This window comes from Streptomyces musisoli, assembly GCF_016741855.1.
GTDB lineage: Bacteria > Actinomycetota > Actinomycetes > Streptomycetales > Streptomycetaceae > Streptomyces > Streptomyces musisoli.
Genome location: NZ_JAERRH010000003.1, coordinates 682,241 through 797,073, shown reverse-complemented (window position 1 = coordinate 797,073; position 114,833 = coordinate 682,241). Strand labels below are relative to the sequence as shown.

Here is a 114,833-nt window from a genome sequence, read left to right as displayed (position 1 = left end):
GCCTACGTCCGCGCCACCATGGGCGAGTCCAAGATCTCCGTCTTCCGGCACCTGTTCGGCGACGAGGACCGCGCCCGGCGCGCCAACAACGCCTTCGAGGAGGCGTACGGCGAACTGGTCGACGCCGGCCTGATCGCGCCGGTCCCCGGGGCCCGCGAGGCCATCGAGGAGCTGGCCGCCGGCGGCCGCACCGTCGTCCTGACCACCGGCTTCGCCCGCGTCACCCAGGACGCCGTCCTGCACGCCCTCGGCTGGCGTGACCTCGTGCCGCTCACCCTGTGCCCGGCCGACGCCGGCGGGCGCGGGCGGCCGTACCCGGACATGGTGCTGGAGGCGTTCGTCCGGACGAAGGCGGCGGACGACGTACGGCAGATCGCCGTGGCCGGAGACACCTCCTACGACGTGCTCAGCGGCGTACGGGCGGGAGCCGGACTCGTCGCCGGGGTGCGCACCGGCGCCCACGACGACGACGCGTTCCGCGCCGCCGGCGCCACGCACGTCCTGGACTCCGTCGCCGGCCTGCCGACCCTGCTCGCGCGGTGACGGAGTCGAAGCGGATGCCCATGTGAGTCCGGCCCGCCGTCGCGGCCGGTCGCGCCGTACACCGCGGGCGTGCCGTACACCGCGGGCGTGCCGTACACCGCGGGCGTGCCCTACACCGCAGGCGTGCCGTACACCGCGGGCGTGCCCGAGAGCGTCACCCTCCAGGTGCCCGCGGGGGCGACCAGCGCCGGGGTGCGGTTCCGGTACACCGGCGGCGACAACCGGTTCCGGGCGATCGACGGGGTCAGGATCGGCCCGTCCTGACTAGGCTGGGGGCGTCGGTACGCCGTGGTTCCGGCGCCCCCCGCTTCTCGCCCGCACATAAGCCAGGAGACGCACAGCATGGCAGACCGCAAGCCCGTCGAGTCGTGGCTCACCGACATGGACGGCGTACTGATCCACGAGGGCGTTCCGATCCCCGGCGCCGAAGCCTTCCTGAAGAAGCTGCGGGAGTCCGGCCGGCCCTTCCTGGTGCTCACCAACAACTCCATCTACACCGCCCGGGACCTGCACGCCCGGCTGCGGCGCATGGGCCTGGACGTGCCGGTGGACAACATCTGGACCTCGGCCCTGGCCACCGCCCAGTTCCTGAACGACCAGCGGCCCGGCGGCAGCGCCTACGTCATCGGCGAGGCCGGCCTGACCACCGCGCTGCACGACATCGGCTACATCCTCACCGACCACGACCCCGACTTCGTGATCCTCGGCGAGACCCGCACCTACTCCTTCGAGGCCCTGACCAAGGCCGTCCGGCTGATCAACGACGGCGCCCGGTTCATCGCCACCAACCCCGACAACGTCGGCCCCTCCACCGAGGGCGACCTGCCCGCCACCGGCTCGGTGGCCGCCCTGATCACCGCCGCCACCCGCAAGAAGCCGTACTTCGTCGGCAAGCCCAACCCGCTCATGATGCGGGCCGGGCTGAACGCGATCGGTGCCCACTCCGAGACCTCCGCGATGATCGGGGACCGCATGGACACCGACGTGCTCGCGGGCCTGGAGGCCGGCATGCGCACGTTCCTGGTGCTCAGCGGGGTCACCCAGCCGAAGGACGTCGACCGCTACCCGTTCCGGCCCTCGCAGGTCGTCGACTCCATCGCGGACCTGGTCGACCTGGTGCTCTGAGCACGGGCACCGGCCGGGCCGAAACCCGGCATCACCCGTTCGGAGCAGCGGGGCGCCTCCCGAGGATGCGGGGGCGCCCTGCGCGGGGGAGCCTCCTGATATCTGGAGGTTAACGATGGGCTCACTACGCCTCACTCTCTGTACGGGAATCCTCGCCGCCACGGCGGTCGCGACGGTCGCTGCCGCGGCCCACGCGGCGGACGGCTCGGTCACCGTGACCCCCGCCTCCCCGGCGCCGGGCACCGACGTCGCCCTGCGGGTCGGCGGCTGCACCGGCCAGCAGGGCATCGCCACTTCGGCCGCCTTCGTCTCCGACGCCCGGCTGACCGGCGCCGACGGCATCCTGAACCGCGCCCAGGGCGTCCTGACCGGCGAGACCCGGATCCGTACCGACCTGGAGCCTGGCGCCTACGCCGTGAAGGTCACCTGCGCCGACCGGTCGGTCACCGGCAACCTCACGGTCGGCGCGCCGGACGGCGCCCAGGCGGCGGAGCCCATCGGCCCGTCCGCCTCCTCCGCCTCCCCGGTCTCCCCGGTCCCCGCGGGCGGCGGCGGCACCGCGCACTTCGCCACGGTGGCCACCAGCGGCTCCGGTCCCGACACCGGCCAGGCGGTGACCGGCCTGGCGCTCGCCGGGATCGCCGCGGCCGCCGCCGGGCTGCGCGCCCGCCGGAGCCGCGGTACCGGCTGAGCGCCCATGTCCGACGACGACCAGGGGCGCACCGCCGGCACCGGGCGCCTCGTCACCGGCCTGGCCTGGGCGCTGCTGCTGTTCGGGCTGTGGCTGTGGGGGCGAGGGGTCACCGGCGTCGAGCGGGACCCCGCCACGGGCGACGTCTTCGCCGCCGGGCTCCCCGCCGGCCTGCCGCGTGCGGCGCGGCCCCTGGCCGACGCGGTGCCCCAGCGCGTCGACATCCCCGTCCTGGGTGTCCAGGCCCCGGTGGTGGCCCGGGGCCTGGACGCCCAGGGTGCGGTCGACCCGCCGCCGTACGACCAGCCCGGCGTGGTCGGCTGGTACGGCGGCGGTCCCAAGCCCGGCGCCGCCGGTGCGGCCGTGCTGGTGGGGCACGTGGACACCGAGACCAAGCCCGCCGTGTTCTACCAGCTCAGCACCCTCAAGCCGGGCCAGACGGTCCGGGTCTTCCGCGCGGACGGAAAGGTCGCCGAGTTCACCGTCGACGACGTCCGCGTCCTGCCCCGTGAGGGCTTCGACGCCCGGCAGGCGTACGGTCCCCGTGAGCCAGGCCGGGCCGAACTGCGCCTGATCACCTGTGGCGGCACCTTCGACCGCGTCACCCGCAGCTACACGGCGAACGTGGTCGTCTCGTCGTACCTCACGAAGGCGGCCGGCTGATCCGCGCGGCGGGTCAGCGGTGGGACACGGCCATCCGGGACAGGCGGGTGCGCACGTTGGCGAAGTGGTCCCGTATGGCCCGCTCCGCGCGCAGGGAGTCGCCGGACCGGACCGCGTCCAGGATCTCCCGGTGCTGGCGGCAGGTGACCCGCGGATCCTGCGGCACGTCCACCAGGTCCTGCTGCACCCGGTGGAAGGCGTCCCAGAACGCCTCCAGCACCTCGCCGAGCAGCACGTTGTCCAGTCCCCGGTAGAGGGTGGCGTGAAAGGCGCGGTCGGTCTCGGCGAGCCCGGCCCCCTCGGCGGCCTCCCGCTCCATGCGCTGGACGAGTGCCTCCAGCTCCACGAGGTCCGTCTCCGGCAGCCGTCCGGCGAGCCGTGACACCAGCCCGGTCTCGACGGCCTCGCGCAGCTCCAGCAGCTGGAGCAGCGAGTCCTCGCCGCGGTAGTGGCCGGCGACGGTCCGGAAGGCCAGGCCCTCGATCATCGGCGCGAACGACATCGAGCCGACGTACGTCCCGAAGCCGTGCCGGATCTCGACGATGCCCATCGCCTGGAGTGCCTTGAGGGCCTCGCGCACCGAGTTCCGGCTCGCTCCGAGCAGCCGCATCAGCTCGGGCTCGGTGGGCAGCGGGGCGCCCGAGGGCAGCCGCTGGTCCACGATCAGCTTCTTGATCCGTTCCTGAAGGTCCCGGGCTGCCATGGCCAGAGGGTATCCGGCCATTCGGGGGGAGGACCCGGTTCCGGCCGCCACGACCGGGGACACGGCGGGTGCGGATGGCGGCCCCACCACGCCCGGCGAAGCCCCGGCCCCCTACCGGCCGACGCCCACCGTGCGACCGCAGCGAAGCCGCCGGCCCTTTCCCGGCCGACGCCCACCGTGGCGACCCGATGGGGGGAGTGGGTGGCGAAGCCCCCAAAACGCGCAGGGAAGCCCCGGCCCCTTCCCGACCGACGCCCACCGTGCCGACCGCGGCGAAACCCCGGCCCCTTCCCGGCCAACGCCCAGCGTGCCGACCCGATGGGGGTGTGGGTGGCGAAGCCCCCACCACGCGCGGCGAAGCCGCGCAAAAACAGAGATGGCGACCCAGTTCCGCGCTTTCCGCGGACATGGATCGCCATCGTCATCGTGCGCCGCCAGGGACTCGAACCCCGGACCCGCTGATTAAGAGTCAGCTGCTCTAACCAACTGAGCTAGCGGCGCCTGCTGACAGGGAAAACTCTACCTGACCTCCAGGGGTGCTTCCGACCACGCCGGGGTGGCCTGTCCGTCGCCCGGGGGGCGGCGTACATCGTTCGGACCGTCAAAATGCGCGTTTCGAACGCAGTTGGGAAACTGATCAACGTGCACACTCGCGGACAAATCACCCCCGAATGTGAGGCAGATCGCATGACCACTCCGGTGTTCGAGGAAGTCGACCCCGCGAGCGATTGCGACTGTCCCGGTTGTGTCCACGGTCGGCGGCCGGCTTCTCGCCCGCTGCCCGGCCGTGGCCATCGCGCGGCCCGCGGAGTGGTGGTCGTGGCCGCCGCCTCCGCCGCCCTCGGCACGGTCTCCCCGGCCGCCGCCCTCACCCCCGGCCACTCCCCGCACCGCCAGGCCCAGCCCGGCGACGGCGAACCCGACACCCCGCAGGGCAAGAAGGCCCCGCTCCACGGTCCGGCGGGCAAGCCGACCGAGACCCCCGCCGTCCCGATCCCCCCCACCACCCGGACCGAGATCATCAACCGGGCCAAGATCTGGGTGGCCGCCAAGGTGCCGTACAGCATGAGCGCCTTCTGGTCCGACGGCTACCGCCAGGACTGCTCGGGCTATGTCTCCATGGCCTGGGGTCTGCCGAGCAACGAGTGGACGGGCAGCCTCGACCAGTTCGGAGTGAAGATCACCAAGGAGGAGCTGCAACCCGGCGACATCCTGCTCTACCACAATCCCGACAACCCGGAGAAGGGCTCCCACGTCGTGATCTTCGGTGGCTGGACGGACCACACTCATACCTACTACAAGGTCTACGAGCAGACGCCCCCGAAGACCCGCAGTCAGACCACCCCGTACCCCTACTGGAGCCACACCGACAAGTACGTCCCCTACCGCTACAAGGGCCTGCCGCAGAGCGCGGCCGGCGCCCAGTCGGCGGCCGGTGCGAAGGCGGCGGTGCCCTTCCCGGGCGCGGCCTACTTCGGGCCCGGCGCCGACAACAAGTACGTGACCCGGCTCGGCGAGATGCTGATCGCGAGGGGCGGCGGCGCGTTCTACACCAAGGGTCCGGGTCCGGTCTGGGGCGAGGCGGACCGGCGCGCCACCCAGGCGTTCCAGCGGGCCCAGGGCTGGACGGGCGCCGGCGCCGACGGGCTGCCGGGCCGGCGCACCTGGGAGCTGCTGGCCACGGGGAAGGGCAAGGACATCGGCCCCCGCCCCGCGCCGCACGAGGTGCCCGGTTACCCCGGCCGGCAGTACTTCCGGCCGGGCGCGCGCAACGACTTCGTCACCCAGCTCGGCATCCAGCTGGTGAAGAAGGGGTTCGGCCGGTTCTACTCCCTCGGTCCGGGCCCGCACTGGGGCGAGGCGGACCGGCGGGCCGTCGAGGCGTTCCAGCGCACCCAGGGCTGGCGGGGCGGCGCGGCGGACGGCTATCCGGGCCCGGAGACCTGGCGCCGCCTGTTCGCGTGAGTCCGGGCCGGGGCCGGCCGCCCGGCCCGGTCCCGGCCCGTCCCCGCACATCCCACCCCTGTTCATGACGCGTCTGGCGCGGAGGCTGGAGCACGCATGAGTACGACCACATCCCACACGCCGCCCGAATCCGAGGGGCAGTCGGACGGCGCCGGTGCCGGCCCCGCCACCCGGCCGGCCCGTCTGATCCAGAACGAGGCGACCACCGAGATCCCCGTCCATCTGCTGTTCCGGGACGACCCCGACCCGGTGAAGGTGCCGCTCCGGCCGGCCGTGGTGGCCCGCCGGCAGGGCACCGGCGAGCAGCCCCGGCTGCGCCGTCCGGCGCCGGTGCGCAGACGGCCGCTGCCGGAGGTCGATCCGGAGCTGGTGGAGCGCCCGGCGCGGGTGCTGCCCGGGGTGGCCGGACTGCTCGCCGGTGCCTGCGGGCTCACCGGCTGCCTGGCCACCACCTGGTGGGCGGGGCTGCTCCCGCCGCTCGCCGCACAGGCGCTGCGCCTGCCGGTGTCCGCGGGTTCCGGCCTCGGTCCCGGGCAGTGGGCCGCGTACGCCGGGGCCGGGGCGCTCGGTGCGTTCGGCTTCGGCGGGCTGGCCCGGGGGCGGACCGGGCGGGCCTGGGTGCTGGGCCTGTTCGGGCGGTACCGCGGGACGGTCCGGCGCACCGGGCTGCTGTGGGTGAACCCGCTGGTGCGCCGCCGCCGGGTGGATGTGCGCCTGCGGCACTGGCGCAGCGAGGCGATGCCGGCGACGGATCCCGACGGGATGGCGCTGCGGGTGGCCGTGCTGGTGGTGTGGCGGGTACGGGACAGCGCGCGGGCGCTGCTCGGTGTCGAGGACCACGAGACGTACCTGAGCGAGTGTGTGGAGGCGGCGCTGGCCCGGGTGCCGGTGGAGCCGGCGGGCGGGACGCGGGGCGGGACGACCGCGGCCGGGGACGCGCTGACCCGGCTGGTGGCCACGGAGACGGCGCCGGTCGGCCTGGAGGTGTTCTCGGTGCAGCCGGTCCGGGTGGACTACGCCCCCGAGGTGGCCGCCGCGATGCACCGGCGCCGGATCGCCGCGCTGGACGCCCGGCAGCGGGCCACCATGCTCAGCTCGGTGGTGGACTCGGTGGAGGACACGGTGACCCGGCTGACCGTGCGCGGTCTGGTCGAACTGGACGACTACGAACGCAAGGCGCTGGTCCGGGACCTGACGGTGGCGTTCTGCTCGGGGCGCTCGGAGCCGGTGTGAGGGGCGGTCGCAGCGCACCCCCGATTGGTATGGACATGTTCAACTAACGGCAATAATCTGAGACTTGGTCTAGACCTACCTGCACGGCTCATCGAACTCCCCACGTTCCCCAGGAGCGGCAGTATGCGCACCAAGACCAAGTTGTCCGCGGTCGTGCTGGGCGCGGTCACCGCCGGAGCCTTCGCGCTCTCCACCGGCGGTGCCAGCGGCCACGGCTACACCGACCTCCCCATCAGCAGGCAGAAGCTCTGCCAGAACGGCACCGTGACGAACTGCGGCTCGATCCAGTGGGAGCCGCAGAGCGTCGAGGGCCCGAAGGGCTTCCCGGCCGCCGGCCCCGCCGACGGCCAGCTCTGCAATGCCGGGCTGAGCCAGTTCGCCCAGCTCAGCGCGCCGAAGACACCGTCCGGGGCGGCCTGGCCCACCACCAGGGTGACGGGCGGCCAGTCGTACACCTTCCGCTGGCAGTTCACCGCCATGCACGCCACGACGGACTTCAAGTACTACGTCACCAAGCCGGGCTGGGACCAGAACCACAACCTCTCCCGGTCGGACCTCAACCTCACCCCGTTCCTGACGGTGCCGTACAACGGCCAGCGCCCGCCGGCCACGCTCAGCCACAGCGGCACGCTGCCGTCCGGCCTGAGCGGGCACCACGTCATCCTCGCGGTGTGGACGATCGCCGACACGGGCAACGCGTTCTACGCCTGTTCCGACGTCACCTTCTGACCGACGGTCCGTCACAGCACGGAAACTGAGGTTCCCTTGAGCGCCACGGTGCGCCCCGCCGGATAGGTTCCCGCCACGCCGGTCTTCCGGAGCGGCGCACCGACCTCGGGGGGACCTCATGTTCGAACTGCTCTTCTACCTGGTGCCCACCCTCATGATCGCGGGCATGGGTTACGCCGCGTACCGGCTGGTCCTCCGCGCCCGGCGGATCAGCCGTGTGTGGGAGCACGGACTGACGGCCGAGGCGCGCTGCCTGCGGACGTACACCACGACCAGCGGGGGCGGCGGCAACACGTCCGTCCACACGACCCTGCACCACGTCTACGAGTACGCCACCCGTGAGGGCCGCACGATCCGGTTCGAGGAGGAGGGCGGTTCCGGTACCGTCCTGGAGGGCGACTTCGTCACCGTGCGGTACCTCCCGGACCACCCCCACCTGGCCACCGCGCTCCCGCCGTCCCGCGGCAAGCTCGTCTTCGAGTCCGGCTGCCTGCTGGCCTTCCTCGGCGTGATCATCGTCTTCTGCCTGGTCTTCATGGCCGTGGCGCACATGATGTTCGCGGAGGCGTGACGCCGCGACCCTCCCTTTCTGACGTCATGTCAGTTAGCCTGCCCCGCCATGGATGCCACGACGGGCACGGTCGCCGGGCTGGTGGCGGCGCGGTGGGGGGACCACCGGCCGGGACTGTGGTGCGAGGACCGGGTGCTGACCCACCACGAGGTGGCCGCGGGCGCCGCCGCCCGCGCCGCGCTGCTGGCCGACCTGCTCCCACCCGGTGCCGTACCGCACGTCGGGGTGCTGCTCGACAACACCGAGGAGTTCCCGCTCTGGCTGGGTGCCGCGGCCCTCGCCGGGGCGGCCGTCGCCGGCGTCAACCCCACCCGGCGCGGCTCCGAGCTGGCCCGGGACATCCGCCACACCGAGTGCCCGCTGCTGGTCACCGAGCGGGCCCACCTGCCGCTGCTGGCCGGGCTCGGCCTGGCGCAGGGGGCGCCCCGCGCGGGCGGAGCCGGACGCGGGGGAGTGCGGCTGCTCGTCACGGACACCCCGGAGTACGCCGCCCTCCTCGCCCCCTACCGCGGTGCCGTGCCCGATCAGTCCCGGGCGGCCCCGGCCGACCGGCTGCTGCTCTACTTCACCTCCGGCTCCACCGGCGCCCCGAAGGCCGCGCTCTGCTCCCAGGGCCGGCTGACGGCGGCCGGCCGGGCCCTGGTCCGGCGGTTCGGGGTGGGCGCGGACGACGTGCACTACATCTGCATGCCGCTGTTCCACGGCAACGCCGTGATCGCGGACTGGGCTCCCGCGCTGGCCGCCGGAGCCGGGGTGGCGCTGCGCCGGCGCTTCTCCGCCTCCGGCTTCCTGCCCGACGTGCGCCGCTACGGCGCGACCTACTTCACCTATGTCGGCCGGGCCGTCCAGTACGTCCTGGCCACCGAGCCGAAACCCGACGACCGGGACAATCCGCTGCGGCTCGGCTTCGGGACGGAGGCGGGCGCGGTCGACGCGGCCGCCTTCGAGCGGCGCTTCGGAGTGCGGCTGGTGGAGGGGTACGGCTCCTCCGAGGGCGGGGCGGCGATCCAGTGGACACCGGGGACCCCGGCGGGCGCGGTGGGTCCGGCCGGGCCCGGCCTGGTGGTGCTGGACCCGGCCACCGGACGGGAGTGCCCGCCGGCCCGCTTCGACGGCTCCGGGCGGCTGCTGAACGGGGACGAGGCGATAGGCGAGCTGGTCAACCGTGCCCCGAACCCCTTCGAGGGCTACTGGCGCAACCCGGCCGCCGAGGCGGAACGGCGCCGGGCGGGGGCGTACTGGACGGGCGATCTCTTCTACCGCGACGCCCAGGGCTACCTCTACTTCGCGGGCCGTACGGACGACCGCATCCGTGTCGACGGGGAGAACCTGGCCGCCGCGGTGATCGAGAACATCGTCGCCCGGTACGAGGGCGCGGACGCCGTCGCCGTGTACGGGGTGCCGGATCCGGTCACCGGCGACCAGGTCATGGCGACCGTCGCCGGGAGCTTCGACCCGGCCGGGTTCGCGGCGTTCCTGCGGAACCAGCCGGACCTCGGGACCAAGATGGCACCCCGGTTCGTGCGGGTGGTGGAGCGGATGCCGGTGACGGCGACCAACAAGATCGAGCGGGCGCGGCTGCGGCGGGAAGGGTTCGGGTGCACGGACCCGGTGTGGTGGCGGCCGCCGGGTGAGGAGTCGTACCGGAGGCTGACCGCGGAAGACGTCGAAGGGCCCCTCGCTTCCGCGAAGGGCCCCTCATCCGTGTGCGCCGCCAGGGACTCGAACCCCGGACCCGCTGATTAAGAGTCAGCTGCTCTAACCAACTGAGCTAGCGGCGCGTGACTCCCGCCCTCCGCGGTTTTCGTTCCCGCGGCCGGCGACGAAGAAAATACTACCTGGTCCCGCGGGGTGCTCGTGACCACCCCGCGGGCCCGGCGGGATCCGGACGAGAGGTCCTAGATCGTCAGGGACAGCAGGACCGGTGCCGCGTTGCGGTTCAGGGCGTCCGCGGCCTGCTTCAGCCGGTGCGCGTGCTCCACCGGGAGGGACAGGGCGAGGCAGCCGACCGAGGAGCCCGCGGTGATCGGCACGGCCGCGCAGACCGTGCCGATCGCGTACTCCTGGAGGTCGAGCACCGGCACCGTCGGCGGCTGCGACTCCAGGCGCGACAGCAGCAGCTTGTCGCTGGTGATGGTGCGCGAGGTGAGGCGGGCCATCTTGTGCCGGGCGAGGTGGTCGCGGCGGGCGTTGTGGTCCAGCTGGGTCAGCAGGCTCTTGCCGACGGCCGTGGCGTGGGCGGAGCAGCGGAAGTCCACCCACTCGTTGACCGCCGGGGTGCCCGGCCCGGCGGCGTACTGGGTGACCCGGACCTCACCGTCGACGTACCGGCTCATGTAGACGGCCGCGCCGACCGAGTCGCGCAGCCGGTCCAGGGTGTGCTGGAGCTTGTCGCGCAGGGCCCGCTCCCGGTCGTGCGCCGAGGTGAGCCGGCGCAGGGTGTCGCCGGTGACGTACGCCCCGTCGGTGATCTGCTCGACGTAGCCCTCGCGGCGCAGCATCCGCAGCAGGGCGGTGAGCCGCTCGGGGCCGAGGCCGGTGCGGCGGGCCAGCTCGGTGTCGGTGACGCCGGCGGAGTGCCGGGCCACGGTCTCCAGCACGCGCAGCGCGTCCTGGGCGGAGTGGTACGGGGCGGTCGGCTCGATCCTCATGTCGGTCCCCCTCGGCCGCGATCCGGGTCGGCGGATCGTACCCACGATAGCCGTCAAACGGCCGCGCAGGAGAGGGGGTTGGCGAGATCGGATCCCGTGCGCCCGTGCCCCCAACTGCGACGGAGATCCTCTGGCATATGCCACGGTCATGACCCAGTGACCGGACCTCGGCACTTCCGCCCGGCACCCCCCGCTCACAGGACGGCGCTGATGAACTCCCGGGTACGTTCCTGCTCCGGATCGCCGAAGATCTTCTCCGGCGACCCGGACTCGATGACCCGGCCCGCGTCGAACATCAGTACCTGGTCGGAGATGTCCCGGGCGAAACCCATCTCGTGGGTCACGCACAGCATCGTGATGTCGGTGCTGCGCGCGATGTCCCTGAGCAGGTCGAGCACGCCCGCGACCAGCTCCGGGTCGAGCGCGGAGGTCACCTCGTCCAGCAGCAGCACCTGCGGCCGCATGGCCAGCGCCCGGGCGATCGCCACCCGCTGCTGCTGCCCGCCGGAGAGCCGGGTCGGCTTCGCGTCGCACTTGTCGGCGAGGCCCACCAGGTCCAGCAGCTCCCGGGCCCGCGCCTCGGCCTCGTCCTTCGGCAGGCCGAGCACCCGGACCGGGGCCTCGGTGATGTTGCGCAGCACCGACATGTTCGGGAACAGGTTGAACTGCTGGAACACCATCCCGATCTTCTTGCGGACCTCCCGGACCTGCTTCTCCGGCGCCGGGAAGAGCCGCTGCCCGTCGACGGTGATCGTGCCCTCGTCCGGCTTGGCGAGGGTCATCAGCAGCCGGAGGATCGTGGTCTTGCCGGAGCCGGAGGGGCCGATCAGGGTGACGTGCTTGCCGGGCTCGACGGAGAAGTTCAGGTCGTCGAGCACGGTGTTGGTCCCGAAGCGCTTGGTGACCCCCTCCAGGCGGATCAGCTCACCGCCGGCCAGGGCCGTGCCGGTGCTCGCGTCGGGTTCTTTCATCAAGGGGGTGTCAGCGGACAAGGCGTCGCTCCAGGGCTCGCAGCAGAAGGGAGGCCAGGTAGGAGATGAGGACGAAGGCCACCCCGATCACGGTCAGGGGTTCGGTGAACTGGAAGTGCTCCTGTGAGAAGAGCCGGGCGTGCCCGAGCATCTCCAGCACGGTGATCACCATCAGCATCGGTGTGTCCTTCAGCATGGAGATCACGTAGTTGCCCAGCGCGGGCACCACCCGGCGGATCGCCTGCGGCAGGATCACCGCGGTCCAGGTCCGCCCCCGGGGCAGGTTCAGCGCCGTCGCCGCCTCCCACTGCCCGGCCGGCACCGCCTCGATGCCGGCCCGGTAGACCTGCATCGTGTACGTCGAGTAGTGCAGGCCGATCGCGAACACGCCGGTGGCCAGCGCCGAGAAGGTCAGACCCCACTCCGGCAGCACGTAGAACAGGAAGAACAGCTGGACCAGCAGCGGGGTGTTGCGCACGAACTCGGTGACCACCCCGACCGGCCAGCGCACCCACCGGGTCGGCGCCCGCATCAGCAGCGTCCACACCAGGCCCAGGGAGAAGGACAGCAGCGACCCCAGGGCCACGGCCTGAAGGGTGACCAGCAACCCCTTCCAGAAGTCCGGCATGAAGTCGCTCACGGCGTTCCAGTCCCACTTCATGCGACCCGTCCCCCCACTCCGGTCGTCTGCGCCCGCTTCAGCTCACGCGAGGCCGAGAACGTCCCGGCGTCCTTGCCGACCCCGGCCTTCAGCCGCTTCTCCAGGGAGCGCATCAGCCGGGTCAGCACGAAGGCGATCGCGAAGTAGATCAGCAGCACGTACGTGTAGATCTCCGCGCTCTGCTGCAGCGCGAGCCGCACCAGATTGGCGCTGAAGGTCAGATCGCCCATGCCCATGACCGACACCAGCGCGGTGCCCTTGAGCAGTTCGATCAGCAGGTTGCAGAAGGAGGGGATCATCTCCGGCACCGCCTGCGGCAGCACCACCAGCCGCATTCGCTGCCAGGGCGTGAAGCTGAGCGCGATCCCGCCCTCCTTCTGCGCCGGCTCGACCGCGTTCAGCCCGCCGCGCACGATCTCCGCGCCGTACGCGCCGTACGTCAGGCCGAGCGCCAGCGTGCCCGCCCACATCGGCACCAGCTGCCAGCCGAACGCGACGGGCAGCACGAAGAACACCCAGAAGATCATCACCAGCGCGGAGGTACCGCGGAACACCTCGGTGTAGAAACCGGCGACGAAACGCACGATCCACAGCCGGTGGGTGCGCGCGATACCGGCGGCGAACGACACCGCCGTGGCCAGCAGCGCGCTGAACACGAGCAACTGGACGGTGGTCCATATGCCCTTGAGTACGAGTTCCCAGAGCCCCGAGGTCATCCGCCGCACAGCTCCTTCGCGGTCAGGTCCGTCATCTCGGCCTTGGTGAAACCGAAGGGCCGGACGATCCGGTACAGCTCCCCGCTCCGGCGCAGCTTGTGCAGCTCGGCGTTGAAGGCGTCCCTGAGCCGGGTCTCCGTCGGCCGGAACGCGAACGCGCCGCCGTCGACCTTCGGTTTGCCGTCCACGAGCGCCACGAACGGCTCGGTCGACTCGGCCTTGGCGGAGTCCCGCGCGACGAGCCGGGCGGTGACGGCCGTGGCGGCGAACAGGTCGACCCGCCCCGACTCCACCGCGTTCAGCCCGGCGACCTGATCGGGGACGATGACGAGGTCGCCCTGCTGATACCCCGCCTCCACGGCGTGCTGGATCTGCGCGTACCCGGTCCCGGTGGCCACCTTGGCGTGCTTGCGCAGCGCGTCCGCGTAGGTGCGCAGCCCCAGCGGGTTGCCCTTGCGGACGATGAAGGCGTCGGGCATCCGGTAGTCGGGATCCGCGAAGATCACCTGCTCGCAGCGGTCCGGGGTGACGTACATCCCCGCGGCCACCACGTCGAACTGCTGCGCGTTCAGGCCCGGGATCAGCGAGCCGAACTCGGTCGGCACCGGCTGCACCCGGTCCACCCCGAGCCGCTTGAAGACCGCCTTCGCCAGCTCGGGCGCCTCCCCGGTCAGATTCCCGTCCCTGTCGATGTACCCGAAGGGAATCTCACCGGCGATCCCGAGCCGTACGACGCCCTGCGCGCGCAGCCTCTCCAGCAGATCGCCGCCGTCCTTGCCGGACGCCGACGCCACCCGCGTACAGCCCGCCGCGCCCAGCGCACCGAGCGAGGCGAGGCCCGCGAGCACCGAGCGCCGGGTGTGTCTGTGTTCCGGCCGTGTTGTGTGTGCGTCGTTCCCAAGTGGTGGAGCCATGGCGGCGCGGCTACCCAAGCGCATCCCGGCTATGCACCCTGGTTTCCATGGCCGATCGATTCGTCACCGTCTCGCTCGAACTGCGGGACGTGCACTGCACGGCACGACTGCTGGACGACCGCGCGCCCCTGACCTGCGCCGCAGTGTGGGAGGCACTGCCGCTCACGGGGGACGTCTACCACGCGAAGTACGCGCGCAACGAGATCTACGCCCTCTTCCCGCCGTTCGCCTCCACGGAACCCCCACTGGAGAACCCGACGGTCACTCCGATTCCCGGCGACCTCTGTTACTTCTCCTTCACCGGAACCGAACTGGGCACGCGGGCCTACGGCTACGACCGCGAGGTCCGCCCCGGCGCCACGGTGGTCGACCTCGCCCTGTTCTACGAGCGCAACAACCTGCTCCTCAACGGCGACGTCGGCTGGGTGCCGGGGATCGTGTGGAGCGAGGTCGTCGAGGGCCTCGACCGGATGGCCGAGGCCTGCAACGACCTGTGGCGCGGTGGCGCGGCGGGGGAGACGCTGGCCTTCCGGCGCGCGTAGGCCGCTTCGACGGGAGCGGCCGGGGCAAGCGCGAGAGCCGCCCCGGCGGAAGGGGGCTGACGGGCCGCCGGTTTCCCCGGAAGCGGCCGGGGCGGGCGCGAGAGCCGCCCCGGCGGGCGGGGGCTGACGGGACGTCGGCTCTTCTTCCCGCCGCGACGGCGCTAAGCCGCGACGGGCGGGGCCGGCGGTGCCGAAGCCGCCTCGGCCTCGTACAGGGCGTGCGCGGCCCGCAGCACCAGATCGTCCCGGTGCCGGGCCGCGACGATCTGCATGCCCACCGGCAGCCCGTCCCCGTCGGTTCCCACCGGCACCGTGGCCGCGGGCTGCTGCGTCAGATTGAACGGATACGTGAACGGCGTCCACCCCGTCCAGCGCCGGAACACCGACCCCGCCGGCACCTCCACCCCCGCCTCGAACGCCGTCACCGGCAGCGTCGGCGTCACCAGCAGGTCGTACCGCTCGTGAAAACGCCCCATCCGCCGCCCGAGGTTCATCCGGACGTCCACCGCCGCCAGATACTCCAGCGCGCTCGTCCGGGCGCCCTGCGCGCAGATCTCCCGCAGCCCCGGGTCCAGCAACTGCCGGCGGTGCGGCGAGAAGCTCTCGGTCAGCCGGGCCGCCCCGCTGAACCACAGGGTGTGGAAGGCGTCCACGGGATCGGTGAAATCGGGGTCGGCCTCCACCACGTACGCCCCGAGATCGGCGAGGGCGGCCACCGCCCGCCGTACCGCCGCGGCGACCGCCGGCCGGACCGCCACCTGCCCGCCCAGCGACGGCGAGTAGGCCACCCGCAGCCCGTGCACGCCCGACCGCAGCGCCTCCGTGAAGGAGCCGGGCGCGGCCGGCAGCGCCGACCAGTCCCGCGGGTCGGGCGCGCCGATCACGTCGAGGAGCAGGGCCGCGTCGGCCGCGTCCCGGGTCATCGGCCCCGTGTGCGACAGCGTGCCGAACGCGCTCGCCGGATACAGCGGCACCCTGCCGTACGTCGGCTTCAGCCCGAAGATCCCGCAGAACGCGGCCGGGATGCGGATGCTGCCGCCGCCGTCCGTGCCCAGCGACAGCGGGCCCGCGCCCAGCGCGACCGCCGCCCCGCTGCCGCCGCTGGAGCCGCCCGCGGTCCGCGTGCGGTCGTGCGGGTTGCGGGTGATCCCGGTCAGCGGGGAGTCGGTGACGCCCTTCCAGCCGTACTCGGGCGTCGTCGTCTTGCCGAGGAACACCGCCCCGTGCTCGCGCAGCCGGGCCACCGGGGGCGCGTCCTCCTCCCAGCCGCCCCGCTCGGAGACGGTCCTCGACCCGCGCAGGGTGGGGTGGCCGCGCAGCAGCAGGATGTCCTTGACCGTCACCGGCACCCCGTCGACCAGTCCGGCGGGCTCACCGCGCCGCCAGCGCGCCTCCGACTCCCGGGCCCGGGCGAGCGCGTCCTCCTCGGTGAGCCGCACGAACGCGTTCACCTCCGGCTGGATCCGCCGCGCCCGCTCCAGCGCCTGCCCGGTCACCTCCACCGGGCTGAACTCGCCCTTGCGGTAACCGTCGAGGAGCCGTCCGGCGGTCAGGTCGGTGAGCTGCATGCACCCTCCCAGGGCTTCAGTGACCCGGCACGTAACCACGCGTCTTGTCGACCACGTTCCGCAGTGACCTGCCCGCCGCCCACCGCTCGTACAACTCCACGAATTGTGCGCCCAGTTCGTCCCGCCAGCCGACCGTGTCACCGCTCATGTGCGGGGACGCGACCAGCCCGGGCAGCTCCCACAACGGGCTGTCCGCGGGCAGGGGTTCGGCGGCGAACACGTCCAGGGCGGCACCCGCGATCCAGCGCCGGGTCAGCGCCCGGGCGAGGGCCTCCTCGTCGACCAGATCACCCCGGCCGACGTTCACGAAGAACGCCGAGGGCTGCATCACGCCGAACCGGTGGGCGTCGAACATGCGGTACGTCTGCCCGGTCAGCGGAGCCGCCGCGATCACCCAGTCCGCCCGGGAGATCAGCCGGTCCAGGTCGGCCGGCCCGTGCACGCCGGTCCGCGGCACCCGCCCGACCAGCGCCGTCGTCACGCCCAGCGCCTTCAGAGTGCGGGCGATCGCCCGGCCGATCGGGCCCGAGCCGACGACGCACGCGCGCGTGCCCGCCACCCGCCGGGTCTCCCGGTGCCGCCAGGTCCGCTCCCGCTGGTACTCCAGGGTGCGCGGCAGGTCCTTGGCGGCCGCCAGCACGAGGGCCGCGACGTACTCGGCGATCGGCTGGTCGAAGATCCCGCGCGCGTTGGTGACCACCGTGTCCGACGCGGCCAGCTCCGGGCACATCAGATGGTCCACGCCCGCGCTCGCCGTGTGCACCCAGCGCGGCCGGGGCCCGTCGCCGGGCCACGCCTCCCGCACCGCGTGCGACGTGAAATCCCACACCAGCAGCACGTCCGCGCCGGGCAGCCGCTCGGCCAGCCGCGCCGCGTCCGTGTGGACGATCCGGGCGCGGCCGGTGAGGCGGCCGAGCCGGGGCGGCGGATCGGCGTCGAGGACCAGAAGGGTGGGGGATGACGGCGTCATGCGGGGCGGCTCCCGGCGTCTGACATGCGCGGATTGACCACGCTCGCACCCGAACCTACCTTCGTCAACACGGGCGTACCCACGATCCGTTGCCCACTCGTCTCCCAGCGTGAGGCCGGTGTCAGCCATGGACGTCTCCTTTCTCGGCGGCCCCCGCCCGCAGCGTGGTGTCGGCGTGGTGGCTCCCTTCGACTTCGCCCTGGACCGGGAGCTGTGGCGCTGGGTGCCCGACGACGTCTCGCTGCATCTGACCCGCACCCCGTTCGTGCCGGTCGAGGTGAGCCTGGACCTGGCCCGGCTGGTCAGCGAGCACGAGACCCTCGGCGAGGCGGTCCGGGCGCTGACCGCGGTCTCCCCCGAGGTCGTCGCCTACGCCTGCACCTCCGGCAGCTTCGTCGACGGGATCGCCGGGGAGCGGGCGATGTGCGCGGCGATGACCATGGCCGGCGAACTGCCCGCGCTGACCACCTCGGGGGCGCTGCTGGAGGCGCTGGCCGAGCTGGGAGCCCGGCGGGTCGCGCTGGTCACGCCGTACACCGTGTCCGTCACCCGGGCGCTGGAGGAGTACGTGGCGCAGGCCGGCGCACGGGTCACCGGCTGCGCCTACATGGGGCTGACCCGGCACATCTGGCGGGTGCCGTACCGGGACGTTGTCGGCATGGCGCGCAGGGCGGCCCGCCCCGGCACCGCCGACGCCCTCTTCCTGTCCTGCACCAACCTCCCCACCTACGACGTGATCCCCCAACTGGAGGCCGAGCTGCGCATGCCGGTGATCTCGGCCAACCAGGTCACGATGTGGGCGGCGCTGCGCCGACTGGGTACCCGGGCCGTGGGGCCCTATCAGGCGCTGCTCGACGATGCCGCCCGCGTACGGCCCGCACTGCCCGAAGAACAGCAGGAAGGATGGACATGACCGCACTCGGATTCCTCTACCCGGGCCACTCCGCCGAGGACGACTATCCACGCATCGAGCAGCTCCTGGGCAGCGACATCCGGGTGGACCTGTTCCACACCGACATCGGTGAGGACGCGCACCGGGTGGACGCGCTGGTGGAGATGGGTTCCGCCGAGCGGCTCGCCGCGAGCGTGGAGGGGCTGCGGCTGGCCGGGGCCGAGACGGTGGTCTGGGCCTGTACCAGCGGCAGCTTCGTGCACGGCTGGGAGGGCGCCCAGGACCAGGTGCGGACCCTGGCCCGGCTGGCGGGCATGCCGGCCTCGTCGACGTCCTTCGCCTTCGTGCACGCGGCCCGGGAGATAGGCGTCCGGCGGGTCGCCGTCGGCGCCACCTACCCGGAGGACGTCGCCGGCCTGTTCGCGGACTTCCTGCGGGCCGGGGGCCTGGAGGTGACCGGGACGCGGTCCTCCGGCGTCGTCACGGCGGCGGAGGTCGGCACCTGGGGAGAGGAGGACGTGCTGACGCTGGCGCGGGCCGCGGACGCCCCCGACGCGGAGGCCGTCCTGCTGCCGGACACGGCCCTGCACACGGCCGCGCACCTCGGGCTGCTGGAGAAGGCGCTGTCCAAGCCGGTGCTCACGGCCAACCAGGTCACGGTGTGGGAGGGGCTGAGGCTCGCCGACCGGCGGGTGAACGCGCCCTCGCTGGGGACCTTGTTCACCCGGGAGCCGTTGGTTCAGGCATAGCCCCGGCCCCGCTCTCCTCGGCCGTAGGTCCCCTTGCGCGGGCGCGGGACAATGGACGGTGGCCCACCCGAAGGGGGTGCCGGCGAACCGTACGAGGAGGAGTGAAGACATGGCGGAGCCCACGCCGCGTCGTAACGAACCGCGGCTACGCCCCGCGCCCCTGCTCTTCGAGCCCGCGGAGGCGGCCTCGGATCCCGAACACTTCTTCGATCTGGAGTCCATCGAGGATCCGCGGGAGCTGCTGGCCCGCGCGACGGAGCTGACCCAGGCGTTCCGCGCGGCCGCCGACCGCGCCGTGGAGTTCCAGGCCGTCGCGGCGGCCCAGCTCGCCGACCCCCGCCGCTTCGACCGGCTGACCCCGGCGGACATCGCCGACCGGGCGGAGTGGACCGAGGACTACGCGAAGAAGATGGTCGAGTTCGGGCGGGACCTGATGCGCGGAGAGGGCGACGGGGGCACGCCCGCCGATCCGCTGTAGCAACCCGGGGGCATATGCCAGGCGGGCAAGATACTCCTCCCCGGCCGACCCTGTCCCGGTTTTCCGCAACTCAGGAGAACGACCCGCTCACCGGCTGTACATGTAGATGTCATGAGCAGCGCCCCGAACGTCACGTGTGTCAGCCCCGACGGCGTCGCCTGGCTCGCCTCGGCAGGAACGTATACCCGGAGCACGCTCGCCCTGTGGCGGGAGCGTCCGGACGCCCCGGTCGTCCTGCCCTGCGGCACCGCCTTCGACGTGGTGAGCGTCCCGGCGGTCTTCGGGCGCCGGATGCTGGACCGGCTGTGGGACGAAGGGGCGGGATCGGGCCCCGTCGCGGTGTTCCGGGGCCGGATGCTGCTCTTCGCCGCCCCGGGCACCGCCCAGCGGCTGCCCTCGCTGCTCGCCTGGGAGGAGTGGGGGTCCCAGCGGGCGCAGGAGGTGCCGCCGCTGCTGTGCCACGGCACGGGCGACGCGGTGACCGTCCCGCCCCTGACCGGCGGCGACACCTCCGGAACCGCCCGCTGGCTGGTCGCGCCCGACACCCGGCACCCCTGGCTGCCCGGACCCGAGGTCATGCTCTGGGCGGCCGTACGGGCCGCCCGGGCCGCCGTACGGATTTCGATTTTTCCTCCCGCCGACCAGGATGCTAAGGTCTACGACGTCAGCAGGCGCCGCTAGCTCAGTTGGTTAGAGCAGCTGACTCTTAATCAGCGGGTCCGGGGTTCGAGTCCCTGGCGGCGCACGATGACGATGGCGATCCATGTCCGCGGAAAGCGCGGAACTGGGTCGCCATCTCTGTTTTTGCGCGGCTTCGCCGCGCGTGGTGGGGGCTTCGCCACCCACACCCCCATCGGGTCGGCACGCTGGGCGTTGGCTGGGAAGGGGACGGGGCTTCGCCAGCCGCACCCCCCATCGGGTCGGCATGGTGGGTGTCGGCCGGGGAGGGGGCGGGGCTTCGCCAGCCGCACCCCCCATCGGGTCGGCATGGTGGGTGTCGGCCGGGGAGGGGCCGGTGGGGGTGATCGCCGGGCAGGCTGGGGTCGGTGGTGTTCGTCGGTCTGGTGGGGCCGGTGGTGCCGACGGTCGGCAGGGTGGGGTCGTGGGCGTCGGGTCGGCCGGTGTACGCGTCGGTGCCGTCTTGGGTCAGCCTTCGGTGCCTGTGGTGATCTTGACCGTCCAGGCCCCGGACGCCGTGCGTCCCTCCGCCTCCACCTTCACGTCGTCCCCGGGCACGGTGAAACTCTCCCCCAGGGAGACCGGCGCGTCGGCGAGCGGCGGGTAGACCGAGTTCTCCCAGCAGGCCTCGGTACGCGGATGGGAGTCCACCACCTGGACCGGGCCGTCGCCGGACGCGGCGCCCCCGCGTACCCGGTACACCAGGATCCCCTGCCGGCAGGACGCCCGGTCGTTGCCGGCCGCGCCGCGCGCCTCGAAGGCGAGGATGCTGTCCGGACCCGTGCGTACGACGGCCAGCTTGGCACCGTGGCCGAGGCCGAAGGCGGGAGCGCCGCCCGTCCCCTGCACCGGGACATTGGGCCCGGCCGCGAGGGGTTCCAGGGTGAGGCGGGTCGGCGTGGCCCCCCGCACACACACCACCTGGCGCGGATCCAGCCATCCCAGCTTCCACTTGTGCCAGGCGAGCAGGTCCGGCGCCAGCCCGAACTGGCTGCCCATCAGGTCCCAGTCGCCCACATGGGTGTCCCAGTCGCCCTTTCCGTCGACCGGGCGGTGGTACAGGTCGGGCAGGTCGAAGACGTGCCCGGTCTCGTGGGCGAGGACGAGACGGTCCGGCGGATGGTGTTCGAACACGGTGACGACCCGGCGGATGTCCGTACCGTCCGCGTGCAGCGGCGTTTCGAGATTCACCACTTTGGTGGCGTCCGAGTCGACACCGGGAGCGTCCGGATCGGCGACGAGATATACGACCTGGTAGCGCGAGAAGTCGACCTCCTTGTCCGCCACGGCGAACGCGTCGCGCAGATAGGCCGCCCGGTCCTCGGCGTTCCAGTCCCGCCTTATGGCGTAGGAGGCCGACGCGCGCGGCATGCGCAGCCAGCGCTCCAGCGGGTGCGGGCGCAGCGTGAACCTGCCGTACGACGACTGCGCGTAGAAGGTGCTGGTGGCGGGGAAGTGGTCGGCCGTCAGCTCCGCCGGCGTGGTGCGCGGGGCCGAGTCCGGGAAGGAGAGAAAGACCAGCACGGCGTCGAGCGTGCCCGTCGGACGGGTGTAGGAAGGGCTCCAGGTGTCCACACCCTCCGAATGGTGGGCGTCGGTGCGGTGCAGGGCACAGGGCGTCGTCGAGAAGGGTTCGGCAGCCGAATGGCCGGTGAGGATCGAGGTCGCGGCGAGCGCCGACATCGTGGTGAACACGGCGGCGGTGCTGCGCAGCTTGGGCACGGACATGACCTCCGGATGCGGTTCTCGGGACCCGCAACCAGATTGCTGGTATTCATTGCCTTATGCCCTGTTTGCCTGCACCGGAAGGGTGAGCGCGCCCCCGTCGTGCGCCGTCGTGCTCCGGCGCTCGACACCCCGGAACACTCACGGAACGTCACAACTGGTCGGGGGGCTGAAGAACCCGTCCAGGTGCGGGCAGAAACGATCTGTCAGAACCTGTGGTCTGTCCGGGAGACTGGAGAGTGGCTGGAAGGGCCCGGGGCCAGCCTCTATGATCGGCACACTTTCCGGCACGGACAGAGATCGAGTGCACTGCGGGAGCGAGCGGTGAGCGGAACGTCCGAAGGGCCGACGCCCGCGGCAGACCTCGACCGGTCAGCCGTCACAGACAGTCACCAGACCACCTACCACCGTGTCTTCGCGGCCGCCCCGCTCGCCATGGCGGTCGTGTCCTCCGAGGGCTTCGTCGTCAGTGCGAACGCCGCCCTCGGTGAACTGCTCGGCGCCGATCCGGCCATACTCACCGGGCGGGTCGCCGCCGACCTGGTGGACCTGGCCTCGGACGCCCGCAGCTGGCACGCCTACCGCGAGGTGCTGCGCGGCCGGCAGGCCCGCCTGCGCTGCACCCGCCGGCTCAAACGCCCCGAGGGGCAGGCGGTGTGGGTGCAGGTCACCGCCGCCCCGCTGGCCGATGGTGAGCCCGGCGTCCTGATGTCGGTCGCCGACGTGAGTGCCCGACGTGAACTCCAGGCGCAGCTGCGGCACTTGCAGATGCACGACCCGGTGACCCGGCTGCCCAACCGCACGCTGTTCTTCGAGCGGCTCACGGCCGCGCTGGAGGCGGAGTCGTACGAGCAGGGCGGCACCGGCCGGATCGGCCTGTGCTATCTGGACGTCGACGGCTTCAAGGCCGTCAATGACACCCTCGGCCACCGCTTCGGCGACCGGCTCCTCACGGCCGTGGCCGAACGCCTGACCCGGGTCGCCGACCAGGCCGGGTACGCGCGCGCCGCCACCCCCCTGGTGGCCCGGCTCGGCGGCGACGAGTTCGCGCTGCTGGTCGAGGACTCCACCGGCACCGAACAGCTCGCCGATCTCGCCGAGTCCGCGCTGAAGGCGCTGGAGGAACCCTTCGACCTGTCCGGGCAGCGGCTGTCCCTGACCGCGTCCATCGGCGTCGTCGAGCGGCACGCGGCGGGTACGACCGCGACCGGCCTGATGCAGGCGGCGGACACCACCCTCTACTGGGCGAAGGCCGACGGAAAGGGCCGCTGGACGCTGTTCGACCCCGAGCGCAACGCCCACCGCATGACCCGCCAGGCGCTGTCCTCCACCCTCCGGCCCGCCATCGAACGCGGTGAGTTCGCCCTCGAGTACCAGCCGCTGGTGGCCATGGAGGACGGCCGGCTCAACGGCGTCGAGGCCCTCATCCGCTGGCATCACCCGCAGTTCGGCACGCTGACGCCGAATCGGTTCATCGGACTGGCCGAGGAGGACGGCTCGATCGTGCAGCTCGGCCGCTGGGCACTCGCCACCGCCTGCCGGCAGGCCCGCCGCTGGCAGCTGGACCGGCCCGATGAACCGCCCATCTTCGTCAGCGTCAACGTGGCCGTACGGCAGGTGTGGGACTCGGACCTGGTGGCCGACGTGGCGGAGACCCTCGCCGAGACCGGGCTCGCCCCGCACCTGCTCCAGCTGGAGCTGACCGAGTCCGCGGTGATGGGCTCGGCGGGCCGCCCGCTCCAGGCCCTCCAGGCCCTCAGCGACATGGGTGTGCGCATCGCCATCGACGACTTCGGCACCGGCTACTCGAACCTCGCCTACCTCAGCCGCCTGCCGGTCTCCGCGCTGAAGCTGGACGGCTCCTTCGTCCGCGGCTTCCAGTACGAGGAGGCCGCCAAGGGGGTCATGCCGAACCCCGCCGACGAGGTCATCGTGGAGGCGATGATCCAACTCGCCCACCGCCTCGGCCTGACGGTCACCGCGGAGTGCGTGGAGACCTCGGCCCAGGCCACCCGGCTGCGCCGGATCGGCTGCGACACCGGGCAGGGCTGGCTGTACTCCCGCCCGGTGTCGCCGGATCGCATCTCCGAGCTGCTGGGGGCGCAGACCTACGCGGTCGGCAACCCGTAGGCGTCCGCGATCAACTCGTAGGAGCGCAGCCGCAGTTCGCCGCGGTGTGCGTGCGAGGTGAGCATCAGCTCGTCGGCGCCGGTGCGCTTGTGCAGGTCGTCCAGGCCGGAGCGGACCTCGTCGGCCGTGCCGTGCACGATGTTCGTCGTGTAGGAGGCGGCGAACTCCTCCTCCATCGGGCTGAACTCGTGCCGCTCGGCCTCCTCCGGGTCGGGGAACAGGCCCGGACGGCCGGTGCGCAGCCGGATCATGTTCAGCGCCGTCGCCCTGATCTGCCGGCGGGCCTCCCGGGCCTCGTCCGTGGCGAGGGCGGAGACACCGATGAGGGCGTACGGCTCGTCGAGGACCGCGGAGGGGCGGAAGGACTCCCGGTACAGGTCGAGGGCCGGGACGGTGTTCTGCGCGGAGAAGTGGTGCGCGAAGGCGAACGGCAGGCCGAGCAGGCCGGCCAGCCGGGCGCTGAACCCGGAGGAGCCGAGCAGCCAGACCGGCGGGCGGTGCGGGGACTGGACGCCGCCGGGGGCGCTGCCCTGCACCGGCCCCGGGATCGCGTGGATCCGCCGGTACGGATGGCCGTCCGGGAAGTCGTCGTCCAGGAACCGGGTCAGCTCGGCGAGCTGCTGCGGGAAGTCGTCGGCGCCCTCGTTGAGGGTCTCGGTGCGGCGCAGCGCGGCGGCCGTGGCCCCGTCCGTGCCCGGCGCCCGCCCCAGGCCCAGGTCGATCCGCCGCGGGGCCAGCGCCTCCAGCGTGCCGAACTGCTCGGCGATCACCAGGGGGGCGTGGTTGGGCAGCATGACGCCGCCCGAGCCGAGCCGGATGCGGTCGGTGTGGGCGGCGAGGTGCGCCAGGATCACGGCGGGGGAGGAGGAGGCCACGCCGGGCATGGAGTGGTGCTCGGCGACCCAGTACCGGTGGAAGCCGCGGGACTCAGTGAACCGGGCGAGCGCGACGCTGGTGCGCAGCGCGTCGGTGGCGGTACTGCCCGCGCCGACGGTCACCAGGTCCAGTACGGAGAGGGGGACGGGTGCGGTCCCCTGCGTCGTGCCCCGGATCTCGTCTGCCTCGTCTGCCGACACGGTGTCGCCTCCTGTTGCGAACGTGAGCTGTCCTCGGCCCACTAACAGGAGGCTGTCCCCGTTTATTCCGCACCCCCACCTGCCTACCGGTCCGTCGGGTGGGTGCCGGTGGTTCCGGTGGCGCCGGTGGTCAGGTGGTGCCGGGGGTTGGTCGGGCGGGTGGGGTGATGTGGGTCAGGGTGCCGGTGGTTGGTCGGGCGGGGCGGTGGTGGGGGTCAGGGGTGCCAGGGGGTGCGGTGTTCTGTCAGGTGGGCCAGGACCGCGTGGTTCGCCTCCCAGCCGTCCGGGCTGTGTTCGTCGGCCGCCTCCGGCGGCGTGCCGGACTCCGTCCGGCGGGTGGGTGCTGGTGGTGCCGGGGGTTTGACGGGCGGGGCGGTGGTGGGGGTCAGGGAGACCAGGGGATTCGGTGTTCTGTCAGGTGGGCCAGGACCGCGTGGTTCGCCTCCCAGCCGTCCGGGCTGTGTTCGTCGGCCGCCTCCGGCGGCGTGCCGGACTCCGTCCGGCGGGTGGGTGCTGGTGGTGCCGGGGGTTTGTCGGGTGGGGCGGTGGTGGGGGTCAGGGAGACCAGGGGATTCGGTGTTCTGCCAGGTGGGCCAGGACCGCGTGGTTCGCCTCCCAGCCGTCCGGGAACTTCACCAGCGTGCCCAGCTGGACCGGTTCCGTGGAGGGGTAGTCGTCCAGGAGGTCGGTCACGCCGGCGCGGCAGACCACGATGCACGCGTGACGGTGGCGGGAGGCCAGGACGCACAGGCGGCCGGTCTCCAGGTGGAAGGCGGTGGCGTCGGGGCGGCCGGAGAGCGGGTGCAGGACGACCGTGACGTCGTACTCACGGCCCTGGAGGCGGTTCGCGGTGTCGACGGTGACGTCCCGCACGCCCAGCTCGGCCAGGGCCGCGCGGACCGCCGCCGCCTGGTCCCGGTGGGCCGTGCCGACGGCGACACGGTCGGCGGTCAGCGGCGTGGGGGCGGAGGAGCGCTCGGACGTCGCCGCGCCGCCCCGGTCCAGGAGGCGGCGGACCACCGTGGCCACCGCCCGGACCGCCTCGGGGTCCGTGCGCGGGGTGTGCCGGGCGGGCAGCTCCAGCAGACCCCACCCCGACTCCGCGGCCTCGTCGATCACCCGGTCCGGGCCGGAGCCGTCGGAGGGGACGGCGAAACCCAGGCGGCGGTCCCCGTGGGACGTGCCGCTGCGGAACGGGGTGTACGGGTAGAACGCGTTCGAGACCAGCGGGGCCGCGGAGGCCGGCAGCCGCCAGGACACCGGCAGCCGGTGCTGCGGGAGGTCCGGGTTGTGGGCCAGGAGGGTGGTGACCGCGGAGGCCGAGGGGTCGTACGAAAGGCCCGCCCACTGCTCGCTGCCCACGATCGCGAACGGGTCCAGCTGCCCGGGGTCGCCAACGAACAGCGCCCGCTCGAACAGGCCCGCGACGGCCAGCAGGGAGTCCGACCGCATCTGGTACGCCTCGTCCACGATCGCGTGCCGCCAGGGCTCGTCCACCTTCACGTGCGCCCACTTCGCGGCGGTGGACAGGACGACCGGCAGCCCGCTCAGGTCGGCCGCCTTCGCCGACGTACGCACCTGCGGCAGGTCGTCCAGCGCCTTGTTGTACGCGTCGGCGTCGCTGCTGTGCAGGCGGCCGACGGGCAGCTCCGGGTTCTTCTCGGCCAGGCGCAGGACCAGATCGTCGACCTGGGCGTTCGTCTGGGCCACCACCATCAGCGGGCGCCCCGCGTCGGCGAGTTCCAGGGCCGCGCGGACCACCAGGGTCGACTTGCCGGCGCCCGGCGGCGAGTCCACCACCACACCCCGCTCGGTGCCGTGCAGCGTGTCGTGGAGGATCGCGTCGGTGGCGCGGCCGGCCGCGGCTCCGGGATCGAAGTCGACGGTCGTCACAGCACGTCCTCCTCGGTCACGGTGTCGGGTGCCTCCGGCGCGGGCTCGCCCGGCGGACCGCCGTGCGTCCACGGGGTCTCCTCCGGATCGGGCAGCTTCGCCCCGCCGCGCTGCTCGTGCTCGAACAGGGTGAAGCAGACCCGGTCGCCCTTCTCCGGCACCGACCCCGGCTCGGGCTCCTTGCCGCGGCCCATCTTGTCCAGGATCCGCACCACGAGCACACCGTCGCCCTCGCAGCCGACGTACTCCGCCGACTGGGGCCTGCCGTTCAGCGAGCGGTACACCTTCGCGCGCTCCGCCAGATGCGGCCGGTCGTCCGTGCGAACCGTCACCAGCGGGCGCGGGCTCGGCCGCTTGCCCTCGCTGTACGCCGGCACGACGTCGGTCACCTCGCCCGCGAACGCCTCCCCGGTCAGCCGCCGTCCCGCCATCACCAGCGGGTCGTCCAGCGCCTCCTGCGCCTCCAGGCGGCCCTGTTCACGCTCGCGCGTGGCCAGCTTGTTCGCCGCCGTCACCGCGTCGTCCCGGCGCGGCTGCGGAGGCTCGCCGGCCAGCACCCGGTCCCGGTGCCCGGTGAACGACCAGCGGTCCCGGGTCCAGCGCCCCTCCACCTGCGCGCCCGCCGGCAGCGCCCGCAGCAGGTCCAGGCCCCGCCACACCGCGTCCCAGGTGGGCCGGGTGCGGCTCGCGACGAGGTCGCGGACGTCCCGCTCGGCCGCGGTGAGCGCGGCCAGCCGGTCGTCGGCCTCCAGCGGGTCCTCGGCGGCGGCCAGCGCCGTACGCGCGCGGTCGTAGCGCTCGATCGCCGGGGCCAGCAGCTTGTTGTCGAACGCCGGGTCGGTGGCGGGACCGGCCGGCGGGCACAGCAGCTGCCCGGCCGGGTCCCGCTCCAGCTCGGCCCGGCGGGCGGCCTCGGCACCGGTCAGACCGTCCGGCGGGTCGATCCAGGCGAGCAGCGCGCCCAGGTGCTGGTCCTCCAGCCCGGACTGTCCGGTCGCCCAGTGCCGGGACAGCACCTCGGTCAGGGCGAGCAGGAGCGAGGAGCCGGGGACCCGGGACCGCTCGCCGTAGTGGGTCAGCCAGCGGCCGAGCAGCGGCACCCGCGGCGGCGCCGGATAGGGCGCGTCCGGGTCCTGCTCGGCGGTACGCCGGAACCGCATCGAGCGGCCCAGCAGCCGTACGAAGTCCAGGCCCGCGCGGCTCGGCACGATCAGCTGCGGCGCGTCCGCGCACAGCTCGGCCTCCACCTTGACCCGCTTGCCGGTCTCCGGGTCGGTCTCGGTGCGCTCGGCCGCCTCCACGGACGCGGCGTACGCGTCGACGTACGGCAGGACGATGTCGGCCAGGTCGGCGAGGAACGCGAAACGCAGGTCGCGGTCCCGGGGCTGCGGTACGGCCAGCAGCCGGGGCGCGTCCCGGTCGGTGCCGACCAGCGCGCCGAGCGGGGCACCCGTCTCACCGGCGGTGGTCAGCGGCACGAACACCAGCGGGCGGTCGGACAGATGCCGGTGCCGGACGGTCGCGGCCGGCTGCGCCCGGCCGCTGCCGACGGCTTCCAGCCGGGCGAGGGTGGTGATCAGGGACACGCGGACACCTCCCCGGCCTCCGCGCGCGGGGACGGCGCCCGGCCCGCCGCGCGCAGGGCCTCCGCGCGCAGGGCCGCGGCCTCGTCGGCCGACCGGAGGGCTTCCGCGCGCAGGGCGGCCGCCCTGCGCAGCGCGGCGACCGCCGGGTCGTCCGGGTCACCGGTCTCGCCGTGGGCCGCCGCGAGGACCTCCCCGACCGTGGCCAGGCCGCCCAGTTCGGCCCGCAGGGGCCGGCCGAGGCGGGTGACCGCGCCGGCCGCACGGGCGCGCTCCCGGCAGTGGAAGGCCAGCTCGCAGGCCGCCAGGCATTCCGGCGCGTAGGTCGCCGGCACCGCCTCCACGGCCGCCGTCAGCTCCTCCGCGGACCGGTCGGGCGCGAAACACGTGCCCTCGGGCAGCGCACCGGCGATCTCCTCGACACGGGTGAGCCGGGCCAACTGGCGGGCGGTGACCGCGCGCTGCTTGCGGACGTCCACGGCGGAGCCCGTGGGCAGGTTGGAGAAGTCCCTGGGACACACCAGCAGCACCCGGTGGTGCACCCGCGGGACGGGATCGAGCCGGGCGGCGACCTCCTCCAGCGCCAGCACGTACACCGCCGCCTGCCGGGCGGCCGCGCCCACCTTCGCCGGGTCCGCGGAGCCGTCCACCATCGGGAACGACTTGATCTCCACCACCGACCAGCCGCCGTCGGGGTGCACCACCACCGCGTCCGGCTCCAGGAAGGCGAGCGAACCCGCCACGTCCAGGGCGAGCATCGGATGGTCCAGCAGCGTCCAGCCGCCGGCCCGCACGGCCTCGCGCAGCGCCAGCGCCGTACGGGCCGTACGCCCCTCGGGGCCGTGCGCGGTCAGGTCGGGCACGGCCGCTCCGGCCGGCGCTTCCGCGCCCGGGTCGAGCCGGGCGTGCACCAGCCGCAGCAGCTCCGCGCCGCCGTCCGCCTTCACCTTCGCCTCGAACGCGTTGCCCCGGGTCAGCGCGAACTGGGACTGCCCGAAACCGGACGGCGCGCCCAGCGCGGTGGCCAGCCGGGCCTTGTCCACCCCGGCGCCGTCCAGGATCGCCCGCCGGGAGCACCCGGGGTTGGCGGCGAGCGCCGCGAGGGCGCGCGCGTCCAGGGACTTGGCCGGTACGTCGGGACCGCGCAGCTCAGCGAGCCGGTGCCGGAGCCCCTTCTCCCGTGTCGGTGGGGGAGGCGTCCGGTCCGGCCGCGTCGTCGAACTGCGACTCGCGCTGCCGTGGAATTCGCTCACCCGCGGAAGTCTGGCATCCGGCACTGACAATCGGGGAACCGGTGGTCGGCGTGACCGGTGCGGTGCGGCGCGACAGCCGGTCCCGGAGCAGGTCCGCGGCCCGCATCACGCGCGGCGCCAGCAGGAGACCGACGCCCATCACGGCGACGCCCGCGACCGCGTCCAGGAAGTAGTGGTTGGCGGTGCCCATGACCACGAGCGCGGTCAGCAGCGGGTAGAGGACGCCGAGGACCTTCGTCAGGCGCGTGCCGCCGTACCGCCACAGCATCACACCGCACCACAGGGCCCAGCCCACGTGCAGGCTCGGCATCGCCGCGTACTGGTTGGTCATGCCGCCCATACCGCGCGGGGCGCTGGCCTCGCCGCCCCACCAGCCGTACGAGCTGTACTGCGCCATCGTGTCCACGAAGCCGTGGTCCGCCGAGAGCAGGCGGGGCGGGCAGGTCGGCAGCAGGGTGAAGCCGATCAGGCCGATGAACGTGGACGACATCAGCCAGGTGCGGGCCGCGCGGTAGTACCGGGCACGCGCCCGGAACAGCCACACCAGGATGACGGGCGTGACCAGGTAGTGCAGCGAGGCGTACCAGAAGTCGGCCGGCACCCCGAGCCAGGACGCGCGCGTGAACAGCCGGTTCAGCGGGTGCTCGGCGTCGAGGTGCAGCGCCTTCTCGATGCGCAGGATCGTCAGGCCGTGGTCGACGGCACTGGTGACGTCACCGCGCGCGAGGAGCCGGCCGGCCGAGTAGCAGGCGTAGACCAGCAGGATCAGCGGCAGCTCGGTCCACCAGCGCAGCCGGGATCGGAGGGCCACCTCGGTGCCCGGTGTCTCGGTCTGCGGCAATCCGATCGCCCTCCCCCTTCTGCTGTGCGGTGCGCCCCGGCGGGCGACCGTGCCACTTTACGGGGTCCCTACGACGCCCATGCGGGCACTCCGGTCACGCCTGGCGCACGCTCAGCCCTCGAAGACGCCGGGATCGCCCGCCGGGTTGCCTGGGGGCGGGGTGCGCGATGATGGAGGGACCGAATCCAGTTGTCGTTTCCGTGGCGTCCATGTGACGTCACTCTCCCGGAGAGGTCTCCCATGGCACCGCGCATCCTGCTGGCCCGGCACGGACAGACGGCGTGGTCGCTGTCCGGCAAGCACACCGGCAGGACCGACGTGCCGCTGCTGGAGGAGGGCCGGCGCGGGGCCAAGCTGCTCGGCGAGCGGCTGCACCGCCCTCCGCTGGACGGGCTGGAGGGCGTGGAGGTGCGCACCAGCCCGCTGTCCCGCGCGCGGGAGACGTGCGAACTCGCCGGGTTCGGCGAGCGCGCCGAGCGCTGGGACACGCTGATGGAGTGGGACTACGGCGCGTACGAGGGGATGACCCCGGCCGAGATCCAGGCCGTGCGGCCCGGGTGGCTGATCTGGCGGGACGGCGTGCCGGACGGCGAGACCCGCGCCGACGTGACCGCGCGCGCGGACGAGGTGGTGTCCTGGGCACGCTCGGCCGACCGCGACGTCCTGGTCTTCGCCCACGGTCACATCCTGCGGTCCATCGGCGCCCGGTGGCTGGGGCTGCCCCTGGACTTCGGGGCCCGCATACGCCTGAACCCGACCTCGCTGTCCGTACTGGGCTGGGCCTACGGCGAACCGGCCATCGAAAGCTGGAACGACGTAGGCCACCTGACCCCCTGACCGCTCCCCGGCAGCAAGGACCCAGCAGGGACCACCGCCGGCGCCCCGAAAGGGGCGCGGGGAACTGCGCGACAAGCCCACCACCGCCCCGCGGACCGCCGACTACCGTCCAACCCACCCCGCGCCCGGACCCGCCCCTTCCTCAGCAGTGACCAGCGCCCGCGCCCCGAAGGGGGCGCGGGGAACTGCGCGACAAGCCCACCACCAGCCCGCGGACCGCCGACTACCGTCCAACCCACCCCGCGCCCGGGACCGGCCCCTTCCTCAGCAGGGACCACCGCCGGCGCCCCGAAGGGGGCGCGGGGAACTGCGCGACAAGCCCACCACCAGCCCGCGGACCGGCGACTACAGGCCAACCCACCCCGCGCCCGGAACCGGCCCTTCGAACCTACGCCTTTCCCACCCGCGGCGTGGACGCGTGCCGGTCCAGGAACTCCGACACCCCCGACGCCCGCCGATGAGGCAACAGCACCCTCGCCGTCCCCGCCAGCATCCCCTGGATGCGCGAGGACTGGACCTGGTCCAGCAGGGACAGCACCCGCAGCCCCGCCTCCGCCGCCTCGTCGGGCCGCCCCTCGCGGGCGAGGTCGTCGGCCAGCTCGGCGGTGTAGAGCGCGATGTTGCGCGTGAAGTGCGGATCCTGCAGATGGGCCGCCCGCCGCGCGTGCCGGGACGCCCGCCGCCAGTCGCCCAGCGTCGACCAGCACTGCGCCTCGAGCCCCTCCAGCTCGGCCTCGCCGTAGAAGCTCATCCACTCGGGGTCGGCGTCCGAGCGGCCCCGCTCGAAGAGGGTCTGCGCGCGGACCAGCGCCTGCTCGCAGCCGGTGCGGTCGGCGAGCCCCGCCCAGCCGCCCGCCTCGCGCAGCGCCAGCAGGGACATCAGCCGGGCGGAGCCGAGCGGCTGGGCGGCGCGCTGTGCGGCCTGCGCGGCCCGGACCGCCTCCCGTGGGCGGCCCGTGTCCCGGGCGAGGAACGCGGTGTTGCAGAAGGCGTGCGCCTCCAGCCCAGGGTCTCCGGTCATCCGGGCGGTGGCCAGCGCCTCCGCGTAGTGCGAGCGCGCGTCCTCGAAGCGGCCGGAGTCGTGGGCCAGCCAGCCCACGGAGATGGCGAGTTCACCGGCGCCCGAGTGGAGCCGGTCCGCGGTGGTCTGCCGGGTCGCGCCGGCGTCGAGCAACGCGTAGGCCGCGCGCAACGGAGCGGCCGCGCGCCGGTACAGGCCGTCCGCGCCGTGCCGGTCGTCGAGCAGCCGGATGCGGCGGACCGCCTCCTCCAGCGCCGTGGCCTCGGAGGTCCCGGCACGCCGCGGCGGCCGTTCCGCCGCCGCGGCGCCGGTGGTGAGCCCCAGCGGGGCCAGCGTGGCGGCGGCCACCGTGGCGCCTCCGCCGGTCATGAATGCGCGACGCAGCACGTCGCTCTCCTCGTGGTTCAGGGGGTCTTTCTCATGGGGGTCCCCCCTGTTCGAGCGAAGCCGAGAACGTGGGGGAGGTTCGTGCGGTTCCTGCGTGTCGTACGGTTCGCCGGCCCCGCCCGACTCACCGGGTACCCCGTCGGGGGCGGATGCCTCAGGCGTTTCCACCGCCGTGCGCGCCGAGCGTCCGCGGACGGACGAGCGGGGCGCGAAGCCGAGGTCGGTGAGCGTGCGGCCGGGGAACATGTGCAGGAACACCCGTTCGTACGCGTAGTTGGGGCAGCGGATCTCGCCCGCCTCCACCCGGCCGATGTAGCGCGCGTCACAGCTCACCCGCTCACCGATCTCGCGCGCCGCCCGCCGTACCAGCGCCGCGAACTCGGCCGGTGAGCGCCGGCCGCGCAGCTGCCGGAAGGCCAGGTTCGGCCGGGGTGGCCGTTCGGGCTGTGACGAGGTCACGGTTGACGACGCCATGGCCGGGTCCTCTCGTGCGAACCGTCGAACCACGCCGGGACCGGGACGATTTCGGACGAGTCGCCCGTGTGACGCCCTGGTTCCAGCGGGCATGAACGTACCTGCTGTGAAGGACCCGCCACGCGGTGTTTGGCTACAAACCGGATATCTCATCCACGATCTGCCATGAAGTGCCATCCTTTGCGGCGCACTTGTGCCGTAGCCGTTGACGACCTCGCGCGTTGCACCTCATGGACCGCAACAGGGCTGTGTGGTGGAGGCCGGCATGGAGACCAGCCAGAGCAACGATCCTTGTACGTTGCCGTCGTCGTCCGCGGGCGCGGCGGGTGACCCGGTGTGCGACCTCGTGACGGTGCCGGCCCGGCAGGGGCTGGAGGCGGTCGACATCCTGCGGCGCGCGGCGGTGGACGCGGTGGGACCCGTGCTGCACGACGGCGGCTGCGACACCCTCGGCTTCCTGGTGCCGGCCGGCACCGCCGCCGGCTGGGACGTGCCCGGCAGCACCTGCACGGAGACCGACGGGCGGGGGCTGCGGCTGAACCCCGAGCCGCCGGTGGAGGGCTCCGACTGGCTGCTGCCGCCCGGCGATGCCGACCTCGCCACCGACCCGGTGGTGCTGCGCCGGGCCCTGGGGGAGGCGGCCCGGCTGATCGAGGCGGCCGACAGCTGCCGGTGACGCGCGCCCCCGCGCCGGCTGCGAAAATGGGCGGATGGGCAGGTCCAGGAACACGTCCGGCAGGACAGGGCGCAGGTCGGCCGCCGTCACGGCCGTCGAGGAGCCGGTCGACGGCGGGCTCGCACGGCTCGTGCCCGACCCGGACCGCGGCCGGGCCTGGACGCTGCTGATCGACGGGGCGCCGCAGTCGCACGTCGACCTGGACGACCCCGCGTACCTCTCCTTCGAGTACCAGCGCCGCCTCGGTCATGTCATCGACCTCGTCGCCCCGCCCGGCAGGCCCGTGCACGCCGTGCACCTCGGCGGCGGCGCCTTCACCCTCGCCCGGTACGTCGCCGCGACCCGCCCCCGCTCCACCCAGCAGGTCGTGGAACGGGACGCGAGCCTGGTCCAGCTGGTCCGCCGCGAACTGCCCCTGGACCCGGGCGCGCGGATCCGGGTGCGTGCGGTGGACGCCCGCGCGGGCCTGGCCAAGGTGCCGGACGGCTGGGCGGACCTGGTCGTCGCCGACGTGTTCAGCGGCGCCCGCACCCCGGCCCACCTGACCTCCACCGAGTTCCTGGACGAGGTCCGCCGGGCCCTGAAGCCGTCCGGTGTCTACGCGGCCAACCTCGCCGACGGCCCGCCCCTCGCCCACCTGCGCGGCCAGGTCGCCACCGCCGCCGCCCGGTTCGGTGAACTCGCGCTGATCGCCGACGCGGCCGTGCTGCGCGGAAGGCGCTTCGGCAACGCGATCCTGGTCGCCTCCGACCTGCCGCTGCCGCTCGCCGAACTCACCCGCCGGGCCGCCTCCGACCCGCACCCCGGCCGGGTCGAGCACGGCCGGCCGCTCACCGACTTCACCGGTGGTGCGGTGCCGGTGACGGACGATGCCGCGGTGGCCTCGCCGGCCCCGCCGCCCTCGGTGTTCCGTTAGCGTCCCGCGGCCCGGGCCGAACCGGTTGCCGGGTGGATCAATATCGGTCGTAAACGGCCTTCCTTAATGCAACTCATGTCATTTCAGGAGGATTCTGCGTGTCGTTTTGCGACTGCTGCTGATCTGGTAGCCCATCACTTCGGATGGAACCGAAAGGAAACGGACATGAGCGCTGCTGTCCGACGGACCGCCTACGCTCTGGGCGCGGTCGCCGCGGTCCTTCTCGCCCTCGTCGCGTTCAACACGTTCACCTCGTCCTCGGCCGACGCCGCGGTCTCCAACCCCACCGTCAGGTCCCAGTACTTCACCACCGGCTCCAGCACGATCTACTGTCCCTCCGGCTACGTGGCCACCGGCGGCGGTGTCGGCGTCGACACACCGGCCAGCATGTACGTCTCGCGCACCGAGCCGGTCCAGAACGGCGCCGGCCAGCCGGTCGGCTGGAAGGGCGACATCCGGCAGCGGGCCAACGGCGCCGCCGCCAGCGGAACCGTCTACGTCGTCTGCGCGCAGTGACCCCGGCGCGCATGCCGTCGTAGCGCCACGATGAGGGCCGCCCCCGCCGACCGATCGGCCGGGGCGGCCGTCCGGTTCAGTAGGTTCCGACCTCGACCCGGGGCGGCTGTCCGGTTCAGTAGGTTCCGACCTCGACCCGGGGCGGACCGTCGTGCCAGGTGCAGAACACCGAGACCCGGTCCGCGCCCCGGCTGAACTCCACCCGGATCCAGCTCTCCGTCTTCCACACCTGCATCGACCAGCCGGTTCCCGGCGTCGCCGAGACCAGCGTGGCGTCGGCCGGGCCGAGGTCGAACACCGCCCGGCCGCCGTCGGTGTCGTAGGACCTGACCCTGCCGGACGCGCCGGCCGAGGCGGTGGGCGACGGGGCCTGCGAGCGGGCCGGGGTGCGGGCGGGCGTCGGCGCCGGCCGGGCCGTCCCCGTCAGGGACGGGGTGGCGGACGGCGAGGGCGCCCGGGACGCGGACCTCACGTCGCGGGCCGCCGCGTCGGCAGCCGTGACCGGCAGGGCGCGCGGCGGGTCGTACGCCGTTCCCGCCATCACCGTGTGCACGCCCCACCACGACAGTGTGACCGCCGCTCCGGTGGCGAGCAGCCACGCCAGTACGTGTACGAGTCCTCTGCGCATCGGGGCCATACTGCCTCAGCCCCGCCGCGGTGCGCACGTGCCCCGAGTTGTCCACAGGCACCCGCCCGGCGTCGTCCGCATGGCGTACGGTGCGGCGCATGGCAAGTGTGCTCGTGGTCGAGGACGACCAGTTCGTACGCTCGGCGCTCATCCGGCATCTGACCGACGCCGCGCACACCGTGCGCAGCGTCGGTACGGCACTGGAGGCGCTGCGCGAGGTCGCGCATCTCCGCTTCGACGTGGTCATCCTGGACCTCGGACTGCCGGACCTGGACGGCTCCGAGGCGCTGAAGATGCTCCGCAGCATCACCGACGTACCGGTCATCATCGCCACCGCCCGGGACGACGAGACGGAGATCGTCCGGCTGCTGAACGCCGGGGCGGACGACTACCTGACCAAGCCGTTCTCCGTCGAGCACCTCTCCGCCCGCATCGCGGCCGTGCTGCGCCGGGCCCGCTCCGGCGGTGCGGAGGACACGCCCCCGACCGTGCTCCGCGTCGGCGGTCTGACCGTCGACCCGCTGCGCCGCCAGGCCGAGTTGGACGGCGTCCGGCTCGACCTCACCCGCCGCGAGTTCGACCTGCTCGCCTTCCTGGCCGGCCGGCCGGGGGTCGTCGTCCCGCGCAAGGAACTCCTCGCCGAGGTCTGGCAGCAGTCCTACGGCGACGACCAGACCATCGACGTCCATCTGTCCTGGCTGCGCCGGAAGCTGGGGGAGACGGCGGCACGGCCGCGCTACCTGCACACGCTCCGGGGCGTCGGCGTGAAGCTCGAACCGCCCGTGGACGGTGAGCCGCGATGAGGTGGGCGCTCGTCAAGGTCTGTCTGGCGGTCACCACGATGGTCGTGGTCGCCTTCGCCGTGCCGCTCGGCCTGGTCGTCAAGGAGATGGCCCGGGACCGCGCCTTCTCCAACGCCGAGCGGGAGGCGGCCGCGGTCGCGCCCGCGCTGTCCATCACCACCGACCGCGAGGAACTGGAGCGGGTCGTGGCCTCGGCCGGCGCCGACTCCGGGATGGCCGTCCACCTGCCGGCCGCCGACGGCAGGGCCGCGCTGGACCTCGGCCGGCAGCGCGCCGCCGCCCGCGACATCCAGGCCGTCCGGAGACTCGGCCGCGCCTCCACCGGCACCGTGCCCGGCGGCTCCGCCCTGCTCCAGCCGGTCGCGCTCGGCTCCGGCGCCATCGCGGTGGTCGAGGTGTACGTCCCCGAGTCCGAGATGACCAACGGCGTCGGCACGGCCTGGGCGGTGCTCGCCGCCGTCGGCCTCGCCCTGATCGTCGGCTCGGTCGCGGTCGCCGACCGGCTCGGCGTGCGCATGGTGCGTCCGGCACGGCGACTGCTCGAGGGCGCGCACGAACTGGGCGAGGGCAAGCTGGGTGCCCGGGTGCCGGAGGAGGGCCCGACCGAACTCCGGCTGGCCGCGGTCGCGTTCAACTCCATGGCCGACCAGGTCGTCCAGCTCCTCGCCAACGAACGCGAGCTGGCGGCCGACCTCTCGCACCGGCTGCGCACCCCGCTCACCGTCCTGCGGCTGAACGCGGCCTCCCTCGGTGCCGGGCCGGCCGCCGAGCAGACCCGGGCCGCCGTCGCCCAGCTGGAGGGCGAGGTCGACACCATCATCCGCACCGCCCGGGACGCCAAGCCGCAGACGGCCGCCGCCGGGCCGGGCGCCGGCTGCGACGCGGCCGAGGTGGTCCGCGAACGCATGGAGTTCTGGTCCGCGCTCGCCGAGGACGAGGGCCGCAAGTGGCGAGTGGCCGGCGTCGACCGGCCGGTGCGGCTGCCCGTGGCCCGCGCCGACCTCGCCGCCGGGCTCGACGCCCTGCTCGGCAACGTCTTCCGGCACACCGCCGAGGGCACCGCCTTCGCGGTCGACGTGCACAACGGCGAGGACGCGGTGATCGTGCTCGTCTCCGACGCGGGCCCCGGCATACCCGACCCGGAGGCGGCGATGGCCCGCGGCCGGGGCTCCGGCACCACCGGCTCCACCGGCCTCGGCCTGGACATCGTCCGCCGGCTCGCCGAGTCCACCGGCGGCGACGTCCGCATCGGCGCCTCCGTGCTGGGCGGCACCGAGGTGCGGATCTGGTTCCAGCTCGACGGACGGAAGCCGGTGGGCCGGGGCCACCGGGGCGCGGTGCGACGGCGCCGGCCGCGCGGACTGGTCTCTACCTTTAACCGACTCCGATCGCTTCCTTAAGCGCACCATAAGGTCTTCAACACCCGTCTCGAACAGGCCATTTGTCCGAATCGGGCTCGCTAGCGTGCTGCCGCACCCCACAGGGCCGACCACCCCTGTGACCCCCGTGAGCAGTGAAGGCAGGCACGCGCATGAGCACGCACCGGCGCAGGATCAGTGGCAGGAACAAGGCGATAGGCGGCCTGGTCGCCGCGGCCGTGATCGGCGGCGGCGCGGTCCTGCTCACCGGCACCGCCAACGCGGCCGGCGTGAACGCCGCCTACACCAGGACCAGCGACTGGTCGTCCGGCTACACCGCCCAGTACGTCGTCACCAACAACAGCGGCCAGGCCGAGAAGACCTGGACACTGGAGTTCGACCTCCCGGCCGGCACCACGCTCAGCTCCCTGTGGAACGGCGAGTCGAGCGTCAGCGGCCGGCACGTCACCGTGAAGCCGGCCAAGTGGGACACCGAGGGCCTCGCCCCCGGCAAGTCGGTGACCATCGGCTTCGTGGTGAGCGGCAGCGGCGACCCGACGGGCTGCCGGATCGACGACGCCCAGTGTTCCGCGGACGGCGGCGCCACCCCCGAGCCGAGCGGCCGGCCCACCGAGCCCCAGTCCCCGACGCCGGCCCCCACCAAGACCGGCACCCCCACGCCCACCAGGACGAGCACCCCCACCGCCACCCCCACGCCCACCCCGTCCCAGACCGGCGGCACCGGCACCGGAACGGGCACCACCGCCTCCGCCGGCTTCGCGCCCTACGTCGACACCTCCCTCTACCCGGCCTTCGACCTTCTCGGCGCCGCCGACGCGACCGGCGTGAAGACCTACAACCTCGCCTTCGTCACCGACGGCGGCGGCTGCACCCCGAAGTGGGGCGGTGTCACGGACCTCACCGGCGACGCCGTGGCCGCGCAGATCGGCGCCCTGCGCGCCAAGGGCGGTGACGTGCGCGTCTCCTTCGGCGGCGCCTCCGGCTCCGAGCTGGCCACCACCTGCTCCTCCGCGGACGCGCTGGCGGCGGCCTACGGCAAGGCGGTCGACGCGTTCAAGCTGACCAAGGTCGACTTCGACGTCGAGGGCGGCGCGCTGCCGAACACGGCCGCCAACACCCGGCGCGCCCAGGCCATCGCCAAGCTCCAGGCCGGGCACCCGGGCCTGGACGTCTCCTACACCCTCCCGGTGATGCCCGAGGGCCTCACCCAGGACGGCGTGAACCTCCTCGCCGACGCCAAGTCCAACGGCGTGAAGATCAACACCGTCAACATCATGGCGATGGACTACGGAGCCTCGTACAGCGGCGACATGGGGACCTACGCCGAGCAGGCCGCGACGGCCACCCAGGCCCAGGTCAAGAGCGTGCTGGGCCTGTCGGACTCCGCCGCCTGGAAGACGGTCGCGGTCACCCCGATGATCGGCGTCAACGACGTCTCCTCCGAGGTCTTCAAGGTCGAGGACGCCACCCAGCTGGTGAACTTCGCCAAGTCCAAGGGGCTCGGCTGGCTCTCCATGTGGTCCGCGACCCGCGACAAGCAGTGCGAGGGCGGCATCAAGCCCACCGCCGACGCCACGTGCAGCTCGGTCACCCAGGACAGGTTCGCGTTCTCGAAGGCGTTCGGCACCTACAACTGACCGGCACCGCGGGACGTTTCCCGGCCGGGCTCACCCGCCCGGCCGGGAAACGCGTCCCGCGTGCATCTTCACGCGCGGACCGCCCCCGGCGGACCGCGCCCTTCGGCCGGCACACCGGCACCGCTCGGCTAACCCGCAGGCACCGGACAGGCACCGCTCGGCTAACCCGCAGGCACCGGAGCCGGCACCGCTCGGCCAACCCGCAGGCACCGGACCCGGCACCGCTCGGCCAACCCGCAGGCACCGGACCCGGCGCCTCCCGGCCAGCCCGCAGGCGCCGACGCCAGCACCCGCGTCCGTGCCGCCTCCGCGTACCACCGCGCGCTCGACTTCGGCGTCCCCTCCAGCGTCGCGAAGTCCGCGAACACCGCCCCGAACCGCTTGCCGTAGCCGTACGCCCACTCGAAGTCGTCCGGCAGGGACCACGGGAAGCAGCCGCGGACGTCGGCGCCGTCGTCGATGGCGCGGCGGACCGCCGCGAGGTGGCCGTGGAGGTAGGCGATGCGCTCGCGGTCGTGGACGCGGCCGTCGGGGTCGGGAAAGGCCACGGACGTCGGTTCGGGCATCGGTTCGGGCATGAGGGTTCTCCCAGGGGCCGAGTGCCCGCATTATGCATGGGAGCGCTCCCATGTCGAAAGGGGCGCCCCGGGACCCGGCACCTCGCTCGTTCCCCGTCAGGACCGGCGGCAACTGCATGCCGACGGCGGTGAGTCCGGCGGACACGCCCCGGATGACGCCCGAGAAGTACGGCTCGGAGAACAGCCGGTGCTCGGCGTCGGGCACGACCAGCGCCACCGCGTCGGTGCGGCGGGTCGCCAGGGGCGGGCGGCGCTGTCGGGCACGTGGCCGACTTCCGCGATCGCCCGCTCGGCGGCCGCCCGGGAGCGGTCGCTGACCTTCGGGGATCCGTTGATCACCCGCGAGACCGTGCCGCGCCCACGCCGGCGCGGGCGCCACGGAGTTCAGGGCCGGGCGCCGGACGTCCGCGGTCCCGGGCGGCTGCGGCCGTTCGGCAGGACTCATCGTTCACCTTCCGGCGGTCCGTGGGGCGGGTGCCTCATTCTGACCCCGGGCGTGCGGCAACCACCGTGTGACGGGGCGCAGTTGGCCGGATGCGGGGATTGACCCGCCGGTGACCTGCCCCGACGCTGTCCGCAACAGCCGGACGGCGGGCCGGTCGTGCGTTGTGGTGCGACACGTTCCCGTGACGCGCTGAACACGCTTGCGCAACAACGCCGTCTTCAAGTCTTGACACCCGGCCTGCCACCAACGAGTCTTCCGGCATGCCGCGTGGGAGCGGTCCCACGGAATGACCGGGGGCCCTCTCCCGCTTGGATCGAACCACCCATGGCCTTCCCCTCTACCTTGCATGGCACATCGTTGACCAGCACCTTTCCACCGCACGCCGTGTGCTGTTGGCTGGCCGCTGCTCGAACCGAGAGGGCAGGTCCGGACCACCGAGCCCTGATGGTCCGAATCCTGAGGTCCCGTTCCCCACTGGAACAAGGAGTAGTGGAATGCGCATCACCCGCACCGGCGGTGGTCACGGCCGCAGAGCGACGGCCGTGGCCACGACGGTCCTGACGGCCTCCGCACTGCTGCTGACCGGCTGCAGCAGCGACGACGACTCGGACACCGCGGACGCCAACGGGAACATCACCCTCACGGTGGCCGACTTCGGGCAGTTCGGCTACAAGGAGGCCGGCCTGTTCGCCAAGTACCACGAACTGCACCCGAACATCACGGTCAAGGAGGAGACCACCGCCAACGAGCAGGACTACTACCCGAAGCTCCTTCAGCAGCTGAACACGGGCAGCGGTCTCGGCGACGTCACGGGCATCGAAGTCGGGCGCATCAAGGAGGTCGTCGACACCCAGGCGGGCAAGTTCGCCGACCTCGGCAAGACGATCGACGTGAACGACTGGGTGTCCTGGAAGGAGAAGCAGGCCACGGCCGAGGACGGCACGGTGATCGGCGCCGGTACCGACATCGGCCCCATGTCGCTGTGCTACCGCAAGGACCTCTTCGAGAAGGCGGGCCTGCCCACCGACCGCGAGGCCGTCGCCAAGGCCGTCGCCGGCGGCTGGGAGGACTACCTCGAACTCGGTGAGCAGTACAAGAAGAAGGCGCCCTCGGGCACCTACTTCATGGACTCCGCGTCCGCCATGTACAACGCGGTCGTCAGCTCCTCCGCCCAGCAGTACTACGACGCCGACGGCAAGCCGGTGTACAAGGAGAGCCAGTCCGTGCAGCAGGGCTGGGACCTGGCCGCCGAGGCCGCCGGCAAGAAGCTGTCCCAGGGCCTGCCCCAGTTCACCGACGCCTGGACGGCCGCGCTGCGCAAGGGCACCGTGGCCACCGTGGCCTGCCCCGCCTGGATGGCCGGCCAGATCTCCACCAACTCCGGCGACGCCTACAAGGGCAAGTGGGACATCTCCCGCGCCCCCGGCTCGACCGCGGCCAACTGGGGCGGCTCCTTCCTGGCCGTTCCCAAGAACGGCAAGCACGTCAAGGAGGCCTCCGAGCTGGTCAAGTGGCTGACCGCTCCCGAGCAGCAGGCCGCGGTGTTCAAGGCGATCGGCGTCTTCCCGTCCAACAAGAAGGCCTACGAACTGGCCGACGTGAAGAACGCCAAGCTCCCGTACTTCAGTGACGCCCCCATCGGGCAGATCTACGCCGAGGAGGCCAAGTCCATCCCCGAGGCGGTGCTCGGCCCGAAGGACGCCGCGATCAAGGACACGGTCTCCACCCAGATCAACAACATGGAGCAGCACGGCACCTCGCCCGACGACGCGTGGAAGGCCGCGACCGAATCGATCGACAAGGCGCTCGGCTAGCCGGCCCCGGGTGCGGGGGCCCGCCGGCCGACCGCACCCCGCCCGCGCGGGCGCGCCGTCCGCGCCGTGCCCGGCAGAGCGACGCCCGGTACGCGGCACGGGCCACGGGTCCGCGCAGGCGAGTGTCCGACGGCACGAGCGGTGCCCCGGCAGGGGCGCCGCCGCCGGACCGCCCGGCGGGGCCCGGCAGCCGACGGCCGGGCTCCGCCTCACACGCACGTCAGGCCGCGGCGCGGGCCGTCCGCCGCCGCACCGGCCCGCCCGGGGGAGCGGCGGACCGGTGCCGGTCCCCGGACGCGCCCCCGCCCCACCCGGCCGAAACCTCCAGGGAAGGACTCCCTTCGTGGCAACGACAACCCCCGCCCGGGGTGCCTGCACGCCGCCGCCCGGCGGCACCGGTGCCGCGCCGCACGGACGCGGCACATGGCGTACCCGGCTGTGGCGCTTCGACGACAAGGCGTCGCCGTACGCCTACATCGCCCCCTTCTTCCTGATCTTCGGTGCCTTCGGGCTCTACCCGCTCCTCTACACCGGCTGGATCGCCCTGCACCGGGTGGAGATGACGAGCCTCGACCAGTCCGAGTGGGTGGGCTGGGACAACTTCGCCAGGATCCTCCAGGACTCCGAGTTCTGGACGGCCGTCTTCAACACCTTCGTCATCGGTGTCATCTCCACCGTCCCGCAGCTCCTGGTGGCGCTGGGGCTGGCCCACCTGCTCAACTACAAGCTGCGGGCCAGCACCTTCTGGCGGACCGTCGTCCTCACCCCGTACGCCACGTCGGTGGCCACGGCCGCCCTGGTCTTCGCGCTGGTCTTCCGTGCCGACGGCGGCATCCTCAACTGGGTGCTGCACTTCTTCGGAGCCGGCGACACCGACTGGGGCAACGGGGAGTGGACCTCGAAGATCGCCATCTCGGTCATCGTGATCTGGCGCTGGACCGGCTACAACGCCCTCATCTACCTGGCGGCCATGCAGGCGGTCCCCACCGACCTGTACGAAGCCGCCTCCATCGACGGGGCGACGCGCTGGCAGCAGTTCCGCAAGGTGACCGTCCCCTCCCTGCGGCCGACGATCCTGTTCACCATCGTCATCTCGACCATCGGCTCGATGCAGCTGTTCGGCGAGCCGCTGCTGCTCCAGGGCGGCACCCTCGGCGCGATCGGCGGCAGCGAGCACCAGTACGAGACGCTCAGCATCTACCTCTTCAACTACGGCTGGAAGCTGGGCCACTTGGGTCCGGCGGCGGCCGTGGCGTGGGCCATGCTCGTCCTGCTGCTGCTCATCGCCCTGATCAACTGGATCGTCGGCCGGTTCGTGCGCAAGAGCGCGGCCTGACGGGAGCGACTTCGATGACCACTGCCAGTCCCCTCAAGACCGCGCCGGAACTCGGCCCGGCCCCGCTCCCCACCGCCCCCCGCAAGGGCCGTGCCCGCCTGCGGCTGGGAGCCGGCCAGCAGCTCAGGGGCGGTCCCTTCACCTACGCAGCCCTGATCGTCGTCGGGCTCGGTTCGGTCTTCCCGCTGTACTGGACGCTGGTGGCCGCCTCGCACGACCAGCAGCGGGTCCTGGACAGCCCGCCGCCGCTCGTGCCGGGCGGCAGACTGTGGGGCAACCTCCAGGCGGCCTGGGACCAGGCCCACCTGGGCAAGGCCATCGTCAACAGCGTCATCGTGGCGGGCTGCATCACCGCCGCCACCCTGTTCTTCTGCACCCTCGCCGGATACGCCTTCGCCAAGATGCGTTTCCGCGGCCGTGGCGTGCTGATGACCGCGGTCATCGCCACGCTGACGGTTCCGCCCCAGCTCAGTGTCGTCCCGCTGTTCATGATGATGTCGGACATCGGATGGGGCGGGAAGCTGGAGTCGGTGATCTTCCCGACCCTGGTCGGCGCCTTCGGTGTCTTCTTCATGCGCCAGTACCTGCTGGAGGCCCTGCCGTACGAGCTGATCGAGGCGGCCAAGGTGGACGGTGCGAGCAACATACGCATCGTGTGGAACATCGTCCTGCCCGTGGCCCGTCCCGCCATGATGGTCCTGGGCATGCTCACCTTCGTCCAGGCGTGGAACGACTTCTTCTGGCCGTTCCTCGCGCTGAACCAGGAGGACCCCACCATCCAGGTGGCGCTCGGCCAGCTCAGTGCCTCCTACACCCCCGACCAGAGCATCGTCATGGCCGGAGCGCTGATCAGCACACTGCCCCTGCTGCTGGTCTTCGTCGTCTTCGGCAAGCAGATCGTCGGAGGGATCATGGCGGGCGCGGTCAAGGGCTGAGCCGGTCCACCGCCGCCGGGCCGGCCACCCCGGTCCGGCCCGGTCCGCCCTGTGACCGGCGCCCCTCCTGTCGGCCCCCCTCTCGTACCCGGTCCGGGCCCGCCCGCCTTCCGGCCGCCCCGCAGCGGGCGTACCGGAGCGGGTGCCCACCGGGGTCGTACCGGACCGGGTGCCACCCGGTCCGTCCCCGCCGCGTCCGCACCGCGCCCCTCTCCGCGCCTGCTTGCGGACCGCGTCCGTTTCTCATCCCCCTGGGAGCGTTTTCACCATGACCGCCGTACGACCCGAGACCACGGCCCAGCCGCACACCGACACCTCCTTCCCGACCGGCTTCGTCTGGGGCGCGGCCACCGCCGCCTACCAGGTGGAGGGCGCCGCCGCCGAGGACGGCCGCACCCCCTCCATCTGGGACACCTTCAGCCGCACCCCGGGCAAGGTCCGCAACGGCGACACCGGCGACATCGCCGCCGACCACTACCACCGGTACCGCGACGACGTGGCGCTGATGAAGGACCTCGGCCTCAAGGCGTACCGGTTCTCCATCTCCTGGTCGCGGGTCCAGCCCACCGGCCGCGGACCCGGCGTCGAGCGCGGCCTGGACTTCTACCGCCGCCTCACCGACGAGCTGCTGGAGGCCGGCATCACGCCGGTCGCCACCCTCTACCACTGGGACCTGCCGCAGGAACTGGAGGACGCGGGCGGCTGGCCGCACCGCGACACCGCCCACCGCTTCGCCGACTACGCCGGCATCGCCGCCCGCGCCCTCGGCGACCGGGTCGGGATCTGGACCACCCTCAACGAACCCTGGTGCTCGGCGTTCCTCGGCTACGGTTCCGGCGTGCACGCGCCGGGACGCACCGACCCGGCCGCCACCCTGCGGGCCGCGCACCACCTCAACCTGGCCCACGGCCGGGCCGTAGGCGCGCTGCGCGCGGCCTTGCCGTCGTCCGGGCAGACCTCCGTCACCCTCAACCTGCACCAGGTGCGCCCGCTCACCGACAGCCCCGCCGACGCCGAGGCCGCGCGCCGCATCGACGCGGTCGGCAACCGGATCTTCACCGGGCCCCTCCTGGACGGCGCCTACCCCGAGGACCTGCTGGCCGACACCCGGCACCTGGTCGACTGGGGAGAGCTGGTGCGCGACGGGGACCTGGCGGAGATCTCCCGGCCCATCGACCTGCTCGGCGTCAACTACTACTCGCCGACCGTGGTCTCCCTGGCCGCCGACCAAGGAGCCGGCACCAGGAACGACGGCCACGGCGCGAGCGACCACTCCCCGTGGACCGGCTCCGAACACGTCGCCTTCCACCTCGCCAACGACGAGCTGACCGCGATGAACTGGGCCATCGACGCGACCGGGCTGCACACGCTGCTGACCGGACTGGCCGCCTCGCACCCGGGGCTTCCGCTGATGGTCACCGAGAACGGCGCCGCCTTCGACGACTACGCCTCCCCCGAGGGACGGGTCGACGACCCGCAGCGGATCGCCTATCTGCACGCCCACCTGGACGCGGTCCGCCGAGCCATCGCCGACGGGGCCGATGTGCGCGGCTACTTCCTGTGGTCGCTGCTGGACAACTTCGAGTGGTCCTACGGCTACTCGAAGCGCTTCGGCGCCGTCTACGTCGACTACCCCACCCAACTCCGCATCCCCAAGGCCAGCGCCCGGTGGTACAGCCGAGTGATCGGGAACAACGCCCTGCCCCGGTGACCGGCGCCGGGCGGCGGGCGCGGCCCAGGCCCGGGCCGAGCCCGGCCGCCGCCCACGGGATCCGGGGGGTCACCGGCCCGGCTGTTACATTCCTGGCCTGACGGCGGTGAGCGGAAGGCGGCGACCATGGCAGGCAACGGTGTGAGAGGCCGGGGCGGCCGGCGGCCCACCCTGGAGGAGGTCGCCGCCCGGGCCGGGGTCGGGCGGGGCACGGTCTCCCGGGTGATCAACGGCTCGCCCCGGGTCAGCGACGCCACCCGCGCCGCCGTCGAGGCGGCCGTCGCCGAGCTGGGCTACGTGCCCAACACCGCGGCCCGCGCCCTCGCGGCCAACCGCACCGACGCCATCGCCCTGGTCGTCCCCGAGCCGGAGACCCGGTTCTTCGCCGAGCCGTACTTCTCCGACATGCTGCGCGGGGTCGGCCAGGAACTCTCCGACACCGAGATGCAGTTGCTGCTGATCTTCGCCGGCAGCGACCGGAAACGGCAGCGCCTGGCCCAGTACCTCGCCGCCCACCGCGTCGACGGCGTCCTGCTGGTCTCGGTGCACGCCGACGACCCGCTGCCCGATCTCCTGGCCCAGCTGGAGATCCCGGCCGTGATCAGCGGCCCGCGCTCGGCGGCCGAGTCGCTCACCTCGGTGGACTCGGACAACTACGGCGGCGCCCGCTCGGCGGTGGAGCACCTGCTGGGCCGGGGCCGCCGCCGGATCGCGCACATCACCGGCCGGCTGGACGTCTACGGCGCCCAGCGCCGCGTCGACGGCTACCGCGACGCCCTGCGCGACGCCGGGCACCCGGTGGACGAACTCCTCATCGAGGCGGGTGACTTCACCGAGGAGGGCGGCCGCCGCGCGATGACGACGCTGCTCGACCGCCATCCGGACCTGGACGCGGTGTTCGCCGGTTCGGACGTGACGGCGGCCGGCGCCCGGCAGGTGCTGCGCGAGGCGGGCCGCCGCATCCCCGACGACGTCGCCCTCGTCGGGTACGACGACTCGGCCATCGCCCGCCACATGGACCCGCCGCTCACCAGCGTCCGCCAGCCCATCGAGGAGATGGGCCGCGCGATGATCGACCTCCTCCTCACGGAGATCGCCGACCGCCGCCCGGCCGCGTCACGGGGGCCGGAACGCCGTCAGGCGGTGCTGGCCACGGAGCTGGTGGTACGGGCCTCCTCCTGACGCCGGCCGCCGGGTTCCGGGTGCTTTCCGGCGGTCCTACGAAGCCCGTCCGCCGTCCGGGCGTACCGCCTCCCAGCCCTGCTCCAGCAGGTCGAACGCCGCGTTGACGGCGGCCTCCGGATCGGCGGCGGCACCGGCGAGGGCGCGGGACTCCAGGGCCAGATGGGCCAGGGCGGCGCAGACCGGGTCGTCGGCGGGGGCGCCGCTGTCGGCGGCGATGGCCTCGGCGAGGGCGCGTTCATGACGCATCCACATGCGCCGGTGGTAATCGACCAGCGCGGGCGTGCTGTTGACCAGCCGTTCGAAGGCCGCGATCTGCTCGCCGTACTCCGCCTTGACGGAGCGGGCGCCCAGCATGTGCGTGCGCAGCGCCTTCAGGAGCGGTGTGCCGGGTGCCCGGTCGCGCACCGCCGCGACCAGCGCCTGCTCCACGTCCGCGTCCATGTCGAAGAGGAGCGCTTCCTTGCTCGGGAAGTGCTTGAAGAGGGTCGTGGTGGAGACGTCCGCCGCCTCCGCGACGTCCCTGATGCTCACCTGGTCGAAGCCGTGCCGCAGGAACAGCTCCAGGGCCGCGTCCGCCAGTGACTGGCGGGTCGCGGCCTTCTTGCGTTCGCGGCGGCCCATGACCGGCCCCTGCTGCCCGGCACTCGTCGTCTCGGTCATGCAGGCAGACTACCCCTTCGGTTGTGCAGGGCAAAATGTTGACTCGTTGCACTTAGTGAGTCGGTGTGCTTTTCTGGGGGCGTTCCCACCCCACCCCTCCGGAAGGAGCGCTCCGTCATGCCTGTCGCAAACGTCCGCTGGACGTTGCTCGGCGTCATGCTCGCCATGCTGCTGGCGATGCTCGACAACAACATCGTGGGTACCGCGATGCCGACGATCGTCCGCGACCTGGGAGGACTCGAGCACATCTCCTGGGTCGTCACGGCGTACACGCTGGCCACCGCCATAGCGACCCCGATCTGGGGAAAGCTCGGAGATCTCTACGGCCGGAAGCTCGCCTTCCAGGCCTCGATCGCGGTGTTCCTGCTCGCCTCGCTCCTCGCCGGCGCGGCTCACTCGATGGTCCAGCTGATCGAGTTCCGGGCCCTCCAGGGCATCGGTGCGGGCGGCCTCGCCGCCGGGGGATTCGCCCTGGTCGGCACCCTCGTGCCGCCCCGCGAACGCGGCCGGTACCAGGGCATGACCGCCACCGTGATGGCCATCGGCGTGGTCGGCGGCCCCCTCGTCGGCGGCTTCGTCACCGGGCACCTCGGCTGGCGCTGGGCGTTCTACGTCAATCTGCCGCTGGGCCTGGCGGCCCTCGCCTGGGTGCAGTTGCTGCTGCGGCTGCCCGCGCCGGCCCGGACGTCCCGGCCGCGCATCGACTGGGCGGGCATCGCCGTGCTGACGGTCACGACCGGTTCGGCCGTGCTGGCGGCGACCTGGGCGGGGACGGCGTACGCCTGGACGTCCTGGCAGGTGCTGCTGCTGTGGGCACTGGCCGTTTTCGGCGCGGCCGGGTTCGTCCTGGTGGAACGGCGGGCCCCCGAACCCCTGCTGCCGCCCCGCGTCTTCAGCGGGCACCGCAACTTCCCGCTCGGCGTCGGCCTGCTGGCGGCGGTCGGCGTGGTGATGTTCGGCTCGGCGCTCTACCTGCCCCTCTTCCAGCAGACGGTGCAGGGCGCCACGGCCACCGACTCCGGTCTGCTCCTGCTGCCGATGATGCTCCCGGTGGTCCTCGCCTCCAACCTCGCGGGCAAGGTGATGTCCCGCACCGGCCGTTACAAGGTGTTCCCGGTGCTGGGCACCCTGCTGCTCACGGCGGGCGCACTGCTGCTCGCGACGATGGACACCGGCACCTCCCGGCTCACGGCCGGGTGCGCCATGGCGCTGCTCGGACTGGGGCTGGGCTTCACCATGCAGATGGCCACGACCATCGCCCAGAACAGTGTCGGGCCGGCCGACATGGGCGCGGCCTCGGCGGCGACGAACCTGTTCCGCACCCTGGGCGGTTCACTGGGCGTCGCGGTCTTCGGCTCGCTCTTCGCCCGGGCGGTGCCGGCCACGGCGGCGGGGGAGGCCTACCGGCACGCGGTGGCGACCGGCACGCGGCACGTCTTCCTCACGGTCGCCGGAGTGTGCGCGGTGGCGTTCGCACTGGCGCTGCTGGTGAAGGAGGTGCCGCTGCGGGGCGGGGCCGGTACGGAGAAAACGCATCAGCCGGTGACCCCGTCTCGCGACGGAGTCACCGGCTGATGACACAGGGTGAGTGACGGGACTCGAACCCGCGGCATCCTGGACCACAACCAGGTGCTCTACCAGCTGAGCTACACCCACCATGACCGGCGGTGGAACTTGTCGTTTCCCCGACCGGCCGAGAAGAAGTCTACAGGGTCCGAAGGGGTGCTCGCGCACAGGTTTTCGCGCGGGCCCGTTCACGGGCTCGCGTGGGGCCCGGCCGGGCCCCACGGGCGGGCTACTGCGCGGGCACGACGTGCTTGGCGGCGATCGTCTTCGCGGTGTCGGAGTCCGGGCCGGGCTGGGGCACGAAGACGGCCTCGCGGTAGTAGCGCAGCTCGGCGATCGACTCGCGGATGTCGGCGAGGGCCCGGTGGTTGCCGTTCTTCTCCGGGCTGTTGAAGTACGCCCGCGGGTACCAGCGGCGGGCCAGCTCCTTGATCGAGGACACGTCGACGATCCGGTAGTGGAGGTAGTCCTCCAGGGTCGGCATGTCCCGCAGCAGGAAGCCGCGGTCGGTGCCCACGGAGTTGCCGCACAGCGGTGCCTTGCCGGGCTCCTTCACGTGCTCCCTCACATAGGCCAGCACCTGCTCCTCGGCGTCCTGGAGGGTCGTGCCGTTCTCCAGCTCGGCGAGCAGCCCGGACGCGGTGTGCATCTGACGCACCACCTCCGGCATCGTCTCCAGCGCCCGGGCCGGCGGGCGGATGACGATGTCCACCCCCTCGCCCAGTACGTTCAGCTCGGAGTCGGTGACGAGGGCGGCCACCTCGATGAGCGCGTCGTCGGACAGCGAGAGGCCGGTCATCTCGCAGTCGATCCACACCATGCGATCGTTCATGTGTCTCACCTTACGGCGCGCCGCGCTGAGCTGGACCGACCGTGCGGCGACCTTGTCGGTTCGCGGGAACGGCGAAGGGGGCGGAGTCAAGGCTCCGCCCTCTTCGCTTCGTCGTTCCGCCGCCGCTCAGCTGCCGCTGCGCGGCCCCGGCAGCAGGCCCACCGCGCCGGCCGCGGCCCGGCGGCTCTGCATCGGCACCCCGCCGTCCCGGTGGTCGTGCAGCAGGGCGGGCGCCGGGGGCACCGGTCCGGGACCGGACAGGCCCGGGGGCATGCCCGGCTGCCCGTGCGCCGGCACCGCCGGCTCCGCCTCACCCGGCCTGTCGCCCTGCGGCCGGCGGGCCCGGTAGGCGGCCCGGTAGGCGGCGGGGGACGAGCCGAGCTGGCGGCGGAAGTGCCCGCGCAGCGCGACGGGGGAGCGGAATCCGCACCGGCCCGCCACCTCGTCCACGGAGTAGTCCGACGTCTCCAGCAGCCGCTGCGCCTGAAGCACCCGCTGCGTGATCAGCCATTGCAGCGGAGCGCTCCCGGTCAGCGAGCGGAACCGGCGGTCGAACGTACGGCGGCTCATATAGGCGCGTGCCGCCAGTGTCTCCACGTCGAACTGCTCGTGGAGGTGTTCCAGCGCCCAGGCGACGACCTCGGCCAGCGGGTCGGCGCCGATCTCTTCGGGTAAAGACCGATCGAGATAGCGCTCCTGGCCGCCCGACCGGCGCGGCGGGACCACCAGGCGCCGGGCGAGCGCGCCGGCCGCCTCGTTGCCGTGGTCCGTCCGCACGATGTGGAGACAGAGATCGATTCCGGCCGCCGTACCCGCCGACGTGAGCACGTCGCTGTCGTCGACGAACAGCTCCCGCGGATCGACGTGCACCGACGGATAGCGCTTGGCCAGTGTCGGTGCATACATCCAGTGGGTGGTCGCCGGGCGGCCGTCCAGCAGTCCGGCCGCCGCGAGCACGAACGCGCCCGTGCACAGCCCGACGATGCGGGCGCCTTCCTCATGTGCCCGGCGCAGCGCGTCGAGTGCTTCCTCCGGCGGCGGTGAGGTGATCGAACGCCAGGCCGGTACGACGACCGTCCCGGCGCGTGAGATCGCCTCCAGCCCATGCGGTGCGGTGAGTTCCAGGCCCCCTGTGGTCCGCAGCGGGCCTTCCTCGCCGGCACACACCAACAGGCGGTAGCGCGGCACGCCGGCGTCCTGGCGGTCGATCCCGAACACCGACAGCGGAATGGAACTCTCGAAGATGGGGCCGCCGCTGAACAGCAGCACCGCGACGATCTCCTTGCGGCGTCGCCCGGATAGTTTCCGGGCCGCGGCATCCGGTGCGGCAGTGGAGTCGTGGCTCATACTGCTAAGCCCCCCTCGGTGGTCGCGGCTCCTCGGTTGTGTCGCTCCTGCACGTTTCCCCTCGGTCCTGCACGAGTCCCCCGCCGTACGACAGTCAAGATCGAATTTACTGGCTCCCGCGATCCCGCGGTGACCAGTTCGACACGCCGGACATTGTCGACATGACAACTTGGCGTGAAGCATTCGATCACGAAGCGTTGCACTCGTGAGCCGTGCAGGGAAGTGCGCCTTGTCGCAGTGGCCAAACCACGTAGGGTGCGCAGCGGCCCCTGGACCCTTTCCGTGCAGGTGGAACGGGGGTTGAGGGGTGGTTCGGCCCCCTCCTGGGCGATATCCAGAAGTTGGCTGAAAACCAGCGCTCGAAGGTGCGAAAACAGGTCAGTCGACCGGTGTCTGCCCTCGAGTGTGACGTCCGCCTCTTTGCGTGGCGCAACGCTCGGCGCACCGCTCCGAGCGGCGCAGCAGCAGCCGGCACACCGCCGTGACGGCGGCGAGGCCCAGCGCGGTTCCCGTGGCCCCGGCCAGCGAGGTGCCGTACCAGACGAGGACCACGGGCACGAGCACGCAGCTGAAGGCGGCCCAGCGGATCACATCGCTCGCGGTGTCCGGTGCGGGGTGCGGGTCGCTGCTGGCTCGGCGTCCGGGCATCTCGTACTCCCTGGGGCGGTGGCTCACCCCGGTACAACGTCCGTTCGACCGGTCGGTCACCGGCCGTACATCTGTGAAGGCTGTGCAAACCGCCTGTACGGGGCAGCAACCATTGCGTTACGGGCGCGGCTCGTGCATGCTCCGGTGAACCCCTACGGACGTCGGGGGGCCGCTCACGGAGCGTGCGCGGTCTCTGGGCTCAGGAGGCGTGGCGCCGTACCCTTGGGGGTATGGGCTTGGGAAGATGTTTCCCGGACACAGCTCCGCCGCACACTGTCGTCCCATCCATAAAGGATCACAACGCCGAGACAGTCATGGCCGGTCACGAATTCTTCGAACCTGCGGACCGCAAGCGGCCGGTCGCCGATCCCACGGCGGCCGATCCCCTGGCGGCGGAAGAGTCACGCCCTTCCTGCGACCCCGCCTTCAGGCACGGAGTCGTCGTCGGCTTCGACGGCTCCACCTCCAGTGAGCGAGCCCTGGCCTACGCGATCGGCATGGCCCACCGCTCCCACTCCGGCCTGATCATCGTCCATGTCGCCAACCGGTTGCCCACCACCGTGTGGGCCGGCTGCGAGCCGCCCGTCTTCGTGGACGTGCCGGACCACCGCACCGAGGTCCTGGGGCTGGAGCTGGCCTGTGCGGACTACCTGGCCGAGGTGCCGTGGATCCTGGTCGAGCGGGGCGGGGACATCTGCCACGAACTCGAAGAGGTGGGACGTGAGTACGAGGCCGACGCGATCGTCGTCGGCTCCACGCACGGCATCGTCGGGCGGATCTTCGGCTCCGTGGCGGGGCGGCTCGCCAAGCGGGCGCAGCGGCCCGTGATCGTCATTCCCTGACGCGTTTCCCCGGGGGGCGCCGTTTTCCGACCCTCCGTCAACTCCCTTTGTGCAACGCGAAACTACTCGCGCGTAGAGGTGGTTTGTGCCCTTGTGAAGGGCATATACCGGTCACCGCGCAACTGCACAGCACGAAGGGAGCCCGCCGTGGACAACGAAGTCTCCGCGGGAAGCGGAAGCACTACCGTGGTCGGCCGACTCGCCCTGGGAATAACCCTGTTGGCGTTCGGGCTCGGCACGACCGGGGTCATCGACGGCGTGGCCGCGTCCGACGCGGTCTCAGTGGCCCACTATGTGGGCGGAGTCGCCCTGTTCCTCGTCGGCCTGCTGGCCTTCCGTGGCGGTGACGGCGTCTCCGGTACGGGCTTCGTGGCCCTCGGGGCCCTGTGGTTCACCTGGGCGGTCGCCGGTCACTCGTCCGCCAACGCGGCCGGTCTCTTCCTGCTGCTGTTCGCCCTCGTGGCCCTCACCCTGACCCTCGCGGGCGGGGACGGCCTCGGGCAGGTCGTGCACGGCCTGCTGTTCCTGGCGATGCTGATGCTGGCCGTCGCGGTCTTCGCCGACAGTTCCGCTCTCGCGAAGGCCGGCGGCTGGGTCGCCGTCGCCTCCGGGGCGGTGGCCTGGTACGCGGCGACGGCGGCGGTGGCGCACTGGCCGACGGTGCTTTCCCGGCGTGCCGCCGGCCGGGGGGTGACGGCCACCGGCTGAACCTCAGCGGCATGAGAAGGACCCCCACGTGTTTGGTGGCACACGTGGGGGTCCGTTCTGTTGTCGCGCCTGTGCGGGGGGCGTTGTGGTTGCTCGCGCCCATGCGGCGGAGCCGCACGCCGGGCACAGCCCCGCGCCCCTCACGGGGCTCGGGTCCCCGCGCCCCTCACGGGGTGCGTCCTACTCCACCGTCACCGACTTCGCGAGGTTTCGCGGCTTGTCGATGTCGCGGCCCAGGGCCTTCGCCGTGTGGTACGCGAGGAGCTGGAGCGGGATGCCCATCAGGATCGGGTCCAGCTCGTCCTCGTTCTTCGGGACGATGACCGTCTGGTCCGCCTTCTCCTGGTGCTGGTGGGCAACCGCCAGGATCTTGCCCGAGCGGGCCTTGATCTCCTCCAGGGCCGCGCGGTTCTTCTCCAGCAGGTCGTCGTCGGGGACGATGGCGACCGTCGGCAGGGCCGGCTCGATGAGGGCGAGCGGGCCGTGCTTCAGCTCGGAGGCGGGGTAGGCCTCGGCGTGGATGTAGGAGACCTCCTTGAGCTTCAGCGAGGCCTCACGGGCCACCGGGTAGCCCCGGACGCGGCCGATGAAGAGCATCGAGCGGGCTTCGGCGTAGGCCTCCGCCAGCTCCTTGATCTCCTCTTCCTGCTTGAGGATCTCGGTGATCTGCTCGGGCAGCTTGCGCAGGCCCTCGATGATCCGCTTGCCGTCGCGCACGGAGAGGTCGCGGGTGCGGCCCAGGTGCAGGGCGAGCAGGGCGAAGGCGACCGTGGTGTTGGTGAAGCACTTGGTGGAGACCACGCAGACCTCCGGGCCCGCGTGCACGTAGACGCCGCCGTCCGCCTCGCGGGCGATCGCGGAGCCGACCACGTTGACCACGCCGAGGACCCGGGCGCCCTTGCGCTTCAGCTCCTGCACGGCCGCGAGGACGTCGTACGTCTCACCGGACTGGGAGACCGCGATGTACAGGGTGTCGGGGTCGACCACCGCGTTGCGGTAGCGGAACTCGGAGGCCGGCTCGGCGTCGGCGGGGATGCGGGCCAGCTCCTCGATCATCTGGGCGCCGATCATGCCCGCGTGGTACGAGGTGCCGCAGCCGAGGATCTTCACGCGGCGGATCTGCCGGGCCTCGCGGGCGTCCAGGTTGAGGCCGCCGAGGTGCACGGTGGAGAACCGGTCGTCGATGCGGCCGCGCAGCACGCGGTCCACGGCGTCGGCCTGCTCGTGGATCTCCTTGTGCATGTAGGTGTCGTGGCCGCCCATGTCGTACGACGCCGCCTCCCACTCCACGGTGGTCGGCTCGGCCGAGGTGCGGGTGCCCTCGGTGGTGTACGTCCGGAAGTCGTCGGCCTTGAGGGTGGCCATCTCGCCGTCGTCCAGCGTGACTATCTGCCGGGTGTGGGCGACCAGGGCGGCGATGTCCGATGCGACGAACATCTCCTTCTCGCCGATGCCGAGGACGACGGGGGAGCCGTTGCGGGCCACCACGATGCGGTCGTTGAAGTCGGCGTGCATGACCGCGATGCCGTAGGTGCCCTCGACCAGCCGCAGGGTCTCGCGGACCTTGTCCTCCAGCTTCTCGGCCTGCGAGCGGGCGATCAGGTGGGTGAGGACCTCGGTGTCGGTCTCGGAGAGGAACTCGACGCCGTCCGCCTCCAGCTTGCGGCGCAGGTCCGCGGCGTTGTCGATGATGCCGTTGTGCACGACGGCGACCTTCTGGTCGGCCGACATGTGCGGGTGGGCGTTCACGTCGGAGGGAGCGCCGTGGGTGGCCCAGCGGGTGTGGGCGATGCCGGTGGTGCCCTTGAAGCGCGCCGGGACCTTGGCCTCCAGGTCGCGCACCCGGCCCTGGGCCTTCACCATCCGCAGGCCGGGCGTCTTCGGGGAGGTGACGACGATGCCCGCGGAGTCGTAGCCGCGGTACTCCAGCCGCTGGAGGCCCTCCAGGAGGAGAGGGGCGACGTCACGCTTCCCGATGTATCCGACGATTCCGCACATATATAGAGGTATCCCTTGGCTGTCGCTGGTCCGGTCCGGCTGGTCTCAGCCGTAGACCATGCGGCGCAGCTGCCTGAGCGTCAGCTCCGGCGGCGCCACCGCCCGGTATTTCAGGTCCGCCTCGATCCGTTCGAAGATCTCCGCGTTCACCAGGCCCTGGGCCTGGAGTTCGCGGTGGCGGCGACGGACGAACTCCTGGGTCGTCTCGTCGAAGAAGGCGAGCACGTCCTGGACCACCCGCAGCGCCTCGCCCCGGCTCAGGGCGGTGGAGCGCGTCAGATGATCAACGAGTTCGTCGTGCACCCGGTAGATCCTGGGGTACCGGCGCCGGTTTCGCAAGAATCGTGCCCGATTTCGGGCAGACCGTTATTGAATCTCTTATGGGGCCGTGTTCGCGCACCGTCCATCCTGTGTCCTGCGTCTCGTTGCCCGAACCGACGAGTTTCAGACGCCATGGACATACCTCGTATGGGAGTACCCGACAAGCTGGCCGAGCGCATGAGCATGGCCGAGCAGCACGAGTACCTGCGCGCCAGGTTCTCGCGGCGCACCATGATCAGGGGCGGCGCCGTCACGCTGGGCACCGTCGCGGGTGGCGCGTTCGTGCCGGGTGCCACCGCCCAGGCCGCCGTGCCGGCGCTGGGGGTACCTCCCACGCCCGTCAAGCAGTGGGGGAGGACCTCCTCCTCCGCCGAGTCGGTCGACGGCTCCCTCGTCACCCCCTTCGGCCGCCACCTGGCCTGGGGCAACGACCCGCGCACCGAGATCACGGTCTCCTGGCAGGTCCCGGTCGCCGTGCGGAAGCCGTTCATCCGCATCGGCGCCCACCCCTGGGATCTCTCCCGCAGGATCGAGGCCGAGGTCCGCACGCTCCACACCCCGGCCGGTGTCGGCGCGAGCGGCGACCACACCCAGTACTACCCGCACGCCAAGCTCACCCACCTGCGCCCCGGCAGGACGTACTACTACGGCGTCGGACACCGGGGATTCGACCCGGCCGAGCCGCACCTGCTGGGCACCCTGGGCACCTTCACCACCGCCCCGGCCCACAAGGCGCCGTTCACCTTCACCGCCTTCGGCGACGAGGGTGTCGGATATCACGGCCTGGCGAACAACGCCCTGATCCTCGGCCAGAACCCGGCCTTCCATCTGCACGCCGGTGACATCGCCTACGGCGACCCGGCCGGCCAGGGCAAGACCACCGACGGCGGGTTCGACTCGCGCACCTGGGACCAGTTCCTGCACCAGACCGAGTCGGTCGCCAAGCAGGTCCCGTGGATGCCGGCGTACGGCAACCACGACATGGAGGCCTGGTATTCGCCCAACGGCTACGGCGGCGAGGAAGCCCGCTGGACCCTCCCGGACAACGGCCCCGACAGGAAGAACCTGCCGGGCGTCTACTCCTTCGCCTACGGCAACACGGCGGTCATCTCGCTCGACGCCAACGACATCTCCTTCGAGATCCCGGCGAACTTGGGCATATCCGGCGGAACCCAGACCAAATGGCTGGAAGCCCAGCTGAAGAAGTACCGGGCGGCGAAGGACATCGACTTCATCGTCGTCTTCTTCCACCACTGCGCCTACTGCACCTCCACCGCGCACGCCTCGGAGGGGGGCGTGCGCCAGGAGTGGGTGCCGCTGTTCGAGAAGTACACGGTGGACCTGGTCATCAACGGCCACAACCACCAGTACGAGCGCACCGACGTCATCAAGGGCGACGAGGTCACCAAGAAGCTGCCGATCGGCGGCACGGCCTACCCCGAGACCGAGGGTGTGGTGTACGTCACCGCGGGCGCGGCGGGCCGCAGCCTGTACGCCTTCTCGGCTCCGGACTCCTACGAGGGGAACGAGCACGAGACCGACTCCGTGGCCTCGTTCGTCAACACCAAGGACGGCAAGGTCGACGAGACCGTCGGCTGGTCCCGGGTGCGCTACCTCGACTACTCCTTCCTCCGCGTGGACGTCACGCCCGCGCCGAGGGGCCGCCAGACCACGCTGACGGTGTCGGGCATCGCCGAGACGGGCGACCGCATCGACCACTTCACGGTGTCCCGCAGGGCCAAGTAGGCGACCGGCGGGCGGAAAACCCCTCCGGAGGCGGGGCGTTGCGCTCCTCGCCGTCGAGGGCCGGGCGCCGTGCCGTCCTTCCGGATGATTTCCGCCCCGCGGGGACTGTTCCGCCGGATCCGCGGGACAGTGGTCTCGACCACGTCTGACGGTCGACCCCTCCGAAGGGAGCGCATGTGAGACGGAACCACAGCACGACTCCCCGAACCCCCCGCATCCTCGGATCCCTGTTGCTGCTCGCCGCGGCCGGCGCCTCCACCCTCGGCGCGGCCCCCGAGGCACGGGCCGCCGCCACACCGGTCCCGCTGGGCCGGGTGGTCCCGGTACCGGCCTCGGTCTCGCCGGGCGGGACGCCGTACCGCATCACCCGCGAGACCGGCATCCGGGTCGACGGCTCGCCCGAGGTGCGCCGTATCGGCGCCTACCTGGCCGGCGTCCTGCGGCCCTCCACCGGCTATCCGCTGCCGGTCACCGACCACGGCACCGGTGGCATCCGGCTCCGGCTCGCCGGCGGAGACTCGGGAGCCGAGGGCTATCGGCTGCACAGCGGCGCCGGCGGGGTGACCCTCACCGCGAGCACCCCCGCCGGGCTCTTCCACGGCGTCCAGACCCTGCGGCAGCTCCTGCCGGCGGCCGTCGAGAGGAAGACCGTCCAGCCCGGCCCCTGGCGGATCGCCGGCGGCACCGTGCGGGACCGCCCCCGGTACGCCTACCGGGGCGCCATGCTGGACGTCTCCCGGCACTTCTTCACGGTCGCCCAGGTCGAGCGCTACATCGACCAGTTGGCCCTGTACAAGGTCAACGAACTGCATCTGCACCTGAGCGACGACCAGGGCTGGCGCATCGCGGTCGACTCCTGGCCGCGGCTGGCCTCCTTCGGCGGCTCCACCCAGGTCGGCGGCGGCCGGGGCGGCTTCTACACCAAGGCCGACTACCGGGAGATCGTCCGGTACGCGGCCTCCCGCTACCTGGAGGTCGTGCCGGAGATCGACATGCCCGGCCACACCAACGCGGCCCTGGCCTCCTACGCGGAACTCAACTGCGACGGCGTGGCACCCCCGCTGTACACCGGCACCAAGGTCGGTTTCAGCTCGCTGTGCGTGCCCAAGGAGGTCACCTACGACTTCGTGGCCGACGTCGTCCGGGAGCTGGCCGCCCTCACCCCCGGCCGCTACCTGCACATGGGCGGCGACGAGGCGCACTCCACCGGCCACGCCGACTACGTGGAGTTCATGGACCGCGTGCAGCCGGTCGTGGCCCGGTACGGCAAGACCGTCATCGGCTGGCACCAGCTCACCGGCGCCCACCCCGCCGAGGGTGCCCTCGCCCAGTACTGGGGGCTGGACGGCACCGCAGCGCCGGAGAAGGCTCAGGTGGCGCAGGCGGCCCGGAACGGCACCGGGCTCGTCCTGTCCCCGGCCGACCGGGTCTACCTGGACATGAAGTACACCAAGGACACCGTCCTGGGCACCAGATGGGCGGGCCTGGTGGAGGTGAGACGGTCCTACGACTGGAATCCGGGCGCCTACCTCGCCGGGGTTCCCGCCTCGGCGGTCAGGGGCGTGGAGGCGCCGCTGTGGACGGAGACCGTGAAGAAGTCCGCCGACATCGAGTACCTGGCGTTCCCGCGGCTCGCCGGAGCGGCCGAGCTGGGCTGGTCCCCGGCGGCGAGCCACGACTGGAACACCTACAGGACCCGGCTGGCCGCACAGGGCCCGCGCTGGGACGCCCTGGGCATCCACTACTACCGGTCGCCCCAGGTCCCCTGGCCGACCGCCTGACCGACCACCGGCGGCCTGGGCCTCACCGATGACCGACGGCCACCCCGCAGGACCGTACTGCGGGGTGGCCGTCCGTCCGGTGGGGTCAGAAGCCGGCGAGGGGGTTCTTCAGGGTGCCGACCAGCTGGAGTGCGCCGGACGGGTCGGTGAGGTCCACCATCTGCCTGTTGTTCCGCAGCTGGAGCCGGTTGAGGCAGGACAGCGCGAACTCGGGGGCGAACATGTCGTACTGGCGAAACCTGTCGGCCAGCTGGGGGTTCGCCTCCTGGTACTCGCGGGTCACCTCGGCGACCGTGCGCCAGAAGCCGTCCTCCTCCAGGATGCCCTCGGCGGCGAGGTGGGCGGCCAGGAAGCGGAAGAAGCAGTCGAAGACGTCCGTGAAGATCGACAGCAGCTTCGTGTCCTCCGGGACCTCGACCCGGATGCGCCGCACCTCGGGCGGCAGGGCCGCGTCCGGGTCCATGACGGCGATCTCCTCGGCTATGTCCTTGTAGACCGCCCGCGTCACCACGCCGTCCTCCAGGACCAGGATCACGTTCTCGCCGTGCGGCATGAACACCAGGTCGTAGGCGTAGAAGCTGTGCAGCAGCGGGGTGTAGTAGGCCCGCAGATACCCGCGCAGCCACTCGGCGGGCGTCAGACCGGAGCGGGCGATCAGCGCGCCGGCGAAGGAGGCACCCTGGTGGTCGACGTGCAGCAGGGAGGCCATGGTCGCGAGGGACTCGCCGTCCTTCAGCGAGGGCACCGGGCTCTCCCGCCACAGCGCGGCCAGCATCTTGCGGTACGGCGAGTAGCGGTCGGTGGCCCGCTCGTACTCCAGGTGCCGGTAGCCGACGGCGGCCCGTTCCCGGATGATCGTGAGGCCGCTCGCCTTCAGCACCGGATCGCTCTCGATGAGCCGGGCCAGCCAGTCGTTGATGGCCGGGGTCGCCTCCATGTAGGCGGCCGACAGACCGCGCATGAAGCCCATGTTGATGACGGACAGGGCCGTCTTCACGTAGTGCTTGTGCGGGGCGCTGGTGTTGAAGAAGGTCCGGATCGACTGCTGGGCCAGGTACTCGTCGTCGCCCTCGCCGAGGCAGACGAGATGGTTCCGGGCCACCTCGGCGGCGAAGGTGACGCTGAGTTTGTTCCACCACTGCCAGGGGTGCACCGGGATGAACAGGTAGTCGGCGGGGTCGAGGCCCTGGCCGGTGAGGACGGTACGGAACCGCTCCACCGTCTTCTCGCCCAGCTCCTCGCGCAGGAAGGACTCGTACTCGATGCCGACGCCCGCCGTGAACGCGGCCCGCGAGCGGTGGGCGGCCAGCCACACCAGCCGGACGGGACTCGCCGTCTCGGGCGCGTACGACAGGTACTCGTGGATGCCGAAGCCGAGCCGCCCGTTGTTCGCGACGAAGCACGGGTGGCCCTCGGTCATCCCGGTCTCGATCGCCTGGAAGCCGCTCGCCGCCAGCTCCGCGGAGGTGACAGGGGGCTTGGTGAGCTTGTAGCAGGTGCCCGAGAGGGTGGAGGAGATCTCCTCCAGGTAGACCGGCAGGACCTCGTCGCTCAGCCCCAGGGAGTCCTTCAGCTCGATGAAGAAGTCCAGCGCGGCGAGCGGCGGTTCGCCACCGTCGCGGTGCCGGGTGATCGAGTCGGGGTCGATCTGCCAGTGGTCCAGGGCCCGGCGTACGGCGCTGAACCGGTAGGAGGTGAGCCCGTCGTCGCTGCGGACGACGTACCGGTCGCCGTCCTCCTCGGGCGTGATCAGGCGCTCGTGCGCGAACTCGGCGAGGGCCTTGCGCAGCAGCAGCCGGTTGGCGGCCGCCCAGCGTTCGGGGGACAGGTGGGCCACGGTGCCGGCGAGGGTCATGCGGTCACCGCCTTCTCGAACTGCTCGCGGGTGCAGAAGCTCAGCAGGGCCCGCTTCTCCGGCTTGTCGATCTCCCGCTCGGCCACGAAGCCGACGGCCGCGTTCAGGGCGTGCACGGCCTTGTTGCCGACGTCCGGCTCGACGACGACGCGCTCCACGGCCGGGCCCTCGAAGAGGTGGGCCATGACGGCGGTGATGACGGCCTTGGTGAAGCCGTGCTCGGGGGCGTCCGTTGCCGGGGTCAGGAAGTGCATGCCGATGTCACCGGGCCGTGCTTCGTACAGCCCGGCCAGTTCCCGGTGCGCGGGGTCGTACTTCTCCATCAGGAAGGCGGGCTCGCCGTCGCGCAGCCCGAACAGCGCGTGGTGGTGCTCGTCCGCCGCTATCTCCATGTAGGCGCGCTCCACCTCCTCCGGTTTCGCGTCCTGCATCATCCAGAAGGCCGCCTTGGGATGGGTGAGCCAGGAGTACAGGAGTTCGCCGTCCTTCAGCGGATCGACGGTACGGAAGGTGAAAGTCATACGGCGAACTCCTGGAACGCGACGGTCTTCTCGACCGGGTAGTACTCGGTGCCGAGCAGCTCGCGGATGATGTACGAGTTGCGGTACGCGCCCATGCCCAGGTCCGGGCTGGTGATGCTGTGGGTGTGGACGCCGGCGTTCTGGAGGAAGACGCCCCGGCCGGTGACGTCGATGGCGTAGTTGCGGGCGACGTCGAAGCGGCCGTGGCCGTCGAAGCGGAGCCGGTCCTGGACCGGGGCGAGGAAGGCCGGCGGCGTGTAGTGGTAGCCGGTGGCCAGGACCAGGCCCTCCGTGCGGATCTCGAAGTCCTTGTCCTGCTCGTCCTGGTGGAAGCCGAGGGTGTAGGTGCCGCCTTGGTGCGTCGCGGTGCGCAGCGTGGAGTTGGTGAGCAGCCGGGTGGGCACCGGGCGGTCGCCGCTCTCCACGCTCTTCTGGTAGAGCAGGTCGAAGATCGAGTCGATCAGATCCGAGTTGATGCCCTTGAACAGGCCCTTCTGCTGCTTCTCCAGCCGGTAGCGGGTCTCCTCGGGCAGCGCCCTGAAGTAGTCGATGTAGTCCGGGGAGGTCATCTCCAGGGTCAGCTTGGTGTACTCCAGCGGGAAGAACCGCGGGGAGCGGGTGACCCAGTCGAGCCGGTAGCCGTGGACGTCCATCTCGGCGAGCAGCTCGTGGTAGATCTCGGCCGCGCTCTGGCCGCTGCCGACGATCGTGATGGACTTCTTCCGCTGAAGCTCCGCCTTGCGGTGCATGTAGCGGGAGTTGTGCAGGAAGTCCCCGTCCAGGCCCTGGCAGGCCGGGGGGACGTAGGGGGCGGTGCCCGTGCCGAGGACCAGGTGACGGGCGCGGTAGGTGTCACCGGCCTCGGTGCGCACGACGTACAGCTCGTCCTCGTACGTCACCTCGGTGACCGTGGTGCCGAAGCGGACGCTGCTCAGCCGGCCGGCCGCCCAGCGGCAGTAGTCGTCGTACTCGACGCGCAGCGGGTAGAAGTTCTCGCGGATGTAGAACGAGTACAGTCTGCCCTTCTCCTTCAGGTAGTTCAGGAAGGAGTACGGCGAGGTCGGGTCGGCCAGGGTGACCAGGTCCGACATGAACGGCGTCTGGAGGTGGGCGCCGTCCAGGAACATGCCGGGGTGCCACTCGAAGCCCGGCTTGGACTCCAGGAAGACGCCGTCCAGTTCGGCGATGGGCTCGGTGAGGCAGGCGAGGCCGAGGTTGAAGGGGCCGAGCCCGATCCCCACGAAGTCGTAGGTCTTGTTCGGGCTTTCAGGACGCGCGGTCAAGGGACACTCCCAGGTACTGCTCGGCATGGCCGGCGATCAGATCGAGGACGGCGGCGATGTCGCCGGTCGTGGTCTCGGGGTTGAGCAGGGTGAACTTCAGGTACTGGCGGCCGGCCACCTTGGTGCCCGCGACCACGGCGTCGCCGGAGGCGAACAGGGCCTTGCGGGCGTAGAGGTTGGCGCGGTCGATCTCGGCCGGGTCGGTGACGCCCGACGGGATGTAGCGGAAGACGAGGGTGGACAGGGCGGGTTCGACGACGACGTGGTAGCGGGGGTCGGCCGCGAGCTGCTTCCAGCCCTCCTGGGCCAGGTCGCAGACCTCGTCGAAGAGCTGTCCGATGCCGTCGGCGCCCATCGTGCGCAGGGTGAGCCACAGCTTGAGGGCGTCGAAGCGGCGGGTGGTCTGGAGGGACTTGTCCACCTGGTTGGGAATACGTTCCTCCACCATGCGGCGCGGGTTGAGGTACTCGGCGTGGTAGGTGGCGTGCCGCAGGGTGGCCGCGTCCCGGACCAGCACGGCGGAGGAACTGACGGGCTGGAAGAAGGACTTGTGGTAGTCGACGGTGACGGAGTCGGCGCGCTCGATGCCGTCGATGCGGTCCCGGTACTTCAGGGAGGCGAGCAGTCCGCAGCCGTAGGCGGCGTCCACGTGCATCCAGACGTCGTACCGGGCGCACAGCCCGGCGATCTCCGGCAGCGGGTCGATGGAGCCGAAGTCGGTGCTGCCGGCCGTGGCGACGACGGCCATGGGGACCAGGCCGTCCTTCGCGCAGCGTTCCAGTTCGTGGGCGAGGGCGAGGGTCTGCATGCGCTTGTCGTGGCCGACGGGGATCGCGACGACGGCGTCCGGCCCGAGGCCGAGGAGTTTCGCGGACTTCTGCACGCTGAAGTGGCTGACCTCGGAGGTGAAGACGCGCAGCCGGGCGAGGTCGTCGCACTTGGCCTCCTCCCGGGCGAGGAGGAGCGCCTGGAGGTTGGACTGGGTGCCGCCGGAGGTGAAGACGCCGTCGGCGGCGGGGCCGAGGCCGATGCGGGCGGCCGTCCAGTCGATGAGCTTGCGCTCGATGAGGGTGCCGCCGGCGGACTGGTCCCAGGTGTCCAGCGAGGAGTTGACCGCCGAGAGCACGGCTTCGCCGAGCACCGCCGGGATGACGACCGGGCAGTTGAGGTGGGCGAGGTAACGGGGGTGGTGGAAGTAGATCGCGTCCCGCAGGTAGACGTCCTCCAGTTCGTCCAGGGCGGCGGTGGTGTCGCCCAGCGGACGGTCCAGGTCGATGTCGCCGATGCGGGGAGACAGGGCGTCCACGGTGACGCCGGTGAACGGACGGTCGGTGGTGGCGAGTTTGGCCGCCACCCGCTCGACTCCTTCGGTCACGGAGCGGCGGTAGTGCTCCGCGGTGAGGCCATTGAGCAGGTGCGAGCGCATGTGGGGGTCCTCCGAGGGGACGGTCCGTGCGGGATCAACTTAGGTTAGCCTAACCTAAGTATCCGTCACCAGGTCATGGCTCTCCGGTGACCGGCGTCACTTCGAGGGGGGTGGCTACTCCGCGGCCCGGAGCTGCTCCTCCGTCATCCCCTGCCGCCAGTAGCCGACGAAGGTGACGCTCCGCCGGTCCACGCCGCGTTCACCGACGAAGTACCGCCGCAGCGCGCGGACTCGACCCGACTCTCCGGCGATCCACACATACGGCCGCCCGGCGTCCGCCAGCCCGGCGGCCCGTACGGCGTCGACGGCCATGGGGGACCCGTCGTGCCGTACGAGCCAGGTGATCTCCGCGTCCGCCTCCGTGCAGACGTCCAGGATGTCACCGGCGTGCGGCACCTCCAGCCAGGCCTGGACCCGGGTGCCGGCGGGCAGGGATTCGAGGATCGCGGTCGCGGCCGGTACGGCCGTCTCGTCGCCGCACAGGACGACGAGATCGGTGTCCTCGGGCGGGCGGAAACGGATCGCCCGGTTGTCGGCGACGGCCGGTCCGAGCAGCAGGACCCGGTCGCCGGCGGCGGCACGCGAGGCCCAGCGGGAGGCCGGGCCGGCAGCCGTTCCCGCCGTCCGGGCGGAGCCGGGGGCGGGGGAGGTGCCGGGCCCGATGCCGTGCAGGGCGAAGTCGATGTCGATCTCGGCGGTGTGGCCCAGGGCGTCCCGCCGCAGCGCCCGCAGGGTGTACGAGCGCATCACCGCCCGTACGTCGTCCGGGAGTTCGCGCCAGCCCTGCCACCAGCCGTCGCCCAGCTCCAGCGGTACGACCGGCTCGCTCTGGCCGGGGTGCGGCAGGAACAGCGAGAGCGACTGGTCCCGCCCGTCGGAGTGGAAGGCGTGCAGATCGGCCCCGGCGAAGGTGACCCGGACCAGGGACGGGCCGAGCCGCCTCGTCCGTACGACCTGGAGGGAGAAGAAACGGAACGGGGCGGCTACGGCTGTCGTCATCAGTGGCTCCTGAGGTGACTTCAGGGGACGGTGGTGCGCGCCCCCGGAGGGGCGCGGGGCCGTACTCGACATGCGGCTCAGCCGCGTGGACCCGGCCGGCCGCGGACGGCCGGCGGTCCGACGGCTACGCGGGGCCCGGGCTCATCCGGTCCCGCGGCCGGACCTCGGGCCTCTCGTTCGGATCACGCCGGGCTCGCGGGCCCTGGCCTGATCCAAACGAAAGCCCCTAGCCGACCTTCTTGGCCTTCTCCAGCGCCTCGGCCAGGTTCGTCAGCAGCGGCACGCACTTGTCGTAGGAGAGGATCGGCTCCGGGGAGCGGCCGATGACCTGGCCGGCCTTGACGGCGGGCAGCTTCTTCCAGGTCGCCTTGGTGATGTCGGCCGGCTGGATGGCCGAGGAGCGGTCGTCCATCATGATGATGTCGGCCTTGTACTTGTCGACGTTCTCCCAGCTGAGCGACTCGTACCAGCCGCCGCCCTGCTTCTTGGCGCTCTCCGGCGGCTCCACGAAGTTCACGCCGAGGGCCTTGAAGTACTCGAGGTCGATGGAGAGGTTGGTGCCGGAGACGTAGAACAGCTGGTCGCTGGCGCTGCCGGCCATCACCTTGAGGTCGGGCTTGGCCTTGGCGGCGGCGCGCAGCCGGGCGGCGGCGTCCTCGAACCGCTTCTTGGCCTCGGTGACCTTGGCGGCCTTCATGTCCGCGCCGAGCGACTCGGCGAGGTCCCACATCCGCTGGAGCGGCTGGGTGAGCTGGCGGTCGTAGACGGAGATGCCGACGGTGGGGGCCAGTTGGGCGATCTTCTTCTTGGACTCCTCGGGGACGTACCAGAGGGTGCCGGCGTCGTCGAACATCGTCGTGATGAGCACGTCCGGCGCGAGGGAGGCGTACTTCTCGATGTTGAACTGGCCCCAGGTGTTGCCGAGGACCGTCAGCTTGCTGACGTCCATGTCGCCGGCCTGGACGTCGGGCTTGCCGGCGGTGGTCTTCGTCGGACCGAACACACCCTTGACCTGGATGCCGTAGTCGTACAGCGCGGCGGCCGCACCGGTGAACGCGACGATGTTCGCGGGGGCCTTGTCCAGCTTCACGGCCGTGCCGCGGTCGTCCTTGAAGGACCAGGGGCCGGACTTGCCGTTCTTGGCGGCCGTACCGGCACCGCCGTCTTCGTCCTTGTCGTCCCCGCAGGCGGCGAGCGCGGCACCGAGTCCGAGGGCGCCGCCCGCGGCGAGCAGGCCGCGGCGAGTGAAGTGGGTGGCACGGGCTTGGGACATGGGTGTGACTGCTTTCGAACGGGGCGAAGCGCCCGCCGGACAAGGTCGAAGGTAGGTTAGCCTAACCTCAGCTGATGTCCAGGGGGCGGGGTGCTCCCTCCCCGGCCCACAGGCGCCCGCGGACGGCCCCCGCACCGGCCGGAATTGACGACGGGACCGGCGCCGTGCGGCGCCGGTCCCGTGTCGTGGCCGTGGGCCGGGCGGGCTCAGCCCACCAGCCCCAGTTCCCGCGCGATCAGCATGCGCTGGACCTCGCTCGTGCCCTCGCCGATCTCCAGGATCTTGGAGTCGCGCCACATGCGGGCCACCGGGTACTCGTTCATGAAGCCGTAGCCGCCGTGGATCTGCGTGGCCTCGCGGGCGTTGTCGACGGCGACCGTGGAGGAGTAGAGCTTGGCGAGCGCCGCCTCCTTCTTGAACGGCTCGCCCGCCACCAGGCGGGAGGCCGCGTCGCGCCAGGCCAGGCGGGCCGTGTGGGCCTTCATCTCCATGTCTGCGATCTTGAACTGGATGGCCTGGTTGGCGCCGATCGGACGGCCGAAGGCGTGCCGTTCCTTCGCGTACTTCACCGACTCGTCCACGCAGCCCTGGGCCAGACCCGTCCCGAGCGCCGCGATCGCGATGCGGCCCTCGTCCAGGATGCGCAGGAACTGGGCGTAACCGCGGCCCTGTTCGCCGAGCAGGTTGGCGGCCGGGACGCGGACGTCCTGGAAGGACAGCTCGCGCGTGTCGGAGGCGTTCCAGCCGACCTTCGAGTAGGGCGCCGCCACCGTGAAGCCGGGCGTCCCGGACGGGACGATGATCGCCGAGATCTCCGGACGGCCGTCCGGCTTGCGGCCGGTGACCGCGGTGACCGTGACCAGTCCGGTGATGTCCGTACCCGAGTTGGTGATGAAGCACTTCGTGCCGTTGATGACCCATTCGTCGGTGTCCGGGTCCAGGCGGGCCGTGGTGCGGGTCGCCCCGGCGTCGCTGCCGCCGTCCGGCTCGGTCAGGCCGAACGCGCCCAGGATCTCACCGGAGCAGAGCCGGGGCAGCCACTCGCGCTTCTGCTCCTCCGTGCCGAACAGGTGCAACGGCATGGCGCCCAGCGAGACACCCGCCTCCAGGGTGATGGCCACCGAGGAGTCCACCCGGGCCAGCTCCTCCAGGGCGAGCCCGAGCGCCAGGTAGTCGCCGCCCATCCCGCCGTACTCCTCCGGGAACGGCAGCCCGAACAGGCCCATACGGCCCATCTCGCGGACGATCTCGTACGGGAACTCGTGCCGCTCGTAGAAGTCGCCGATCTTCGGCGCCACGACGTCGTGCGCGAACTCCTCCACCGTACGGCGGAGTTCCTCCAGCTCAGGGCTGAGACGGTGGTCCATGCTGATCACTGGTCCTTGTGGGAGAGAGCGCGGACGGTACGGGACGGGCTGGGCCGGTCCAGGTGGGCGGCCATCCACACGCTGGTGGCGGTCAGACGGCCGAGGTCGACCCCGGTCTCGATGCCGAGGCCGTGCAGCATCCATACGAGGTCTTCGGTGGCGAGGTTGCCGGTGGCGGACTTCGCGTACGGGCAGCCGCCGAGGCCGCCCGCGGAGGCGTCCACCGTGGTCACGCCGTGCTGGAGGGCGGCCAGCGTGTTCGACAGCGCCTGGCCGTAGGTGTCGTGGAAGTGCACGCCGATCTCGTTCGTCGGCACGCCCTCCTCGTTGAGCAGGCTGAGCAGTTCGAGGACATGGCCGGGGGTGGCCACGCCGATCGTGTCGCCGAGGCTCAGCTCGTCGCAGCCCATGTCCCGCAGCGCCGTGCAGACGCGGGCCACCTGGTGCAGCGGCACCGCGCCCTCCCACGGGTCGCCGAAGCACATCGACACATAGCCGCGCACATGCGCGCCCTCGTCCTTCGCGCGCCGCACCACCGGTTCGAACACCGCGAGCGACTCGTCCAGCGTCCGGTTGAGGTTGGCCTTGGCGAAGGACTCGGTGGCGCTGGCGAACACGGCGAGGCGATCGGCGCCGAGGGCCAGCGCCCGGTCCAGGCCGCGCTGGTTGGGCACCAGCACCGGAAGGGCGACGTCCAGGCCGCTGACGAGCGGGAACAGCTCCTCGGCGTCGGCGAGTTGAGGCACCCACTTCGGGTGCACGAAGCTCGTCGCCTCGATCGTCGTCAGGCCCGCGCCGGCCAGCCGGCGGATGAACTCCGCCTTGATCTGCGTCGGTACGGCCGACTTCTCGTTCTGCAGTCCGTCGCGCGCGCCGACCTCGTGGATCCGTACCCGCGCGGGCAGGTCCTGGGCCGGTACGACCATGGGCAGTCCCTCGGCGGTCACCGCGCCACCTCCTCGTGCGGTGCGACGACGGCCAGCACCTGGTCCATGGCGACCGCGGTGCCCGGGGTCACGTCCAGCTCGGCGACCGTGCCGGCGTGCGGGGCGGAGATGACGTGCTCCATCTTCATCGCCTCGACCACCAGCAGGCTCTGCCCGGCGCTCACCTCGTCCCCGACGGCCACCTTGACCACGGTGACCGTGCCGGGCATGGGCGCGGTGAGGGAGTCGGCACCCGCGTGGGCGGACCCCCCGAGAGACGCGGCCACCGGGTCGTGGTCCCGTACCTGCCAGGCGTCGCCGTCCCGGCCGATCCAGTCGCCGGACCGGCGGAAGGTGTGGCGGACGCCGTCGAGGGTGACGCTGACGGTGCCGTCGGTGACGGCCGCGGTGCCGCGCGGGGTGTACGTCACCGGGTCCTGGACCCGCAGGTGGAAGACGGGCGGCTTCGGGGTGCCGCCGAGCCGCCAGCCGCTCGGCACCGAGAACGGGTCGACCCAGCCGTCCGTGCGGGGCCGGAGCGCCTGTGCCCGTACGGCCGCCGCCGCCTCGTAGACCTCCTCCGGTACGTCCGTGGTGACCAGGTCGTCCACGACCCGCTCGACCAGACCGGTGTCCAAGTCGCCCCGCACGACGTCCGGATGGGCCAGCAGCCGGCGCAGGAAGCCCGCGTTGGTCTGCACGCCCAGCGTGACCGTCTCCGCCAGGGCCGCCCGGAGCCTGCGCAGCGCCGTGGCGCGGTCGGGGCCGTAGGCGATCACCTTGGACAGCATCGGGTCGTACAGGCTGCCCACCTCGGTGCCCTCGCTGAGCCCGGAGTCGGTGCGGACGCCGTCGCCCTGGGGCTCGTCCAGCAGCAGGACCGTGCCGCCGGAGGGCAGGAAGCCGCGCGCGGGGTCCTCCGCGCAGATCCGGGCCTCGACCGCGTGCCCGGTCAGCGTCACGTCCTCCTGCGCGAATCCGAGCCGCTCCCCGGCCGCCACCCGCAGCTGCCACTCGACCAGGTCGAGCCCCGTGATCAGCTCCGTGACCGGGTGCTCCACCTGGAGACGGGTGTTCATCTCCATGAAGTAGTACTGCGACGGGTCCCCGCCCGGCACGATGAACTCCACCGTGCCCGCGCCCCGGTACCCGCACGAGCGGGCCGCCTGCACGGCCGCCTCGCCCATCGCGGCCCGCGTCTTCTCGTCGAGGAGCACGCTCGGCGCCTCCTCGATGATCTTCTGGTGGCGCCGCTGGAGCGAGCACTCGCGCTCGCCGAGGTGGACCACGTTCCCGTGGCCGTCGGCCAGCACCTGGATCTCGATGTGCCGGGGGCGGTCGATCCACCGCTCCACCAGCAGGGTGTCGTCGCCGAAGGAGGCGCGGGCCTCGCGGCGGGCGGCGGCGATCTCCTCCTCGAGGGCGGAGATGTCCCGCACCAGCCGCATGCCCTTGCCGCCACCGCCGGCCGACGGCTTCAGCAGCACCGGGACGCCGATCTCCCGCGCGGCGTCGGCGAGCCGGGCGTCGGACAGCCCGCTCCCGCTGGAGCCGGGGACGACCGGCACCCCGGCCGCCCGGACGGTCTCCTTGGCCCGGATCTTGTCGCCCATGAGCGCGATGGCGTCCGCCGACGGGCCGATGAACGCCAGCCCCGCCTCCTCGCAGGCACGGGCGAAGCCCGCGTTCTCGGCGAGGAAGCCGTAACCGGGGTGGACGGCCTGGGCGCCGGTGCGGGCGGCGGCCTCCAGCAGCCGCTCCACCGACAGATAGCTCTCGGCGGCCGGCGCCGGACCGATCCGTACCGCCGTGTCGGCCTCCCGGACGTGCCGCGCGTCGGCGTCGGCGTCGGAGAAGACCGCCACCGAGCGCACGCCCAGCGAGCGGAGCGTACGGATCACGCGCACGGCGATCTCGCCCCGGTTGGCCACCAGTACTGTGTCGAACACGGTTCCCCTCCTCACATCCGGAAGACGCCGAACTGGGGATCTCCCAGGGGCGCGTTGGCGCAGGCCGTCAGGGCGAGGCCCAGCACCTGACGGGTCTCCAGCGGGTCGATGACGCCGTCGTCCCAGAGCCGGGCGGTGGCGTAGTAGGCGTTGCCCTGCTGCTCGTACTGCTGCCGGATCGGCGCCTTGAAGGACTCCTCGTCCTCGGCCGGCCACTCCTCGCCGCGCGCCTCCAGCTGGTCCCGCTTGACGGTCGCGAGGACGGAGGCGGCCTGCTCGCCGCCCATGACGGAGATCTTGGCGTTGGGCCACATCCACAGGAAGCGGGGGGAGTAGGCCCGGCCGCACATCGAGTAGTTGCCCGCGCCGTACGAACCGCCGACCACCACCGTCAGCTTCGGCACGCGCGTGCAGGCCACGGCCGTCACCATCTTCGCGCCGTGCTTGGCGATGCCGCCCGCCTCGTAGTCCCTGCCGACCATGAAGCCGGAGATGTTCTGGAGGAACACCAGCGGGATGCCGCGCTGGTCGCACAGCTCGATGAAGTGGGCGCCCTTCTGGGCGGATTCGGCGAACAGGATGCCGTTGTTGGCGACGATCCCGACCGGGTGACCGTGGATCCGCGCGAAGCCGGTGATCAGGGTCTGCCCGAACTCGCTCTTGAACTCGGCGAACCGCGAGCCGTCGACCACGCGCGCGATGATCTCGCGGACGTCGTAGGGCGTGCGGGAGTCGACCGGGACCGCGCCGTACAGCCCGTACGGGTCCACCTTCGGCTCGGCCGCGGGCTGCACCTCCCAGGGCAGCGACTGCCGGGCCGGGAGCGTGGCCACGATGTTGCGGACGATCCTGAGGGCGTGCGCGTCGTCCTCGGCGAGGTGGTCGGTGACGCCGGAGACCCGGGAGTGCACCTCGCCGCCGCCCAGCTCCTCCGCCGTGACGACCTCGCCGGTGGCCGCCTTCACCAGCGGGGGCCCGCCGAGGAAGATCGTGCCCTGGTTGCGGACGATCACGGCCTCGTCGCTCATCGCCGGGACGTACGCGCCGCCGGCCGTGCAGGAGCCGAGGACGGCCGCGATCTGCGGGATGCCGGCGCCGGACATCCGGGCCTGGTTGTAGAAGATCCGGCCGAAGTGGTCCCGGTCGGGGAAGACCTCGTCCTGCATGGGCAGGAAGGCCCCGCCGGAGTCGACGAGGTAGACGCACGGCAGCCGGTTGTCGAGGGCCACCTCCTGGGCGCGCAGGTGCTTCTTGACCGTCATCGGGTAGTACGTGCCGCCCTTGACCGTGGCGTCGTTCGCGACGATCACGCACTCGCGGCCGCTGACCCGCCCGATCCCGGCGATCACGCCGGCGGCCGGGGCCTGCCCGCCGTACATCCCGTCGGCCGCGAGCGGGGCCAGCTCCAGGAAGGGCGAACCCGGGTCCAGCAGTGTGTCCACCCTGTCCCTGGGCAGCAGTTTGCCGCGCGCCGTGTGCCGGGCCCGCGCCTTCTCGCCGCCGCCGAGGGACGCCGCGGCCAGCTTGGCGCGCAGCTCCTCCACGAGCGTGAGATGGGCCTGTTCATTGGCCCGCCAGCCCTCCGACGCGGGGTCTGCCGCGCTCCGAAGCTCCGGTGCCTCCTGCATCCTGCGGTCCCCTCACAAGGTGGTCGAACCTGTTAATGAGCGTTAACCTTCGCCTCCAGGTTAACGACCGCTAACCGCGCTGTCTAGAATTGTCGGCATGGCCAGCAGAACCGACGCCCCCACCCGCCGTGAGCAGATCCTCAAGGAGGCCGCCCGGCTCTTCGCCGAGCGCGGATTCCACGGCGTCGGTGTCGACGAGATAGGCGCCGCGGTCGGCATCAGCGGGCCCGGTCTGTACCGGCACTTCCCGGGCAAGGACGCGATGCTGGCCGAACTGCTGGTCGGCATCAGCGGGCAGCTGCTCACCGGGGCCAGGCGGCGGCTGGCGGAGGCGGACGGGTCCACCGGCGCCTCGGCGGTCCTGGACTCGCTCATCGAGGGCCACATCGACTTCGCGCTCGACGACCGGCCCCTGATCACGCTGCACGACCGGGAGCTGGACCGCCTGCGCGACAGCGACCGCAAGCTGGTGCGGCAGCTCCAGCGGCAGTACGTGGAGCTGTGGGTGGAGGTGGTCCGCGAGGTGTACCCGGCGCTGACCGAGCCGGCCGCCCGCTCGGCCGTCCACTCGGTGTTCGGGCTGCTGAACTCCACGCCCCACCTGGGCCGGGCCGGCACGCTGCCCGGCCGGGGAACCACGGCGGCACTGCTGCACCGGATGGCCCGGGGGGCGTTCACGGCGGCGGGCACGACCGAGGGCTGAGCCGGGCGCTACACCGACAAGGGGTCCTGCATCTTCGGGGACTCCGTTCCCTTCGGCCCCTGGACCGTCGACTCCTCCGCCTTCCGCCGCTACGGCAAGGCCGGGAACTGACACCGGCCGCCGTCCCCTTCGGCGGGAACCGGCACCGGCCCACCCGCCCGCTTCGGGCGGGGTGGCACAACTCACCCTGGACGCTGCCGCGTACTCGCCGGTATCTTCGTGTCTGAGCAAGCGCTTAGACAGACGTGGAGGTGGGCGGCGTGCGCCGTACGGTGTTCAACGAGGATCACGAGGCGTTCCGGGAGACCCTCCGCGCCTTCATCGAGGCCGAGGTCGTACCCGTGTACGACGAGTGGTTCGCCGCCGGCCAGGCCCCGCGCGACTTCTACTACAAGCTCGGCGAGCTGGGCATCTTCGGCATCAACGTGCCCGAGGAGTTCGGCGGCGCGGGCATGGACAGCCACAAGTTCGAGGCCGTCCTCTACGAGGAGACCGCCCGTGCGGGCGTCCAGTTCGGCGGCTCCGGCGTGCACGTGCTGCTCGCCCTCCCGTACATCAAGATGCTCGCCACCGACGAGCAGAAGAAGCGCTTCCTGCCGAAGTTCGTCTCCGGCGAGGAGATGTGGGCGATCGCGATGACGGAGCCGGGCACCGGTTCCGACCTGGCGGGCATGAAGTCCACCGCCAAGCTGTCCGAGGACGGCACGCACTACGTCCTCAACGGCGCCAAGACCTTCATCACCGGCGGTGTGCACGCCGACAAGGTGATCGTCTGCGCCCGTACGGCCGCGCCCACCGCCGAGGACCGCCGCCACGGCATCTCCCTGTTCGCCGTGGACACCAAGTCCGAGGGCTACTCCGTCGGCCGCAAGCTCGACAAGCTGGGCCTGCGCACCTCCGACACCGCCGAGCTGGCCTTCGTCGACGTCAAGGTGCCGGTCGAGGACCTGCTCGGCGAGGAGAACAAGGGCTTCTACTACCTCGGCCACAACCTGGCCTCCGAGCGCTGGGGCATCGCCTTCGGCGCCTACGCGCAGGCCAAGGCCGCCGTCCGGTTCGCCAAGCAGTACGTGCAGGAGCGCACCGTCTTCGGCAAGCCGGTCGCCCACTTCCAGAACACCAAGTTCGAGCTGGCCGCCTGCCAGGCCGAGGTGGACGCCGCCGAGGCCGTCGCCGACCGCGCGACCGAGGCCCTGGACGCCGGTGAGCTGACCCCCGCCGAGGCCGCCTCCGCGAAGCTCTTCTGCACCGAGGTCGCCCACCGCGTGATCGACCGCTGCCTCCAGCTGCACGGCGGCTACGGCTACATGAACGAGTACCCGATCGCCCGCCTGTACGCGGACAACCGCGTCAACCGCATCTACGGCGGCACCAGCGAGATCATGAAGTCGATCATCGCCAAGGACATGGGCCTGTAAGGTCCCCGCGATCACTGGCGGGTACGACCACAAGCCATGAGCCAGGCACTCCAGGATCTCCTCGATCTGCTCGACCTGGAGCAGATCGAGGAGAACATCTTCCGCGGCCGGTCCCGCTCCGCCGTCGTCCCGCGCGTCTTCGGCGGGCAGGTCGCGGCGCAGGCGCTGGTCGCCGCCGGACGGACGGTCCCCGCGGACCGGCCCGCTCACTCCCTGCACGCGTACTTCCTGCGCCCCGGCGACCCCGGCGCGCCGATCGTCTACACCGTGGACCGCATCCGTGACGGCCGGTCCTTCACCACCCGCCGGGTGGTCGCCGTCCAGCACGGCAAGCCGATCTTCCATCTCTCGGCGTCCTTCCAGGCGTACGAGGAGGGGCTGGAGCACCAGGCGGCGATGCCCGCCTCGCCCGACCCGGCGACCCTGCCCACCTCCCAGGAGCGGCTGCGCGGCTACGGCCATCTCGCCCCCGAGGTCGTCGAGAGGTTCCTCGAGGCCCGCGAGGCGATCGACCTCAGGTACGTGGACGAGCCCCCGTACGGGCAGTACGGAGAGCCGCGCGAACCGCACTCCCAGGTGTGGTTCCGCACCAACGGCAAGCTCGGCGGCGCCGTCGACGAACCCCTGCTGCACGTCGTCCTCGCCACCTACGTCTCCGACATGACCCTGCTCGACTCCGTGCTGCTCGCGCACGGACGCGGCGGCTGGGCCGTCGGCGACGTCGTGGGCGCCTCGCTGGACCACGCGATGTGGTTCCACCGGCCCTTCCGCGCCGACGAGTGGCTGCTGTACGACCAGGAGTCGCCGTCCGCGCACGGCGGCCGGGGCCTCGGCCAGGCGCGCATCTACACCCAGGACGGGCGGCTGGCCATCACGGTCATCCAGGAGGGCGTGGTGCGCGTACCGAGGCGGCAGTGAGGGGAGAGCCGTTCGAGATGACGAGTGACGCGAGCGGGACTAGGCTCTCTGAGTGAAAGCCGCAGGAAACGGCATGCCCCATACACGGGGTTCCGGAACCTCGGAACCCCAGGTTGCAGCGCCCCGAAGACGCGACCACGCGCCGGGCGGCCTGTGGGGGTATCGGTGAATGCGCCGTTTCGTACGATCCGGCTGCGGTGACACCTCAAGACCGCGCCGCACTTCCCCTTTTGCCGCGGCGACGGCCATCCGCCTCGCAGCCTCCCCTGAAGGAGCCGCGAGAGACGATGGAGATGGAAGGTAATCCCATGCGATCACAGCGCATCAGGCGCCTTGTCGCGTTGTCCGCCTCCGGCGTGCTGCTGGCCGGCGGAGCGGCGCTCGGCACGGCCGGAACCGCGTTCGCCTGCTCGGACCACGGCGACCACGACTCCTACAGCAGCTGGGACAGTGGCGACCACGGCTCGTGGGGCGACGACGAGGACGATTCCGGCTACGGCGGTGACCACGGCGACTACGGCGACTACGGCGGTGACCACGGCGACTACGGCGGCGATCACGGCGACTACGGCGGCGATCACGGCGGTGGCGACTACGGCGGCGACCACGGTGGCGGCGACTACGGCGGCGGTGGCGACTACGGCGGTGGTGGCGACTACGGCGGTGGCGGCCACTGATCCGGGCACGAACCGACCACGACGTGCGGCCCCGACTGCGGGGCCGCACCCCATTTCTGTCTCCCCGTCAGGTCAGGACAGGTCCGCCGCGGCGAGCAGGTACGCCGTCATGGGGTCGTAGTAGCGCGGGCTGACCACGTGGTCGTCGAGGGGGACGACCACCTGCACGGTGCCCTCCGCCTCGGCGAGGAACAGCGCCGGGTCGTTGCAGTCGGCGTAGCCGACGGAGTCGACGCCGTGCTGTCCCGCGTACCCGGCCCAGCCGTGGTCGGCGACCACCAGGTCCGGCAGCGGGCGCCCCTCGCGCTCGAGTCCGGTCAGAATGGCCCGCATCGGCTCCCCGGAGTGGGTGTGCCACAGCGTCGCCCCGTGCTCCAGCACGGCGACGTCCGCGAACTGCATCACGTAACCCTCGTCCGTCTGGAGCCCGTCCGGGATGACCACGATCTCGCAGCCGGCGGCGCGCAGCGCGGCGGCCGTGGCCCGGTGCACGTCCAGCAGGCCGCCCGGGTGGCCGGTCGCGAACAGCACCCGCTGGCGTCCCTCGGCAGCCTTGCGCAGCCGTGCCGCCATCCGCTCCAGCGCGTCCACGGTCAGTTCGGGGTCGATGGTGTCCTGGCCGTACCGGTACTCGGGATCGTCGTTGACGCCCACCCGTTCGGCCATGACCGCGAGCACGTCCTGCTCGTCCGCCCAGCGGTCGCCCAGTTCCAGGCCGAACCAGAAGTTGCGGACACCGTTGGCGAGCTGACGGTAGTGGGAGAGGTTGTTCTCGCGGGGCGTGGCGACGTCCCCCGCGATACGGGTTCGCACCAGGTGGTCGACGAGCTGGGCGCGGCTGGGTGTCCCGGATATCGGCATGCCTTCCATTGTGGGGCAGTACACCGCGGGAGTCTTCGGCATATCGGCGGCTGGGACGGGTCTCACCCGCCCCCGCCGTCAGTCCCGCCGCAGCGCGAACCACAGCTCCATGCGTACGTCCGGATCGTCCAGATCGGCGGCCAACAGGCCCGCGCAGCGGGCGATCCGCTGCCGCACGGTGTTGCGGTGCACGCCCAGCGCCACCGCCGTACGGTCCCAACTGCCGTGCAGCGACAGCCAGGTACGCAGGGTCTCGGTGAGCGCGGACTGCCCCGCGAGCGGGGCGAGCAGGGTGCGGGCGTGCGTCTCGGCGTCCGCCGGGGGCACCAGGTCCGCCAGCGCCGGCCGGGCGGCGTGCCGGAGCAGCGGGGCGCGGGTGGCGCGGGCGCGGGCGAGGGCCCGGGCGGCCTGGGTGTCTGCGGCCGGCCACTCGTGCGGCTCGGCCGGGGCGCTCACCCCCAGCGTCCAGCCGGGCTGCGGCGCCGGGTCCCGGTCCGCCGGCACCAGCACCCGTACGACGTCACCACCGACGTCGACCAGCGGCGAACCCAGGGCGGCGCCGAGCGCGGAGCCGGCGACCGGGTCCGGGGCCTGGGCCTCCGGCCGGGCGTGCACGACGAGCCACCGCCCGCTGCCGAGCAGCGGGGCCACCTCGCCGGGCGGGGCGCCCAGCAGCAGCCGGACCAGCGCGGAGGACCGGGCCGCGCCGGCCCCGCTCTGGTGCTCCCCGGTCAGCAGGGTCAGCAGCACGGCGGCGACGGAGGCGATGGTGTGATCGCCGGGCTCCCGGCGGGGGGTGGCCACCCCGAGCACGAACCCCTCGCCGGCGCCGAGGGCGTACACGGCGAGGTGGGTGGCGCCGAAGGCGTCGGTGGCGGAGGTGGGCTGCGGGCGGTGCGGGAGAGTGCCGGGGGCGGCCGACGGGGTGGTGGCCGGCTGCGGCCGGGCAGGTGGGGTGGCAGGGGTGGGCCGGGTGCCCGGCGGGGTGGTGGCCGGCTGGGGCCGGGTGGCCGGAGCGGGGGGTGTGCCCGGGGCGTGGGGCCGGCGGTCGGTGGGGTCCGGTGGTGTCGTCGTCCTGGCCGCCGGCCTGACCACCCCGGCCAGCGCCGCCAGCGCCGCCCCGGCGCTCTCCACCGCCTCCCGGCCCGTCCGCGTGCCCTCCACCGGCTCGCGGCCCGTCCCGGCGCTCTCCGCGGGTTCCCGGTCCGCCGCCGCTCCCGCCGTCGGCTTTCGGCCCGTCCCGGCGCTCTCCGCGGGTTCCCGGTCCGCCGCCGCTCCCGCCGTCGGCTTTCGGCCCGTCCTGGCGCTCTCCACGGCCCCCCGGCCCGTCCGCGCGCCCTCCACCGCCTCCCGGCCCGTCCCGGCGCTCTCCGCGGATTCCCGGCCCGCCGCCGCTACCGCCGTCGGCTTTCGGCCCGTCCGCGCGCCCTCCACCGGCTCGCGGCCCGTCCCGGCGCTCTCCGCGGGCTCCCGGCCCGCCCCCGCTCCGGCCGTCGGCTCGCGGCCCGCCCCCGCGACCTCCGTGCCGTCGGGGCCGTACAGCACCGCCCGGCCGCCCAGGCGCTGGGCCAGCTGGCGTAGCACGGACGGGACCGGATCCTGGCGTGCGGCGGCCGCCGCGAGGCTCTGCTGGGCCTCGGTGACGCGCCGCAGCTCCGCCAGCCTGGCCTGCGCCATCAACTGCCACACCGCGCGGGCCACGCCGGAGAACGTGGTCTGCGGCGGGACCTCCAGCAGCGGCAGGCGGTGGCTCTCGCAGGCGGCGACCAGGGCCCGCGGCACCGAGTCGTGCACGGGCGCCAGACCGAAGCCGAGCGCCGCGCCGCCCGCCGCGACGATCCGGGAGACGTAGTCGTCGAAGTACGCGCTCCCGTCCGGGCCCTCCGGGATGTGCACCCCGGCCGTCAGCAGCAGCTCGCCGCCCAGCAGGTACGGGTACGGGTCGGCCATCTCCGAGGTGTGCGCCCAGTGGATCACGATCCCCGGGTCCGTCGGCCCGGCGATCTGCCGCAGCCCCAGGTCCTCCCGGGCCAGCAGGGCCGACAGCGTGACCGGTGGGGTCGGTGGGACGGCTGGGGTGATCGTCTCCGGCATGATGTGCGTTTCCTCCATCCCGCCCCGTTCATATGGATGAAACGTACTCTTCGCAGTCGCTTTCCAGCCACCTAGTGTCGACATCGAACGGCAGCCGCGGGTACGGGCGGATGTCCCCGCGATCCGCTGCCGTCACACCGGTCTCCGGAGCACCCCTTCTTTCCGAGGGGCCCGCCCGGAGGAACCCCGTCTCTGCACGACACGCCACCGACAGTGCGCGAAGGAGGGCCCCACATGGCCGTCGACTACACAGTGATCGTCGTCTATCTCGCCGGCATGCTGGCCATGGGCTGGTGGGGCATGCGCCGCGCCAAGTCCAAGAGCGAGTTCCTGGTGGCGGGCCGGCGCCTCGGCCCCGCCATGTACTCCGGCACCATGGCGGCGATCGTCCTCGGCGGCGCGTCCACCATCGGCGGCGTGGGCCTCGGCTACCAGTACGGCCTCTCCGGCGCCTGGATGGTCTTCACCATCGGCCTCGGCCTGCTCGCCCTGTCGGTGTTCTTCTCCGCGCGCATCGCCCGCCTGAAGGTCTACACCGTCTCCGAGATGCTCGACCTGCGCTACGGCGGCCGGGCCGGCGTGATCTCGGGCGTGGTCATGTGGGCGTACACCCTGATGCTGGCGGTGACCTCGACCATCGCCTACGCCACCATCTTCGACGTCCTGTTCGACCTGAACCGCACGGTCTCGATCATCATCGGCGGCGCGATCGTCGTCGCGTACTCGACCCTCGGCGGCATGTGGTCCATCACGCTGACCGACATGGTCCAGTTCGTCGTGAAGACCGTCGGCGTGCTCCTGCTCCTGCTGCCGATCGCGGTGGTCAAGGCCGGCGGCTTCGCGGAGATGAAGGCCGAGCTGCCGACCTCGTACTTCGACCCGCTGGGCATCGGCGGCGAGACGATCTTCACCTACGTCCTGATCTACACGTTCGGCATGCTGATCGGCCAGGACATCTGGCAGCGCGTCTTCACCGCCCGCAGCGACAAGACCGCCAAGTGGAGCGGCACGGTGGCCGGAACCTACTGCCTGGTCTACGCGCTCGCCGGCGCGGTGATCGGTACGGCCGCCAAGGTGCTCTACCCCAAGCTCGGCAGCCCGGACGACGCCTTCGCCACCATCGTCAAGGACGAACTCCCCGTCGGCGTGCGCGGCCTGGTGCTGGCCGCCGCCCTGGCCGCCGTGATGTCGACCTCCTCCGGCGCCCTGATCGCCTGCGCCACCGTCGCCAACAACGACATCTGGTCGCGGCTGCGCGGGATCGTCCGGCGCGACGGCGAGGAGCACGACGAGGTCGCGGGCAACCGCGCCTTCATCCTGATCATGGGCCTGGCCGTGATCGGCACGGCGATCGCGCTGAACAACGTGGTCGAGGCGCTCACCGTGGCCTACAACCTCCTCGTCGGCGGCCTGCTGGTGCCCATCCTCGGCGGCCTGCTGTGGAAGCGCGGCACGGTCCAGGGCGCGCTGGCCTCCGTGATCGTCGGCGGCCTCGCCGTCATCGGCCTGATGGCCGGCTACGGCATCCTCGCCAACGAGCCCGTCTACTACGGCCTGCTGGCCTCCCTCGCGGTCTACGTCGCCGTCTCCCTGGCGACGAAGCCCACCGACGAGGCGGTCCTCGCCACCTGGCGCGAGCGCCTCGCCGGACGATCCCCCGAACTCGCGTCCGAACCGGTCCCGGCTCACCAGTAGAGTCGTATGGCAAGCAGTACATGCGCGACAAAGCGCAAGAAAGAAGGCATTTCACTATGAGCAGCAACGAGACGCCCCGCGGCCCCGTCGACTCCTCCCGCATCCCGCGGTACGCCGGCCCCGCGACCTTCGCCCGGCTGCCCCGCCTGGACGAGGTCGGCACCGCCGACGTTGCCGTCGTGGGCGTGCCGTTCGACTCCGGCGTCTCGTACCGGCCGGGCGCCCGCTTCGGCGGCAACGCCATCCGCGAGGCGTCCCGGCTGCTGCGCCCCTACAACCCCGCGCAGGACGCCTCCCCCTTCGCCCTCGCCCAGGTCGCGGACGGCGGCGACATCGCCGTGAACCCGTTCAACATCAACGAGGCCGTCGACACCATCGAGGCCGCGGCCGACGACCTGCTCGGCACCGGCGCCCGCCTGATGACCCTCGGCGGCGACCACACCATCGCGCTGCCGCTGCTCCGCTCGGTCGCGAAGAAGCACGGCCCGGTCGCCCTGCTGCACTTCGACGCCCACCTGGACACCTGGGACACCTACTTCGGCGCCGAGTACACCCACGGCACCCCGTTCCGCCGCGCGGTCGAGGAGGGCATCCTCGACACCGAGGCGCTCTCCCACGTCGGTACCCGCGGCCCGCTCTACGGCAAGCAGGACCTGACCGACGACGAGAAGATGGGCTTCGGCATCGTCACCTCCGCGGACATCTACCGCCGCGGCGCCGACGAGGTCGCCGACCAGCTGCGCCAGCGCATCGGCGACCGCCCGCTGTACATCTCCATCGACATCGACTGTCTCGACCCGGCCCACGCGCCCGGCACCGGCACCCCGGAGGCGGGCGGCATGACCTCCCGCGAGCTGCTGGAGATCCTGCGCGGCCTGGCGTCCTGCAACCTGGTCTCGGCGGACGTGGTCGAGGTCGCCCCGGCGTACGACCACGCCGAGATCACCTCGGTCGCGGCCTCCCACACGGCCTACGAACTGACCACCATCATGAGCCGCCAGATCGCGGCGGCCCGCAACGCCTGACGCTCCTTAGGGGGATCGAGAGCAGTGACTCACGACCACGACCTGGTACTCCGCCCGACGCCCGCGCAGACGGAGGCCGCGCTGAACCCGCCCCCGGGCCGCAACGGCGGAGACCTGGTCGTGGAGACGCTGGCCGGGCTCGGCGCGACGACGGTCTTCGGCCTGCCCGGCCAGCACGCGCTCGGCATGTTCGACGCCCTGCGCCGCTCCTCGCTGCGCTACATCGGCCTCAGGGTGGAGAACAACGCGGGCTTCGCGGCCGACGCGTACGGCAGGATCACCGGTGAGGCGGCCCCGCTCCTGCTCTCGACGGGACCGGGCGCGCTGACCTCGCTCGCGGCCCTCCAGGAGGCGGCGGCCGCCTCCGCCCCCGTCCTGGCGATCAGCAGCCAGATCCCCACGGCGGGCCTCGGCGGCGGCCGGCACGGCTACCTCCACGAACTCCCCGACCAGGCGGCCTCGTTCCGCGGCGTCGTCAAGTCGGTCCACACCGTCCGCACCCAGTCCCAGATCCCCTCCGCCGTCGCGGCGGCCTGGCGGTCGGCGCTGACGGCCCCGCACGGCCCGGTGTGGGTGGAGATCCCGCAGGACGTCCTCCTCGCCGAGGCGTCGCTGCCGGTGGTGACGGCCATGGACGCGACCCCGGACGACCTGGCCCCGCGCCCCGAGCTGACGGCGGTGGCCGCCGCCCTGCTGTCGAACGCGGCCCGCCCGGCGATCATCGCGGGCGGCGGGGTCGTACGGTCCGACGCCTCCGGCAAGCTGCTCCAGCTCGCCGAGAAGCTGGACGCGCCCGTGGTGACGACGTTCGGCGGCAAGGGCGCGTTCCCCTGGGAGCACCCGCTGTCGATGCAGTCCTGGCTGGAGGACCGCCACACCACGGACTTCCTGGAGGACGCGGACGTCCTGCTGGTGGTCGGCTCGGGCCTCGGTGAACTGTCCTCCAACTACCACACGTTCAAGCCCCGTGGCCGAGTGATCCAGATCGAGGCGGACGCCGGCAAGCTGGAGTCGAACCACCCCGCCCTGGGCATCCACGCGGACGCGCGCCTGGCTCTCCAGGCCCTGCTGGAGACGGTGGCCGACCGGACCGACGAGTCGGCGCCGGGCAGGGTGCGGGAGCTGCTCGGAAAGGTCGCCGACCGCATCGCGTCCCAGGAACTCACCCTGGAGCAGGACGTGCTGGCGTCCGTGCGCCGGGCGCTCCCCGCCGGCTCCCCGTCCTTCTGGGACATGACGATCCTGGCGTACTGGGCCTGGTCGGCGTTCGACCCCCGCGGCGCGAACTCGATGCACTCGGCCCAGGGCGCCGGCGGCCTCGGCTACGGCTTCCCGGCGGCCCTCGGCGCGGCGGCGGCCGACCCCACCCGTCCGGTGCTGGCGGTGTCCGGCGACGGCGGAGCCCTGTACTCGATCGCCGAGCTGGCGACGGCGAGGCAGTACGGGCTCCCGGTCACCTGGCTGATCGTCGACGACGGCGGCTACGGCATCCTCCGCGAGTACATGACGGACGCCTTCGGCCAGGCGACGGCGACGGAACTGACCCGCCCGGACTACGTGGCCCTGGCCGAGTCCTTCGGTGTCCCGGGTGTCCGTACGACCCCGGAGACCCTGGCGGAGGACCTGGCGAAGGCCCTGGCCACCCCCGGCCCCTCGGTGGTCGTACTCCCCGCCGTTTTGCGGATGTTCGCCCCGACACACCTGGGCGAGTGACACACCTCACCATCGAGTCGGTGAAGAACGCCCCATAGGAGCCGAACGAGTACCGGCTCGCCGTGGTCCTCGCCAGACCCTGATGCCGGCGCTGCCCGAGCCGTTCGGTCCGGCCTTGCGCCAGAGCGCGGCACCGCCGGGGCGGAACTGTGCCGGCCGGTGCGGTCGTCCTCCGTGGTGATCATGTGTACGCGGCCCTGACCAGGCCGTCGCCAACGGGGGAGCAGGGCGTGTTCGAGGCAGTGTTCGGTGATGACCACGGCTTCCTGGGCGGTCTCACCGCCCTCGGCGCCGTGCTCGGCGGGACGGGGTGGTGGGCGGCCCGGCGGCTGCGGGCCGCGCACGCCCTCTGGTGGCCGCCGTTCGTGTTCTGCCTCACCGGCGTGCTCGGGGTCACCCTCGCGCTGCGGGCCGGGGAGGGCGGCGGGCCCGCCGAGTGTGTGATCAACCATGAGATCACCGAGCCGCTGTACACCACCCAGGGGCAGTGGAACCTGGCCATGTTCGTGCCGCTCGGGTTCTTCGGGGTCCTCGCGCTGCGCCGGCCGGCACCGGTGCTCGCCGGTGCGCTCGCGCTGCCCTGTCTCATCGAACTCGCCCAGACCCTCGCCCCCGTCGTCGGCATCTGCGACAGCGCCGACCTCGAGATGAACGCGGTCGGCGGGCTCATCGGTCTGGCGGCGGGGCTCCTGGCGGTGCGCGGCCGGGTCGCCTGGCGGGCCTGGGTCAGGACCAGCCTGGTCCTCCTCGGGGCGCTCGGCCTCATCGGGATCACCGTGCTCCACAGCGCCGTCACCCTCGAGCATGTCGACGGCTCCAGCGTCCGGGACGCGCACGGTGACGAACGGGCGGTCGCCGAGCGGGTCGTACGGCAGGCGTTCGACGGCCGGTACGAGGTCGGGAGGGTGCAGATCAGACCTGGTATCGACGGTTACAACGGGTTCATGTCCATCCAGCTGGGCGGAGGGGTCTCGGCGGATCTGATGTGGCCCGGCGGACGCCGGCTCACCGTCGACTTCTCCGGCGCCACCGGCCCGGGCTTCGCCGTCCCCGGCGCCACCCCTGCGCACGACGCCCGGGACGCCTACCGCATCGCCCGCACCTACATGCGCGTCCACTACCCGTGGGCCGGGTCGGCGTCCTGGCACGTGACACGGCCGGCCACCGGGGAGCAGGGCGGGGACGGGTGGGTCACCTCCTGGCGCTTCAGGGAGCGCGGGGTGGCCATGCCCCGCAGCCTCGACGTGCGGATCGACCGGGCCGGGCGCGTGCACGGCCTGACGGCCGACTTCGGACCCACGCACGTGGACGTGCCCGCCCGGCTGCTGACGGCCCGGCAGGCGGAGGAGGCGGTCACGGAAAGGGAGCAGGAGCACGGAGCCGGCCCCAAGGCGCTGCGGGTCCACGCCCTCGACCTGATGACGCAGCGCGCCAAGGGCAATCGGGGCCCTTGGCGCGCCGTGTGGTCCGTCGAGGTCGCGGACCCGGGGTGCGAACCGGACGGGAAAGGGGAGGGTTGTGATCCCTACGTCGCGACCCTGGACGCCGTGACCGGGCGCCCCGCCGATTGACGCGTTCCCTGCCCGCCGAGGTGTCTCCCGCCCGGACCCACCCCGGCATGATCGTCGAACTCACGCCCTGCGAACATGCGTACAACTTTCGGCACCCCTGACGAGTCCAGTCAGACAGCGCACGGGTGCGCTCAACGGCGTTCAGGGGGACGCCCGTACGACGTTCTAGGGGGAACTTTCCATGACCTACCGGACCTTCGGCCGGACCGGTGCGCTGGCGGCTGCCGTCAGTGCCGCGCTGCTCATACCGACCGTCACGGCCGCCACCCCGGCCGCCGCGGCCGCGCCCGCCGTGACCTGCACGTCCGCCAAGGCGGGCCTGGCCGCCAAGCTGAAGAAGGACATCACGGCCGCCCTCGCGAACCGCAAGGGCACCGTCGCCATCGGCCTGTACGACCGCAGCACCAAGACGACCTGCACCCTGCGTGCCACCAGCGCCTACGACTCGGCCAGCACCGTCAAGGTCACCGTGCTCGCCACGCTGCTGTGGGACGCCAAGAAGCACAACCGGTACCTGACCACCACCGAGCAGTCGCTCGCCAAGGCCATGATCACCCAGTCGGACAACACCGCGACCAGCAAGCTCTGGAAGCAGCTCGGCACGACGAAGATCAAGGGCTTCCTGTCCGCCGCGGGCATGACCAAGACCGTGCCGGGCGCGGACGGCTACTGGGGTCTGACCCGGGAGAACGTGAACGACGAGCAGAAGCTCCTGAAGCTCGTCACCGCCAAGAACAGTGTGCTGAGCGACAACTCCCGCGCCTACATCCTGAAGCTGATGGGCCAGGTCGTCTCCTCGCAGCGCTGGGGCACCCCGGCCGGGGCGCCGGCCGGCGTCTCCGTGCACGTCAAGAACGGCTGGCTGGAGCGCTCCACGCACGGCTGGCGGGTGCACAGCCTGGGCACCTTCAACGGCGCCGGCCACGACTACACGATCACGGTGCTGACGCAGGACAACGGCACCATGGGCTACGGCGTGACCACCATCCAGAACGTCGCCAAGGCGATCCACAAGGACCTGGTGCCGACCGCCGCCGGCGTCACCCGCTACACCCCGACCAGCCAGCCGCGCGAGGCGTTCGTCGCGGTGCCGCCGCAGGGCTGAGCCCCGGGCCGCGCGGCGCCGGCCGCGCGGCCCGTCCCGCTCCCCCCCCGATGAGGTCGGTGACCGCGAACTGGGTGGCCCCGGCCTGGACGCCGTCGCCCGGCGTCGCCCGGCGCCCGGTCCGCACCGACGGTCTCGTGTCCCATGGGCCATCCCACTGATCGCCCCAACTCCCTTGCTGCGAACATGCGTACAGCCGTCGAGCGTTCCGGCCGCCGCGGCAGGCGGTGCCGGGACGCGCCCGACGGCATGCAGGACGACCGAAACACGTTCAAGGGGGAAGCTCCACATGACCCACCGGATATCCGGCCGAACCGGGGCGCTCGCGACCGCCCTCGGTGCCACGGTGCTCGTCTCGGCCACCGCCGCCCTCCCGGCCGCGGCGGCACCCACGGCCACCGTCAGCTGCACGTCCGCCAAGGCGGGCCTGGCCGCCAAGCTGAAGAAGGACATCACGGCCGCCCTGGCCGGCCGCACGGGCACCGTCGCCCTCGGCCTGAACGACCGCTCCACCGGCACGACTTGCACCCTGAACGCCGCCACCGCCTTCGACTCGGCCAGCACCGTCAAGGTCACCGTGCTCGCCACGCTGCTGTGGGACGCGAAGAAGAGCAACCGGTACCTCACCGACGCCGAGGCCGAACTCGCCACGGCCATGATCACCCAGTCGGACAACGACGCGACGAGCAAGCTGTGGAAGCAGCTCGGTACGGCGAAGGTCCAGGGCTTCCTGACCGCGGCCGGGATGACGAAGACCGTCCCCGGCGCGGACGGGTACTGGGGCCTCACCCAGGAGAACGTCACCGACGAACAGAAGCTGCTCGGACTGATCACCGCCAGGAACGGCGTGCTGAGCGACAACTCCCGTGCCTACATCCTGAAGCTGATGGGCCAGGTCGTCGCGGACCAGCGCTGGGGCACCCCGGCCGGGGCGCCGGCCGGCGTCTCCGTGCACGTCAAGAACGGCTGGCTGGAGCGCTCCACGCACGGCTGGCGGGTGCACAGCCTGGGCACCTTCAACGGCGCCGGCCACGACTACACGATCACGGTGCTGACGCAGGACGACAGCACCATGGACTACGGCGTGAGCACCATCCAGAACGTGGCCAGGGCGATCCACAAGGACCTGGTGCCGACCGCCGCGGGCGTCACCCGCTACACCCCGACCAGCCGACCGCACGAGGCGTCCGTCCCGGTCCCGCCACAGGGCTGACGCTTCACGCGGCGCTCGTCCCGGTGTCGCCAGGGGGCTGACGCTTCAGGAGGCGTCCGTCCCGGTGCCGCCAGGGGGCTGACGCCTCAGGAGGCGTCCGTCCCGGTGCCGCCACGGGCTGACGCTTCACGCGGCGTCGGTCCCGGTGCGTGTCGCCGCGGGGCCGGCCCTTCACGAGGCGGACTCCCGTGCGTCACCCGCTGGTCCTACGGTGACGGCCATGCGCCCGAGAACCGTACTCGCCACCCTCACCGCCGGCCTGGCGGCGGCCACCTCCCTGGTCGCCGCCGGGCCCGCCACCGCCGACGCGCAAGCCGCCAACGCCTGTTCGGCCGCCGTGTCGATCGACCGTTTCTCCGACGGGCTCGACAAGACGACCTACGACGGCACCTTCGTGGGCAACTTCTCCGCCCTCGCCGTGGACCGCGACGGCTCGCTCGCGGCCCTGGGGGACCGCTCCGACCTGTTCCGCCTGGACGCCCGTACGCTGCGGCCGGAGGCGGCCGTCCGCCTCGCCGACGAGAAGGGCGCCGCCCTCGACTCCGAGGGCCTGGTCGTGGACACGGCCCCCGTCCGGCCCCGGCTGGGCGGGGGGACCGCCGCCGGCACCCTGCTCGTCAGCTCCGAGACCGAGCCGTCCGTCCGCCGCTACTCCCGCGCCGGCACGATCCTCGACCGGCTCCCGGTGCCGGCCTCCCTCCGGGTCGCCCCGGCCGGCCGGGCCACCGCCAACCAGACCTTCGAGGGACTGACCCTGCTGCCCGGCGGCCGCACCCTGCTGGCCTCGATGGAGTACGCGATCGCGGGCGACGCCCCGGGGACCGTCCGGTTCCAGACCTGGCGGCGCACCGAGGGCGGCCGCTTCCGGCTCGCCGCCCAGTACGCCTACCGCACCGACGCCGGCCTCGGCGTCCCCGAGGTCCAGGCCACGCCCGACGGCCGCCTCCTGGTCCTGGAGCGCGGCTTCACCGCGGGCGTCGGCAACACGGTCCGCCTCTACCTGGCCGACCCCCGCCACGCCACGGACACGAGCGGCATCGAGAACCTTACGGGCCAGGACGGCGTCCGGCCGGTCGAGAAGACCCTCCTGACGGACATGTCCGCCTGCCCCTCCCTGGGAGCCACGGCGAAGCAGCCCCAGCCGAATCCCCTGCTGGACAACATCGAGGGCATGACCATCACCGGCCGTGACCACCACGGCCGCCTCCGCGTCCTGCTGGTGAGCGACGACAACCAGAACGCGGCACAGACGACGAGGTTCTACTACTTGCGGGTAAGGATCTGACCTGCGGGAAGGGGCGGCGCCCCTAGGCCCCCCACCGCGCCCAGGAGCCCACCACCCCGCCGCACAGCGCACCCGGGCCGGTCCAGCGCACCCGGGCCGGTCCAGCGCACCCGGGCCGGTCCAGCGCACCCGGGCCGGTCCAGCGCACCCGGGCCGGTCCAGCGCACCCGGGCCGGTCCAGCGCACCCAGGCCGGTCCAGCGCACCCGGGTCGGCCGCCCCACCGCACCGGCCGTCGCCGCCCTCCACCCCCCGCCAATTGTTACGGCGGGATGAAATCGTCCGCCGCCAGTGTTGGTGCCTTCCGGTAGAGCAGGTCGAAAAACAGGAGGCACCGGCGTGGTACCGCAACGGGGATGGGCAAGACGGCTGGCGGGCTATGCCTGGCGCTACCCCAAGGACGTGGTCCTCGCCCTCGGCTCCTCGCTGGCCGGCATGGCCGTGATGGCCGTCGTCCCGCTGATCACCAAGGTGATCATCGACGACGTGATCGGCGACCACACCCGCGGCATGGCCCCCTGGGCCGGCGCCCTGACCGGCGCGGCCGTCCTCGTCTACGCCCTCACCTACGTCCGCCGCTTCTACGGCGGCCGGCTCGCCCTGGACGTCCAGCACGACCTGCGGACCGAGATGTACGGCACGATCACCCGGCTGGACGGCCGCCGCCAGGACGAGCTGTCCACCGGGCAGGTCGTCGGCCGGGCCACCAGCGATCTCCAGCTGATCCAGGGCCTGCTCTTCATGCTCCCGATGACCATCGGGAACGTCCTGCTCTTCCTGATCTCCCTGGTGATCATGGCGTGGCTGTCCCTGCCGCTGACCCTGGTCGCCCTGGCCGTCGCACCCGCCCTCGGCTGGATCGCCCGGCGCAGCCGCACCAGGCTGCACCCCGCTACCTGGTACGCCCAGGCCCAGGCCGCCGCCGTCGCCGGAGTGGTCGACGGCGCGGTCGGCGGCGTGCGCGTGGTGAAGGGCTTCGGGCAGGAGGACCAGGAGACCGGCAAGCTGCGCGAGGTCGGCCGCCGCCTCTTCGCGGGCCGCCTGCGCACGATCCGCCTGAACAGCAAGTTCACCCCGGCCCTCCAGGCCGTCCCGGCGCTCGGCCAGGTCGCCATGCTGGCCCTCGGCGGCTGGCTCGCCGTACGCGGCCACATCACGCTCGGCACCTTCGTGGCCTTCTCCACCTACCTGGCCCAGCTGGTCGGCCCGGTCCGGATGCTCGCGATGGTCCTCACGGTCGGCCAGCAGGCCCGCGCCGGCACCGAACGCGTCCTGGAGCTGATCGACACCGAGCCGACCCTGCGGGACGGCACCAAGGAACTGCCCGCCGACGCGCCCGCGACGGTCGAGTTCGACGACGTGTCCTTCGGGTACGACCACGAGCGCCCGGTCCTCGACGGACTCAGCTTCGAGATCCGCCCCGGCGAGACCCTCGCCGTCGTCGGCTCCTCCGGCTCCGGCAAGTCCACCCTCTCCCTGCTCCTCCCGCGCTTCTACGACGTCACCCACGGTGCCGTCCTGATCGGCGGCCACGACGTGCGCGAGCTGACCCTGGAGTCGCTCAGGGCGGCCATCGGGCTCGTCCCTGAAGATTCGTTCCTCTTCTCCGACACCGTCCGCAACAACATCGCCTACGGCCGCCCGGACGCCACGCGGGAGGAGATCGAGGCCGCTGCCCGCGCCGCCCAGGCGGACCGTTTCATCACCGAGCTGCCCGACGGCTACGACACCACGGTCGGCGAGCACGGCCTCACCCTCTCCGGCGGCCAGCGCCAGCGCATCGCGCTCGCCCGCGCCCTGCTCACCGACCCGCGCCTGCTGGTCCTGGACGACGCCACCTCGGCCGTGGACGCCCGGGTCGAGCACGAGATCCACGAGGCGCTGAAGCAGGTGATGCAGGGCCGTACCACCCTCCTCATCGCCCACCGCCGCTCCACCCTGAACCTCGCCGACCGCATCGCCGTCCTGGACGGCGGCCGGCTCGCCGACCTGGGCACCCACGAGGAGCTCCAGGAGCGCTCGCCCCTCTACCGCCGCCTGCTCACCGACCCCGACGAGCTGGGCGGGGTCTCCCCGGGCCACGCCCTGCCGGCCGGGCCGCGGGAGGACGTCTCCGTCCGCGAGGAGCTGGACGCCGAGTTCGACGCCGAGCGGGGCGTGACCCCCCGGCTGTGGACCGGCGACCGCGCGCCGAAGGACCCGGCGCTCGCCGGCACCCCGGCCACCCCGGAACTCCTCGCCCAGGTCGAGGCGCTGCCCCCGGCCACCGACACCCCGGACATCGACGAGGACCGCGCGGTCCTGCCCGAGGACTCCTACGGCCTGCGCCGGCTGCTGCGCGGTTTCGGGTCGCCCCTCCTCGTCAGCCTGCTGCTGGTCGCCGTGGACGCGGGCGCCGGCCTGCTGCTGCCGGTGCTGATCCGGCACGGCATCGACTCCGGTGTCACGAAGACGGCGATCGGCGCGGTGTGGTCGGCCTCCCTGCTCGCCCTGCTGACCGTGCTGGTGCAGTGGGCCGCGCAGATCGGCGAGACCCGGATGACCGGCCGTACCGGCGAACGCGTGCTGTACTCGTTGCGGCTGAAGATCTTCGCGCAGCTCCAGCGGCTCGGCCTGGACTACTACGAGCGCGAGCTGACCGGCCGGATCATGACGCGCATGACGACCGACGTCGACGCCCTGTCGACGTTCCTCCAGACGGGTCTGGTCACCGCGTTCGTCTCGGTCGTCACGTTCTTCGGCATCATGGGCGCCCTGCTGGTGCTCGACGTACAGCTCGCCCTCGTCGTCTTCGCCACCCTGCCCCCGCTGGCCGTGGCCACCTTCTTCTTCCGCCGGGCCAGCGTGAAGGCGTACGAACTCGCCCGTGAGCGCGTCTCGACGGTGAACGCCGACCTCCAGGAGACCGTGGCCGGGCTGCGGATCGTGCAGGCCTTCCGGCGGGAGCGGGACGGCGGTCGGCGGTTCACCGAGCGCAGCGACGCCTACCGGCGCGCCCGCGTCCGCGGCCAGTGGCTGATATCGATCTACTTCCCGTTCGTGCAGCTGCTGTCCTCGGTCGCCGCGGCGGCCGTGCTGATCGCGGGCGCGGGCCGGGTGGAGGCGGCCACGCTCACGACCGGCGCCCTGGTGGCGTACCTGCTCTACATCGACCTGTTCTTCGCGCCCGTCCAGCAGCTCTCCCAGGTCTTCGACGGCTACCAGCAGGCCACCGTCTCGCTGGGCCGCATCCAGGAACTGCTGCGCGAGCCGACGTCCACGCGGTCCGCCGCGCAACCCCGCGAGGTGACGTCCCTGCGGGGTGACATCGCCTTCGAGGACGTGCACTTCGCGTATGGAGACGAGGAGGAGGCGCTGTCCGGCATCGACCTGCGGATACCGGCCGGGCAGACGGTGGCCTTCGTCGGCGAGACGGGCGCCGGCAAGTCGACCCTCGTCAAGCTGGTGGCGCGGTTCTACGACCCGACCGCGGGGCGGGTCACGGTCGACGGCGTCGACCTGCGCGGACTGGACCTCACCTCCTACCGGCACCGGCTCGGGGTGGTCCCGCAGGAGGCGTACCTCTTCCCGGGCACCGTCCGCGACGCCATCGCCTACGGCCGCCCCGACGCCGACGACGCCGCGGTCGAGGCGGCGGCCCGGGCGGTCGGCGCGCACGAGATGATCGCCACGCTGGAGGGCGGTTATCTGCACGAGGTCGCCGAACGCGGCCGCAACCTCTCGGCGGGCCAGCGCCAGCTGATCGCCCTGGCCCGCGCCGAACTGGTCGACCCGGACGTGCTGCTCCTCGACGAGGCCACGGCCGCCCTGGACCTGGCCACCGAGGCCCAGGTCAACCACGCCACCGATCGCCTGGCGGGCCGCCGTACCACGCTGGTGGTGGCCCACCGCCTCACCACCGCGGCCCGCGCGGACCGGGTGGTGGTGATGGACCGCGGCCGGGTCGCCGAGGACGGCACCCACGAGGAACTGCTGGCCCGCGGCGGCCGGTACGCGGAGCTGTGGCGTACCTTCATCGGACGGTCCGAGCCGGAGGAGCCGGTCGGCGCCGCCCGCTGAGCCCCGTGTCGGCCGGGTCCGTGAGGGGCCCGGCCGAGTCGCATCGATGACGGTCGTGCAACCATCCGACACACCCGTGCGTCCGTACATCAGTACGGGCACGGGGTGTGAGACCGGGTACGGGGAGGACGACAGTGGACAGTGGTGCGATACGCCGGCGGCTGGCGCTCGGCGCGGCCGTGCTGGCCGCGTCCGGAGCGCTCGCGCTCACGGCGACGGGTACCGCGCAGGCCGTGTCCGGCAGTTGCGCCGGGCACGAGGTGCGCACCCTGCCGTTCAGATCCGGCGTCACCCATGTCTACAAGCGGGGCGACTACGTCTGCGCCGTCACCGTCGCCAGGAACTCCGGGGCCGCCCAGAGCATGTCGGTGAGCGTTCAGGCGCGCGGCAACCGGCCGGTCGTCGACAAGGGCCGCTACAAGTACCACGCGGGACCGGTGACCGTGAACGCCGGCCACCGCTGCGTCTGGATCAGGGGAGCGGTGGGCCACTACACGGTCAGCTCCGGCTGGATCCTGTGCTGAGCGGCCGACCGGGTCGGTGAACCGCGCAACACCCCCTGGTGGGACGGAAGTTGCTGGGATAACTTCCGGCGCACATCTGTCTCACAGGGGAGAGTGCGCATGCGCAAGGCGCTCAGATGGCTGCTCGCGCTCACGATGCTCATAGGCACGTGGAGCGCGGCGGCCGGTGCGGCCACCGCCGCCGGGTCCGAGCCCACCGACATCAAGGACCGGCTCCTGTCGATACCCGGCATGAGCCTGGTCCAGGAGAAGCCGTACCCCGGCTACCGCTACTTCGTCCTGAACTACACCCAGCCGGTCGACCACCGGCACCCGGAATGGGGCACCTTCCAGCAGCGGATCACCGTCCTGCACAAGGACACGAGCCGCCCCACGGTCTTCTACACCAGCGGCTACAACGTCTCCACCAACCCGTCCCGCAGCGAACCCACCCGGATCACGGACGGCAACCAGGTCTCCCTGGAATACCGCTACTTCACCCCGTCCCGCCCCGAGCCGGCCGACTGGTCAAAGCTCGACATCTGGCAGGCGGCGAGCGACCAGCACCGCGTGTACCGGGCGCTGAAGGGGATCTACTCCGCCAACTGGCTCGCCACCGGCGGCTCCAAGGGCGGCATGACGGCCACCTACTACGAGCGCTTCTACCCGCGTGACATGGACGGCGTGGTCGCGTACGTGGCCCCCAACGACGTCGTGAACAAGGAGGATTCGGCCTACGACCGCTTCTTCGCCCGTGTCGGCACCAAGGAGTGCCGCGACCGGCTGAACGCCGTGCAGCGGGAGGCGCTGGTGCGCCGCGCCCCGCTGGAGAAGAAGTACGCCGCGTACGCCGCCGAGAAGGGCTACACCTTCGAGACCGTCGGCAGCCTGGACAAGGCGTACGAGGCGGTCGTCCTGGACTACGTGTGGGGATTCTGGCAGTACAGCCTGCTGAAGGACTGCGACTCGATCCCGGCGGACGCGGCCACGGCGACCGACGAGGCGATCTGGACCTCGGTCGACACCATCTCCGGCTTCTCCGCCTACACCGACCAGGGGCTCGCGCAGTACACGCCGTACTACTACCAGGCCGGCACCCAGCTGGGCGCGCCGACCATTCACTTCCCGTACATCGAGAAGCGCCTGATCCGGTACGGCTACCAGCCGCCGCGCAACTACGTGCCGCGCTCCATCCCGATGCGCTTCCAGCCGGGGGCCATGCGGGACGTGGACGGCTGGGTACGGCACCACGCCACCCACATGCTCTTCGTCTACGGCCAGGACGACCCCTGGGGCGCGGAACGCTTCCGGGTCGGCGCGGGCGCCCGTGACTCCTACGTCTTCACCGCGCCCGGGATGAACCACGGCGCGAACGTGGCGGGTCTGGTCCCGGACCAGAAGGAGCTGGCCACGGCCCGCATCCTCAAGTGGGCGGGCGTGTCCCCGGCCGCCGTCGCCCACGCCGAGCCGCTGGCGGCGTACGACGCCGGGCTGGACGGCCGGGACGTGCGGCGGGAGCCCGTGCTGCGGCCGTAGCCCGGCCTCGACCCCACGGCCACGACGGCAGGTCCGGGACGTCCCCCACCGCCCCGAGGGCGTGGGGGACCACCGCCCGTCCGCCGTGGCCGTCGGTCGTCGTGATCGTGCGTCAGCCGTGCCGCCCCGCCGTCGTGATCGTCCGCCGTCGTGGCCGCCCCTCGTCATGGCCGTCCGCCGTCGTGGTCGTCCACTGTCGTAGCCGCCAGCCGCCAGCCGCCAGCCGCCAGTCGCGAGTGACCAGTCGCGAGTTGCCAGCCGCCAGCCGTCAGCCGTCACGGCGGGGCATGGCGGTGGACGGCCCCGTGCGCCTCAGGTGCCCCGTGTCGTTCAGCAGCCGCACCGACGCGGTCCCCTGCGCGTGGTACGTCACCACCGACAGCGAAGCCGCCGCCAGCTCCATGCGGAACAGCGACTCCGCCGGCGCGGCCAGCGCCAGCCGCACCAGCGTCCGCAGCGGTCCGACGTGCGAGACGACCAGCACCGTCCGCCCCGCGTGCCGCGCCAGCAGCGCATCCCGCACCGCCGACACCCGCCGCGTCACCGACCCGAACGTCTCGCCGCCGCCCGAGGGCGCCACCGCAGGGGACTTCAGCCACGCCGTGAAGTCGTCCGGGTAGCGCTCGCGTGCCTCCGCGAAGGTCAGCCCCTCCCAGGCACCGAAGTCCGCCTCCCGCAGGTCCTCCTCGACGTGCACGCCCAGCCCCAGCCGCGCGGCGATCGTCTGCGCCGTCTGGCGGCAGCGGCGCAGCGGTGACGCCACGATCGCCTGTACGCCGCCGCGGTCGGCCAGCAGCGCCGCGGTCGCCGCGGCCTGCCGGCGCCCGGTCTCCGACAGCGAGGGGTCCGCGCCACCGCTGCCGGAGAACCGCTTCTCGGGCGTCAGCGGCGTCTCGCCGTGCCGCAGCAGCAGGAGCGTCGTCGCAACGTCCCCGCCGGAGGGCGGGCCGGAGACGGCCGGAGCGGCCTGCGCGAGCGCCGCTCCGGCCATCGGCCCGTCCCTGTCCCCGCCTCCGCTACCGTGCCCGGTGCCGAAGCGCGCCGCGGCCCCCGACGGCCCCCGCTCACCCGTGGTGGGCCCCACGTCCGTCGCCTCGTCCACGCGCCGGCTAGTCCTTCGGCAGTGCGAAGTGGTCCCGCACGGCGTCGGTCTGCTTCTCCATCATCGCGATGATCGCCTCGACCACCTCGGGGTCGGCGTCGGCGGCGATCGTCAGCTCCCTCGACCACTCGAAGAAGCTGCGGTGCGGATCATTCGTGATCGGCCGGACGCGAATGGTGGCGGCATAGCCGTCGACCCCCGACGTCGGCGCGACGGCCCGGTAGGTGGAGGACCGCTCCACCTCGTTGCGCCCGGCGATCTCCTGCTGCACGAGACCATCGTTGAACCCGAGCGTGAAGTCGTACCGCGACGGCACCCGTTCGAGCGCGCCGCCCTCCGCCCATCGCACGTTCTTCACCGCGGGCCCGGACACGATCCGCACGACCTTCATGGGGTCGCGGACCTCGGCCCAGACGTCGTCCGGGCCGGCGTCGAGGATCGTCGAGTGGTGCATCGTGTGCTTGCGCTGGATCGCCACGAGAACTCCTTGTCAGTAGTCGATGCGGTCGGACTTGGCCAGCCACGCGTCGAACGGCGCCGTACGGTTCGGCAGGTCCAGCCGCTCGATCGTCACGGGCCACATCGACTGGGGCCGCTTCTCGAACAGGTCGTAGAACTTGCGGTCGTCGAAGCCGGCCACCGCGGCGTCGTCCCGGTCGGCGGCGAAGACGATCCGGTCGACGCGCGCCCACAGCGCGGAGGACAGGCACATCGGGCACGGCTCGCACGAGGTGACCAGGACGCAGCCGGCGAGCGAGAAGGTGTTCAGCTCCTGACAGGCGGCACGCATCGCGCTCACCTCGGCATGCGCCGTCGGGTCCAGGTTCGTGGTGACCTTGTTGTTCCCGAGCGCGACGATCTCGCCGGCCTTGGCGACGAGGGCGCCGAACGGACCGCCGCCGCCCGCCACGCTGTCCGTGGCCAGCTGGATCGCCTTCTCCAGCCAGGCGCGCTCGAGTTCTTGGGCGGTCGGTTCCAGGGTGTGTGCGGTCACGGTCACTCCTTTTCGGGGACGGAGGGGGAATTGCCCGGGTACTCTGCGGGGCGCAGCCGGGACGATGCGGGTCCCGCGGGTGCCGTCTCGAGACCGGCTCGGTCGACGGCGTCCACGGGAATCGGCGCGGCTAGACGCCGACGATGTGCTCCGGAGCGACCGGAAAGCCTGGGGTGCGGACGGAAGGGTTCTGGCGGGCCATCAGGGTTCCTCCGTCTTCGTGACGAGGCAGTTGCCGAGCATCAGGTAATCGATCTCCGTACCCAGGAAGCAGTCCAGGGCGTCGGACGGCGTGCACACGATCGGTTCGCCCGCCACGTTGAAGGACGTGTTGATCAGGCAGGGGACGTCGGTCAGCGCGGTGAACCGGCGCAGCAGGGCCGCCAGCCGCGGGGTGTCCCGATCGGTGATCGTCTGCACCCTGGAGGTGCCGTCCACATGGGTCGCCCCGGGGATCACCTCGCGGAACTCCGGCCGCACCGGGAAGACGAACGTCATGTACGGCGAGCGTGTCTTGCGGCCCATCTCGAAGACCTTGGGTGCGTCCGACTCGAGCACGAGCGGTGCGAACGGGCGGAACGGCTCCCGGTGTTTCACCCGGGTGTTGATGATGTCCTTGATGTCCGGGAACTTCGGGTTCGCCAGGATGCTGCGGTGCCCCAGTGCCCGCGGGCCGTGCTCGATCCGGCCCTCGTACCAGCCGATGACGACCTTCTCGGTGAGCAGTTCCGCCACCCGGGAGACGACCTCGTCGTCGCTCAGCCTCGTCCACTCCACCCGGCCGGCGAACTCCAGCAAGGCCTTCTCGACCGCCTCGTCGTCGAACTCCGGCCCGAGGTACGGAGTGACCGCCGGCGCGGACCTCCGCCTGCCGGCGCCGCCCGGATGGCCGACCCAGGCGTGGACCGCGGCGCCGATGGGGATGCCCGTGTCGCTGGCGCCGAAGCTAACGTGCATGTCGTCGAACCGCGAACCCTCGAACAGCGGGGTGTTGTTGAGGCAGTTCAGCGCCACGCCGCCCTCGAACAGCAGGTGGTCCAGGTCCGTCCTGGCCTCCAGCGCGCGGACCTGGTGGCGGGTGACGACGGTGAGCATCTGCTGGGCCGCGGCGGCCACGCGGGCCTGGTACGCGAGGGTGTCCTCGAAGGGACCGAAGAACTCCTCGAACAAGGGGTCCAGACCGCGGGGGTTGTCCGTCTCGAGGGGCCGGCGGAAGCTGTAGCGCCCCTCCTCGTGCAGTTCGACGAGGTGCTCGAGGAACGGGTTCGGCACCGGGGGCTCGGCGTATCCGGCCAAGCCCATGATCTTGTACTCGTCGTTGTTGGGCACGAAGCCCAGGTACCGCGTGATCGCCGCGAACAGGAGCCCGATCGAATGCTCCGCGCCGATGACCGACTCGTCGAAGACGCGGATCCGGCCGTCCCGGATCTCGCCGGTCAGCGACGAGTACCGTTCGGCACGGCCGTCGCTGATCAGGAACGCGGCGTCCTTCATGCCCGCCATGTAGTAGCCGGTCATCGCGTGGGCCAGGTGGTGCGGAACGAACACCACCTTGTCCGGATCGGGGGTGAAGCCGGTGCGAGCCGCGAAGTCGGCGAGGAGCGCGTCGTGGCTGACGGCTCCGGTGAACAGTTCGCCGATGCCGCCGATGAGATCCAGCTTCGCCGAGGGCGCCATGGGCGCGGACGTGATGTCCGACAGCATCCCGTCCAGGACCTCGGCGGAGAAGTCCCACGGGAAGGCGATGAGATCGACGTCGGAGAATTCCAGCCCCGCCCGGTCGAGGCACCACTGCACCGCGTTGACCGGGAAGTCGGTGGTCTTCTTCTCCCGGTTCAGCCGTTCTTCCTCCACGGCGGCGACCAGCTCGCCGTCCACCAGCAGCGCCGCACCCGCGTCGTGGCCGAGGAGGTAGTGCTTCTCGGTGCCGACCGCGCCGAAACGCTCGGCGAAGATCCCCGAGACACGGCTGAAACCGTTGCACCCCAGGACGATCATGACAAGTCCCCTCTGTGGTGCACCGGTTGCCCGTCGACCACGAGGTCGCGGACGAGTTCGCCGGCAGCGGGTGCCTGGCACAGTCCCTGGCCGGAGAAGCCGGCCGCGTAGAAGAAGGGGCGGGAGGGGTGCCGGCCGATGAGGCCGGTCCCGTCCGGTCCGGCGTCGAAGGCTCCGCTCCACCCGCGGTGGAGGCGGATGCCGTCGAGCGCCGGGTAGGTGGTGCCCAGCTGGTGGGAAAGCCGCCGGAGCCACGCCTGCCGGGACTCGTCCGGACCGGGGCGGCCCATCCCGATGAGGATGCGGTCCTTCCAGGTCCGGATCCGCAGGCCGGTGGAGGCGTGCAGGGTCATCGGCAGGGTGGGCAGCGGGGCGGCGGGCGCGTCGGTGAGGAGCAGCTCGATGGGGTAGGTGGTCACGGGGAGGTCGACGTCGGCCAGGGAGGCGACCGTCCCCGCCCAGGGGCCCGCCGCGCAGATGACGGTGCCGGCGCGGATGCTGCCCGCGGCGGTGTGGACCCGCCCGTCGGGGTCGATGCCGGTGACCGGTGTCTCCGTGCGCACGACGGCGCCTGCCTGCTGGGCGGCCGCGGCGTAGCCGCGCACGATGGCGGCCGGGTCGCAGGCGTAGGCCTCGGGTGACCAGGCCGCCGCCAGCACGGCGCGCTCACCGAGGAGCGGGTTGAGCCGCACCGCCTCGGAGGCGGTCACCAGCTCGACGTCCACTCCCGCGGCCTGCTGGGCGGCCTGGGTGCGCCGGAACTCCTCCACCTGGTGCTCTTGGGTGAACACCACCAGGAAGCCGACACGCTCCAGGCCGAGCGGGGTTCCGGTCCGCTCCGTGAAGGCGTGGTACGCCGCCATGCTGCGGACGGCGAGTTCGCCGGTGCGAGGGTCGCCGGGGAAGTAGGTGCGCAGTACGCCCGCGGTGGCCGCGGACGCTCCCGATCCGAGCGTGCCGCGCTCCAGCAGGACGGTTGCGACGCCGGCCTCGGCGAGATGGCACGCGATCGAGGTGCCGACGACTCCTCCGCCGATGACGAGGGCGTCCGTGCGTTCGGGCAGCGCGTTCATGAGCCCTGGCCCGCTTCCGCGGAGGGCAGCCGGCGCAGGTGGTCTCCGGCGTCCCACGGGAACAGGTGCAGGTTCCAGCCGCCCAGGCAGTTGATGTAGAGGGCCATCTGGCTCACCACGGCCTGGAAGTCGTCGCGGTCGAGACGGTCCAGGCAGGCCAGGAAACGCTGGGTGAAGGCCCACAGCTTCTCCAGGCCGCAGTAGCCCAGGAACTCGGCCGGGACCCCGGCCTGAAGGCGTGCCATCTGGCGCAGGGAGTCCAGCGGCATCCCGCCGACCACGGCCCGCACCAGGCCACCGTAGGTGGCGTACCCCAGCGGGCGGGTCTCGCCGTTGACGAACAGCAGGGTGGGCAGGACCGTCCCGTAGCTGCCGGCCCCGGAGGGTATCCACCCCCGGTGCAGCTCGGCGAGCTCCGGCGGCTCGGTCAGCCAGATCCGCTCGGTCTCGGTGTGCACGTCGTGCAGCAGCCGGTCCGCGTCCGCGTCGGCGGCGGTCAGCCGGGGGATGCGGTGGCCGCCCCCCAGGCCCGCCCTGCGCACCTCGACCAGGATCGGCTTCTTCGTGGAGTAGACCGCGTCCCACACCGCGGTGCCGGCCTCGGTCAGGGCCGGCATGTCCTCCGGCCGGACCCGGCCCACGGGGGATGCCGGCATCGGTTCGGTCAGCGTGCCGTACTTGATGCCCAGGTGCTGGAGCGCCGAACAGAACACCGTCCCGTCGGGTGCCTCGCGGCGGTCGGCGATCCGGTGGGACGCGGGCAGATGCAGCAGCGAGTGGATCGGCGCCACGTGGTACAGGTGCGAGCCCGCGACCAGCGCGTGGCCTTGCAGACTCTGGTAGGGCAGCGCCTCCCACAGCGCATCGGCCAACGCGGGATTGCGGTCGTCCAGCTCCGCGGTGACGGTGATGCCCAGATCGGGCCAGGCGATTTCGATGTGCCGACCGGACAGCGTCTCAGTCAAGATTCTCCCCCTGGTAAGGCATGGTGTCGGGACGAGCGGGCACAGCGATCGACCGGCGGCGGTCGGTGTCGATCCCGACCCTCACGCCGGTTCACCCGCGATCGGCGTCGCGTCCGGTTGCCGGGCCTCATGGCCGGTACCCCCCATCGACGAGCGGGAGGCAGCGCACGGCACTCATCCCTTGCTTCGCCGCAACCCGTACTGCGCCGTTGCGACTTGTACGAGGAGTACACAGCCAACCGAGCGAGGTCGGCCAGGCGTGGAAGACATGAAAGCGTCCGCAGGTCAGGGCCGACTCTTTCGTAGCTTCCTACAGGGCCCGGTCGCGTCCGAGGAATGAGGAAACGCCTAGCGCGACCGCCCCGGCCGTGCCGGGGGCGGCGGATCCCGAAACGCCGAAGGGCGGCCCCGGGCGGTGCGGTAACGCCGAGGCCCCGGGCGGTCCCGTAACGCCGTGGGGCGGTCCCGGAATGCCGAGGGGCGGCCCCGGGCGGTCCCGGACGTGATCCGCCCGGGGGCGTGATCACGCGGGACGGCCCGGCCGCCGCCCGGCTGTGATCCGCGGCCCGCCCTCCGGCGGACCGCGGAACGCTTCTCAGTACGTCAGTCCGTGCCCGATCGGATACAGCACCTTCGCCGGGTCGTCCGCGCGCTGCACCGGCACCGGCAGCTTCCCGCGGGGCGCCACCCGGCCGGCGATCACTCGTGCCGCGGCGCGCAGCTCGACGTCCGTCCAGCAGTACGTGGCCACGCAGGCCTTGGCCGAGGCGAGCTGCGCGACGTCGTACGGGTTGCGGATCGCCACCACGGCCACCGGCCTGCCCGTCGCCACGAGCCGGTCCACCAGGGTCCGCTGCGAGTTGCCCGCCGTCACGTTGTACGTGCCCACCACCACCGCGTCCGCGTCCTGCGCCGCCGTGACCGCCTTGTCGATGGTCGCGGCGGAGGGTGCGGTTCCGGTGGACAGGGCGGTGGCGGTGAAGCCCAGGTCGGTGAGGGCGGCGGCCAGGACGCCGGTGGGCGGGCCCGTGGTGCCGGACGGGGAGGCCGGATCGGCGCCGACGACCAGGAGCCGGCGTTCCCTGCGGCGGTCGAAGGGCAGGACGTCGTCATCGTTGACCAGCAGGGTGGTGGTGCGCTCGGCGATGCGGTCGGCGGTGGCGAGGTGGGACTTGGAGCCCACGGTGCGGTCGACGCGCGTCCGGCTCGCCCAGGGGTGGTCGAGGACCCCGCGCCGGGCCTTCAGGCGCAGGATGCGCAGGATCGATTCGTCCAGCCTGGCCTCGGTCAGCTCACCGCCCTGGACGGCCTTCAGCACCGCGTTCCAGGCCACGTCGAGCGAGGGCGGGTTGAGGAGCTGGTCCACGCCGGCCTTGAGGGCGAGCACCGGCACCCGGTCGTCGCCGTACTTCGAGCGCACGCCCTGCATCCCGAGGGAGTCGGTGATGACGACCCCGTCGTAGCCGAGTTCGCCGCGCAGGATGCCGGTGAGGATCGGCTCGGAGAGGGTGGCCGGGTCGCCGGATCCGTCCAGGGCCGGGAACTGGATGTGCGCGGTCATGATGGAGTCGATGCCCGCCCGGATGGCGGCCCGGAACGGCACCGCGTCCAGCTCCTCCCACAGTTCCCGGCTGTGGGTGATGACCGGGAAGCCGTAGTGGCTGTCGACGGCGGTGTCCCCGTGTCCCGGAAAGTGCTTGGCGGTCGCCGCCACCCCGGCCGACTGATAGCCCTTCACCTCGGCGGCGACCAGTCCGGCGACCGCGTCCGGGTCGGCGCCGAAGGAGCGGACCCCGATGACCGGGTTGGCCGGGTTGACGTTCACATCGGCGTCGGGGGAGTAGTCCTGGTTGATGCCCATCGCGCGCAGCTCGGCACCGGAGATCCGCCCGAGGGTACGGGCGTCGGAGCGGGAGCGGCCGGCGCCGATCGCCATCGCGCCGGGGAAGAGGGTGGCGGGCTTGCCGACCCGGCACACCGCGCCGTGCTCCTGGTCGGTGGCGATGAGGACCGGCAGCCCGCGCGGCTGGTCCAGCGAGGCCCGCTGGATGCCGTCGGACAGGTCGGCGATCTGGTGGGGGTCGCGGGTGTTGTGCGCCCAGGTGAAGTAGATGATCCCGCCGACCCGGTACTTCGCGATCAGCTCGGCGGCGGTGCGGACGCCGATCTCCTTCAGGTTGGCGTCGACGTCGGCCTGGTCGGGGGCGGTGGCGGAGTGGCCGTAGACCCGCATCACGAAGAGCTGGCCGACCTTCTCCTCCAGCGTCATACGGGAGATCAGGGCGCGCAGCCGGCGGTCGTCCGAGGGGGCGGCGTGGGCGGTCGTCGGTACGGTCAGCGCGGCGGTGAGGCCCGCGGTCGCGGCGAGGACGGCCCGTCTGGACGGCCGTGCGGTGTTTCCCGTGCCGGTGCCGCTTCCCGTGCCGGTGCCGCTTCCCGTGCCGGTGTCGCTTCCCGTGCTGGTGTCGTGCACGTGCGCTCCTTCCAGAGGAGAACCGCTGAAGGAAACTTCCGAGGAGTCACCAATATCCGGGAAGTTTCTTTCCGTCAAGGGAATGCACAGTAACCAGGAAGCGGCCGCCGACCGCGTATTCACGGGGCGCGTCCAGCCCCTGGACAACCCCGGCCGCGGCGTGGACGAGCCGTCATCATGCGGCCATGCCCGCAGTCGACATTCCCGGTTCCAAGTCCATCACCGCCCGCGCGCTCTTCCTCGCCGCCGCGGCCGACGGGGTCAGCACCCTCGTACGGCCCCTGCACTCCGACGACACCGAGGGCTTCACCGAGGGCCTGGCCCGGCTCGGCTACCGGGTCGGCCGTACCCCGGACGCCTGGCAGATCGACGGCCGCCCGCAGGGTCCCGCGGTCGCGCGGGCCGACGTCTTCTGCCGCGACGGCGCCACCACCGCCCGCTTCCTGCCCACCCTGGCCGCCGCCGGCCACGGCACCTACCGCTTCGACGCCTCCCCGCAGATGCGTCGCCGTCCCCTCGGCCCGCTCACCCGCGCCCTGCGCGACCTCGGCGTGGACCTGCGGCACGAGGACGCCGAGGGCCACCACCCGCTCACCGTCCGCGCGTCCGGCGTCGAGGGGGGCGAGGTCGTGCTGGACGCCGGCGAGTCCTCCCAGTACCTGACCGCGCTGCTGCTGCTCGGCCCGCTGACCCGCACCGGGCTGCGGATCCGGGTGACCGACCTGGTGTCGGCGCCATACGTGGAGATCACCCTCGCGATGATGCGGGCGTTCGGCGTGGACGTCGTCCGGGACGGCACGGTCTACGACGTCCCGCCCGGCGGCTACCGGGCCACCACCTACGCCGTCGAACCGGACGCCTCCACCGCGAGTTACTTCTTCGCCGCGGCGGCCGTCACCCCGGGCCGCGAGATCACCGTGCCCGGCCTCGGCGCGGGCGCGCTCCAGGGCGACCTGCGCTTCGTGGAGGTGCTGCGGCGGATGGGCGCGGAGGTGACGGTCGCCGAGGACCGCACGACCGTACGCGGTACGGGCGAACTGCGCGGGCTCACGGTGAACATGCGGGACGTCTCCGACACCATGCCGACGCTGGCCGCCATCGCGCCGTTCGCCTCGGGGCCGGTCCGTATCGAGGACGTCGGCAACACGCGGGTGAAGGAGTGCGACCGCCTGGAGGCGTGCGCGGACAATCTGCGGCGGCTCGGCGTCGACGTCGCGACCGGCCCCGACTGGATCGAGATCCACCCGGGCGTGCCCGCACCCGGAACCGAGATCAAGTCCTTCGGCGACCACCGCATCGTGATGTCCTTCGCGGTGACGGGCCTGCGCACGCCCGGGCTCACGTTCGACGACCCCGGCTGCGTACGCAAGACGTTCCCCGCGTTCCACGAGGCGTTCGCAGCCCTGCCCACCGCCGACTGACGGTGGGCTGCTCGGGCCCGGCCACACCCCGTCCCGCCGCCTCCTCACCCCGCGACGCCGGGCACGGGCCCCGCCCGACCGTCCCGACCGGCACTCGAAGGTGGGCCGGTGCCCGCGCTGCGCGGGCGGCGCTCGAAGGTGGGCCGGTGCCCGCGCTGCTCGGTGGCACTCGAAGGTGGGCCGGTGTCCGTGCTGTTCGGGCGGCGCTCGGAGGGGGCGTGCCCCTGCCGTTCACGCGGTGCCCGGCTCCGTGGCGGGCGTGCTCCCCTCGCGCAGCTCGGGCGTGCTCGCGGCCACCCCGGCGACCGCCAGCACGCACAGCGCGCCGCCGGTGACCAGGGCGGTCACGCCGGAGGTCCAGCCGGCGAGCAGGCCGCCGCGCACATTGCCGAGGCTGGGTCCCGCCTGACCGACGATCTGCTCGGCGGCGGTGACCCGGCCGAGCAGCGCGTCGGGGGTGCGGGTCTGGACGAGCGTGGAGCGGGAGACCACCGCCGTGGCGTCCGCCGCCCCGGCGACCACCAGCAGGGCGAGCCCGGTCCAGGGGTCGGCGGCGAGGCCGAAGAGCACCAGGGCCGCGCCCCAGGTGGCGGACGCGCACAGCATCACCGGGCCCGGCCGGCCCAGCCGGGTCAGCGAGCCGGACAGCCCGGTCGCCATGACCCCGCCCACCGCCAGCGCCGACAGGAACAGCCCGAGCGTGCGCGGGTCGTCGCCGAACCGTTCGGCGTTGACCAGCGGGAACAGGCTCACCGGGAACGACAGCACGGTGGCGGCGAGGTCGGTGATCAACGCACCCCGCACCGCCCGGTGCCCGGCCAGGAACCGCAGCCCGTCCAGCACCCCGTGCAGTCCCGCCCGCGACGGCTCGCCCTCGGGCGGCAGTGCGGGCAGCCCGAAGGCGCCGTAGAAGGCGAGGCCGAAGCTGAGGGCGTCCAGCAGGTAGCAGACACCGATACCGAACCAGCCCAGCAGCACACCGGCCAGCGCGGGACCGAGCAGCATCATCGACTGGCCGGTCACCTGTTGCAGCGCCAGTCCGGCGGCCACCTGCTCCTTGGGCAGCAGACGCGGCAGGAACACCCCGGCGGCCGGGGCGCCGAGCGCGCCGAAGGCCGACTGAACGGCGACGAGCAGCAGCACCGCGAGCACCGGCACGTGCCCGGTGAAGCCCTGCACCGCGAGCAGCAGCGAGCAGGCCGCCTGGCCGACGGTGGCGAAGAGGAAGACCCGCCGCCGGTCGGCCCGGTCCGCCCAGGCCCCGGCGAACAGCCCGAACACCACGAGCGGCACGGCCTGCGCGAGCCCGACGGCGCCGGTCCAGGCGGTGCTGTGGGTCGTGTCCCACACCTGGTACATGACGGTCACCATGGTCATGATCCCGCCGAGCACGGACACGGTGCGTCCGATGAGCAGCCGCCGGAACGGGGGCGAGGTGCGCAGGGGCCGTACGTCGACGAGGGAGCGGGCGAGGCTCATGAGCGAAGGCGGGCGCACGGCCCCGACGGCTGAATCACCGGGGGAGGCTAACCGGCGACCGCCACCCGGGCCAGCGATTTACTGCGGCGCCGCAGATCCCCGCCTCCCCCCGATCCTGCCTACGCCGCCTCCCCCAACGCCCTCAGCAGATACTCGCGGCCCCCGCTCAACAACCCCTGAAGCGGCGCGGCCGACTCGTACCAGCGCTTCTCGTACTCCCAGCACAGCCACCCGTCCCACCCCCGCCGGGACAGAACGTCCACGCACTCGGTGAGCGGCAGCACCCCGGTGCCGAGCGGCAGCGGCACGGTGTCCTCGGCGGAGGCGATGTCCTTGACCTGGACGTAGCCCAGGTGCGGGGCGAGGGCCGCGTACGCGTCCGACGGCTGCTCCCCGCCCAGCCACGTGTGCATCACGTCCCACAGCGCGCCCACCTGCCGGTGCCCGACCGGGCCGAGGATCCGGATCGCGTCGGCGCCGGTGCGGTGCGAGTCGTGGGTCTCCAGCAGGATCCGGACGCCGAGCACGGAGGCGTCCTCGGCGGCGGTGCCGAGCCGCCGCGCGGCGATCGCGTCCGACTCCTCACGTGGCCGGTCCGGGTCGGCACCGGGAAAGACCCGGACGAAGGGAGCGCCCAGGTCGTGGGCGAGGCGGAGCAGGTCACGGATCTCCGCCAGCACGGGCGCGTCCTCGCCGGGGGCGGCGACGCGCGCGTACCCGGCGAGGCCCAGCACCTCGACACCCGCGCCCCGGAACAGGGCCGCGGTCTCGGCGCGTTCGGCCGGGGAGAGGCCCGGATGCACCGGTTCCTCGGGGTGGGCGCGCAGTTCGACACCGTGGTAGCCGTGCGTGGTCGCGAGCGACAGGACTTCCGGGACGGGCAGACCGGGGACACCGAGAGTGGAGAACGCCAGCTTCATGGGCACGCTAGGTACCCCTCAGCCGCCGGGTTCATGCAATTCCAGCCGCCAGTCCTGGCCGACGAGATCCCTGCCGAAGGAACGGTGCGGCTTCTCGGTGACGAGGACGAAACCGTGCCGCTGGTAGATGCGGCGGGCACTGCCCAGCACGTCGTTGGTCCACAGCACCAGGTCGCGGTAACCGGCTCCGCGGGCGAAGTCGATCACGGCCCGCACCAGCCGGTCGCCGAGGCCGTGCCCGCGCGCCTCGGGCTCGACGAGCAGCAGCCGCAACCGCGCGGTGCCAGGTGCCTCGTCCCGTACGCACATCACGCACCCCACCGGCCGCCCCGCCAGCTCGGCGATCCACACCCGCTCCAGGTGCGGGTCGTGGTCCTCGGCGAAGTCGGCGACGATCCGGGCGACGAGGCCCTCGTACTCGGTGTTCCAGCCGTACTCGGCCGCGTACAGGGCGGCGTTGCGCTGCACGATCCAGCCCAGCTCCCCGGGCCGCGGCTCGCGCAGTTCGACGCTCTCCTCGGGCCGCTCGCCCTCCCCGAGGATGTCCTGGATGGTCCGCATGGCCTCGCCCAGCCGGGGCCGGTCGCCGGGAGCCACGCGGTCCAGCAGCGCGCCGACCGTGTCCTGGGCCCGCTCGTCGAGCAGCGCGGCGGTCTCGCGCCCGCGGGCGGTCAGGGTGACCCGGCGCCGCCGCGGATCGCTCCGCGAGGGCCCGCGCGCGATCAGCCCGGCCTCCTCGAACCTGTTCATGATCCGGCTCAGGTACCCGGCGTCGAGACCGAGCCGGCCGCGCAGGTCGGCCGCGTCCAGGGAGTCGGCGTGGGCGAGTTCGTAGAGCACGCGGGCCTCGGTGAGGGTGTACGGGGCGTACAGGTGGCGCCCGTAGTCGAGGGCGCCGATCAGCCCCGTGTAGAACCGGTTGAAAGAGCGGATGTCCTGCACGGTCATGATCGCCCCCGGATACTTGACTCAGTCAGAGGTCCCCCTCCCGAGCGTAGGCCCACCACCCCACCACGTCCAAGAGGCACGCACGGTCGGCACCCCGAAACGACCCCGGCGAACCACGCGCCCGGCCCCCAACACCCCACCCCCGACACCCGACGAAACCCCCTGGGTGCCCAGACCGACGGCACTCCCCAAAAGAACGCCCCCAGGGCCAACCAAAGGGGCGCGGGGAACTGCGCGCCCGGCCCCATCAGACCCGCACCCGACACCCGACGGAACCCCCCGGGTGCTCAAACCGACGGCACTCCCCAAAAAGAACGCCCCCAGGGCCAACCAAAGGGGCGCAGGGAACGGCGCGCCCAGCCCCATCCCACCCGCACCCGACACCCGACGAAACCCCCTGGGTGCCCAGACCGACGGCACTCCCCAAAAGAACGCCCCCAGGGCCAACCAAAGGGGCGCGGGGAACGGCGCGCCCAGCCCCATCCCACCCGCACCCGACACCCGACGGAACCCCCACGGACCCCCCGGCCATCACCCCCGCGGCACTCCCGTCGACCCCCGCACCATCAACTCCCCCCGCACCGAGGCGATCCCCCCGGGCGGCGGTTCCTCGCGGCCCATCGCGATGCGGCCCGCCCGCGCCCCCGCCTCCGCCAGCGGCAGCCGGACCGTCGTCAGGGAGGGCACCGCGTCGATGCTGAACGGCAGGTCGTCGAAGCCGGCCACCGAAACGTCCCCGGGGATGCTCAGCCCGGACTCGCGCAGCGCGGCGCAGGCGCCCAGCGCGACGGAGTCGTTCGCGGCCACGATCGCCGTCAGGGAGGGATCGCGGCGCAGCAGCTCCAGCGTGGCCTCGTAGCCGGACCGTCGGTCGTAGCGGCCGTACACCGTCCGGCCCGCGTCCTCCTCGATGCCGGCCGCGGCCAGGGCCGCACGGTGGCCCTCCAGACGGTGCCGCGTGGTCGTCCGCTCCTCGGGACCGGCGATGTAGCCGAGCCGGCGGTGGCCGAGGCCGATCAGATGTGCCGTCAGCGCGCGGGCCCCGCCCCGGTTGTCGAAGGTCAGCGCTATGGCCTGGGTGTCCGGCGCCGGCGGGCGCCCGCACAGCACGACCCGGGTCCCGGCCTCCGACAGCTTCCGCAGCTTCGCCGTGACCGCCGCCGCGTGCGGCGCGCTCTCCACGGCCCCGCCGGTCAGCACCACGGCCGCGGCCCGCTGCCGCTGAAGGAGCGTGAGATACGTCAGCTCGCGCTCGGGAGAACCGCCGGTGTTGCAGACGACCGCCAGGCGCTCCCCGCCCGCACGCCCGCCCGGCCCGCCGATCTCCGCCTGGATCGCGCTCGCCATGATCCCGAAGAAGGGGTCGGCGATGTCGTTGACGAGGATGCCCACCAGGTCGGAGGTGGCCGCGGCGAGCGCGCTGGCGGGGCCGTTGAGGACGTAGTCCAACTCGTCCACCGCACGCAGCACCCGCTCGCGTGTGGAGGCGGCGACCGGGTAGTTGCCGTTCAGCACGCGCGACACCGTCGCGGGGGAGACCTGGGCGCGGGCCGCCACGTCCGCCAGGGTCACCGTCATCTCGTCGTCCTCCGGTCGCGCATTTCGTCGTACGTCTTTCGCAGACTGCTGGTACGCCCTCGTAGACAGCCAGGTATGTGTCCTGGTTCCGAGCAGACCTTAAGGCCACGGTCCCCGGTTGTTCGCCCCCTCGAACGACTCGAAGCGGACACGGTCTTGTACAGAACCGGCGCGGGGGCTAGCTTCTCCCTGGATAGAAAGCGCTTGCTGCACGACGACGCCGCCACTGAACGGGGCGCCCGCCCCCACGAAGGGAACTGACGTGACACGCAAGACGGTGCGTATCGCCATGAACGGCGTGACCGGACGCATGGGCTACCGCCAGCACCTCGTCCGGTCGATCCTCGCCCTGCGCGACCAGGGCGGCCTGGACCTCGGCGACGGCACCGTGCTCCGGCCCGAGCCGGTCCTCGTCGGCCGCCGCGAGCACGCCCTGCGGGAGATCGCCGAGCGGCACGGCATCGACCACGTCTCCACCGACCTGGACGCCGTCCTCGCCGACCCCTCCATCGACATCTACTTCGACTCCCAGGTCACCTCCGCCCGCGAGGAGGCCCTCACCAAGGCGATCGCGGCCGGCAAGCACGTCTACACCGAGAAGCCCACCGCCACCGGCCTCGACGGCGCCCTCGCCCTCGCCCGCCTCGCCCGCGACCGGGGCGTCAAGCACGGCGTCGTCCAGGACAAGATCTTCCTGCCGGGCCTGCGGAAGCTGAAGCGGCTCGTCGACGGCGGCTTCTTCGGCCGCATCCTCTCCGTCCGCGGCGAGTTCGGCTACTGGGTCTTCGAGGGCGACTGGCAGCCGGCCCAGCGCCCGTCCTGGAACTACCGCGCCGAGGACGGCGGCGGCATCGTCGTCGACATGTTCCCGCACTGGGAGTACGTGCTCCGCGAACTGTTCGGCCGCGTCAGGTCCGTCCAGGCCCTGGCCACCACCCACATCCCGCAGCGCTGGGACGAACAGGGCAAGCCCTACGACGCCACCGCCGACGACGCCGCCTACGGCATCTTCGAACTGGAGGGCGGCGCGATCGCCCAGATCAACTCCTCGTGGGCCGTGCGCGTGGGCCGGGACGAACTGGTGGAGTTCCAGGTCGACGGCACTCAGGGGTCGGCCGTGGCCGGCCTGCGCAGGTGCCGCGCGCAGCACCGCGGCGCCACCCCCAGGCCGGTGTGGGACCCGGACGTCCCGGCCACCGAGGTCTTCCGCGACCAGTGGCAGGAGGTGCCCGACAACGCCGAGTTCGGCAACGGCTTCAAGGCCCAGTGGGAGCTGTTCCTCAGGCACGTCCACGCCGACGCCCCCTACCACTGGGACCTGCTGGCCGGCGCCCGCGGCGTGCAACTCGCCGAACTGGGCCTGAAGTCCTCCGCCGAGGGCCGCCGCATCGACGTACCGGAGATCGCGCTGTGACCATCCGGCTCCCCGCCGCGGACGGCACCCTGCGCACCTACGAACCGCGCACCGAGCCCCCGGCCGTCCCGCCCGGCACCCCCTTCACCTCCCGCACGCCCTTCACCTCCCGCACGGTCTTCGCGGCGGCCCACGTCGTCGCCGACCCGTACGCGGACGTCTCGCCCGACTCGCCCGCCGCCGTCGACTGGGACACCACCCTCGCCTTCCGCCGCCACCTGTGGTCCCACGGTCTGGGCGTCGCCGAGGCGATGGACACCGCCCAGCGCGGTATGGGCCTGGACTGGACGGGCGCGGCCGAACTGATCCGGCGCAGCGCGGCGGAGGCGCGCGCCGTGGGCGGCCGGATCGCCTGCGGAGCCGGCACCGACCAGTGCACCGGCGGCACGCTCGCCGGGATCCGCGCGGCCTACGAGGAACAGCTCGCCGTGGCCGAGGAGGCGGGCGCCCAGGCCGTCCTCATGGCGTCCAGGGCACTGGCCGCCGCCGCCACCGGCCCCGAGGACTACCTGGAGATCTACGGTCACCTCCTGCGGCAGGCCGCCGAGCCGGTGATCCTGCACTGGCTGGGCCCGATGTTCGACCCGGCCCTGGAGGGCTACTGGGGCTCGGCCGACCTGGACACGGCGACGGACACCTTCCTGGAGGTCGTCGCCGCGCACCCCGACAAGGTCGACGGCGTCAAGATCTCCCTGCTGGACGCCCGGCGCGAGAGCGACCTCCGGCGCAGACTGCCGCGGGGCGTGCGCTGCTACACGGGCGACGACTTCCACTACCCCGAGCTGATCGCGGGCGACGACCAGGGCTTCAGCCACGCCCTGCTCGGCGTCTTCGACCCGCTGGGACCGCTCGCGGCGCAGGCGGTACGGGTCCTGGACACCGGTGACGTCAGGGGTTTCCGCGCACTCCTCGACCCCACCGTGGAGCTGTCCCGGCATCTCTTCCGGCCGCCCACCCGCTTCTACAAGACGGGAGTCGTTCTTCTCGCCTGGCTCGCGGGCCACCAGTCGCACTTCGCCATGGTCGGCGGCCTCCAGTCGGCCCGCTCCCTCCCGCACCTCGCCCGCGCCTACGAACTCGCCGACACTCTCGGCCTGTTCCCCGATCCCAAGTTCGCGGAGGAGCGCATGAGGACCCTTCTGGCGCTGTACGGGGTGACCCGGTGAGCGGCACGGACCTCGCACGGTTCTCCGTCAACCAGATGACGGTCAGGCAGCTGTCGCTCCCCGAACTGGCCGAAGCCTGCCGGGCGTCGGGCGTCGGCCGGGTGGGCCTGTGGCGGGAGCCGGTCCGGGAGTACGGCGTGGAGGCGGCCGCCGAGCTGGTCCGCGACGCGGGCCTGACGGTGACGACCCTGTGCCGCGGCGGCTTCTTCACCGCCCTCGACCCCGGCGAACGCGCGGCGGCCCTGGCCGACAACCGCCGCGCGATCGACGAGGCGGCCGCCCTCGGCACGGACACCCTGGTCCTGGTCTCCGGCGGACTGCCGCCCGGCGACAAGGACCTGCGGGCCGCCCGGGAACGCATCGCCGACGCGCTGACCGAACTGGCCCCCTACGCCGAGGACCACGGCGTACGCCTCGCCATCGAACCCCTGCACCCCATGTACGCCGCCGACCGCTGCGTGGTCTCCACCCTCGCCCAGGCCCTGGACCTGGCCGAGAGATTCCCCGCGCACCAGGTCGGGGTGACCGTGGACACGTACCACGTGTGGTGGGACGACCAGGCCCCCGCCCAGATCGCCCGCGCCGGCGCGACGGGCCGCATCCACGCCTTCCAGCTCGCCGACTGGACCACCCCCCTCCCCGAGGGCGTCCTCAACGGACGCGGCCAGCTCGGCGACGGCTCGATCGACCTGCGCGAGTGGAAGACCCACGTGGACTCCGCCGGCTACACCGGCCCCATCGAGGTCGAACTGTTCAACGAACGGCTGTGGGCCCGGGACGGACGTGAGGTCCTGGCGGAGACGGCACAACGATTCGCGGAGCACGTCATCCGCCGGGGGCGCCCCGCGAACGACCCGTGAGCACCGGCCGGCCGGCTCCCCCCGGGCCGGCTCGCCCCGGGCCGGCTCGCCCCGGGCCGGCTCGCCCCGGGCCGGCTCGCCCCGGGCCGGCTCGCCCCGGGCCGGCTCGCCCCGGGCCGGCTCGCCCCGGGCCGGCTCGCCCCGGGGCGGCCCGGGGCGAGGGTGCGGCCGTGCGGACCGGTGATGCCGGGGGACCAGCCACATCAGGCTCGAACATCTGGTCGCCCCGAAGCCGTCCCGCCCATGTGCGGGACAGTCACCCCAGCTCACGGGCGGTACGCACCTCGTGGTCCGCCGGCGCCCGGAAAATCTTGGCGGGCCGTGCAACCCCTCCCGCGTTTTTCGTGTCGTATCTGTCGTCGGAACCACGGGGGACCCTGGGGAGGGGCGGGTTCCGGCAGGGGAGGGGGAAGCCGAGGGGGCGTGTCCGGGCCGATGGGCCGGAGGCGCCCCCTCGAAACGTCCGCGGTGCCGCGGCCGCCAGGGCCTCCGCGAAGGACGGGACGCCGGCCCGGAAGGCGAGGTCCACCAGGTGGGGCCCGTCCGGGACCGGCATGCCCGCGTCGCACACCAGCACCCCGTCACCGTGCCCCAGCCCG

At 72.4% G+C, this 114,833-nt stretch carries 95 protein-coding genes, 4 tRNA genes and 4 pseudogenes (2 of these 103 running past the window's edge); 52 read left to right on the top strand and 51 right to left on the bottom strand.

Going from position 1 to position 114,833, the window contains the following annotated elements; translation table 11 throughout:
- The 5 genes from JK361_RS11790 to JK361_RS11770 all read left to right on the top strand — a co-directional run.
- Positions 1-543, top strand: the 3' portion of a protein-coding gene (locus tag JK361_RS11790; RefSeq protein ID WP_201815696.1) for a phosphonatase-like hydrolase. 159 nt of this gene lie to the left of the window's left edge; 543 of the gene's 702 nt are visible here — the last part of the coding sequence; its start codon lies beyond the left edge, outside the window; it ends in the stop codon at positions 541-543.
- A gap of 69 nt (positions 544-612) precedes the next feature.
- Positions 613-807: a hypothetical protein gene (locus tag JK361_RS11785; RefSeq protein ID WP_201816174.1), complete on the top strand. Its 195-nt coding sequence runs from the start codon at positions 613-615 to the stop codon at positions 805-807.
- Between the two features lie 78 nt (positions 808-885).
- On the top strand, positions 886-1,668 hold the full coding sequence (locus JK361_RS11780; protein WP_201815689.1) for an HAD-IIA family hydrolase: 783 nt from the start codon (positions 886-888) through the stop codon (positions 1,666-1,668).
- A gap of 115 nt (positions 1,669-1,783) precedes the next feature.
- On the top strand, positions 1,784-2,359 hold the full coding sequence (locus JK361_RS11775; RefSeq protein WP_201815687.1) for a hypothetical protein: 576 nt from the start codon (positions 1,784-1,786) through the stop codon (positions 2,357-2,359).
- Positions 2,360-2,365: 6 nt separating this feature from the next.
- Entirely contained in the window at positions 2,366-3,022 is a 657-nt protein-coding gene (locus tag JK361_RS11770) for a class F sortase (RefSeq protein ID WP_201815686.1), read from the top strand.
- 13 nt (positions 3,023-3,035) lie between these two features.
- On the opposite strand, the gene JK361_RS11765 is transcribed toward JK361_RS11770, so the two are convergent.
- Together JK361_RS11765 and JK361_RS11760 are read right to left on the bottom strand one after the other, a co-directional pair.
- Entirely contained in the window at positions 3,036-3,725 is a 690-nt protein-coding gene (locus JK361_RS11765; protein ID WP_201815685.1) for a FadR/GntR family transcriptional regulator, read from the bottom strand.
- A 427-nt stretch (positions 3,726-4,152) separates the two neighbouring features.
- Positions 4,153-4,226, bottom strand: a tRNA-Lys gene (locus JK361_RS11760).
- Between the two features lie 186 nt (positions 4,227-4,412).
- Between JK361_RS11760 and JK361_RS11755 the strand changes: the two genes are divergently transcribed.
- The 5 genes and pseudogenes from JK361_RS11755 to JK361_RS11735 all read left to right on the top strand — a co-directional run bounded on the left by JK361_RS11755 (position 4,413) and on the right by JK361_RS11735 (position 9,965).
- Positions 4,413-5,690, top strand: a complete 1,278-nt coding sequence (locus JK361_RS11755) for a peptidoglycan-binding protein (protein WP_201815684.1) — start codon at positions 4,413-4,415, stop codon at positions 5,688-5,690.
- A gap of 96 nt (positions 5,691-5,786) precedes the next feature.
- On the top strand, positions 5,787-6,923 hold the full coding sequence (locus JK361_RS11750) for an SPFH domain-containing protein (RefSeq protein WP_201815683.1): 1,137 nt from the start codon (positions 5,787-5,789) through the stop codon (positions 6,921-6,923).
- A 123-nt stretch (positions 6,924-7,046) separates the two neighbouring features.
- The gene (locus tag JK361_RS11745) at positions 7,047-7,652 is read left to right on the top strand and encodes a lytic polysaccharide monooxygenase auxiliary activity family 9 protein (protein ID WP_201815682.1); all 606 of its coding nucleotides are present in this window, start codon (positions 7,047-7,049) and stop codon (positions 7,650-7,652) included.
- Between the two features lie 118 nt (positions 7,653-7,770).
- Complete coding sequence (locus JK361_RS11740; RefSeq protein ID WP_201815680.1) at positions 7,771-8,223, top strand: DUF3592 domain-containing protein; 453 nt, start codon at positions 7,771-7,773, stop codon at positions 8,221-8,223.
- Positions 8,224-8,271: 48 nt separating this feature from the next.
- A pseudogene (locus tag JK361_RS11735) lies at positions 8,272-9,965 on the top strand (AMP-binding protein).
- On the opposite strand, the gene JK361_RS11730 reads toward JK361_RS11735, so the two are convergent.
- From JK361_RS11730 to ehuB, 6 genes are all read right to left on the bottom strand, one after another.
- Positions 9,931-10,004: transfer RNA gene (locus JK361_RS11730), tRNA-Lys, on the bottom strand. The pseudogene JK361_RS11735 and the gene JK361_RS11730 sit on opposite strands and share 35 nt — an antisense overlap.
- A 117-nt stretch (positions 10,005-10,121) precedes the next feature.
- Positions 10,122-10,874: an IclR family transcriptional regulator gene (locus JK361_RS11725; RefSeq protein ID WP_201815678.1), complete on the bottom strand. Its 753-nt coding sequence runs from the start codon at positions 10,872-10,874 to the stop codon at positions 10,122-10,124.
- A 194-nt stretch (positions 10,875-11,068) separates the two neighbouring features.
- Entirely contained in the window at positions 11,069-11,845 is a 777-nt protein-coding gene (ehuA, locus tag JK361_RS11720; RefSeq protein WP_201815676.1) for an ectoine/hydroxyectoine ABC transporter ATP-binding protein EhuA, read from the bottom strand.
- A 10-nt stretch (positions 11,846-11,855) separates the two neighbouring features.
- A complete protein-coding gene (gene ehuD / locus JK361_RS11715; protein ID WP_201815669.1) occupies positions 11,856-12,506 on the bottom strand; it encodes an ectoine/hydroxyectoine ABC transporter permease subunit EhuD in 651 nt (216 codons plus the stop codon).
- Complete coding sequence (gene ehuC / locus JK361_RS11710; RefSeq protein WP_201815668.1) at positions 12,503-13,222, bottom strand: ectoine/hydroxyectoine ABC transporter permease subunit EhuC; 720 nt, start codon at positions 13,220-13,222, stop codon at positions 12,503-12,505. The genes ehuD and ehuC overlap by 4 nt, the downstream gene beginning before the upstream one ends.
- Positions 13,219-14,136, bottom strand: coding sequence for an ectoine/hydroxyectoine ABC transporter substrate-binding protein EhuB (gene ehuB, locus JK361_RS11705; RefSeq protein ID WP_201815667.1), 918 nt, complete (start codon positions 14,134-14,136; stop codon positions 13,219-13,221). The genes ehuC and ehuB overlap by 4 nt, the downstream gene beginning before the upstream one ends.
- Positions 14,137-14,183: 47 nt before the next feature.
- Here ehuB and JK361_RS11700 point away from each other — a divergent pair, with 47 nt between their 5' ends.
- Entirely contained in the window at positions 14,184-14,678 is a 495-nt protein-coding gene (locus JK361_RS11700) for a DUF3830 family protein (RefSeq protein ID WP_201815666.1), read from the top strand.
- A 161-nt stretch (positions 14,679-14,839) separates the two neighbouring features.
- On the opposite strand, the gene JK361_RS11695 is transcribed toward JK361_RS11700, so the two are convergent.
- Together JK361_RS11695 and JK361_RS11690 are read right to left on the bottom strand one after the other, a co-directional pair.
- The gene (locus JK361_RS11695; RefSeq protein WP_201815665.1) at positions 14,840-16,246 is read right to left on the bottom strand and encodes an amidase; all 1,407 of its coding nucleotides are present in this window, start codon (positions 16,244-16,246) and stop codon (positions 14,840-14,842) included.
- Positions 16,247-16,262: 16 nt separating this feature from the next.
- The gene (locus tag JK361_RS11690) at positions 16,263-17,216 is read right to left on the bottom strand and encodes a D-2-hydroxyacid dehydrogenase (RefSeq protein WP_201815664.1); all 954 of its coding nucleotides are present in this window, start codon (positions 17,214-17,216) and stop codon (positions 16,263-16,265) included.
- A gap of 127 nt (positions 17,217-17,343) precedes the next feature.
- On the opposite strand from JK361_RS11690, the gene JK361_RS11685 reads away from it, so the two are divergent.
- The 5 genes from JK361_RS11685 to JK361_RS11665 all read left to right on the top strand — a co-directional run bounded on the left by JK361_RS11685 (position 17,344) and on the right by JK361_RS11665 (position 20,080).
- Positions 17,344-18,129, top strand: coding sequence for a maleate cis-trans isomerase family protein (locus JK361_RS11685; protein ID WP_201816132.1), 786 nt, complete (start codon positions 17,344-17,346; stop codon positions 18,127-18,129).
- Positions 18,126-18,857 carry a maleate cis-trans isomerase family protein gene (locus tag JK361_RS11680; RefSeq protein ID WP_201815663.1) on the top strand — a complete coding sequence of 244 codons (732 nt, stop codon included), beginning with the start codon at positions 18,126-18,128 and terminating at the stop codon, positions 18,855-18,857. Before JK361_RS11685 ends, JK361_RS11680 begins: the two co-directional genes overlap by 4 nt.
- A gap of 109 nt (positions 18,858-18,966) precedes the next feature.
- The gene (locus JK361_RS11675; protein ID WP_201815662.1) at positions 18,967-19,335 is read left to right on the top strand and encodes a DUF8844 domain-containing protein; all 369 of its coding nucleotides are present in this window, start codon (positions 18,967-18,969) and stop codon (positions 19,333-19,335) included.
- A 111-nt stretch (positions 19,336-19,446) separates the two neighbouring features.
- Positions 19,447-20,016 (top strand): bifunctional DNA primase/polymerase, encoded by a 570-nt coding sequence (locus JK361_RS11670; RefSeq protein ID WP_201815661.1) that lies wholly within the window; start codon positions 19,447-19,449, stop codon positions 20,014-20,016.
- A tRNA-Lys gene (locus JK361_RS11665) sits at positions 20,007-20,080 on the top strand. Before JK361_RS11670 ends, JK361_RS11665 begins: the two co-directional genes overlap by 10 nt.
- 401 nt (positions 20,081-20,481) lie before the next feature.
- Here JK361_RS11665 and JK361_RS11660 read toward each other — a convergent pair.
- Positions 20,482-21,741: a M6 family metalloprotease domain-containing protein gene (locus JK361_RS11660; RefSeq protein WP_201815660.1), complete on the bottom strand. Its 1,260-nt coding sequence runs from the start codon at positions 21,739-21,741 to the stop codon at positions 20,482-20,484.
- A 321-nt stretch (positions 21,742-22,062) separates the two neighbouring features.
- Here JK361_RS11660 and JK361_RS11655 point away from each other — a divergent pair, with 321 nt between their 5' ends.
- The gene (locus JK361_RS11655) at positions 22,063-23,868 is read left to right on the top strand and encodes a putative bifunctional diguanylate cyclase/phosphodiesterase (RefSeq protein ID WP_201815659.1); all 1,806 of its coding nucleotides are present in this window, start codon (positions 22,063-22,065) and stop codon (positions 23,866-23,868) included.
- Here the strand turns inward: JK361_RS11655 and JK361_RS11650 are convergent.
- The 5 genes from JK361_RS11650 to JK361_RS11630 form a co-directional block, all read right to left on the bottom strand.
- A complete protein-coding gene (locus JK361_RS11650) occupies positions 23,847-24,944 on the bottom strand; it encodes an LLM class flavin-dependent oxidoreductase (RefSeq protein WP_201815658.1) in 1,098 nt (365 codons plus the stop codon). The genes JK361_RS11655 and JK361_RS11650 overlap by 22 nt on opposite strands.
- A gap of 555 nt (positions 24,945-25,499) precedes the next feature.
- Entirely contained in the window at positions 25,500-26,837 is a 1,338-nt protein-coding gene (locus JK361_RS11645; RefSeq protein WP_201815657.1) for an AAA domain-containing protein, read from the bottom strand.
- Positions 26,834-28,423, bottom strand: a complete 1,590-nt coding sequence (locus JK361_RS11640) for an amino acid adenylation domain-containing protein (protein ID WP_201815656.1) — start codon at positions 28,421-28,423, stop codon at positions 26,834-26,836. Before JK361_RS11640 ends, JK361_RS11645 begins: the two co-directional genes overlap by 4 nt.
- Positions 28,414-29,673: a hypothetical protein gene (locus JK361_RS11635; protein WP_201815655.1), complete on the bottom strand. Its 1,260-nt coding sequence runs from the start codon at positions 29,671-29,673 to the stop codon at positions 28,414-28,416. Before JK361_RS11635 ends, JK361_RS11640 begins: the two co-directional genes overlap by 10 nt.
- Positions 29,570-30,514, bottom strand: coding sequence for a phosphatase PAP2 family protein (locus JK361_RS11630; protein WP_201815654.1), 945 nt, complete (start codon positions 30,512-30,514; stop codon positions 29,570-29,572). Before JK361_RS11630 ends, JK361_RS11635 begins: the two co-directional genes overlap by 104 nt.
- Before the next feature lie 240 nt (positions 30,515-30,754).
- Here JK361_RS11630 and JK361_RS11625 point away from each other — a divergent pair, with 240 nt between their 5' ends.
- Positions 30,755-31,351, top strand: a complete 597-nt coding sequence (locus JK361_RS11625; RefSeq protein WP_201815653.1) for a histidine phosphatase family protein — start codon at positions 30,755-30,757, stop codon at positions 31,349-31,351.
- Positions 31,352-31,739: 388 nt separating this feature from the next.
- Here the strand turns inward: JK361_RS11625 and JK361_RS11620 are convergent, their stop codons facing one another.
- On the bottom strand, positions 31,740-33,233 hold the full coding sequence (locus JK361_RS11620) for an NsdA family TPR-like regulatory protein (RefSeq protein WP_201815652.1): 1,494 nt from the start codon (positions 33,231-33,233) through the stop codon (positions 31,740-31,742).
- A gap of 265 nt (positions 33,234-33,498) precedes the next feature.
- Between JK361_RS11620 and JK361_RS11615 the strand changes: the two genes are divergently transcribed.
- The 3 genes from JK361_RS11615 (at position 33,499) to JK361_RS11605 (ending at position 35,341) form a co-directional block, all read left to right on the top strand.
- Positions 33,499-33,909, top strand: a complete 411-nt coding sequence (locus tag JK361_RS11615; RefSeq protein WP_236052735.1) for a hypothetical protein — start codon at positions 33,499-33,501, stop codon at positions 33,907-33,909.
- 34 nt (positions 33,910-33,943) lie between these two features.
- The gene (locus JK361_RS11610) at positions 33,944-34,825 is read left to right on the top strand and encodes a spermidine synthase (RefSeq protein ID WP_201815650.1); all 882 of its coding nucleotides are present in this window, start codon (positions 33,944-33,946) and stop codon (positions 34,823-34,825) included.
- A gap of 165 nt (positions 34,826-34,990) precedes the next feature.
- Complete coding sequence (locus tag JK361_RS11605; protein WP_201815649.1) at positions 34,991-35,341, top strand: hypothetical protein; 351 nt, start codon at positions 34,991-34,993, stop codon at positions 35,339-35,341.
- Positions 35,342-35,456: 115 nt separating this feature from the next.
- On the opposite strand, the gene JK361_RS11600 is transcribed toward JK361_RS11605, so the two are convergent.
- Complete coding sequence (locus JK361_RS11600; protein ID WP_201815648.1) at positions 35,457-35,969, bottom strand: hypothetical protein; 513 nt, start codon at positions 35,967-35,969, stop codon at positions 35,457-35,459.
- A gap of 98 nt (positions 35,970-36,067) precedes the next feature.
- On the opposite strand from JK361_RS11600, the gene JK361_RS11595 reads away from it, so the two are divergent.
- From JK361_RS11595 to JK361_RS11585, 3 genes are all read left to right on the top strand, one after another.
- Positions 36,068-36,772: a response regulator transcription factor gene (locus JK361_RS11595; RefSeq protein ID WP_201815647.1), complete on the top strand. Its 705-nt coding sequence runs from the start codon at positions 36,068-36,070 to the stop codon at positions 36,770-36,772.
- Complete coding sequence (locus JK361_RS11590; RefSeq protein WP_201815646.1) at positions 36,769-38,172, top strand: sensor histidine kinase; 1,404 nt, start codon at positions 36,769-36,771, stop codon at positions 38,170-38,172. The genes JK361_RS11595 and JK361_RS11590 overlap by 4 nt, the downstream gene beginning before the upstream one ends.
- A gap of 131 nt (positions 38,173-38,303) precedes the next feature.
- On the top strand, positions 38,304-39,788 hold the full coding sequence (locus tag JK361_RS11585; protein ID WP_201815645.1) for a glycoside hydrolase family 18 protein: 1,485 nt from the start codon (positions 38,304-38,306) through the stop codon (positions 39,786-39,788).
- A 278-nt stretch (positions 39,789-40,066) separates the two neighbouring features.
- On the opposite strand, the pseudogene JK361_RS11580 reads toward JK361_RS11585, so the two are convergent.
- Together JK361_RS11580 and JK361_RS11575 are read right to left on the bottom strand one after the other, a co-directional pair.
- Positions 40,067-40,327: pseudogene (locus JK361_RS11580) on the bottom strand (family 1 glycosylhydrolase); the annotation flags it as partial.
- Between the two features lie 121 nt (positions 40,328-40,448).
- Positions 40,449-40,811 (bottom strand): annotated as a pseudogene (locus tag JK361_RS11575) (LacI family DNA-binding transcriptional regulator); the annotation flags it as partial.
- Positions 40,812-41,305: 494 nt separating this feature from the next.
- Between JK361_RS11575 and JK361_RS11570 the strand changes: the two are divergent.
- From JK361_RS11570 to JK361_RS11550, 5 genes are all read left to right on the top strand, one after another.
- On the top strand, positions 41,306-42,625 hold the full coding sequence (locus tag JK361_RS11570; RefSeq protein ID WP_201815644.1) for an ABC transporter substrate-binding protein: 1,320 nt from the start codon (positions 41,306-41,308) through the stop codon (positions 42,623-42,625).
- A gap of 343 nt (positions 42,626-42,968) precedes the next feature.
- Positions 42,969-43,961 (top strand): carbohydrate ABC transporter permease, encoded by a 993-nt coding sequence (locus JK361_RS11565; protein WP_201815643.1) that lies wholly within the window; start codon positions 42,969-42,971, stop codon positions 43,959-43,961.
- 14 nt (positions 43,962-43,975) lie between these two features.
- Positions 43,976-44,896: a carbohydrate ABC transporter permease gene (locus tag JK361_RS11560; RefSeq protein ID WP_201815642.1), complete on the top strand. Its 921-nt coding sequence runs from the start codon at positions 43,976-43,978 to the stop codon at positions 44,894-44,896.
- A gap of 268 nt (positions 44,897-45,164) precedes the next feature.
- Positions 45,165-46,607 carry a GH1 family beta-glucosidase gene (locus JK361_RS11555; protein WP_201815641.1) on the top strand — a complete coding sequence of 481 codons (1,443 nt, stop codon included), beginning with the start codon at positions 45,165-45,167 and terminating at the stop codon, positions 46,605-46,607.
- 126 nt (positions 46,608-46,733) lie between these two features.
- Entirely contained in the window at positions 46,734-47,789 is a 1,056-nt protein-coding gene (locus tag JK361_RS11550; protein ID WP_201815640.1) for a LacI family DNA-binding transcriptional regulator, read from the top strand.
- A gap of 36 nt (positions 47,790-47,825) precedes the next feature.
- Here the strand turns inward: JK361_RS11550 and JK361_RS11545 are convergent, their stop codons facing one another.
- The gene (locus tag JK361_RS11545; protein WP_236052734.1) at positions 47,826-48,452 is read right to left on the bottom strand and encodes a TetR/AcrR family transcriptional regulator; all 627 of its coding nucleotides are present in this window, start codon (positions 48,450-48,452) and stop codon (positions 47,826-47,828) included.
- 117 nt (positions 48,453-48,569) lie between these two features.
- Here JK361_RS11545 and JK361_RS11540 point away from each other — a divergent pair, with 117 nt between their 5' ends.
- Positions 48,570-50,027: a DHA2 family efflux MFS transporter permease subunit gene (locus JK361_RS11540; RefSeq protein ID WP_201815639.1), complete on the top strand. Its 1,458-nt coding sequence runs from the start codon at positions 48,570-48,572 to the stop codon at positions 50,025-50,027.
- 8 nt (positions 50,028-50,035) lie between these two features.
- Here JK361_RS11540 and JK361_RS11535 read toward each other — a convergent pair.
- From JK361_RS11535 to JK361_RS11520, 4 genes are all read right to left on the bottom strand, one after another.
- Positions 50,036-50,108 (bottom strand) — tRNA-His (locus JK361_RS11535).
- Between the two features lie 139 nt (positions 50,109-50,247).
- Positions 50,248-50,850, bottom strand: coding sequence for an oligoribonuclease (orn, locus tag JK361_RS11530; protein ID WP_201815638.1), 603 nt, complete (start codon positions 50,848-50,850; stop codon positions 50,248-50,250).
- 126 nt (positions 50,851-50,976) lie between these two features.
- Complete coding sequence (locus JK361_RS11525; RefSeq protein WP_201815637.1) at positions 50,977-52,197, bottom strand: helix-turn-helix domain-containing protein; 1,221 nt, start codon at positions 52,195-52,197, stop codon at positions 50,977-50,979.
- A 378-nt stretch (positions 52,198-52,575) separates the two neighbouring features.
- Complete coding sequence (locus JK361_RS11520; RefSeq protein ID WP_201815636.1) at positions 52,576-52,845, bottom strand: hypothetical protein; 270 nt, start codon at positions 52,843-52,845, stop codon at positions 52,576-52,578.
- Positions 52,846-53,159: 314 nt separating this feature from the next.
- Between JK361_RS11520 and JK361_RS11515 the strand changes: the two genes are divergently transcribed.
- Positions 53,160-53,687 (top strand): universal stress protein, encoded by a 528-nt coding sequence (locus JK361_RS11515; protein ID WP_053710488.1) that lies wholly within the window; start codon positions 53,160-53,162, stop codon positions 53,685-53,687.
- Between the two features lie 147 nt (positions 53,688-53,834).
- Complete coding sequence (locus tag JK361_RS11510) at positions 53,835-54,395, top strand: GPR1/FUN34/YaaH family transporter (protein ID WP_201815635.1); 561 nt, start codon at positions 53,835-53,837, stop codon at positions 54,393-54,395.
- Positions 54,396-54,575: 180 nt separating this feature from the next.
- On the opposite strand, the gene glmS is transcribed toward JK361_RS11510, so the two are convergent.
- The gene (gene glmS / locus JK361_RS11505) at positions 54,576-56,393 is read right to left on the bottom strand and encodes a glutamine--fructose-6-phosphate transaminase (isomerizing) (protein WP_201815634.1); all 1,818 of its coding nucleotides are present in this window, start codon (positions 56,391-56,393) and stop codon (positions 54,576-54,578) included.
- Between the two features lie 45 nt (positions 56,394-56,438).
- Positions 56,439-56,696 (bottom strand): hypothetical protein, encoded by a 258-nt coding sequence (locus JK361_RS11500; RefSeq protein ID WP_201815633.1) that lies wholly within the window; start codon positions 56,694-56,696, stop codon positions 56,439-56,441.
- 165 nt (positions 56,697-56,861) lie between these two features.
- On the opposite strand from JK361_RS11500, the gene JK361_RS11495 reads away from it, so the two are divergent.
- Positions 56,862-58,460, top strand: a complete 1,599-nt coding sequence (locus tag JK361_RS11495; protein ID WP_201815632.1) for a purple acid phosphatase family protein — start codon at positions 56,862-56,864, stop codon at positions 58,458-58,460.
- Positions 58,461-58,636: 176 nt separating this feature from the next.
- Complete coding sequence (locus JK361_RS11490) at positions 58,637-60,241, top strand: beta-N-acetylhexosaminidase (RefSeq protein WP_201815631.1); 1,605 nt, start codon at positions 58,637-58,639, stop codon at positions 60,239-60,241.
- 85 nt (positions 60,242-60,326) lie between these two features.
- Here JK361_RS11490 and JK361_RS11485 read toward each other — a convergent pair whose 3' ends face one another.
- The 10 genes from JK361_RS11485 to JK361_RS11440 form a co-directional block, all read right to left on the bottom strand.
- Complete coding sequence (locus JK361_RS11485; RefSeq protein WP_201815630.1) at positions 60,327-62,096, bottom strand: IucA/IucC family protein; 1,770 nt, start codon at positions 62,094-62,096, stop codon at positions 60,327-60,329.
- A complete protein-coding gene (locus JK361_RS11480) occupies positions 62,093-62,617 on the bottom strand; it encodes a GNAT family N-acetyltransferase (protein ID WP_201815629.1) in 525 nt (174 codons plus the stop codon). The genes JK361_RS11485 and JK361_RS11480 overlap by 4 nt, the downstream gene beginning before the upstream one ends.
- The gene (locus JK361_RS11475) at positions 62,614-63,900 is read right to left on the bottom strand and encodes a lysine N(6)-hydroxylase/L-ornithine N(5)-oxygenase family protein (protein ID WP_201815628.1); all 1,287 of its coding nucleotides are present in this window, start codon (positions 63,898-63,900) and stop codon (positions 62,614-62,616) included. Before JK361_RS11475 ends, JK361_RS11480 begins: the two co-directional genes overlap by 4 nt.
- Positions 63,884-65,326: a lysine decarboxylase DesA gene (gene desA / locus JK361_RS11470; RefSeq protein ID WP_201815627.1), complete on the bottom strand. Its 1,443-nt coding sequence runs from the start codon at positions 65,324-65,326 to the stop codon at positions 63,884-63,886. The genes JK361_RS11475 and desA overlap by 17 nt, the downstream gene beginning before the upstream one ends.
- Positions 65,327-65,440: 114 nt before the next feature.
- Complete coding sequence (locus JK361_RS11465) at positions 65,441-66,325, bottom strand: siderophore-interacting protein (RefSeq protein WP_201815626.1); 885 nt, start codon at positions 66,323-66,325, stop codon at positions 65,441-65,443.
- Positions 66,326-66,551: 226 nt separating this feature from the next.
- A complete protein-coding gene (locus JK361_RS11460; protein WP_201815625.1) occupies positions 66,552-67,598 on the bottom strand; it encodes an ABC transporter substrate-binding protein in 1,047 nt (348 codons plus the stop codon).
- Positions 67,599-67,804: 206 nt separating this feature from the next.
- Positions 67,805-68,965: an acyl-CoA dehydrogenase family protein gene (locus tag JK361_RS11455; RefSeq protein WP_201815624.1), complete on the bottom strand. Its 1,161-nt coding sequence runs from the start codon at positions 68,963-68,965 to the stop codon at positions 67,805-67,807.
- Between the two features lie 5 nt (positions 68,966-68,970).
- Entirely contained in the window at positions 68,971-69,912 is a 942-nt protein-coding gene (locus tag JK361_RS11450; RefSeq protein ID WP_201815623.1) for a hydroxymethylglutaryl-CoA lyase, read from the bottom strand.
- A complete protein-coding gene (locus JK361_RS11445) occupies positions 69,909-71,840 on the bottom strand; it encodes an acetyl/propionyl/methylcrotonyl-CoA carboxylase subunit alpha (protein ID WP_201815622.1) in 1,932 nt (643 codons plus the stop codon). Before JK361_RS11445 ends, JK361_RS11450 begins: the two co-directional genes overlap by 4 nt.
- Before the next feature lie 11 nt (positions 71,841-71,851).
- Positions 71,852-73,468 (bottom strand): carboxyl transferase domain-containing protein, encoded by a 1,617-nt coding sequence (locus JK361_RS11440; protein ID WP_201815621.1) that lies wholly within the window; start codon positions 73,466-73,468, stop codon positions 71,852-71,854.
- A 97-nt stretch (positions 73,469-73,565) separates the two neighbouring features.
- Here JK361_RS11440 and JK361_RS11435 point away from each other — a divergent pair, with 97 nt between their 5' ends.
- The 4 genes from JK361_RS11435 to JK361_RS11420 all read left to right on the top strand — a co-directional run bounded on the left by JK361_RS11435 (position 73,566) and on the right by JK361_RS11420 (position 77,184).
- Positions 73,566-74,171, top strand: a complete 606-nt coding sequence (locus JK361_RS11435) for an SACE_7040 family transcriptional regulator (RefSeq protein WP_201815620.1) — start codon at positions 73,566-73,568, stop codon at positions 74,169-74,171.
- 260 nt (positions 74,172-74,431) lie between these two features.
- On the top strand, positions 74,432-75,589 hold the full coding sequence (locus JK361_RS11430; RefSeq protein WP_201815619.1) for an acyl-CoA dehydrogenase family protein: 1,158 nt from the start codon (positions 74,432-74,434) through the stop codon (positions 75,587-75,589).
- Positions 75,590-75,625: 36 nt separating this feature from the next.
- Entirely contained in the window at positions 75,626-76,507 is an 882-nt protein-coding gene (locus tag JK361_RS11425) for an acyl-CoA thioesterase (RefSeq protein WP_201815618.1), read from the top strand.
- A gap of 308 nt (positions 76,508-76,815) precedes the next feature.
- The gene (locus JK361_RS11420) at positions 76,816-77,184 is read left to right on the top strand and encodes a hypothetical protein (protein ID WP_201815617.1); all 369 of its coding nucleotides are present in this window, start codon (positions 76,816-76,818) and stop codon (positions 77,182-77,184) included.
- A 72-nt stretch (positions 77,185-77,256) separates the two neighbouring features.
- On the opposite strand, the gene JK361_RS11415 is transcribed toward JK361_RS11420, so the two are convergent.
- Together JK361_RS11415 and JK361_RS11410 are read right to left on the bottom strand one after the other, a co-directional pair.
- A complete protein-coding gene (locus JK361_RS11415; protein ID WP_201815616.1) occupies positions 77,257-78,045 on the bottom strand; it encodes a phosphatase in 789 nt (262 codons plus the stop codon).
- 78 nt (positions 78,046-78,123) lie between these two features.
- Entirely contained in the window at positions 78,124-80,139 is a 2,016-nt protein-coding gene (locus JK361_RS11410; RefSeq protein WP_201815615.1) for a PucR family transcriptional regulator ligand-binding domain-containing protein, read from the bottom strand.
- A gap of 234 nt (positions 80,140-80,373) precedes the next feature.
- On the opposite strand from JK361_RS11410, the gene JK361_RS11405 reads away from it, so the two are divergent.
- The 10 genes from JK361_RS11405 to JK361_RS11360 all read left to right on the top strand — a co-directional run bounded on the left by JK361_RS11405 (position 80,374) and on the right by JK361_RS11360 (position 95,843).
- Positions 80,374-81,834 (top strand): sodium:solute symporter family protein, encoded by a 1,461-nt coding sequence (locus JK361_RS11405; protein ID WP_201815614.1) that lies wholly within the window; start codon positions 80,374-80,376, stop codon positions 81,832-81,834.
- A gap of 56 nt (positions 81,835-81,890) precedes the next feature.
- On the top strand, positions 81,891-82,859 hold the full coding sequence (gene speB / locus JK361_RS11400; protein ID WP_201815613.1) for an agmatinase: 969 nt from the start codon (positions 81,891-81,893) through the stop codon (positions 82,857-82,859).
- Positions 82,860-82,883: 24 nt separating this feature from the next.
- The gene (locus tag JK361_RS11395; protein ID WP_201815612.1) at positions 82,884-84,572 is read left to right on the top strand and encodes a thiamine pyrophosphate-binding protein; all 1,689 of its coding nucleotides are present in this window, start codon (positions 82,884-82,886) and stop codon (positions 84,570-84,572) included.
- Positions 84,573-84,802: 230 nt separating this feature from the next.
- Positions 84,803-86,143, top strand: a complete 1,341-nt coding sequence (locus tag JK361_RS11390) for a VanZ family protein (RefSeq protein ID WP_307787241.1) — start codon at positions 84,803-84,805, stop codon at positions 86,141-86,143.
- A gap of 181 nt (positions 86,144-86,324) precedes the next feature.
- Entirely contained in the window at positions 86,325-87,248 is a 924-nt protein-coding gene (locus tag JK361_RS11385; RefSeq protein ID WP_201815611.1) for a serine hydrolase, read from the top strand.
- Between the two features lie 289 nt (positions 87,249-87,537).
- A complete protein-coding gene (locus JK361_RS11380; RefSeq protein ID WP_201815610.1) occupies positions 87,538-88,461 on the top strand; it encodes a serine hydrolase in 924 nt (307 codons plus the stop codon).
- Positions 88,462-88,681: 220 nt separating this feature from the next.
- Entirely contained in the window at positions 88,682-89,746 is a 1,065-nt protein-coding gene (locus JK361_RS11375; RefSeq protein WP_201815609.1) for an esterase-like activity of phytase family protein, read from the top strand.
- A gap of 338 nt (positions 89,747-90,084) precedes the next feature.
- Positions 90,085-93,804: an ABC transporter ATP-binding protein gene (locus JK361_RS11370; protein ID WP_201815608.1), complete on the top strand. Its 3,720-nt coding sequence runs from the start codon at positions 90,085-90,087 to the stop codon at positions 93,802-93,804.
- Positions 93,805-93,938: 134 nt separating this feature from the next.
- Positions 93,939-94,328, top strand: a complete 390-nt coding sequence (locus tag JK361_RS11365; protein WP_201815607.1) for a hypothetical protein — start codon at positions 93,939-93,941, stop codon at positions 94,326-94,328.
- A gap of 99 nt (positions 94,329-94,427) precedes the next feature.
- Positions 94,428-95,843, top strand: coding sequence for a serine protease (locus JK361_RS11360; RefSeq protein ID WP_201815606.1), 1,416 nt, complete (start codon positions 94,428-94,430; stop codon positions 95,841-95,843).
- Between the two features lie 268 nt (positions 95,844-96,111).
- Here the strand turns inward: JK361_RS11360 and JK361_RS11355 are convergent, their stop codons facing one another.
- From JK361_RS11355 to JK361_RS11325, 7 genes are all read right to left on the bottom strand, one after another.
- A complete protein-coding gene (locus JK361_RS11355) occupies positions 96,112-96,834 on the bottom strand; it encodes a histidine phosphatase family protein (RefSeq protein ID WP_201815605.1) in 723 nt (240 codons plus the stop codon).
- A gap of 118 nt (positions 96,835-96,952) precedes the next feature.
- A complete protein-coding gene (locus JK361_RS11350) occupies positions 96,953-97,423 on the bottom strand; it encodes an SRPBCC family protein (protein WP_201815604.1) in 471 nt (156 codons plus the stop codon).
- Positions 97,424-97,435: 12 nt separating this feature from the next.
- Complete coding sequence (locus JK361_RS11345) at positions 97,436-97,939, bottom strand: nucleoside deaminase (protein WP_201815603.1); 504 nt, start codon at positions 97,937-97,939, stop codon at positions 97,436-97,438.
- A 201-nt stretch (positions 97,940-98,140) separates the two neighbouring features.
- Positions 98,141-99,937, bottom strand: coding sequence for a carbamoyltransferase family protein (locus JK361_RS11340; RefSeq protein WP_201815602.1), 1,797 nt, complete (start codon positions 99,935-99,937; stop codon positions 98,141-98,143).
- Positions 99,934-101,010 carry an NAD(P)/FAD-dependent oxidoreductase gene (locus JK361_RS11335; RefSeq protein WP_201815601.1) on the bottom strand — a complete coding sequence of 359 codons (1,077 nt, stop codon included), beginning with the start codon at positions 101,008-101,010 and terminating at the stop codon, positions 99,934-99,936. Before JK361_RS11335 ends, JK361_RS11340 begins: the two co-directional genes overlap by 4 nt.
- Positions 101,007-101,975 carry a cucumopine synthase-related protein gene (locus tag JK361_RS11330; RefSeq protein ID WP_201815600.1) on the bottom strand — a complete coding sequence of 323 codons (969 nt, stop codon included), beginning with the start codon at positions 101,973-101,975 and terminating at the stop codon, positions 101,007-101,009. Before JK361_RS11330 ends, JK361_RS11335 begins: the two co-directional genes overlap by 4 nt.
- 595 nt (positions 101,976-102,570) lie before the next feature.
- On the bottom strand, positions 102,571-104,448 hold the full coding sequence (locus JK361_RS11325; protein ID WP_201815599.1) for a glycoside hydrolase family 3 protein: 1,878 nt from the start codon (positions 104,446-104,448) through the stop codon (positions 102,571-102,573).
- Positions 104,449-104,633: 185 nt separating this feature from the next.
- On the opposite strand from JK361_RS11325, the gene aroA reads away from it, so the two are divergent.
- Positions 104,634-105,869 (top strand): 3-phosphoshikimate 1-carboxyvinyltransferase, encoded by a 1,236-nt coding sequence (gene aroA, locus JK361_RS11320; RefSeq protein ID WP_201815598.1) that lies wholly within the window; start codon positions 104,634-104,636, stop codon positions 105,867-105,869.
- Between the two features lie 231 nt (positions 105,870-106,100).
- Here aroA and JK361_RS11315 read toward each other — a convergent pair whose 3' ends face one another.
- The 4 genes from JK361_RS11315 to JK361_RS11300 form a co-directional block, all read right to left on the bottom strand.
- Positions 106,101-107,348 carry an MFS transporter gene (locus JK361_RS11315; RefSeq protein WP_201815597.1) on the bottom strand — a complete coding sequence of 416 codons (1,248 nt, stop codon included), beginning with the start codon at positions 107,346-107,348 and terminating at the stop codon, positions 106,101-106,103.
- Between the two features lie 119 nt (positions 107,349-107,467).
- A complete protein-coding gene (locus JK361_RS11310) occupies positions 107,468-108,268 on the bottom strand; it encodes a sugar phosphate isomerase/epimerase family protein (protein ID WP_201816120.1) in 801 nt (266 codons plus the stop codon).
- Between the two features lie 18 nt (positions 108,269-108,286).
- Positions 108,287-109,216, bottom strand: coding sequence for a bifunctional helix-turn-helix transcriptional regulator/GNAT family N-acetyltransferase (locus JK361_RS11305; protein WP_201815596.1), 930 nt, complete (start codon positions 109,214-109,216; stop codon positions 108,287-108,289).
- A 531-nt stretch (positions 109,217-109,747) separates the two neighbouring features.
- Positions 109,748-110,794 carry a LacI family DNA-binding transcriptional regulator gene (locus JK361_RS11300; protein ID WP_201815595.1) on the bottom strand — a complete coding sequence of 349 codons (1,047 nt, stop codon included), beginning with the start codon at positions 110,792-110,794 and terminating at the stop codon, positions 109,748-109,750.
- A 262-nt stretch (positions 110,795-111,056) separates the two neighbouring features.
- Here JK361_RS11300 and JK361_RS11295 point away from each other — a divergent pair, with 262 nt between their 5' ends.
- The 3 genes from JK361_RS11295 to JK361_RS11285 are packed head-to-tail and all read left to right on the top strand — an operon-like array spanning position 111,057 to position 114,234.
- Positions 111,057-112,208 (top strand): Gfo/Idh/MocA family protein, encoded by a 1,152-nt coding sequence (locus JK361_RS11295; protein WP_201815594.1) that lies wholly within the window; start codon positions 111,057-111,059, stop codon positions 112,206-112,208.
- The gene (locus JK361_RS11290; RefSeq protein ID WP_201815593.1) at positions 112,205-113,374 is read left to right on the top strand and encodes a dihydrodipicolinate synthase family protein; all 1,170 of its coding nucleotides are present in this window, start codon (positions 112,205-112,207) and stop codon (positions 113,372-113,374) included. Before JK361_RS11295 ends, JK361_RS11290 begins: the two co-directional genes overlap by 4 nt.
- A gap of 35 nt (positions 113,375-113,409) precedes the next feature.
- A complete protein-coding gene (locus JK361_RS11285; protein ID WP_201816118.1) occupies positions 113,410-114,234 on the top strand; it encodes a sugar phosphate isomerase/epimerase family protein in 825 nt (274 codons plus the stop codon).
- A gap of 370 nt (positions 114,235-114,604) precedes the next feature.
- Here the strand turns inward: JK361_RS11285 and JK361_RS42610 are convergent.
- Positions 114,605-114,833, bottom strand: a pseudogene (locus tag JK361_RS42610) (RbsD/FucU domain-containing protein) (its annotated part continues 86 nt past the right edge of the window); the annotation flags it as partial.

What these genes read in the sequence shown, in the direction of transcription:
- JK361_RS11420 (WP_201815617.1), top strand. Translation starts at nt 76,816, where the DNA reads ATGCGATCACAGCGCATCAGGCGCCTTGTCGCGTTGTCCGCCTCCGGC.
- JK361_RS11600 (WP_201815648.1), bottom strand. Translation starts at nt 35,969, where the DNA reads ATGCGCAGAGGACTCGTACACGTACTGGCGTGGCTGCTCGCCACCGGA.
- JK361_RS11680 (WP_201815663.1), top strand. Translation starts at nt 18,126, where the DNA reads ATGACCGCACTCGGATTCCTCTACCCGGGCCACTCCGCCGAGGACGAC.
- JK361_RS11590 (WP_201815646.1), top strand. Translation starts at nt 36,769, where the DNA reads ATGAGGTGGGCGCTCGTCAAGGTCTGTCTGGCGGTCACCACGATGGTC.
- JK361_RS11465 (WP_201815626.1), bottom strand. Translation starts at nt 66,325, where the DNA reads ATGACGACAGCCGTAGCCGCCCCGTTCCGTTTCTTCTCCCTCCAGGTC.
- JK361_RS11780 (WP_201815689.1), top strand. Translation starts at nt 886, where the DNA reads ATGGCAGACCGCAAGCCCGTCGAGTCGTGGCTCACCGACATGGACGGC.
- JK361_RS11625 (WP_201815653.1), top strand. Translation starts at nt 30,755, where the DNA reads ATGGCACCGCGCATCCTGCTGGCCCGGCACGGACAGACGGCGTGGTCG.
- JK361_RS11485 (WP_201815630.1), bottom strand. Translation starts at nt 62,096, where the DNA reads ATGACCCTCGCCGGCACCGTGGCCCACCTGTCCCCCGAACGCTGGGCG.
- JK361_RS11660 (WP_201815660.1), bottom strand. Translation starts at nt 21,741, where the DNA reads ATGTCCGTGCCCAAGCTGCGCAGCACCGCCGCCGTGTTCACCACGATG.
- JK361_RS11340 (WP_201815602.1), bottom strand. Translation starts at nt 99,937, where the DNA reads ATGATCGTCCTGGGGTGCAACGGTTTCAGCCGTGTCTCGGGGATCTTC.
- JK361_RS11355 (WP_201815605.1), bottom strand. Translation starts at nt 96,834, where the DNA reads ATGGCCGGAGCGGCGCTCGCGCAGGCCGCTCCGGCCGTCTCCGGCCCG.
- JK361_RS11335 (WP_201815601.1), bottom strand. Translation starts at nt 101,010, where the DNA reads ATGAACGCGCTGCCCGAACGCACGGACGCCCTCGTCATCGGCGGAGGA.
- JK361_RS11775 (WP_201815687.1), top strand. Translation starts at nt 1,784, where the DNA reads ATGGGCTCACTACGCCTCACTCTCTGTACGGGAATCCTCGCCGCCACG.
- JK361_RS11375 (WP_201815609.1), top strand. Translation starts at nt 88,682, where the DNA reads ATGCGCCCGAGAACCGTACTCGCCACCCTCACCGCCGGCCTGGCGGCG.
- ehuC (WP_201815668.1), bottom strand. Translation starts at nt 13,222, where the DNA reads ATGACCTCGGGGCTCTGGGAACTCGTACTCAAGGGCATATGGACCACC.
- orn (WP_201815638.1), bottom strand. Translation starts at nt 50,850, where the DNA reads ATGAACGATCGCATGGTGTGGATCGACTGCGAGATGACCGGCCTCTCG.
- JK361_RS11540 (WP_201815639.1), top strand. Translation starts at nt 48,570, where the DNA reads ATGCCTGTCGCAAACGTCCGCTGGACGTTGCTCGGCGTCATGCTCGCC.
- JK361_RS11755 (WP_201815684.1), top strand. Translation starts at nt 4,413, where the DNA reads ATGACCACTCCGGTGTTCGAGGAAGTCGACCCCGCGAGCGATTGCGAC.
- JK361_RS11670 (WP_201815661.1), top strand. Translation starts at nt 19,447, where the DNA reads ATGAGCAGCGCCCCGAACGTCACGTGTGTCAGCCCCGACGGCGTCGCC.
- glmS (WP_201815634.1), bottom strand. Translation starts at nt 56,393, where the DNA reads ATGTGCGGAATCGTCGGATACATCGGGAAGCGTGACGTCGCCCCTCTC.
- JK361_RS11315 (WP_201815597.1), bottom strand. Translation starts at nt 107,348, where the DNA reads ATGAGCCTCGCCCGCTCCCTCGTCGACGTACGGCCCCTGCGCACCTCG.
- JK361_RS11560 (WP_201815642.1), top strand. Translation starts at nt 43,976, where the DNA reads ATGACCACTGCCAGTCCCCTCAAGACCGCGCCGGAACTCGGCCCGGCC.
- JK361_RS11770 (WP_201815686.1), top strand. Translation starts at nt 2,366, where the DNA reads ATGTCCGACGACGACCAGGGGCGCACCGCCGGCACCGGGCGCCTCGTC.
- JK361_RS11700 (WP_201815666.1), top strand. Translation starts at nt 14,184, where the DNA reads ATGGCCGATCGATTCGTCACCGTCTCGCTCGAACTGCGGGACGTGCAC.
- JK361_RS11725 (WP_201815678.1), bottom strand. Translation starts at nt 10,874, where the DNA reads ATGAGGATCGAGCCGACCGCCCCGTACCACTCCGCCCAGGACGCGCTG.
- JK361_RS11285 (WP_201816118.1), top strand. Translation starts at nt 113,410, where the DNA reads ATGACGGTCAGGCAGCTGTCGCTCCCCGAACTGGCCGAAGCCTGCCGG.
- JK361_RS11520 (WP_201815636.1), bottom strand. Translation starts at nt 52,845, where the DNA reads ATGCCCGGACGCCGAGCCAGCAGCGACCCGCACCCCGCACCGGACACC.
- JK361_RS11570 (WP_201815644.1), top strand. Translation starts at nt 41,306, where the DNA reads ATGCGCATCACCCGCACCGGCGGTGGTCACGGCCGCAGAGCGACGGCC.
- JK361_RS11595 (WP_201815647.1), top strand. Translation starts at nt 36,068, where the DNA reads ATGGCAAGTGTGCTCGTGGTCGAGGACGACCAGTTCGTACGCTCGGCG.
- JK361_RS11675 (WP_201815662.1), top strand. Translation starts at nt 18,967, where the DNA reads ATGGCGGAGCCCACGCCGCGTCGTAACGAACCGCGGCTACGCCCCGCG.
- JK361_RS11690 (WP_201815664.1), bottom strand. Translation starts at nt 17,216, where the DNA reads ATGACGCCGTCATCCCCCACCCTTCTGGTCCTCGACGCCGATCCGCCG.
- JK361_RS11555 (WP_201815641.1), top strand. Translation starts at nt 45,165, where the DNA reads ATGACCGCCGTACGACCCGAGACCACGGCCCAGCCGCACACCGACACC.
- ehuB (WP_201815667.1), bottom strand. Translation starts at nt 14,136, where the DNA reads ATGGCTCCACCACTTGGGAACGACGCACACACAACACGGCCGGAACAC.
- JK361_RS11410 (WP_201815615.1), bottom strand. Translation starts at nt 80,139, where the DNA reads ATGCCGGAGACGATCACCCCAGCCGTCCCACCGACCCCACCGGTCACG.
- JK361_RS11545 (WP_236052734.1), bottom strand. Translation starts at nt 48,452, where the DNA reads ATGACCGAGACGACGAGTGCCGGGCAGCAGGGGCCGGTCATGGGCCGC.
- JK361_RS11750 (WP_201815683.1), top strand. Translation starts at nt 5,787, where the DNA reads ATGAGTACGACCACATCCCACACGCCGCCCGAATCCGAGGGGCAGTCG.
- JK361_RS11380 (WP_201815610.1), top strand. Translation starts at nt 87,538, where the DNA reads ATGACCCACCGGATATCCGGCCGAACCGGGGCGCTCGCGACCGCCCTC.
- speB (WP_201815613.1), top strand. Translation starts at nt 81,891, where the DNA reads ATGAGCAGCAACGAGACGCCCCGCGGCCCCGTCGACTCCTCCCGCATC.
- JK361_RS11425 (WP_201815618.1), top strand. Translation starts at nt 75,626, where the DNA reads ATGAGCCAGGCACTCCAGGATCTCCTCGATCTGCTCGACCTGGAGCAG.
- JK361_RS11525 (WP_201815637.1), bottom strand. Translation starts at nt 52,197, where the DNA reads ATGAGCCACGACTCCACTGCCGCACCGGATGCCGCGGCCCGGAAACTA.
- JK361_RS11740 (WP_201815680.1), top strand. Translation starts at nt 7,771, where the DNA reads ATGTTCGAACTGCTCTTCTACCTGGTGCCCACCCTCATGATCGCGGGC.
- JK361_RS11435 (WP_201815620.1), top strand. Translation starts at nt 73,566, where the DNA reads ATGGCCAGCAGAACCGACGCCCCCACCCGCCGTGAGCAGATCCTCAAG.
- JK361_RS11605 (WP_201815649.1), top strand. Translation starts at nt 34,991, where the DNA reads ATGAGCGCTGCTGTCCGACGGACCGCCTACGCTCTGGGCGCGGTCGCC.
- JK361_RS11745 (WP_201815682.1), top strand. Translation starts at nt 7,047, where the DNA reads ATGCGCACCAAGACCAAGTTGTCCGCGGTCGTGCTGGGCGCGGTCACC.
- JK361_RS11405 (WP_201815614.1), top strand. Translation starts at nt 80,374, where the DNA reads ATGGCCGTCGACTACACAGTGATCGTCGTCTATCTCGCCGGCATGCTG.
- JK361_RS11495 (WP_201815632.1), top strand. Translation starts at nt 56,862, where the DNA reads ATGGGAGTACCCGACAAGCTGGCCGAGCGCATGAGCATGGCCGAGCAG.
- JK361_RS11615 (WP_236052735.1), top strand. Translation starts at nt 33,499, where the DNA reads ATGGAGACCAGCCAGAGCAACGATCCTTGTACGTTGCCGTCGTCGTCC.
- JK361_RS11585 (WP_201815645.1), top strand. Translation starts at nt 38,304, where the DNA reads ATGAGCACGCACCGGCGCAGGATCAGTGGCAGGAACAAGGCGATAGGC.
- JK361_RS11685 (WP_201816132.1), top strand. Translation starts at nt 17,344, where the DNA reads ATGGACGTCTCCTTTCTCGGCGGCCCCCGCCCGCAGCGTGGTGTCGGC.
- JK361_RS11620 (WP_201815652.1), bottom strand. Translation starts at nt 33,233, where the DNA reads ATGGCGTCGTCAACCGTGACCTCGTCACAGCCCGAACGGCCACCCCGG.
- aroA (WP_201815598.1), top strand. Translation starts at nt 104,634, where the DNA reads ATGCCCGCAGTCGACATTCCCGGTTCCAAGTCCATCACCGCCCGCGCG.
- JK361_RS11360 (WP_201815606.1), top strand. Translation starts at nt 94,428, where the DNA reads ATGCGCAAGGCGCTCAGATGGCTGCTCGCGCTCACGATGCTCATAGGC.
- JK361_RS11440 (WP_201815621.1), bottom strand. Translation starts at nt 73,468, where the DNA reads ATGCAGGAGGCACCGGAGCTTCGGAGCGCGGCAGACCCCGCGTCGGAG.
- JK361_RS11385 (WP_201815611.1), top strand. Translation starts at nt 86,325, where the DNA reads ATGACCTACCGGACCTTCGGCCGGACCGGTGCGCTGGCGGCTGCCGTC.
- ehuA (WP_201815676.1), bottom strand. Translation starts at nt 11,845, where the DNA reads ATGAAAGAACCCGACGCGAGCACCGGCACGGCCCTGGCCGGCGGTGAG.
- JK361_RS11455 (WP_201815624.1), bottom strand. Translation starts at nt 68,965, where the DNA reads ATGGACCACCGTCTCAGCCCTGAGCTGGAGGAACTCCGCCGTACGGTG.
- desA (WP_201815627.1), bottom strand. Translation starts at nt 65,326, where the DNA reads ATGCGCTCGCACCTGCTCAATGGCCTCACCGCGGAGCACTACCGCCGC.
- JK361_RS11480 (WP_201815629.1), bottom strand. Translation starts at nt 62,617, where the DNA reads ATGACTTTCACCTTCCGTACCGTCGATCCGCTGAAGGACGGCGAACTC.
- JK361_RS11300 (WP_201815595.1), bottom strand. Translation starts at nt 110,794, where the DNA reads ATGACGGTGACCCTGGCGGACGTGGCGGCCCGCGCCCAGGTCTCCCCC.
- JK361_RS11765 (WP_201815685.1), bottom strand. Translation starts at nt 3,725, where the DNA reads ATGGCAGCCCGGGACCTTCAGGAACGGATCAAGAAGCTGATCGTGGAC.
- JK361_RS11310 (WP_201816120.1), bottom strand. Translation starts at nt 108,268, where the DNA reads ATGAAGCTGGCGTTCTCCACTCTCGGTGTCCCCGGTCTGCCCGTCCCG.
- JK361_RS11415 (WP_201815616.1), bottom strand. Translation starts at nt 78,045, where the DNA reads ATGCCGATATCCGGGACACCCAGCCGCGCCCAGCTCGTCGACCACCTG.
- JK361_RS11610 (WP_201815650.1), top strand. Translation starts at nt 33,944, where the DNA reads ATGGGCAGGTCCAGGAACACGTCCGGCAGGACAGGGCGCAGGTCGGCC.
- JK361_RS11550 (WP_201815640.1), top strand. Translation starts at nt 46,734, where the DNA reads ATGGCAGGCAACGGTGTGAGAGGCCGGGGCGGCCGGCGGCCCACCCTG.
- JK361_RS11460 (WP_201815625.1), bottom strand. Translation starts at nt 67,598, where the DNA reads ATGTCCCAAGCCCGTGCCACCCACTTCACTCGCCGCGGCCTGCTCGCC.
- ehuD (WP_201815669.1), bottom strand. Translation starts at nt 12,506, where the DNA reads ATGAAGTGGGACTGGAACGCCGTGAGCGACTTCATGCCGGACTTCTGG.
- JK361_RS11305 (WP_201815596.1), bottom strand. Translation starts at nt 109,216, where the DNA reads ATGACCGTGCAGGACATCCGCTCTTTCAACCGGTTCTACACGGGGCTG.
- JK361_RS11695 (WP_201815665.1), bottom strand. Translation starts at nt 16,246, where the DNA reads ATGCAGCTCACCGACCTGACCGCCGGACGGCTCCTCGACGGTTACCGC.
- JK361_RS11515 (WP_053710488.1), top strand. Translation starts at nt 53,160, where the DNA reads ATGGCCGGTCACGAATTCTTCGAACCTGCGGACCGCAAGCGGCCGGTC.